The organism is Streptantibioticus ferralitis (genome assembly GCF_029223525.1).
GTDB classification, from domain to species: Bacteria; Actinomycetota; Actinomycetes; order Streptomycetales; family Streptomycetaceae; genus Streptantibioticus_A; species Streptantibioticus_A ferralitis.
Genome location: NZ_JARHTQ010000004.1, coordinates 57,115 through 172,103 on the forward strand (window position 1 = coordinate 57,115; position 114,989 = coordinate 172,103).

The 114,989-nt window shown below is 69.4% G+C and carries 102 protein-coding genes and 4 pseudogenes (2 of these 106 only partly in view); 67 read left to right on the top strand and 39 right to left on the bottom strand.

The genetic code is table 11. The features are described from left to right. Positions 1-47 carry the 5' end (the start) of an NAD-dependent epimerase/dehydratase family protein gene (locus tag P2L57_RS07535; protein WP_275810291.1) on the bottom strand. 895 nt of this gene lie to the left of the window's left edge, so the window shows 47 of its 942 coding nt (coding positions 1-47); the start codon lies at positions 45-47; its stop codon lies off the left edge, out of view. A 503-nt stretch (positions 48-550) separates the two neighbouring features. Here P2L57_RS07535 and P2L57_RS07540 point away from each other — a divergent pair. Beyond that, on the top strand, positions 551-1,441 hold the full coding sequence (locus P2L57_RS07540) for an aminoglycoside phosphotransferase family protein (RefSeq protein ID WP_303656068.1): 891 nt from the start codon (positions 551-553) through the stop codon (positions 1,439-1,441). Positions 1,442-2,569: 1,128 nt separating this feature from the next. On the opposite strand, the gene P2L57_RS07545 is transcribed toward P2L57_RS07540, so the two are convergent. Continuing rightward, positions 2,570-2,809: a chaplin gene (locus tag P2L57_RS07545; protein WP_275810297.1), complete on the bottom strand. Its 240-nt coding sequence runs from the start codon at positions 2,807-2,809 to the stop codon at positions 2,570-2,572. Between the two features lie 328 nt (positions 2,810-3,137). Between P2L57_RS07545 and P2L57_RS07550 the strand changes: the two genes are divergently transcribed. From P2L57_RS07550 to P2L57_RS07575, 5 genes are all read left to right on the top strand, one after another. Further along, on the top strand, positions 3,138-3,749 hold the full coding sequence (locus P2L57_RS07550; protein WP_275810300.1) for a malonic semialdehyde reductase: 612 nt from the start codon (positions 3,138-3,140) through the stop codon (positions 3,747-3,749). A 696-nt stretch (positions 3,750-4,445) separates the two neighbouring features. After that, complete coding sequence (locus P2L57_RS07560) at positions 4,446-4,586, top strand: lasso RiPP family leader peptide-containing protein (RefSeq protein WP_275810303.1); 141 nt, start codon at positions 4,446-4,448, stop codon at positions 4,584-4,586. Between the two features lie 124 nt (positions 4,587-4,710). Beyond that, positions 4,711-6,636 carry an asparagine synthase-related protein gene (locus tag P2L57_RS07565; RefSeq protein ID WP_275810305.1) on the top strand — a complete coding sequence of 642 codons (1,926 nt, stop codon included), beginning with the start codon at positions 4,711-4,713 and terminating at the stop codon, positions 6,634-6,636. Then, positions 6,617-6,874 carry a lasso peptide biosynthesis PqqD family chaperone gene (locus tag P2L57_RS07570; RefSeq protein WP_275810309.1) on the top strand — a complete coding sequence of 86 codons (258 nt, stop codon included), beginning with the start codon at positions 6,617-6,619 and terminating at the stop codon, positions 6,872-6,874. Before P2L57_RS07565 ends, P2L57_RS07570 begins: the two co-directional genes overlap by 20 nt. Next, positions 6,871-7,296, top strand: a complete 426-nt coding sequence (locus tag P2L57_RS07575) for a lasso peptide biosynthesis B2 protein (RefSeq protein WP_275810312.1) — start codon at positions 6,871-6,873, stop codon at positions 7,294-7,296. The genes P2L57_RS07570 and P2L57_RS07575 overlap by 4 nt, the downstream gene beginning before the upstream one ends. Here the strand turns inward: P2L57_RS07575 and P2L57_RS07580 are convergent. Together P2L57_RS07580 and P2L57_RS07585 are read right to left on the bottom strand one after the other, a co-directional pair. Then, positions 7,262-7,504 carry a hypothetical protein gene (locus tag P2L57_RS07580; RefSeq protein ID WP_275810315.1) on the bottom strand — a complete coding sequence of 81 codons (243 nt, stop codon included), beginning with the start codon at positions 7,502-7,504 and terminating at the stop codon, positions 7,262-7,264. The genes P2L57_RS07575 and P2L57_RS07580 overlap by 35 nt on opposite strands. Before the next feature lie 113 nt (positions 7,505-7,617). After that, positions 7,618-8,574 carry a GlxA family transcriptional regulator gene (locus P2L57_RS07585; protein ID WP_275810318.1) on the bottom strand — a complete coding sequence of 319 codons (957 nt, stop codon included), beginning with the start codon at positions 8,572-8,574 and terminating at the stop codon, positions 7,618-7,620. Between the two features lie 113 nt (positions 8,575-8,687). Here P2L57_RS07585 and P2L57_RS07590 point away from each other — a divergent pair, with 113 nt between their 5' ends. From P2L57_RS07590 to P2L57_RS07605, 4 genes are all read left to right on the top strand, one after another. After that, the gene (locus P2L57_RS07590) at positions 8,688-8,984 is read left to right on the top strand and encodes a putative quinol monooxygenase (protein ID WP_275810321.1); all 297 of its coding nucleotides are present in this window, start codon (positions 8,688-8,690) and stop codon (positions 8,982-8,984) included. A gap of 700 nt (positions 8,985-9,684) precedes the next feature. Beyond that, entirely contained in the window at positions 9,685-11,130 is a 1,446-nt protein-coding gene (locus tag P2L57_RS07595; protein WP_275810324.1) for a glyceraldehyde-3-phosphate dehydrogenase, read from the top strand. A 532-nt stretch (positions 11,131-11,662) separates the two neighbouring features. After that, positions 11,663-11,845 carry a hypothetical protein gene (locus P2L57_RS07600; protein ID WP_275810327.1) on the top strand — a complete coding sequence of 61 codons (183 nt, stop codon included), beginning with the start codon at positions 11,663-11,665 and terminating at the stop codon, positions 11,843-11,845. Between the two features lie 667 nt (positions 11,846-12,512). Beyond that, on the top strand, positions 12,513-13,394 hold the full coding sequence (locus tag P2L57_RS07605) for an endo alpha-1,4 polygalactosaminidase (protein WP_275810331.1): 882 nt from the start codon (positions 12,513-12,515) through the stop codon (positions 13,392-13,394). Positions 13,395-13,489: 95 nt separating this feature from the next. Here the strand turns inward: P2L57_RS07605 and P2L57_RS07610 are convergent, their stop codons facing one another. After that, positions 13,490-14,248 carry a DUF2306 domain-containing protein gene (locus P2L57_RS07610; RefSeq protein WP_275810334.1) on the bottom strand — a complete coding sequence of 253 codons (759 nt, stop codon included), beginning with the start codon at positions 14,246-14,248 and terminating at the stop codon, positions 13,490-13,492. A 151-nt stretch (positions 14,249-14,399) separates the two neighbouring features. Between P2L57_RS07610 and P2L57_RS07615 the strand changes: the two genes are divergently transcribed. The 5 genes from P2L57_RS07615 (at position 14,400) to P2L57_RS07640 (ending at position 17,944) form a co-directional block, all read left to right on the top strand. Next, positions 14,400-14,990, top strand: a complete 591-nt coding sequence (locus tag P2L57_RS07615) for a TetR/AcrR family transcriptional regulator (RefSeq protein WP_275810337.1) — start codon at positions 14,400-14,402, stop codon at positions 14,988-14,990. A 421-nt stretch (positions 14,991-15,411) separates the two neighbouring features. Then, a complete protein-coding gene (locus P2L57_RS07625; protein WP_275810340.1) occupies positions 15,412-16,353 on the top strand; it encodes a helix-turn-helix domain-containing protein in 942 nt (313 codons plus the stop codon). Continuing rightward, entirely contained in the window at positions 16,325-17,242 is a 918-nt protein-coding gene (locus P2L57_RS07630) for an aldo/keto reductase (protein ID WP_275810343.1), read from the top strand. Before P2L57_RS07625 ends, P2L57_RS07630 begins: the two co-directional genes overlap by 29 nt. A gap of 16 nt (positions 17,243-17,258) precedes the next feature. After that, positions 17,259-17,630, top strand: coding sequence for an SRPBCC family protein (locus P2L57_RS07635; protein ID WP_275810346.1), 372 nt, complete (start codon positions 17,259-17,261; stop codon positions 17,628-17,630). 2 nt (positions 17,631-17,632) lie between these two features. Continuing rightward, entirely contained in the window at positions 17,633-17,944 is a 312-nt protein-coding gene (locus tag P2L57_RS07640; RefSeq protein ID WP_275810349.1) for a Rossmann-fold NAD(P)-binding domain-containing protein, read from the top strand. An 8-nt stretch (positions 17,945-17,952) separates the two neighbouring features. Here the strand turns inward: P2L57_RS07640 and P2L57_RS07645 are convergent, their stop codons facing one another. Then, complete coding sequence (locus P2L57_RS07645; RefSeq protein ID WP_275810352.1) at positions 17,953-18,804, bottom strand: SDR family NAD(P)-dependent oxidoreductase; 852 nt, start codon at positions 18,802-18,804, stop codon at positions 17,953-17,955. 512 nt (positions 18,805-19,316) lie between these two features. Here P2L57_RS07645 and P2L57_RS07650 point away from each other — a divergent pair. From P2L57_RS07650 to P2L57_RS07680, 6 genes are all read left to right on the top strand, one after another. Beyond that, on the top strand, positions 19,317-20,711 hold the full coding sequence (locus P2L57_RS07650; protein ID WP_275810355.1) for an FAD-dependent oxidoreductase: 1,395 nt from the start codon (positions 19,317-19,319) through the stop codon (positions 20,709-20,711). Between the two features lie 238 nt (positions 20,712-20,949). Beyond that, positions 20,950-21,342, top strand: a complete 393-nt coding sequence (locus P2L57_RS07655; RefSeq protein WP_275810358.1) for a thiol-disulfide oxidoreductase DCC family protein — start codon at positions 20,950-20,952, stop codon at positions 21,340-21,342. 216 nt (positions 21,343-21,558) lie between these two features. Continuing rightward, positions 21,559-21,843 (top strand): alpha/beta fold hydrolase, encoded by a 285-nt coding sequence (locus P2L57_RS07660; protein WP_275810361.1) that lies wholly within the window; start codon positions 21,559-21,561, stop codon positions 21,841-21,843. A 32-nt stretch (positions 21,844-21,875) separates the two neighbouring features. Continuing rightward, the gene (locus tag P2L57_RS07665; protein WP_275810364.1) at positions 21,876-22,121 is read left to right on the top strand and encodes a hypothetical protein; all 246 of its coding nucleotides are present in this window, start codon (positions 21,876-21,878) and stop codon (positions 22,119-22,121) included. 5 nt (positions 22,122-22,126) lie between these two features. Then, the gene (locus P2L57_RS40615; protein WP_372515642.1) at positions 22,127-22,669 is read left to right on the top strand and encodes a Clp protease N-terminal domain-containing protein; all 543 of its coding nucleotides are present in this window, start codon (positions 22,127-22,129) and stop codon (positions 22,667-22,669) included. A gap of 347 nt (positions 22,670-23,016) precedes the next feature. Beyond that, positions 23,017-23,691, top strand: a complete 675-nt coding sequence (locus tag P2L57_RS07680; protein ID WP_275810366.1) for a DUF998 domain-containing protein — start codon at positions 23,017-23,019, stop codon at positions 23,689-23,691. Positions 23,692-23,755: 64 nt separating this feature from the next. Here the strand turns inward: P2L57_RS07680 and P2L57_RS07685 are convergent, their stop codons facing one another. Next, positions 23,756-24,613 (bottom strand): LysR family transcriptional regulator, encoded by an 858-nt coding sequence (locus P2L57_RS07685; RefSeq protein WP_275810369.1) that lies wholly within the window; start codon positions 24,611-24,613, stop codon positions 23,756-23,758. A gap of 68 nt (positions 24,614-24,681) precedes the next feature. Between P2L57_RS07685 and P2L57_RS07690 the strand changes: the two genes are divergently transcribed. Beyond that, complete coding sequence (locus tag P2L57_RS07690; protein ID WP_275810372.1) at positions 24,682-25,635, top strand: EamA family transporter; 954 nt, start codon at positions 24,682-24,684, stop codon at positions 25,633-25,635. A gap of 185 nt (positions 25,636-25,820) precedes the next feature. On the opposite strand, the gene P2L57_RS07695 is transcribed toward P2L57_RS07690, so the two are convergent. From P2L57_RS07695 to P2L57_RS07710, 4 genes are all read right to left on the bottom strand, one after another. Then, on the bottom strand, positions 25,821-26,126 hold the full coding sequence (locus P2L57_RS07695) for a hypothetical protein (RefSeq protein WP_275810375.1): 306 nt from the start codon (positions 26,124-26,126) through the stop codon (positions 25,821-25,823). A 227-nt stretch (positions 26,127-26,353) separates the two neighbouring features. Continuing rightward, on the bottom strand, positions 26,354-26,806 hold the full coding sequence (locus P2L57_RS07700; protein ID WP_275810378.1) for a nucleotide triphosphate diphosphatase NUDT15: 453 nt from the start codon (positions 26,804-26,806) through the stop codon (positions 26,354-26,356). Positions 26,807-26,811: 5 nt separating this feature from the next. Beyond that, a complete protein-coding gene (locus tag P2L57_RS07705; protein ID WP_275810381.1) occupies positions 26,812-28,326 on the bottom strand; it encodes an SDR family NAD(P)-dependent oxidoreductase in 1,515 nt (504 codons plus the stop codon). A 284-nt stretch (positions 28,327-28,610) separates the two neighbouring features. Beyond that, on the bottom strand, positions 28,611-29,270 hold the full coding sequence (locus P2L57_RS07710; RefSeq protein WP_275810384.1) for a DUF6328 family protein: 660 nt from the start codon (positions 29,268-29,270) through the stop codon (positions 28,611-28,613). Between the two features lie 375 nt (positions 29,271-29,645). Between P2L57_RS07710 and P2L57_RS07715 the strand changes: the two genes are divergently transcribed. The 3 genes from P2L57_RS07715 (at position 29,646) to P2L57_RS07725 (ending at position 33,818) form a co-directional block, all read left to right on the top strand. Beyond that, positions 29,646-30,875, top strand: a complete 1,230-nt coding sequence (locus tag P2L57_RS07715; protein ID WP_275810387.1) for a PucR family transcriptional regulator — start codon at positions 29,646-29,648, stop codon at positions 30,873-30,875. Positions 30,876-31,245: 370 nt separating this feature from the next. Next, entirely contained in the window at positions 31,246-32,118 is an 873-nt protein-coding gene (locus tag P2L57_RS07720) for a methyltransferase domain-containing protein (protein ID WP_275810390.1), read from the top strand. Positions 32,119-32,330: 212 nt separating this feature from the next. After that, positions 32,331-33,818: a long-chain-fatty-acid--CoA ligase gene (locus P2L57_RS07725; protein ID WP_275810393.1), complete on the top strand. Its 1,488-nt coding sequence runs from the start codon at positions 32,331-32,333 to the stop codon at positions 33,816-33,818. Positions 33,819-34,002: 184 nt separating this feature from the next. Here P2L57_RS07725 and P2L57_RS07730 read toward each other — a convergent pair whose 3' ends face one another. Further along, positions 34,003-34,257: a hypothetical protein gene (locus tag P2L57_RS07730; protein ID WP_275810396.1), complete on the bottom strand. Its 255-nt coding sequence runs from the start codon at positions 34,255-34,257 to the stop codon at positions 34,003-34,005. Between P2L57_RS07730 and P2L57_RS07735 the strand changes: the two genes are divergently transcribed. Next, positions 34,256-34,384, top strand: coding sequence for a hypothetical protein (locus tag P2L57_RS07735; RefSeq protein WP_275810399.1), 129 nt, complete (start codon positions 34,256-34,258; stop codon positions 34,382-34,384). The genes P2L57_RS07730 and P2L57_RS07735 overlap by 2 nt on opposite strands. Positions 34,385-34,462: 78 nt before the next feature. On the opposite strand, the gene P2L57_RS07740 is transcribed toward P2L57_RS07735, so the two are convergent. Further along, on the bottom strand, positions 34,463-34,852 hold the full coding sequence (locus P2L57_RS07740; RefSeq protein ID WP_275810402.1) for a hypothetical protein: 390 nt from the start codon (positions 34,850-34,852) through the stop codon (positions 34,463-34,465). A gap of 123 nt (positions 34,853-34,975) precedes the next feature. On the opposite strand from P2L57_RS07740, the gene P2L57_RS07745 reads away from it, so the two are divergent. Next, a complete protein-coding gene (locus P2L57_RS07745) occupies positions 34,976-35,473 on the top strand; it encodes an FBP domain-containing protein (RefSeq protein WP_275810406.1) in 498 nt (165 codons plus the stop codon). A 368-nt stretch (positions 35,474-35,841) separates the two neighbouring features. Here P2L57_RS07745 and P2L57_RS07750 read toward each other — a convergent pair whose 3' ends face one another. Beyond that, complete coding sequence (locus P2L57_RS07750) at positions 35,842-37,296, bottom strand: cytochrome P450 (protein ID WP_275810409.1); 1,455 nt, start codon at positions 37,294-37,296, stop codon at positions 35,842-35,844. Positions 37,297-37,625: 329 nt separating this feature from the next. On the opposite strand from P2L57_RS07750, the gene P2L57_RS07755 reads away from it, so the two are divergent. From P2L57_RS07755 to P2L57_RS07805, 12 genes are all read left to right on the top strand, one after another. Beyond that, positions 37,626-39,008, top strand: coding sequence for an L-lactate MFS transporter (locus P2L57_RS07755; protein WP_275810412.1), 1,383 nt, complete (start codon positions 37,626-37,628; stop codon positions 39,006-39,008). Further along, complete coding sequence (locus tag P2L57_RS41100) at positions 39,005-39,118, top strand: MFS transporter small subunit (RefSeq protein WP_425574856.1); 114 nt, start codon at positions 39,005-39,007, stop codon at positions 39,116-39,118. Before P2L57_RS07755 ends, P2L57_RS41100 begins: the two co-directional genes overlap by 4 nt. A gap of 89 nt (positions 39,119-39,207) precedes the next feature. Continuing rightward, complete coding sequence (locus P2L57_RS07760) at positions 39,208-40,263, top strand: CobW family GTP-binding protein (protein ID WP_275810415.1); 1,056 nt, start codon at positions 39,208-39,210, stop codon at positions 40,261-40,263. 521 nt (positions 40,264-40,784) lie between these two features. Beyond that, on the top strand, positions 40,785-42,062 hold the full coding sequence (locus tag P2L57_RS07765; RefSeq protein ID WP_275810418.1) for an extracellular solute-binding protein: 1,278 nt from the start codon (positions 40,785-40,787) through the stop codon (positions 42,060-42,062). Positions 42,063-42,153: 91 nt separating this feature from the next. Beyond that, complete coding sequence (locus tag P2L57_RS07770; RefSeq protein WP_275810421.1) at positions 42,154-43,152, top strand: carbohydrate ABC transporter permease; 999 nt, start codon at positions 42,154-42,156, stop codon at positions 43,150-43,152. A gap of 47 nt (positions 43,153-43,199) precedes the next feature. Next, complete coding sequence (locus P2L57_RS07775) at positions 43,200-44,120, top strand: sugar ABC transporter permease (RefSeq protein ID WP_275810424.1); 921 nt, start codon at positions 43,200-43,202, stop codon at positions 44,118-44,120. Between the two features lie 77 nt (positions 44,121-44,197). Then, positions 44,198-45,868: a glycoside hydrolase family 13 protein gene (locus P2L57_RS07780; RefSeq protein ID WP_275810427.1), complete on the top strand. Its 1,671-nt coding sequence runs from the start codon at positions 44,198-44,200 to the stop codon at positions 45,866-45,868. A gap of 1 nt (position 45,869) precedes the next feature. Continuing rightward, a complete protein-coding gene (locus tag P2L57_RS07785) occupies positions 45,870-46,934 on the top strand; it encodes a LacI family DNA-binding transcriptional regulator (protein WP_275810430.1) in 1,065 nt (354 codons plus the stop codon). 80 nt (positions 46,935-47,014) lie between these two features. Then, positions 47,015-48,037 (top strand): LacI family DNA-binding transcriptional regulator, encoded by a 1,023-nt coding sequence (locus tag P2L57_RS07790; protein WP_275810433.1) that lies wholly within the window; start codon positions 47,015-47,017, stop codon positions 48,035-48,037. A 455-nt stretch (positions 48,038-48,492) separates the two neighbouring features. Then, on the top strand, positions 48,493-49,551 hold the full coding sequence (locus tag P2L57_RS07795; RefSeq protein WP_275810436.1) for a permease: 1,059 nt from the start codon (positions 48,493-48,495) through the stop codon (positions 49,549-49,551). Then, entirely contained in the window at positions 49,548-50,282 is a 735-nt protein-coding gene (locus P2L57_RS07800) for a TIGR03943 family putative permease subunit (protein ID WP_275810439.1), read from the top strand. Before P2L57_RS07795 ends, P2L57_RS07800 begins: the two co-directional genes overlap by 4 nt. Before the next feature lie 172 nt (positions 50,283-50,454). Then, entirely contained in the window at positions 50,455-51,705 is a 1,251-nt protein-coding gene (locus P2L57_RS07805; protein ID WP_275810443.1) for a polysaccharide deacetylase family protein, read from the top strand. A 37-nt stretch (positions 51,706-51,742) separates the two neighbouring features. Here P2L57_RS07805 and P2L57_RS07810 read toward each other — a convergent pair whose 3' ends face one another. Further along, positions 51,743-53,836 (bottom strand): transglycosylase domain-containing protein, encoded by a 2,094-nt coding sequence (locus tag P2L57_RS07810; protein WP_372515643.1) that lies wholly within the window; start codon positions 53,834-53,836, stop codon positions 51,743-51,745. Positions 53,837-54,189: 353 nt separating this feature from the next. On the opposite strand from P2L57_RS07810, the gene P2L57_RS07815 reads away from it, so the two are divergent. The 10 genes and pseudogenes from P2L57_RS07815 (at position 54,190) to P2L57_RS07855 (ending at position 62,178) form a co-directional block, all read left to right on the top strand. Next, entirely contained in the window at positions 54,190-55,359 is a 1,170-nt protein-coding gene (locus P2L57_RS07815) for an MFS transporter (protein WP_275811140.1), read from the top strand. A gap of 29 nt (positions 55,360-55,388) precedes the next feature. Continuing rightward, positions 55,389-55,598 (top strand): hypothetical protein, encoded by a 210-nt coding sequence (locus P2L57_RS07820; protein ID WP_275810446.1) that lies wholly within the window; start codon positions 55,389-55,391, stop codon positions 55,596-55,598. Between the two features lie 182 nt (positions 55,599-55,780). After that, positions 55,781-56,050 (top strand): hypothetical protein, encoded by a 270-nt coding sequence (locus tag P2L57_RS07825; RefSeq protein WP_275810449.1) that lies wholly within the window; start codon positions 55,781-55,783, stop codon positions 56,048-56,050. 60 nt (positions 56,051-56,110) lie between these two features. Further along, on the top strand, positions 56,111-56,737 hold the full coding sequence (locus P2L57_RS07830; protein ID WP_275810452.1) for an NADPH-dependent F420 reductase: 627 nt from the start codon (positions 56,111-56,113) through the stop codon (positions 56,735-56,737). A gap of 43 nt (positions 56,738-56,780) precedes the next feature. Beyond that, positions 56,781-57,782, top strand: a complete 1,002-nt coding sequence (locus P2L57_RS07835) for an alcohol dehydrogenase catalytic domain-containing protein (RefSeq protein ID WP_275810455.1) — start codon at positions 56,781-56,783, stop codon at positions 57,780-57,782. Between the two features lie 156 nt (positions 57,783-57,938). Then, positions 57,939-58,688: an SDR family NAD(P)-dependent oxidoreductase gene (locus P2L57_RS07840; RefSeq protein WP_275810458.1), complete on the top strand. Its 750-nt coding sequence runs from the start codon at positions 57,939-57,941 to the stop codon at positions 58,686-58,688. 321 nt (positions 58,689-59,009) lie between these two features. Then, positions 59,010-59,126: pseudogene (locus tag P2L57_RS40620) on the top strand (DNA-3-methyladenine glycosylase I); the annotation flags it as partial. Between the two features lie 59 nt (positions 59,127-59,185). Beyond that, positions 59,186-59,519, top strand: a pseudogene (locus P2L57_RS07845) (hypothetical protein); the annotation flags it as partial. 536 nt (positions 59,520-60,055) lie between these two features. Further along, the gene (locus P2L57_RS07850) at positions 60,056-61,597 is read left to right on the top strand and encodes an alkaline phosphatase family protein (protein WP_275810461.1); all 1,542 of its coding nucleotides are present in this window, start codon (positions 60,056-60,058) and stop codon (positions 61,595-61,597) included. Continuing rightward, a complete protein-coding gene (locus P2L57_RS07855) occupies positions 61,594-62,178 on the top strand; it encodes a hypothetical protein (RefSeq protein ID WP_275810466.1) in 585 nt (194 codons plus the stop codon). Before P2L57_RS07850 ends, P2L57_RS07855 begins: the two co-directional genes overlap by 4 nt. 209 nt (positions 62,179-62,387) lie before the next feature. On the opposite strand, the gene P2L57_RS07860 is transcribed toward P2L57_RS07855, so the two are convergent. After that, complete coding sequence (locus P2L57_RS07860) at positions 62,388-63,536, bottom strand: ABC transporter substrate-binding protein (RefSeq protein WP_275810469.1); 1,149 nt, start codon at positions 63,534-63,536, stop codon at positions 62,388-62,390. 418 nt (positions 63,537-63,954) lie between these two features. Beyond that, on the bottom strand, positions 63,955-64,197 hold the full coding sequence (locus tag P2L57_RS07865; RefSeq protein ID WP_275810472.1) for a hypothetical protein: 243 nt from the start codon (positions 64,195-64,197) through the stop codon (positions 63,955-63,957). Positions 64,198-64,442: 245 nt separating this feature from the next. On the opposite strand from P2L57_RS07865, the gene P2L57_RS07870 reads away from it, so the two are divergent. The 3 genes and pseudogenes from P2L57_RS07870 (at position 64,443) to P2L57_RS07880 (ending at position 69,054) form a co-directional block, all read left to right on the top strand. Continuing rightward, a complete protein-coding gene (locus tag P2L57_RS07870) occupies positions 64,443-64,673 on the top strand; it encodes an SDR family NAD(P)-dependent oxidoreductase (RefSeq protein WP_275810475.1) in 231 nt (76 codons plus the stop codon). Between the two features lie 20 nt (positions 64,674-64,693). Further along, positions 64,694-65,475, top strand: a pseudogene (locus P2L57_RS07875) (thioesterase II family protein). A 99-nt stretch (positions 65,476-65,574) separates the two neighbouring features. Beyond that, positions 65,575-69,054, top strand: coding sequence for a S8 family serine peptidase (locus P2L57_RS07880; RefSeq protein ID WP_275810480.1), 3,480 nt, complete (start codon positions 65,575-65,577; stop codon positions 69,052-69,054). 58 nt (positions 69,055-69,112) lie between these two features. Here P2L57_RS07880 and P2L57_RS07885 read toward each other — a convergent pair whose 3' ends face one another. The 5 genes from P2L57_RS07885 to P2L57_RS07905 all read right to left on the bottom strand — a co-directional run bounded on the left by P2L57_RS07885 (position 69,113) and on the right by P2L57_RS07905 (position 75,819). After that, positions 69,113-69,391, bottom strand: a complete 279-nt coding sequence (locus P2L57_RS07885) for a hypothetical protein (protein ID WP_275810484.1) — start codon at positions 69,389-69,391, stop codon at positions 69,113-69,115. A 64-nt stretch (positions 69,392-69,455) separates the two neighbouring features. After that, positions 69,456-72,338, bottom strand: a complete 2,883-nt coding sequence (locus P2L57_RS07890; protein WP_372515644.1) for an NHLP bacteriocin export ABC transporter permease/ATPase subunit — start codon at positions 72,336-72,338, stop codon at positions 69,456-69,458. Position 72,339: 1 nt separating this feature from the next. Then, a complete protein-coding gene (locus tag P2L57_RS07895) occupies positions 72,340-74,625 on the bottom strand; it encodes an NHLP family bacteriocin export ABC transporter peptidase/permease/ATPase subunit (RefSeq protein WP_275810488.1) in 2,286 nt (761 codons plus the stop codon). Beyond that, positions 74,622-75,428, bottom strand: coding sequence for an HlyD family efflux transporter periplasmic adaptor subunit (locus P2L57_RS07900; RefSeq protein ID WP_275810491.1), 807 nt, complete (start codon positions 75,426-75,428; stop codon positions 74,622-74,624). Before P2L57_RS07900 ends, P2L57_RS07895 begins: the two co-directional genes overlap by 4 nt. Positions 75,429-75,603: 175 nt before the next feature. Then, positions 75,604-75,819, bottom strand: a complete 216-nt coding sequence (locus P2L57_RS07905) for a type A2 lantipeptide (protein ID WP_275810494.1) — start codon at positions 75,817-75,819, stop codon at positions 75,604-75,606. Positions 75,820-76,520: 701 nt separating this feature from the next. On the opposite strand from P2L57_RS07905, the gene P2L57_RS07910 reads away from it, so the two are divergent. Further along, entirely contained in the window at positions 76,521-76,826 is a 306-nt protein-coding gene (locus P2L57_RS07910) for a hypothetical protein (RefSeq protein WP_275810497.1), read from the top strand. Between the two features lie 459 nt (positions 76,827-77,285). Further along, a pseudogene (locus P2L57_RS07915) lies at positions 77,286-78,647 on the top strand (NsdA family TPR-like regulatory protein); the annotation flags it as partial. Between the two features lie 269 nt (positions 78,648-78,916). Here P2L57_RS07915 and P2L57_RS07920 read toward each other — a convergent pair. From P2L57_RS07920 to P2L57_RS07955, 8 genes are all read right to left on the bottom strand, one after another. Further along, positions 78,917-79,447 (bottom strand): ATP-binding protein, encoded by a 531-nt coding sequence (locus P2L57_RS07920; protein WP_275810538.1) that lies wholly within the window; start codon positions 79,445-79,447, stop codon positions 78,917-78,919. Positions 79,448-79,697: 250 nt separating this feature from the next. Next, positions 79,698-80,606 carry a hypothetical protein gene (locus P2L57_RS07925; protein ID WP_275810541.1) on the bottom strand — a complete coding sequence of 303 codons (909 nt, stop codon included), beginning with the start codon at positions 80,604-80,606 and terminating at the stop codon, positions 79,698-79,700. 333 nt (positions 80,607-80,939) lie between these two features. Next, positions 80,940-87,266, bottom strand: a complete 6,327-nt coding sequence (locus P2L57_RS07930; protein ID WP_275810544.1) for a type I polyketide synthase — start codon at positions 87,264-87,266, stop codon at positions 80,940-80,942. A 57-nt stretch (positions 87,267-87,323) separates the two neighbouring features. Next, on the bottom strand, positions 87,324-88,595 hold the full coding sequence (locus tag P2L57_RS07935; RefSeq protein WP_275811146.1) for a beta-ketoacyl synthase N-terminal-like domain-containing protein: 1,272 nt from the start codon (positions 88,593-88,595) through the stop codon (positions 87,324-87,326). A gap of 147 nt (positions 88,596-88,742) precedes the next feature. Further along, positions 88,743-88,952 (bottom strand): DUF5988 family protein, encoded by a 210-nt coding sequence (locus P2L57_RS07940; RefSeq protein WP_275810547.1) that lies wholly within the window; start codon positions 88,950-88,952, stop codon positions 88,743-88,745. Positions 88,953-89,225: 273 nt separating this feature from the next. Further along, positions 89,226-90,686, bottom strand: a complete 1,461-nt coding sequence (locus P2L57_RS07945) for an IPT/TIG domain-containing protein (RefSeq protein WP_308292441.1) — start codon at positions 90,684-90,686, stop codon at positions 89,226-89,228. A gap of 33 nt (positions 90,687-90,719) precedes the next feature. Further along, on the bottom strand, positions 90,720-91,466 hold the full coding sequence (locus P2L57_RS07950) for an IPT/TIG domain-containing protein (protein WP_275810554.1): 747 nt from the start codon (positions 91,464-91,466) through the stop codon (positions 90,720-90,722). Between the two features lie 205 nt (positions 91,467-91,671). Beyond that, positions 91,672-92,103 carry a hypothetical protein gene (locus tag P2L57_RS07955; RefSeq protein WP_275810557.1) on the bottom strand — a complete coding sequence of 144 codons (432 nt, stop codon included), beginning with the start codon at positions 92,101-92,103 and terminating at the stop codon, positions 91,672-91,674. Positions 92,104-92,773: 670 nt separating this feature from the next. Here P2L57_RS07955 and P2L57_RS07960 point away from each other — a divergent pair. From P2L57_RS07960 to P2L57_RS07980, 5 genes are all read left to right on the top strand, one after another. After that, on the top strand, positions 92,774-93,334 hold the full coding sequence (locus P2L57_RS07960; RefSeq protein WP_275810560.1) for a PadR family transcriptional regulator: 561 nt from the start codon (positions 92,774-92,776) through the stop codon (positions 93,332-93,334). A 52-nt stretch (positions 93,335-93,386) separates the two neighbouring features. Continuing rightward, on the top strand, positions 93,387-95,108 hold the full coding sequence (locus tag P2L57_RS07965) for an acyl-CoA dehydrogenase family protein (protein WP_275810563.1): 1,722 nt from the start codon (positions 93,387-93,389) through the stop codon (positions 95,106-95,108). Positions 95,109-95,253: 145 nt separating this feature from the next. Next, the gene (locus P2L57_RS07970) at positions 95,254-95,682 is read left to right on the top strand and encodes a hypothetical protein (protein ID WP_275810566.1); all 429 of its coding nucleotides are present in this window, start codon (positions 95,254-95,256) and stop codon (positions 95,680-95,682) included. Between the two features lie 429 nt (positions 95,683-96,111). Then, on the top strand, positions 96,112-97,257 hold the full coding sequence (locus P2L57_RS07975; protein ID WP_275810569.1) for an acyltransferase family protein: 1,146 nt from the start codon (positions 96,112-96,114) through the stop codon (positions 97,255-97,257). Between the two features lies 1 nt (position 97,258). Continuing rightward, entirely contained in the window at positions 97,259-98,044 is a 786-nt protein-coding gene (locus P2L57_RS07980; RefSeq protein WP_275810571.1) for a GDSL-type esterase/lipase family protein, read from the top strand. Between the two features lie 382 nt (positions 98,045-98,426). Here P2L57_RS07980 and P2L57_RS07985 read toward each other — a convergent pair whose 3' ends face one another. Together P2L57_RS07985 and P2L57_RS07990 are read right to left on the bottom strand one after the other, a co-directional pair. After that, positions 98,427-99,821: an NAD(P)/FAD-dependent oxidoreductase gene (locus P2L57_RS07985; RefSeq protein WP_275810574.1), complete on the bottom strand. Its 1,395-nt coding sequence runs from the start codon at positions 99,819-99,821 to the stop codon at positions 98,427-98,429. Continuing rightward, complete coding sequence (locus P2L57_RS07990) at positions 99,811-100,044, bottom strand: ferredoxin (protein ID WP_275810577.1); 234 nt, start codon at positions 100,042-100,044, stop codon at positions 99,811-99,813. Before P2L57_RS07990 ends, P2L57_RS07985 begins: the two co-directional genes overlap by 11 nt. Positions 100,045-100,263: 219 nt before the next feature. Between P2L57_RS07990 and P2L57_RS07995 the strand changes: the two genes are divergently transcribed. From P2L57_RS07995 to P2L57_RS08005, 3 genes are all read left to right on the top strand, one after another. Then, positions 100,264-100,947 carry a ScbR family autoregulator-binding transcription factor gene (locus P2L57_RS07995; protein ID WP_275810580.1) on the top strand — a complete coding sequence of 228 codons (684 nt, stop codon included), beginning with the start codon at positions 100,264-100,266 and terminating at the stop codon, positions 100,945-100,947. Then, positions 100,928-101,392, top strand: coding sequence for an SRPBCC family protein (locus P2L57_RS08000; protein ID WP_275810583.1), 465 nt, complete (start codon positions 100,928-100,930; stop codon positions 101,390-101,392). Before P2L57_RS07995 ends, P2L57_RS08000 begins: the two co-directional genes overlap by 20 nt. A gap of 275 nt (positions 101,393-101,667) precedes the next feature. Then, positions 101,668-103,089, top strand: a complete 1,422-nt coding sequence (locus P2L57_RS08005) for a M14 family zinc carboxypeptidase (RefSeq protein WP_275810586.1) — start codon at positions 101,668-101,670, stop codon at positions 103,087-103,089. Between the two features lie 60 nt (positions 103,090-103,149). Here the strand turns inward: P2L57_RS08005 and P2L57_RS08010 are convergent, their stop codons facing one another. Further along, positions 103,150-104,604, bottom strand: coding sequence for a hypothetical protein (locus P2L57_RS08010; RefSeq protein WP_275810589.1), 1,455 nt, complete (start codon positions 104,602-104,604; stop codon positions 103,150-103,152). Positions 104,605-104,762: 158 nt separating this feature from the next. Between P2L57_RS08010 and P2L57_RS08015 the strand changes: the two genes are divergently transcribed. After that, positions 104,763-105,959 carry a helix-turn-helix domain-containing protein gene (locus tag P2L57_RS08015; protein WP_275810592.1) on the top strand — a complete coding sequence of 399 codons (1,197 nt, stop codon included), beginning with the start codon at positions 104,763-104,765 and terminating at the stop codon, positions 105,957-105,959. A 42-nt stretch (positions 105,960-106,001) separates the two neighbouring features. On the opposite strand, the gene P2L57_RS08020 is transcribed toward P2L57_RS08015, so the two are convergent. Continuing rightward, positions 106,002-106,595, bottom strand: a complete 594-nt coding sequence (locus P2L57_RS08020) for a DUF4232 domain-containing protein (RefSeq protein WP_275810594.1) — start codon at positions 106,593-106,595, stop codon at positions 106,002-106,004. A gap of 469 nt (positions 106,596-107,064) precedes the next feature. On the opposite strand from P2L57_RS08020, the gene P2L57_RS08025 reads away from it, so the two are divergent. Further along, on the top strand, positions 107,065-107,883 hold the full coding sequence (locus P2L57_RS08025) for a maleylpyruvate isomerase family mycothiol-dependent enzyme (RefSeq protein ID WP_275811149.1): 819 nt from the start codon (positions 107,065-107,067) through the stop codon (positions 107,881-107,883). An 89-nt stretch (positions 107,884-107,972) separates the two neighbouring features. Here the strand turns inward: P2L57_RS08025 and P2L57_RS08030 are convergent, their stop codons facing one another. Continuing rightward, the gene (locus tag P2L57_RS08030) at positions 107,973-108,842 is read right to left on the bottom strand and encodes a class II glutamine amidotransferase (protein ID WP_275810597.1); all 870 of its coding nucleotides are present in this window, start codon (positions 108,840-108,842) and stop codon (positions 107,973-107,975) included. 198 nt (positions 108,843-109,040) lie between these two features. Between P2L57_RS08030 and P2L57_RS08035 the strand changes: the two genes are divergently transcribed. Next, positions 109,041-110,240 carry a L,D-transpeptidase gene (locus P2L57_RS08035; RefSeq protein ID WP_308292442.1) on the top strand — a complete coding sequence of 400 codons (1,200 nt, stop codon included), beginning with the start codon at positions 109,041-109,043 and terminating at the stop codon, positions 110,238-110,240. Positions 110,241-110,256: 16 nt separating this feature from the next. Here P2L57_RS08035 and P2L57_RS08040 read toward each other — a convergent pair whose 3' ends face one another. Further along, positions 110,257-110,490, bottom strand: a complete 234-nt coding sequence (locus tag P2L57_RS08040; protein WP_372515646.1) for a ferredoxin — start codon at positions 110,488-110,490, stop codon at positions 110,257-110,259. Next, positions 110,487-111,707 (bottom strand): cytochrome P450, encoded by a 1,221-nt coding sequence (locus P2L57_RS08045; RefSeq protein ID WP_275810602.1) that lies wholly within the window; start codon positions 111,705-111,707, stop codon positions 110,487-110,489. Before P2L57_RS08045 ends, P2L57_RS08040 begins: the two co-directional genes overlap by 4 nt. A gap of 120 nt (positions 111,708-111,827) precedes the next feature. On the opposite strand from P2L57_RS08045, the gene P2L57_RS08050 reads away from it, so the two are divergent. Beyond that, positions 111,828-112,106: a hypothetical protein gene (locus tag P2L57_RS08050; RefSeq protein WP_275810605.1), complete on the top strand. Its 279-nt coding sequence runs from the start codon at positions 111,828-111,830 to the stop codon at positions 112,104-112,106. A 60-nt stretch (positions 112,107-112,166) separates the two neighbouring features. Here P2L57_RS08050 and P2L57_RS08055 read toward each other — a convergent pair whose 3' ends face one another. Further along, entirely contained in the window at positions 112,167-113,243 is a 1,077-nt protein-coding gene (locus tag P2L57_RS08055; protein WP_275810608.1) for a glycoside hydrolase family 76 protein, read from the bottom strand. Between the two features lie 187 nt (positions 113,244-113,430). On the opposite strand from P2L57_RS08055, the gene P2L57_RS08060 reads away from it, so the two are divergent. Then, positions 113,431-114,663, top strand: coding sequence for an FAD-dependent oxidoreductase (locus P2L57_RS08060; protein WP_275810611.1), 1,233 nt, complete (start codon positions 113,431-113,433; stop codon positions 114,661-114,663). Between the two features lie 37 nt (positions 114,664-114,700). Here P2L57_RS08060 and P2L57_RS08065 read toward each other — a convergent pair whose 3' ends face one another. Beyond that, a protein-coding gene (locus tag P2L57_RS08065) for a YchJ family protein (protein WP_275810614.1) crosses the window boundary here: on the bottom strand, positions 114,701-114,989 show its 3' portion. The gene runs 131 nt beyond the window's last position; the window shows 289 of its 420 coding nt (coding positions 132-420); its start codon lies beyond the right edge, outside the window — the gene reads right to left on this strand; it ends in the stop codon at positions 114,701-114,703.

A 114,989-nucleotide genomic window follows, 5' to 3' on the forward strand; every position in this document is an offset into this window, starting at 1 on the left:
GTGGCCGCCCCGGCGGGCCCGCATCCCATAACCACATAGAGGCTCACGCGTGCACACTAGCGCGAGTGCGTTTTGCTCGTGTGTCAGGTGTCTCAAGGGTGCGCCACGCGGAGATGGATGCCCATGGTCTCGGTCAACTTCACAGCCGTCCCGGAGCCACCGGCCTCCAGAGCGACCGCACGCCGGCGCTTGATCTGGCAAGGTGCGCAGGACCGGACGGTGCCCCACGCTCACGGCCGTTGAGTGGCGAGCCGGTTGTCCGGTACCACCGTCCATCTCAAGCCGACCGAGGGTCACCTGTCACAACGCCCTCGCCTCGTCGTTGGTCAGCCCGTGACGTCGGCGGGCCGCGGCGAGCTCGGCCGATCGCTCGCCCAGCGCGCGTAGTTGGGCCCCCGAACCCTCGTTGTGTGAGCGGCGGCAGCTGATCGAAAAGCCGTGGCAACGATTCGAACACGCCCGATAGGCTCCGCACCCGCAGCGGTACCGCGCCAACGCCCGCAGCACTTACGAGCGTTCCCCGCCAAGGAGTTACGTGCCCGACACGAAGATGCATGCCGACGAGGTCGACATCGACGCATCACTCGTAGGCCGTCTGATCGCAGCACAGTTCCCGCGATGGGCCGCGTTGCCCATCGCCGAGGTGTACTCCGCCGGCACCGACAACGCCATGTACCGACTGGGCGACAACATGGTCGTGCGACTGCCACGGATTCCCGGCGCGGCACGACAGGTCGCCAAGGAGCAGCGCTGGCTGCCGTACCTTGCTCCGTACCTCCCGCTGGACGTGCCGGTGCCCCTCGCCAAGGGCGTGCCGGGCGAGGGCTATGACCTGCCCTGGTCGGTGTATCGCTGGCTCGACGGCGACACCGCCTACGACGAGCCCCTCGCCGATCCGCACCAAGCTGCCGCCGACTTGGGCCGCTTCGTCACGGCTCTACGGCAGGTCGACGCCACCGGCGGGCCGGTGTCCTCTCGCGGCGGGCCGGTGATGACCCGCGACGAAGACGTGCGGGCCGCCATCCGGGACTTGGGCGCGGACGGCACGGTGGACGCGGCCGCCGTCACCGCCGCATGGGAGGAAGTCCTGCGGCTGCCGCAATGGGACGGCGAACCCGTCTGGATCCACAGCGACCTGCTGCCGGGAAACCTGCTGGTGCGCAACGGCAGACTCAGCGCCGTCATCGACTTCGGCGTACTGGGCGTCGGCGATCCCGCATGCGACATGATGGCTGCCTGGACCCTGCTCCCGGCCGAGACCCGCGATCTGTTCCGCGAGGCCGCAGCGGTCGACGACGCGACCTGGGCGCGAGGGCGCGGCTGGGCCCTGTGCTTCGGACTCACGGCCGAGCACTACTACCGCGTCAAGAACCCGGTACTCGCCAGCGTGGGCCGACGCGCGATGTTCCAGGCTCTCGCCGACTATCAGCAGCCCGCTTGACCCCACCAGGCACACCGTGCGTCCGGGCACAGGCCGCTCCTGCGGCCGCGACCCTGTTCGCGCGTGCTGTTGACGGTACACCGCCGCTGTACCCACGGGCGCGGCCCGACTTGCCAATATGGCAGCGGAGTTCGGCGCTGGCCTGGGCGGTCGGCATGCCTCGGCTCACCACTGGCGCGGACCGCGCTGTGCGTGTGTCAGTCGACGGCGGGCTCGGGCGTAGCGCGGGCGATGGTGGCCGCCACGGTCGTGCAGGCGAAGCGCACCACGGAGCGCGGCTCGGCGTTCGAGGCGACGGCGCGGCTGAGTACCGCCACGACTGGTTGACCGCGACGACGAACATGGCCAGCTCATCGAGCACTTGAGGCTCGGCCGAGGAGTCCGCCAGTGCCGCGCGCACCCGTTGGCGCTGGGTGTCGAGCAGGGCGCGCACATGGCTGCTGTTCTCCTCCTTCGCTGTCGGTGACTGCGCGGCGGACTGCGCGATGAGGATCCCGCAGGGACCTCTGGGTCGGCGATCGCGCCAGGAAGACGTCGAAGAACGCCACCACCGCGCGCACCGCATCTTCGGGGTGCACCGCGAGCGCCTGCTCGTACCGGGCGCCGTAGGCCGACGCACAGCGGTCGGGGCACTGGCGGAACAGGGCGTACCTGCCCGCCGAAGGCGCCGTGAGGGGCCCGCGGCCGAGACCGGTGGCGGACCCCAGGGCATCGAGCGAGGGGTACGCGTAGCCGCGCTGCCGGAACACGCGCTTCGCCCGGTCCAACGCCTCGTCAACGTCGAACTGCTTCCGGCCCGGCATTCCGCACCTTGTGCCGTTCGGAAACTCGTTGCTCCTGGTCGCTGTTTGCAGTCGTTGAGCAGTTCGCCAGGGACACGAGTTCGGTGTGACCGCCAGTGGTGCTCAGGTTCGTCAACGACGGGGAGTGCATGTGATCGAGGTGCTCACGCCGCGAATTTCCGATGACCGCTCGTGGCGGCGCACCGGAATCTCAGCGTCCGCACGGATGAGGTGTTCGGCAGGGGCTAAGCAGGCGACGGCGCCCACCCGAGGGAACAGCTGGTGGGCGCCGTACGCAATCCGCCTCCGCGGCGGTGCAACCCCCGTGGGGAGCACCCCGCGGCCACTACTCGTTGACGCAGAGGTTGCCGTAGGTCGGGTTCAGGAGGCCGACAGCGTTGATGGTGTTCCCGCAGATGTTGAGGGGGACCTCGATCGGGACCTGGATGACGTTGCCGGAGATGACCCCCGGAGATCCGACCGCGGCGGCACCGCCACTTGCGTTGGCTGAGGCCACCCCGGCCGCGCCCGTGACGGCCATCCCGGTAGCGGCGGTAAGCACGAGCGCCTTCGCGATACGCGGCATGCTCTCTAGTCCTTTCATGCATGAAGATCAGAGGATCACGCTTCCCGCCGATGGGATACGGCAGGGAACCTGAACAACGCGCAGCAGCTCGATTTGACGCGCAGTTCCCCTCGAACAGGTGAATAGCGGGGTGCTATCGGCGCCGGAGAACTGGTTGAGCGGAGCGATGAGGCTTCGTGCTGCCCGACGCGTCGGTCGACAGCACGCGTGTCCGCTGCGCGTCGGTTGTGCCGAGGTAGGCACGTTTGGAAATAGTTGAAAGTTCATCTACGTTGGATGGGTGAGCGACGCCCCGGTCGCTCCTGTTCCATCACGAGGTGCTGCTTCCATGACGATCGCCGACCGCGGCCTGCTGTCTCTCGACCCCGCCGCCCAGGACCTGCTGTTCCGCGAGGCCCGCACGGCCAACACCTTCACCGACGAGCCCGTCACCGACGAGCAGATCAGGGCCGTCTACGACCTGGTCAAGTACGCCCCGACGGCCTTCAACCAGCAGCCGATGCGCATCGTCCTGGTCCGCTCCGCCGAGGCCCGCGAGCGCCTGGTCTCCCACCTGGCCGACGGCAACAAGGAGAAGACCGCCAAGGCCCCGCTGGTCGCCATCCTGGCCGCCGACCACGAATTCCACCAGGAGCTCCCGCGGGTCTTCCCCCACTTCCCGCAGGCAAAGGACGTCTTCTTCGGCGAGCGCCCGGTGCGGGAGCAGGCCGGCTCCTTCAACACCGCACTCCAGATCGGCTACTTCATTCTCGGCGTGCGCGCGGCCGGCCTTGCCGCCGGGCCGATGACCGGCTTCGACGCCGACGGCCTCAGCAAGGAGTTCTTCCCGGACGGTGACCACCGGGCGCTGGCCGTGGTGAACATAGGCAAGCCGGGCGAGAACGCCTGGCGCCCTCGCTCCCCGCGTCTGGAGTACGACGAGGTGGTCACCACCGTCTGACCCTGCCGCAGCCTCCCTGCCACCATCACCCTCATCCGGTGAGCGTGACTGCGCGCGGCGCGGCGTCGGGTCGACGCCGCGCCGCCCGCTACGCAGCCGCACAGCCGGCCCCATCGAACGCCGCCCGGGAGAGCGGGCGTGGGTGGACGCGGCTCGACCATCGCGACTGGCCATGCCTGTTCCGTATCGGCCCATACGGAACAGTCTTGGACGTAGACGCGGACCGTTCCCGGTGTGGTGGCGTCGGCCCGTCGTGTTCTGGCGCCAAGTCGATTCGAGCCAGCCACAACAGATTTGACTGCACGTCAATTTCGCGGCGAGGAGCGTGGCCAGGGGGCGTGCGGCGCCTGCACGGTGCTGGTCGATGGCGAGCGAATCCTGTCGTGTCTCGCCTTGGCGGTCCAGTGCGACGGACGTTCAGTCGCCACGGTTGAGGGGCTTGGAGCAGGTGGCGCGCACAACGGCATCGGCCCCCTCCTTTGGCGCTGGCACCCCACCGGTACATCGGTGGCGCTATTACCCAGTTCATAGGTAAATAAACATGCTTGAGTCATATTCACCGCTAATTGATGACAAAACGTAAGCCGCCAGGGTGGCTTACGGCCAATCGGTGTGGCGCACCTTGACGTGTGCAGGTGTCAATGGTCTGGAGGGAAGCGGAAGACCCGCTCCCGGGAACCGGAGGATGTGATCACCATGAGCGAGACACTGGCCACCGAGTCCGCCGACGTCTACGAGCCCCCGATGCTGGCGGAAGCCGGCGACTACACCGAGCTCACCCAGGGAGTCGAAGGGATTACGCCGGAGGGGTACCACGCCCACTGGGTCGGCGTGTAATCGCGTGCCGGGTGCTGGCTCCGCCCCTCGCTGGGCGAGGGTCGGCACCCGGCCGCGACCCGCGCGACTCGTTCCGGAGTCGCCTCCTGCCACTCGCGCCCGCCTCACTGCACTGGACAGGCCCATGGGTTCCACCCCCACCTGGTTCGTCGTTCTTCCGGACCGCGAGATCCACCCCGATGTCATGCGGCGGCTGCGGCAGCGCGCCTTGCAGCTCGTCGCGCACCCTTCCGGGCGGCCGTGGCTGGTCGGCGCCTGGTCGCCCGGCGAGCTGACGGTCGTCGCCGCCGGGGAGGTACGGCTGGCCGTCGCCGGGACGTGCTCGCTCACCACCGAGGAGTTGACCGAACGGGCCAGGCGCGTGCGCGGCCTCGCGGCCGTCGAGAGCGAACTGTCCAAAGCCCATGGCAGCTTTCACGTCATCGCCTCCGTCGGTGGCCACACCTACGTCCGCGGGACCCTGTCCGGGGAGCGGCGGGTGTACCTGGCGTCGGTCGAGGGCGGCACCGTGTGCGCCGACCGCGCCCGCACCCTGGCCTGGCTCACCAGTGCCGAACTGGATGCCGCACAGCTCGCCGTGCGCCTCACCGGCTTCACCGCACCGCACCCACTGGCCGGTGGCGGGTTGTGGCGCGGTGTCCACGGCGTCGTCCCGGGTGAGGCGCTACACCTGGAACCAGGCGGTCAGTGGCATACGGCCTGGTGGTGGCAGGCGCCCGAGAGCGAGCTGCCGCTCGCCGAGGCCGCTCCCGCCCTTCGGCAGGCGCTGCGTGCGGCCGTGGCGCTTCGGGTGCGGCCAGGGGAGGTGCTGGGCGCCGACCTGTCCGGAGGCATGGACTCCACCTCCCTGTGCTTTCTGGCCGCCGAGGCCGGGGCCCGCCTGGTCGCCGCCACCCTGCACTGGACGGCGCCCGGCAACGAGGACCACGTCTACGCTCGGCACGCGTCCGAACACCTGCCCAGCGCCGAGCACTTGCTGTTCCCCTCCGCCGAGCTGCCCGCCCATTTCACCGGGCTCGATGACCGCCGCGACGCCGGCGACGAGCCGTCGGCCGGCCTGCGAGACCGAGCCCAGCAGCACCACCTGGCGGAGGCGATGCGGCTGCGCGGGGCCGTCCGCCGGCTGTCAGGGCACGGCGGCGACCATGTCGTCCAGCCGCCGGACGCCTACCTGCACGGGCTGCTGCGCCGCTCCCCGCTGGTGGGACTGCGGCATGCCGCCGGTCTGCGGGCCCGCCGCCGCTGGCGACTGACCGCCGGTGTGCGCATGCTGCTCGACCGGCGTTCATACGGGTCCTGGCTGGCCGGGACGGCCGGGCAGCTGCGGGCCGCGCCGGCACGCGGTGCGGTCTGCGCACCGCAAGGGTGGGGACTGCGGCCACAACTTCCGCCATGGGCCAGCGACCAGGCCGCCGACCTGCTCGGCGAGCTGTTGCGTGCCGCGGCCCGCGACGCCGAGCCGCTGGCCGCCGAGCGCGGCCAGCACGCCTGGATTCGTCAGGCACAGGAAGCGGGACGGATTGCCGGGCACCTTGCGTTCGAGACGGTGGCCGCGGGCCTGCCCGCGCACAGCCCGTTCTGTGACGACGCCGTGATCAACGCCTGTCTGGCGGCCCGGCCGCACGAGGCGGCGACCCCGTGGTCGTACAAACCACTGCTCGCCGCCGCGATGGACGGCCTGGTGCCCGCTCGCATCCTGCGCCGGACCACCAAGGACCACTGCGGCGTCGAGTGGCAACAGGGCCTGCGGCTGCACCGGCGCGACCTGGCCGCGTGGGCTGAGGACTCCCGGCTGGTGGCCGCGGGCGTCGCCGACGAGGAGCTGCTGCGGCGAGTCCTGCTCTCCCCGGGCCTGCTGCGAGGTGGAGCCCCCTCGCTGGAGTCCACGTTGGGTGCCGAGGCATGGCTGCGGGACCTGGAGGCGCAACCCGTCCCGGCTCACCTGAGTCGACCCGGTGTGGCCCGACCCGATCCGGACCGGGTGGACCGGTCTGCCCCGAGCACAAGTACACGCACAGAGGAGCACCACGTTGAGCCGACTACGTTCTGACGTCACCGCATGCCCGACCGACGACGGCATGGTTCTGCTGGATGAGCGCCGGGGGTGCTACTGGCAACTCAACGGCACCGGCGCCCTCGTCGTCCAGGCCCTTCTCGACGGCGCCACGCCTCAGCAGGTGGCCGATCAGCTCGCCCGGACGCGGCCGGTGAGCCAAGAGCGCGCAGCCGCCGATGTCGCGGCGTTGGTGGACCAGCTCACGCGGGCGAAGCTGGTGACCGCCCCGTGAGCCAGGTCCTGGACACCAGCGAGAATCGGCCGCCGCTGGGCCGCCGCCTCGCCGCCCGAGCCGCGGTCGCCGCCGCGCATCTCATCGCCCGGCTGCCGCCGCGCCGCATTCGCGCAGTGCTGCATCTGCTACGCCGTGGGGCCGAGCCCGCCGACTACGCCGAGGCGCTGCGGGCACGGCAGGAGGTGACGGCCACCAGCACGCTGTGCGCCGGGCGCTATTGCCTGCAGCGTTCGCTGGCCACGGCCCTGCTGTGTCGGCTGGGCGGCAGTTGGCCCACGTGGTGCTCAGGCGTGCGTACGCCGCCGTTCGCCGCGCACGCCTGGGTGGAAGCCGAGGGCCGACGCGTCGGCGAGCCGGAGGACACCGCGACCTACCGAGCGATGATCAGTGTGTCGCCGCCGGGTGCCAACTCCACTTGAGCGGAGGCCAGTTGGTGTCCATGGCGTGCTGCCGGACGGTCGTGTCCAGCAGTACGTACCGGCCAGGGTCGGGCTTCGGCGCGACGCCCTTGAGCGTGACCAGGGGGATGTCGCCTGCCTGCGTACGCGCACAGATCCGGGAGTTCTCGGAGAGTCGATCGAGCTTGATCGTCTGAGTGAAGTGCGTGTCCTGGCGGCAGGTGTTCAACGAACCCTTCTCAGACTTGTCCAGTAGGACGAGTCGGGTGTTGTACGAACCGAAGTTGCGACTCGACCGGTCGCACAGTCCGCGTCGCCGACGACAGCTGAGCCCGAAGGCCGTCAGATGCCTCGAAGGCTCGTCGTGGTTTTGCCGGTGCGTTCGCGAAGGAGTACGCGCAGGGTGTTGGGGTGTTCGTAGCCGACTTTGCGGGCGATGGTTTCCAGGGACAGTTCGGTGGTGCGCAGCAGGTGCGATGCTCGTTCGATCCTGAGGTCCTGGACGAAGCGGATGGGTGAGGTTCCCAGGGTGCGCTGGACGGAGCGTTGCAGTGTGCGGTTGCTGACGCCGATGGCCTTGGCGGCGTCGGGGATGTTGATGGGTTCGCCGAGGCGTTCACGGGCCCAGCGTTCGAAGGCCGCGACGGTCGGATCGCTTTGCGCCAGGGCGCTGGGGATGGTGTAGGCGGACTGCGACGGGCGTTCGTCGATGACCAGGTAGCGGGCCACCAGGTCGGCCAGCGCGGGGCTGCTGGCCCGGACGATCGACAGGGCGAGGTCGACATGTCCGAAGGCCGCGCCGGCGGTGGTGACGCCGTCCGAATCGATGACCATCCGGCTTTGATCGATCTGGACCGCTGGGTACCGCGCGCGGAAGGCCGGTGCCAGCCACCAACTCGTCGTCGCGCGCAGACCGTTCAGGATTCCCGCCTCGGCGAGGAGGAAGGTTCCGGTGCAGGCGGAGGCGATGGGTGTGCCGCGTTCTCGGGCTTGGGCGATCTGGTTGCGGACGGGGAGTGATGGGTCTGCGCTGATGTGGTCGAGCAGTGCTGTGGGGCGGCGCTCGGCCAGGGCGGGGACGATCAGCAGGTCCGCTGCTTCGGCGTGGGCGAGGGGTTCGGTGTCGACCAGGTGCCCGGCTCCGGTGCGTACCTGGGGTTGGGGGCCGATCGTGGTCACGTTCCAGGATGGTGGTTCGCGGATCTCCTCGCCCATGGCGTTGGCGCCGTCCAGTACGTCGAGGATCGCCGCGAGTCCGGAGTCGAAGACGCCGTCGTAGACGAGTACCGCTACCTCCATGACGTAAACGCTATCAGTGATGTCGTTTCTGCCACTGATGTGGTTGCTGATCAGCGCCGTAGGTTCGCTGTGTGCCGGATACCCGGCAGTTCCCATAGCGAGGAGTGACCACGATGAAGATCGGTCTGCTGGCGCGTATCGAGGCCAAGCCGGAGTACGCCGACAAGGTCGAGGCGATGCTGCGTGAGGCGGTGGCGTTGGCCGAGCGGGAGCAGCACACGGTGACCTGGTTCTCGTTCCGCCAGGACGCCACCACCTTCGGGGTGTTCGACACCTTCAACGACGAGCAGGGTCGTCAAGCACACCTGGAGGGCCGGATCGCCGCCGCGTTGATGGGTGCGGCGCAGACCATGCTGCGTTCGGCTCCGGTCATCACCCCGGTGGATCTGCTGGGAGTGAAGGTCTCCTGACGGCTCGGTGGACCCCGTCTGAGCGAGGAGGCGGAGAGTGCAGATGACAGCGACCACCCGCTTGCACCCACGCGCGTCTCGTTCGAAACGCATCATGTGGTGATCGTGATCTCCATGCCGTGTCCGTGTCGCGCACGGACACGGCGGAGAGGTCGGGAACGATCACGTCTGCGCCAAGCTCAAGCTCCGGCGCGCTGTACGTGGTTGTCAATCCCACGGTGAGGATGCCGCCGACTCGATCGCCTGGGCAGCTGCCTGACCGTGGCTCCGGCGGTTCAGCCCTGGGGGCTCTGCATCACTGGTCCGGGCCGGGGTCGCCGCCCTCGGCGCGGATCACGGGGCGGTCGCGATGGCGGACCGTCAAGTGAGGTCGCGAACCCGGGCGCACGGTGATCTTCGCCGCCCGGCAGCGGCCTACGCCACGCGTCCAGGAAATCGGCAGGTACTGCGCTCTGCCCCGGCCGACGGTCCGCCGAGCGGGTCGATGCGATCACTCGGCGGCGAGGCCGACGAGTCGCGCGCAGGGGTGTACCGGAGCAAATCATTGCAAACTTGAACACCTCCCCCCATGCCGAACCCATTCCCGGTCCGGCGCGGCCATGGGGCCCGTTCGCGGCATCCCGCTCAGGTGGCACCGTTGGAATGATCAAAAGGGTGGGGCGTTAGCATATGAGCACCGCCTAGCTCGAAAGAGAAACCTGTGACTGTCAACGAGGACACGTTCACCGACTGGAAGTGCCGCGAGGAGATCGCGGAGTCGATGATCCCCATGATCGGGAAGCTGCATCGGGAGCGGGACGTCACGGTCCTGCTGCACAGCCGCTCCTTGGTGAACAAGTCGGTGGTCAGCATCCTCAAGACCCACCGATTCGCCCGGCAGATCGCCGGTGAAGAACTTTCGGTCACCGAGACGCTGCCGTTCCTGGAGGCTCTCACCACGCTCGATCTCGGTCCTTCCCAGATCGACATCGGCATGCTCGCCGCGACGTACAAGACCGACGACCGTGGTCTCTCGGTGGAGGAGTTCACCGCCGACGCCGTCGCCGGCGCCACGGGTGCCGACAAGATCGAGCGCCGCGAGCCGCGCGACGTCGTCCTCTACGGGTTCGGCCGCATCGGCCGTCTCCTCGCCCGCCTGCTCATCGAGAAGGCCGGCTCCGGCAACGGCCTGCGGCTGCGCGCCATCGTCGTCCGCAAGGGCGCCGGTCAGGACATCGTCAAGCGCGCCTCGCTGCTGCGCCGTGACTCCATCCACGGCCAGTTCCAGGGCACGATCACCGTCGACGAGGCGAACAGCAAGATCATCGCCAATGGCAACGAGATCGCGGTGATCTACTCCGACGACCCGACGTCGGTGGACTACACGGCATACGGCATCAAGGACGCCATCCTCATCGACAACACCGGCAGGTGGCGCGACCGTGAGGGCCTGTCGAAGCACCTCCGCCTCGGCATCGCCAAGGTCGTCCTGACCGCGCCGGGCAAGGGCGACGTCCCCAACGTCGTCCATGGCGTCAACCACGACATGATCAAGCCGGACGAGCAGATCCTCTCCTGTGCGTCCTGCACCACCAACGCGATCGTCCCGCCGCTGAAGGCGATGGCGGACGAGTACGGCGTCCTGCGCGGCCACGTGGAGACCGTCCACTCGTTCACCAACGACCAGAACCTGCTGGACAACTACCACAGCTCCGACCGCCGCGGCCGCTCGGCGCCGCTCAACATGGTCATCACCGAGACCGGTGCCGCCTCCGCCGTCGCCAAGGCGCTGCCCGACCTCAAAGCGAAGATCACCGGTAGCTCGATCCGCGTCCCGGTGCCGGACGTCTCGATCGCGATCCTCAACCTGCAACTCGCGCGCGAGACCACCCGCGAGGAGGTCCTCGACTACCTCCGCAACGTGTCGCTGACCTCACCGCTCAAGCGCCAGATCGACTTCATCAGCGCCCCCGACGCGGTCTCCAGCGACTTCATCGGCTCGCGCCACGCCTCGATCGTCGATGCCGGCGCGACCAAGGTCGAGGGCGACAACGCGATCCTCTACCTCTGGTACGACAACGAGTTCGGCTATTCCTGCCAGGTCGTCCGCGTCGTCCAGGCCGTCTCCGGGGTGGAGTACCCGACCTACCCGGCCCCGGCGGTCTGACGGACTGTCCGATTCGGTGTTCCGGCAAGCCGGGTGGCAGTGCGGCGGGAACCGGTCCCGACCGCACTGCTGGAAACTACAGGCCATCCTGACCTGTAGTTTCTCCCCTCACTCTTCGGTGCGTCGTACATGCTCCTGAGGCTTTCGGCGTGATACTGGGGAGCACCACACGCACCGCGAAACACCCCATCAGTTGGGACCCGGTACGGACGCCCTTGCCGTCGAGCCACCCGCAGGCGGTGGAGGCGGCGATGCCGATCGACACCCGTCGGACACCCAACCCAAGGCACGAAGGACCCGCCCAGTCCAGGCTTGACCCCGGATCCGCAGAGGCCCCGCAGCTGCGTCCCACGCGTCCGCCGTCACTTGCGGCCCGAGGGATCTACGGCTGCCCGATCTGTCCACAACTAGCGTGTTGACCGCCGCTGCGGTTGATTCGGCAGGGGAGGAACACCGGAAACCGTCCCACCGCGGAGTCCTGCCACCGCCCCTACCGCACCGACGCGGTCAACCCGGCCTGGAGGTGCAGCTCGTGTCCACTTATGCACAACTCCTGCACGACGCATATGTGTTGGTCGGGGCCACCGGCACGCTGTATGCGGCCACCGTCGCCATTGTGGCCGGTGTCTGCGTACTCGCCAGGAAGCCGCAGCGGCGTCGCGACGCCCGCGCGACGCTCGAACTGCTCCTTCGGCAGCAGCCGCGCAGCCGCTGATCCGTTCCTCGTCGAGGTTGGCGATGGGATGGTTGGGGGCGCCGTGCTCACTGTGGACGGCCAGCGCGCCATCCGCTTCGTCGCGGTCGCCGGGGCAGGCGTTGCGGCGATGCCGGATCCGAACTCGCAGCTGCGGCCCGGCGACGGGGACGTCGTATGTCGCTTCGTGAGCGAGCTCATGCGCGGCATGCGGACGCCGTGTCGCCCGACGTTCAGCGCCCGGCAACCGGCTCGGCGATGCCTCGCCAGATGCATTGGCAGCCGTCGGACAGCGGGCCACCGACGATGTCGAGATCGCTGGACGCCGTAGCACGTCCCGAGGCCGCGGAACCGGCCTCCACAGCACTGTCACAGGCCCGTCACAGACACGGCGACGGCGAAACCGCGCAGCAGAGCGGCGCGTATGGCCCCTATTGGGAGTTCGATCCTCAGCAGAACCAGGACATTGATGAAGACACAGCGAATCACCGCAGCCGCCGCGGTTGTCACACCGGCCGCGTCCGCGGCTGCCGTCGGCTTGCGGAGAAGACTTCATCCACCCAGCGCCCGGGGGGACTAACAGGTGCGCCCAGCAAGGAAGAGAACCCGCCCCGAGCCCGGACGGAGTCGCCAGGACAGCGGAAGCGTCCGAGGCGGGGGCGTCACCCACGAATGATGGAGCACTGCGATGACCGCCAACGACACCTTCCGCGCCCGGCGACCGTGGACCGCGGCCATGATGGCCATCGTCGCGGTGGCCGCGGCCACGCTGTCCGCGTGTGACCCCGCGCGGACGAATACCGACAAGCCAGCCGGTAGCACCGAGTCGGCAATCACCACAGAGTCGGCCAACGCAACCAATGTGAAGCTGCCTCCCGTCCACGCGGGCTTCGACTACCAGATCGGTGGCCCCTACGCACCGTCGCCCGGCGTAGCGATCGTCAGTCGCGACCACACGACCGCCCCGGCAGCAGGGCTCTACAGCATCTGCTACGTGAACGCCTTCCAGGCTCAACCGGGCGCTCAGGGTCAGTGGCCCGCCGACCTGTTGCTGCACGACCCGAAGGGCCAGGTCGTCATCGACCACGACTGGAACGAGGCGCTGCTGGACATCACCACGTCCGCCAAACGCACCCGCGTGGCGGCCAGGATCGACCACTGGATCGACGAATGTGCGGGGAAGGGCTACAACGCCGTCGAGCCCGACAACTACGACAGCTACAGCCGCTCGGACGGCCTGCTCACCGCTGACGACGCCAAGGCCTTCATGACCCTGCTGGCCACCCACGCCCACGCGCGCGGGCTGGCCATCGGCCAGAAGAACACCGCCGACCTCGCGGGCAGCAAGGGCCGGACCCATGTGGACTTCGCCGTCGCCGAGGAGTGCGCCGAGTACAACGAATGCGGCACGTACGCTTCAGCTTTCGCCGACCACGTCGTCGTGATCGAGTACACCGACCAAGGCCTGCACAAGGCATGCTCCGCTTTCGGCAAGCGGCTGAGCATCGTCCGCCGGGACAGGGACGTGACCACCCCGGGCGACGCCGGCTACGTCCGCAAGACGTGCTAGACGTACCCACTCGCAGGGGTGCGGCGGCACGGCATGTTGATGTGGTGCGGCATGAACGTCGCCGTGGCGTCAGCGGGAGGCCTCCGCCCCGGGCTTCACGCCCGTGCGATGTCACCCGCGGGTTCGATCGCGGCGGCTGACGAGATGTGCATTGCCGGGAGGCCCCGGCGCCTGATCATGATCTCTGCGATGACGACGTTCGGCAGCCAGCAAAGGAAGGGCAACGGGGCGTACGCCTGCGCGAAGATCCTGTTGAAGGCGTCCCCGCCGTGCACGAAGGGCACCTGCGCGAAGATCAGCACGCCGAGCCATGTCCGCAGCGTCACGGCGGCATAGGTCAGCGCGAAGTTGCGGATCATCCATGCCTGGTGGCTGCGAACGTCACGCTGTCGGATGGCACGGTAGCCGCGCCACGCTGTCCATCCCCACAGCACCGCCAACGAGCCGAAGCCGAAGAAGCCGAGGAACCCCACGGAACTGAACATCGACATCACGAACGCTGAGACGGCACCGATCGCGACGGTGATCATGTAGGACCGCCCGATGGCGCGGTGGATTCGTATGTGTCGGTTGCGCAGCCTGCGGGAGAACTGCCAGGGACCCAATGCCAGTGCCAGTCCGGCGAACGCGATGTGAAGGTAGAAGGCCACCTGGATCGGCCATGCCTGGGGAGCGTAGGTGGATGCGAGCCCCACGTGCTGGTGCGCCAGGGCGTCGAGCGTGCCCTGTCCGTACTGGCCGACGAAGTAGCCGGTGATCGCCAGCGAGGACAGGGCGATCCATGCCCAGCTCCACTGCGAACGGCCCATCGGGGAACGCTGCTTGCCTCGTGCGGGGGGTGCGGTCAGGGCCATCGGTGCTCCTAGGTCTCCTAGTGCAACTCCATGATGTGAATGCTTCTAACATAGCAGGAATGTTAGAAGCATTCACATTGTCGGGTCGGATGCCCGCCCGCAGAGGATGATGCCCGCCCGCACCCGAGGCTCCGGTTGCTACCGTGGGCGGATGGGATCCACGCCGGCGACACGCACCAGCTACCACCACGGGGCGCTCCGGCAGGCACTGGTCGACGGAGCAAGGGAGATCCTGGCCGAACGGGGACACGACCAGTTCAGCCTCAACGAGGTCGCGCGCCGGGTCGGCGTGAGCACGTCCGCGCCGTACCGGCACTTCCGCAGCCGAGACGAGCTGTTGGCGGCGGTGGCCGAACAGGGCTACGAGGTCCTTCACCAGTGCCTCGAACGGGCGGCAACGGCCACCGCCGACGCGGGCGAGCGGCTGCTGTGCATGGGTGGGGCGTACGTGCGCTTCGCGCAGGACCATCCGGACCTGTTCGTGACGATGTTCCGCGGCCAGCCGGGTCTCGGTCCGGTCGGTCACGAATCCTTCGATGTCCTGCTGTCGGCTGTTGTCGAGGCTCAGCGGTGCGCCGTCATTCCCACGGCCCCGTCCGCCGAGCTGATGGCCAGGTCCGTTTGGGCCACCGTGCACGGTCTCGCCGTCCTCAGTCTGCGGCAGCCCCACGAGCGCTTCGGCCTGGACGAGCCAGCGGAAGACCTCGCCGCCCGCACCCTGTCAGCACTCCTGGGCCTTTAGGCGGGACGCCGAGCACGGCGCCCGGCCGTACGAACCGGGTTCTCTGCGGCGACGCGGCCGGCCGTCGACGACCTCTTCCCGCTTGATCCGGATCACCCCCTGTTTGAGCAGGCGGTCCAGGGCGCCGTTCAGGGCGCCGGCCAGACGCAGCGGGGGAGAGTACCGGCCCTGCGTTACAGCCTCGGTAGATGCCTGGAGGCGATGGGCAGTGCGGCGCTGTCGCCCAAGCGCGTTGCCCCAACGCGGAGTTGACCTGCGGATGGCGAACGGCGGGGCTCCCCTCGGCATTGCCTGGGAGGGGTGGTCGTCCTCCCGCTGTTGAGCCGCGCTGGCGCGGCGGGGCCTCGCCCCGTGGCACCGGCGCGAGCCTGGGTGCACGGCACCCAGGCTGGTCGCCGTGAGCGCGGTTAGCGTGGAGTGCATGAGCAGGAACGACCTGGGTGACTTCTTGCGGGCTCGCCGCGATCTGGTGTCTCCGGACGAGGTGGGACTCGTCTCGCACACCGCGCGCCGGGTCAAGGGGCTGCGGCGGGAGGAAGTCGCGCTCCTGGCCGGAGTGAGCACCGACTACTACGTACGGCTTGAGCAGGGACGTGAACGGCACCCGTCGGAACAGGTACTGGACGCACTCGCCCGTGCCCTGCGTCTGGACGACGCCGCTTCAACGCATCTGTTCCGGCTCGCCCTGCCGGCGCCGCAGACCGCCCTGACGGTCCCGGTGCCGGAGGTGAGCCCGCAACTGACGCAGCTGATGGACCACTTCGTGGAGGTTCCGGCCTGTGTGGTGAGCCCGGCGCTGGACATCCTGGCCGCCAATCCGGTGGCCCGCCAGCTGTACTGCGGCTTCGCACGCACCGACAATCTGCTGCGGATGATCTTCCTGGACCCGGCTGCCCGGGAGTTCTACAGGGACTGGGACCACGCCGCGCAGGGGGTCGTCGGCAATCTGCGGGCTCTGTCGTCCCCGTTTCCCGACGATCCGCGCGTCACCGAGGTCATCGGGCAGGTGTCACGGCACAGCCCGGCGTTCGCCACCCTGTGGGCCCGCTACGAGGTGCGGCCCCGCACCAGCGAGGACAAGCACCTGTGGCACCCGCAGGTCGGCGACCTGCATCTGCACTACCAGGCGTTCACCGTCACCGGCGCTCCCGGCCAGCAGCTGTTCGTGTACTCCGCGCGGCCCGGCAGCCCCAGCGCGGACGCCCTGGTCCTGCTGCGATCACTCGCCGCGGATCGGGCAGCGGACGGTCCGTCGCATCGGCCACCCCAAGGCGGCACTGCCCGGACACGCCGGACGAGCCCGACACGCACCGAAGAGTACGAGGCACAGACCCATGACGACCGGCACACCGATCGCACATAACTCCGGCACCTTCGAAATCGCCGGGAAGAAGGTGGCCAGGCTCGGCTTCGGCGCCATGCGACTGACCGGACGCGGCATCTGGGGCGAGCCCGCCGACCGCGCCGAGTGCCTCCGGGGCGTGCGCCGCGCCGTCGAACTGGGCGTCCAGCTGATCGACACCGCCGACTCGTACGGCCCGCACGTCAGCGAGGAGATCATCCGGGAGGCGATCCACCCCTATCCCGACGACATCCTGATCGCCACCAAGGCCGGGCTGACCCGCAACGGCCCCGACGTCATCGAAACGGCAGCGGGTCTGGTACGCCTCGGCCCCAGGGCGTGGCCGCCGGTCGGCCGTCCGGAATATCTGCGGCAGCAGGCCGAGATGAGTCTTCGGCGGCTCGGCCTGGACCACATCGACCTGTTCCAGTTGCATCGCGTGGACCCGAAGGTGCCGTTGGAGGAACAGGTGGGCGAGCTGCGGAACCTCCAGGACGAGGGCAAGATCGTCTCGATCGGACTGTCCCAGGTGACCGTCGACCAGATCGACAGGGCACGTCGGATCGCCCCGATCGCCACCGTCCAGAACCGCTACAACCTCACCGACCGCTCCAGCGAGGGCGTCCTCGACTATTGCGCCCGCGAAGGCATCGGCTTCATGCCGTGGGCACCGGTGTCCGCCGGTGAACTCGCCCGGCCGGGCGGCCTGGTGGACGACATCGCCCGCCGCCACGACGCCACACCGGGACAGGTGGCACTGGCCTGGTTGCTGGCCCGTAGCGACAACATCCTGCCGATCCCCGGGACTTCTCGCGTCGCCCACCTGGAGGAGAACCTCGCCGCCGCACAACTCACGCTCGACGCGGAGGAGATCACCGGGCTGACGGAGGCCGCGCAAGAGACGGCATAAGCCGTCGACAGCGTGGGTGGATGACACCCAGGCTCACCCCTTCGCACACCGCTACCGTGGAATCAGCGGCACGAAGACGCCTCGGACAACGCAACGGGTCACGGAAAGCCTTGTCGCGCTCGATGACCACGCACGGTCGCTGGCCTACGACATCGTCCAATCCCCGTATCCCCTCCAGGGCTACCGATCCACCATGCGCGTCATACCGCTGACCAGCACCGGCGAATCCGTCGTCGAATGGGCACTCACCTTCGACTGTGCGCCCCAGGACGCGGAAGAACTGACCGCATCGTTCCGCGATGGTGTCTTCTCCCTCGGCCTGCGTGGCCTTGCCGACTACTTCAGGGGCACCGAGGACGGCTGCTGTCCTCTGGCGACCACCCCGTAGTGGTGAACGTCAGCAGCAGCCCGGGCTCACTCGCCCGCGTCACCGATCCCCAGCGGTTCGAGTCGACGCGGTCGTTCCCGGCCTACAGCTCGTCCAGGAGCGCGGTGAACATGCTCACCGTCCAGTACGCCAAGGCGCTTCCCCAGCTCAGGTTCGACGTCGCCCACCCGGGCTGCACCCGGACCCACCTCAACGGGCACAAGGGCACCAAGACGGTCCAGGAGGGCGCCGAGATCATCCTGCGCATGGCCACGATCGGCCCCGACGGGCCGACCGGAGGCCACTTCGCCGCCGACGGCCCGGTGCCGTGGTGACCGACCACTTACGTTGTGCGGGGCTGGGGCTGCTGGGGCACGGGCAGGTCGTACATCTGGGCGCAGCCGACGCTCATGCCCATCACGAGATCTGCGCGCGGGATCGGCCAGGCCTGCTGCACGGCGGCGCGATTGGCGGGCCCTACGGGCACCAACGGCTGGCCGGACCCCAGGGCCGCGACGGCTTCCGTGGCGACTTGGTGCGGATCCATCAAGGCGACGGGCAAGCCGTCGAGGCGCGGTTCGGTCGCACGCATGGCCGGGGTGTCAGTGGGACCGACCATGGCCACCATCACATCGACTTGACGCTGACCGAGTTCGATCCACAGCGCTTCGCCGAGTGTCTGGACGAAGGACTTCGACGCGGTGTACGCGCCGACGTACGCGCAGCCCGCCATCGACCCGGTCGACGTCATCAAGATGATCCCACCACGTGCGCGCTCGGCCATCGCAGCGCCGAAGTGATGTGCCATCAGGAGCGGGCCGCGACAGTTGAGGTCGATGAGGTACGAGGCTTCCTCAACCGGGCGGTCATGGAACATCCCGATGTGCGGCGAAGCCCCCGCGTTGTAGACGAGCAGACCTATCTCGATGTCGCCCACGTGCGGCTTGAGATCGTCCAGAAGCGAGTCCCTGGTCAAATCCACGCCGGCCGTTCTCACCTCGACCCCGTACGTCTCGACCAGTTCCGTGGCCAAGCTGGTCAACGGCTCCTTGCGGCGGGCGAGGAGAAGCAGGTTCAATCCCCGCTCGGCGAGCAGTCGTGCGTACGCCGCCCCCGTGCCTTCGGAAGCACCGGCAATCAACGCCCAGGGACCGTATCGCCTGACAAATTCATCCTGAGCATCCAACTGGATCACTACCCTTTCGCTGGGGCTTTCACGGAGACCGCGGATTGCGTCGGACAGCGCGTCTCCGGCTCGTTTCAACGTACCTGACGGGACGTCAATGCCGACTGGGCTAGATCATTACGCGCCATGGAAGAGCGTGGTAATTCCCCTTGTCAAGAGCGCGACCATGGCGTCGGTTGTGCCGGAGAGCCTGCCGTCCCGGGCCGTTCACACGTTCGGGCTATCGGAGTGGCTGGCTCGTCGATACGCGTGCGGAGCGCGCGCCTTTGGGCGTTGCGAACCCGGTCGGCGCATGTGCGGGCCGTTCGGTTCTCGTGCAGGCGTGCGATGTCCTTGTGTGTGGTATCCACATGCACCTGATTGGGCCCACCTCGGGCTACCGCCGTTCGGGTTGCTGACCGCGGTGGCGCCGGGCCGGAGGAGGTTGCGGCCTTGAGGTGTTGGTGTTGCTGTTGAGGTGACGAACGCACTGCACCCCTCTCCGCTGATGCCCAGCCCCAAGGAAAAGAACGGGAGTGAGCATGGACTCCGCGAACCGCAGTCTGCGCGCTGATGTCCTGGTCGTCGGCTATGGCAAGGGCGGCAAGACGGTGGCCGCGAAGATGGGTCAGCTCGGCAAGCGGGTCGTGCTTGTGGAGCGGTCGGACCGGATGTACGGAGGTACCTGCCCCAACGTCGGCTGTGTCCCGACGAAGGCGCTCGTCCATCACTCCAACGAACGCAGACCGGAGGACCCGGCCCAGGAGTGGTACGAGCGTTCCGTCGCCAAGGTCCAAGCGGTGACCAAGATGATGCGCGACGGCAACTACCAGGGGCTGAACGGCATGGAGACCGTCACGGTCATCACCGGCCAGGCCGCGTTCATCGACCCGCACACCGTCGGGGTCCAGGCAGGCGGCGAACGCCTCACGGTCACCGCCGAGACCATCTTGATCAACACCGGCTCCGAGCCGATCATCCCCGACATCCCCGGTCTGCGTGACAGCCAGTACACCGTCACCAGCACCGAGCTGATCGAGACCACCGTCCTGCCGGAACGGCTGGTCATCATCGGCGGCGGATACCTCGGCCTGGAGTTCGCCGCGATCTACCGCCGGTTCGGCTCACTGGTGACCGTACTGGAGGAAGCCCCCAAGATCCTGGGCCGCCTCGACGACGACGTGGCCGCCGTCGCCCGGGACATCCTCACCGACGAGGGCATCGAGATCGTCGAGGGCGCGCAGGTGAGGCAGGTACGCGACGGGGACAGCGGCGCGACCGTCGTCTACGACAAGGACGGCCAACAGCACTCCGTGGCGGCCGACGCCGTCCTGGCCGCCACCGGCCGCGCCCCGGTCACCCGCGAGCTGGCCCTGGAGGCGGCCGGGGTCCGTACCACCGAGCGGGGAGCGGTCGAGGTCGACGAGTTCCTGCGCACCAGCCAGCCGCACATCTACGCGCTCGGCGACGTCAACGGCGGTCCGCAGTTCACCTACGTCTCCCTGGACGACAGCCGTATCGTCCTGGACCAACTCGTCGGCCAGGGCAAGCGTTCCACGGCGGACCGGGTGGCCATCCCGCACACGCTGTTCATGACCCCGCCGCTGGCATCCGTCGGGATGACCGAGCAGGAGGCACGCGCGGCCGGGCACCGGCTGAAGATCGCCAGCCAACCGGTCGCCGAGATCATCGCCATGCCACGCGCCTACATCGTCGAGGATCCCCGCGGGGTGATGAAGTTCGTCCTCGACGCCGACACCGACGACATTCTCGGAGCCGTCCTGCTCAGCATCGACGCCCAGGAACTCATCAACACCGTGGCGCTCGCCATGCGGCACGGCGTCAAGGCGGCCGAACTCCGTGACGCCGTCTACCAGCACCCCACCTCCACCGAGGCGTTCAACGACGTACTCGCCACCATCGTGCGAGCCGACTGACCACCAGCCGCTCACTCCTGGCGCGTTGCGGTGGCATACACACCGGACACTGGACGATGTTCTCCCAGCCGCGCGAGCCGGCGCGCGTCCTCGTCGACACGGCCGGGCGGTGAGGCCGCCGCCGCTCTGATGGTCCGGCTCCGTTCGCGCGGTGCCGAGGCGGCCTTGCCGAGCCAAATTCCATGGCACCACGAACCCGTGCCATGCCGCCCTGGCGGAGCACGGCATGATGGCGCTCATGCGGACGCAACCTGTGCTCGTCTACGACGGTGACTGCGGCTTCTGCACGACCTCGGTGACTTTCGCCGAGAAGCGGATTCGGCCCCTCTGCGAGGTCACACCCTGGCAGTTCGCAGAGCTGGACCCGCTCGGCGTGACACAGCGGCGGGCGGAGTACGAACTGCTGTGGATCACTCCCGACGGATCGGTGTACGGCGGCGCCCAGGCCGTCGCGAAGCTCCTGTTGAGCGCGCGCGGCGGCTGGGCTGTTCTGGGGGCGCTGCTGAAACTGCCGCCGATCCGCTGGGCTGCCCACGGCCTTTACCGGATCATCGCTGACAACCGGGACCGAATGCCGGGCGGTACGGCGGCCTGTGCCCTGCCCGCCAGCCGAAGGCCCGGAGCCCGCTGAGCGGGCTTGACGCTGACGGGCAGGCCCGAATGGAGAACGCCTCGTCAGCTGAGGGGCCGAATCGGCGAGCGCATTTCTGATGCCCTTTTGCATCTTCAGTATATGGCCTTCTTTTTGCGTTGTCTATTTTCGAAAAACTTCACCCGTTCATATTTGAGGTCGCGTCAATTGCGGGTAAGTTTTATCGCACCGTTCCAGTGGGGAGATGGTGTGACGGTGAGCGAAGAGAAGGCTCTGAATGTCGGCCCGTCGGGTATCGAGGTGGCCTATGAGCGTTTTGGTGACCCGGGGGCGCCGCCCGTGCTGCTGGTGATGGTCGGCGGAGCGCAGATGATCAACTGGCCGGACGGGTTCTGCGCCGAACTGGTCGGCCGCGGTGTGCAGGTGATCAGGTTCGACAATCGCGACTGCGGTCGTTCGTCGCATTTCCGCGCTGCGCCAGTGCCCGATCTGCACGATGCGTCGGGCCGGTATCGCCCAGGCCGTGTCAGGATTCCTTGACAGGCCAAGATGTGTCAGGCTAACCTGACGTCATGAGTGATGCGGACTCACCGGCCGCCAAACTGGCAGGCCAGGTCACCAACAAGGACCCCGCCATCGGATTGCAGGCTGTCGTCTCGCTGCGGCGCCTGTTGGAAGAACTGGAACGTCTGCACGTGGACAACGCCCGTGAACAGGGCTGGACATGGCAGAGCATCGCGACGGCTCTGCAGGTCAGCAGGCAGTCCGTCCACGAGAAGCACGCGAGCAGGCGCAAGGCCATGGGCAAGGAGGACTAACCAGCGTGTTCGACAAATTCACCGAGCTCGCCAAGCGAGCTGTGATGGCCTCACAAGATGTGGCCGTCTCCATGGGTCACGACTTCATCGGCACCGAGCACATGCTCCTCGGTCTGGCCCAGACCGCGGGGACGGCAGGTGAAGTGCTCCGCGAACACGGCGTGGAGTTGTCGCGAGCGCGCCAGGAGACCGTCCGGCTGCTGGAAGAGGCCGGGGTGGTGGCGACCGGTGGTCAGCCGGCGAAGGACGCCCTCGCCTCGATCGGCATCGACGTCGCCGAGATCCAGCGCCGGGCCGACGACACCTTCGGCCCCGGAGCCTTCCACTTTCCTCGGCCCGCCTACACCCCGCACGCCAAGAAGGCGCTGGAGCTGACCGTACGCGAGGCGATGACCCTCGGGCAGCAGCACTTCGGCACCGAGCACATGCTGCTCGGCCTCCTCGCGGAGGGCGAAGGCGTCGCGATCAAGGTCCTGACCGCACTCGACGTGGACACCGCGGATCTGCGCCAGTCGGTGCTCAACCGCGCGGCTCACCAAGCCTCATAGCTTGACGTAACGCACCCCAACGCGCTGCCCGGCGCTCGTCCGGGCGGCGCGCACAGGCATGTGTAGCGAGTACGGCCAACCTGTCGTCCCGGTCCCGTCGAACCGTCGCCAGGGAGAGGCCCTCGGTAACGGGAGCCGGGAGAGAGCGAGCAACATGCCCCGGCGCGGCGTGAGTTGCTTGTCGTCGGCACGGTGCGGCAGAGCCGCCAGGTCATGGCCTGCGGGCTACCCCTATCGGGTGGCATTTGCCATGAGCACGAAGGGCATGGGAACGCCCGGGCCGTATTGTTCCTGTATATCGCTATTGTGAGGGCTATGTTCACGTCGGTCGCGACCATCGCCGGGCCTTGACACAGAACTCGCGCCGCCTCACGGCAGCATGGCTGCTAATGGTCGCGTCGGTGGTCTACAACGACTGGCTCCTCCAGTTCTTCCTGTCCACCGGACTGGACCAGCGAGACTCCTATGTCAGCGAGTTGTTCGCGGCCGACCAGCCCTACCGCACCCTGTTCAGCTGCATCGAACTGGCCTGTGCCGCGCTGGTGATCACCGCTGCCTTCCTCGCCCGTAGCCTCTTCCCTCAGCTGCTGGCCGCCGGGTGGATGGCGGTCGTCGGCGTCGGGGTGTTCTCGGCGGCGGACGTGCTGCTGCCCATGCGGTGCGCGCCCTCCATCGAGCGTCACTGTGCGGAAGTCAACCCCTGGCACACCACGACCAGCGGGGCTGTCCACTTCGCCCTCTTCGCGTCAATGGCACTCTTCATCGTGGCATCACATCAAGGTGCGCCCTGTCTGCCGTTGGTGCGCCAGTGGGGTCCGTGGCTGCTGCCCACTTCCATGGCGGCGGCGATCGCGACCGTCGGCCCGTTCTTCGGCCACCCCGGCGGGCAGGGGATCGCCCAGCGCATCCATCTGGTCTCGGTCGGAGTGTGGTTCGTCCTGCTCTCCGCAGAGCTCATCGCCATCAACAACAGGCCTCCGCGGGTCCGGTCTTCCTCACCAGGAGCGCCGATGGTTCGGTGACTCCAGTCCCTCAGCGCGAGGGTTTTCGAGGACGCCCATAGGGCAGGCCCATCCCAGGGGATGGCTAGCCCGCCGTCGCGTACAAGTCCGACACCAGCGCGACGGCTGCCGCGGTGCCGGGGTGGGGGTCCTGGCGCGGCCAGATGGCGTGGACGGCGACGCGCGCGGCGCCGCGCAGAGGACGGAAGACGATGCCCTGGCGGCGGTACTGGGTCGCGGTGCTCTCCGGTGTGATGCCGATGCTGCGTCCCGAGGCAATCGCGGCGAGCCAGTCGTCGATGTCCTTGGTGTACTCCAGTGCCGGGCGGGCACCGGAGGGCCACAGGTCGGGCGTGGTGGTCCCGGTGCGGCGGTCGATGACGACCGTGCGTTCACGGGCCTCGTCCAGTCCGATGGAGCGGCGCTTGGCCCACGGATCGTCCGCGGCGAGGGCGACGGTGCGCCGCTCGAGTCCGACGACGGTGCTGGCGAAGCGATGGGTGTCGAAGGCGCCGCGGACGACCGCGAGGTCACACACGCCCTCGGCCAGGCCTCCGGTGGAGGTGTTGGTGCGGATCAGCTGCAGTTCGATCTCCGGGTGCGCCTCGGCCCAGCAGCGCTGGAAGGCCGCTGTGTGGCGGCCCATCGCGGACCAGGCGTGGCCGACTCTGAGCCGGGTGTGTCCGGTGGCGGCCTCGCGGACCAGGTCGTCGACCTCTGCCAGCAGGCGGCGGGCCCGTGCCAGGACCTGGGTGCCGGACATCGTCAGCGCGACGCTGCGGCTGGTGCGGTGCAGTAGCCGCGTCCCCAGGGCGTTCTCCAGCCCGGCCAACGTGCGCGAGACAGCGGCCTGGGAAACGCCCAGCTCAAGGGCCGCGTCAGTGAAACTGCCGGTGTCGACGATCGCGACCAGGCAGCGCAGGTGGCGCAGCTCCACATCCATGCGTCCAGCGTATAGCTGCATGCCGGCATGCATTTTGTGTATTCGGGATCGGGGCGCATTCTCCGTGCATGACGACCTCTGTGCCTGTTCCCGAGGCGACTGCTGGTCGGCCGGCGGATTCAACCCGGCTGTCCGGCATCGCGATGATGCTCAGCAGCGCACTGTCCAACCAACTCGGAGCCGCCACCGGTGCGTTGGCGTTTCCGTTGATCGGCCCGGCGGGCGTGGTGGCGGTGCGCCAGTGGGTGGCCGCGATCGTGCTGGTCGCCGTGGGGCGTCCGCGAATACGTGAGTTCACCGGTCGGCAGTGGTGGCCGGTGCTGTCACTGGCGGTCGTCTTCGCCACCATGAACCTGACGCTCTACACGGCGATCGACCGCGTCGGGCTCGGCCTGGCCGTCACGCTTGAGTTCCTCGGCCCGCTCTCGGTCGCGCTGGCCGTGTCCCGCCGGACGGTCGACCTGGTGTGTGCGCTGTGCGCGGGCACGGCCGTGCTGGCGCTGCTGCGCCCGAAGCCGACCACCGACTACCTCGGCCTTGGCCTGGGCCTTACCGCAGCGGCCTGTTGGGCCGCGTACATCCTGCTCAACCGCATCATCGGCGCCCGCCTGCCCGGCGCCCAGGGCTCGGGCGCCGCGGCGGGCCTGTCCGGACTGCTGTACGTTCCGGTCGGCGTGCTGGTGTTCGCCCACCACCCCCCTTCCGCGAAGGCGCTGGGGTGCGCGGCGGCGGCCGGGGTGCTGTCGTCGGCGGTGCCGTTCCTGGTCGACATGCTCGCGCTGCGCCAGGTGCCCACACGGTTGTTCGGGGTGTTCATGAGCGTTCACCCCGTGATGGCGGCGCTCGTGGGCTGGATCATCCTGGACCAGCGGCTGCCGATGGCCGACTGGCTCGCGATCGCCGCGATCGTGGCCGCCAACACCGTCAGTGCCCTCGCCGCCGCACGTCGGCCAACCCACCGACCCGCTGAACCCGCCGTCGACGCGGGTCTGGCGACGTCGCAGAACGCCAACCGCCGGTAGCGGCAGAGGAGCGGCGTCCACGCGCCTACATCGCGGAGTAGCCCATTGTGCAGACGGGACCATTTCGCGAAGTGCCATCGCCCGCGTACCGCCCCCGCGGCGGCTGGCCGGGCCGCCCCGACCGGCCGCCGCGGGGGGTCAGGCCGTCCTGGCCTGTCCGCTCACCTGATCACCCGGAGTCTGAATCAGCCGCCGGTGTTGGGCAGGTCCGGAACGCAGAACAGGCCCTGGAGGTAACGGAAGACAATGTGCTGCCCATCAGGGCACCAACCCTGGTTCGGGTCCTTGTCGAACGGGATGCCGTTGTAGACGCCGCGCTCACAGAACGCCTTGCCGGCGCTGTTGTAGCCGCCGAAGAAGCCGCCGTTGTTGAAGCACTGGTCGGCGGCGACCGTGGTCGGGGTGGTGGCGACCGCGGCGGTGGCGGTTGCCATCGGTGCGATCGCGAGGGAAGCCCCCATGGCCATGGTGGCCAACAGGCGATGACGCATAGTCAACTCCTTTGGGATAAGAGGGGATTTGGCCGATACGGCGCTCATGCTTTCCGGGGCGCTGCCGGTACGCCAACCCGGGGTCCCCCTTGCTCGGCCCCTGTCCACCCCTATCGCGAGTGGATACCTCCTCGGTCTCTTGAACACCGGACTGACGGCCGACCGGCTTCGCCTGCTCCCCGCCACGCATCCCGAGGCCGTCGAGGCGAAGTGCGGCCGCCACACCGCTAGGGGAGCGGGTGGACGGCGTAGCCATGCACGCCCGCGGGCAGCGGACCCGCCCCGGGAAGCCAGCGCGACAGCACCCAGGCCGACGGTGCGAACATCGGCTCGGGCAGCGCGGCGAGCGCGAATCGCTCCCACCCGGCGCACGCGTGCGGCTCGGTGACCTCGAAGGCCGCCTCCGACGGCGGCGCCAGCACGGCCGCGGTGAGCCGGGGCCGTCCGTCCAGGTGGTCCAGCAGCACTCCGAGCACCCGCATCCGCTCGGCGGGCAGCACGACGCCGGTCTCCTCGGCCAGCTCGCGGGCCGCCGCCTGCTCGAAGGACTCGCCGACGTGGTCCACCTTGCCGCCGGGCAGACTCCAGGTGGGCGGCTCGCCGACGGCGATCCGGCGGCCGAGCAGCACCCGGCCGTCCGCCGTCGGCACGATCACGCCCGCGCCGATCAGCGGGGGCATCGCCGTCACCATGGTGAGGGGGCGAAGTCCTTGAGGAAGCACCCGTACAGATCCTCCCCCTGCTCGCCGCGGACGATGGGGTCGTAGACCCGTGCCGCGCCGTCCACCAGATCCAGCGGGGCGTGGAAGCCCGCCTCGGCCAGACGCATCTTGTCAGGGTGCGGGCGCTCGTCGGTGATCCAACCGGTGTCCACGGCAGTCATCAGGATGCCGTCTGTCTGCAGCATTTCCTGCGCGCTGGTGCGCGTGAGCATGTTGAGCGCGGCCTTGGCCATGTTGGTGTGCGGATGCCCCGCGCCCTTGTAGCCCCGGCTGAACTGGCCCTCCATCGCGGAGACGTTCACCACGTACTTGCGCCGGGCGGGCGAGGCCGCCAGCGCCGGGCGCAGTCGGCTGACCAGGATGAACGGCGCGATGGAGTTGCACAGCTGGACTTCGAGCAACTCGACGGGCTCGACCTCGGAGACGGTCTGCACCCAGCTGTTGGAGGAGGCCAGGTCGGGGATCAGCCCACCCGCGTCGATCGCCGTCCCGGCCGCGATCCGAGCGGGCGAGGCCGAGCCGGTGACCAGGGCCAGCGAGGTCACCTCCTGCGCGCCGAGCGTCTCGCGTCCCCCGTTCGCCTGGCCGGGCAGCGCCGGGCGGACGACGCTGCCGCTGCCGAAGCGGCCGATCACCTCGGAGGTCGGCAGTTCCCCGGTGGGCAGCGGCTCGGACTCCGCGGCGACCAGTTCCGCGTAGGCGGCGGGGGAGCGGCGCACGGTCTGCGCGGCGTTGTTGATCAGAATGTCCAGCGGGCCGGCTGCGGCCACCGAGTCGGCGAGTGCGACCACCTGGGCCGGGTCACGCAGGTCGATCCCGACGATCTTGAGCCGGTGCAGCCACTCGGCGCTGTCCGGCATCGCCTTGAAGCGGCGGATCGCGTCGTTGGGGAAGCGGGTGGTGATGGTGGTGTGCGCGCCATCGCGAAGGAGCCGCAGCGCGATGTACATGCCGATCTTGGCCCGGCCGCCGGTGAGCAGTGCGCGGCGGCCGGTCAGGTCGGTACGCGCGTCACGGCGGGCGCGGTTCTCGCGGGCGCAGTCCTGGCACAGCTGGTGGTAGAAGGCGTCCACCTCGACATAGCGCGTCTTGCAGATGTAGCAGGCGCGGGGGCGCTGCAGGATTCCGGCTATCTCGGTCGTCGTGGGAGTGGTGAGCCCGAAGACGCCCGCGGTCTCGTCGTCGATCCGGCCCGGCGCGCCGGTCGCGGTGGCGGCCGTCACCGCGCGGTCGTAGGCCGTCTTGCTGGCCCGGCGCTCCTGGCGGCGGCGCTGCTTCACGGTCCGGAAGATGTGCGCCACGGCCTTGCGGACGGTGATCGCGTCCGGATGGTCGAGCGGCAGGGCGTCCAGCTCGGCGAGTACGTCGAGGCAGAGCTGTAGGCGCTCAGGGCCCAGGCCCGGCCCGTACTCGGATTCTGCGCCGTCCACGGCGTCTCGCTGGTCCTGGATGTGCTGCTGCTCCGCGGCCGCCGTCATGCCTGTCTGCTGCTTCCTCGTTCGCTGGTTTCCACCCCGATTACCTGTGAACTGTACGGGGACCCCGGCCGGCTTCCCACCTGGGCCTGGATCCAGCGGCCATCAGCGACGAGATCTGGAGCGGCGGGGCTTGCCGCCCTTGAGGCGGCCGTCCGTGTCGGGGGCGGGGCAGGGCCGTCCTCCCTCCCCGGCATCTGCTGGGGAGGGGACGAACGGCGGAGAGACATTGGCGGTGCGGCCGACGCCCGATGACTGCTGGCGTCAGGCGGCACATCCCAGTGCGGTCACATGAAGGTCTGCTTCGGGACCGCGTGCACGGCCCTCGGTTCGCCCGTGGCGACGCGGCTGCGCGTGCGCAGCGGGCTGAGCAGCCATAGCAGGGTGAACCACCCCAGCACGGCGGCTCCGCTGATGACGGCCGGCGCCGCACCGATCACGATGTCAATGATCAACATCACGGCCGAGCTGAGCGCGAGCGCGAGGAATGCCAGGCCCCCCATCAGGCAGCGGTTCGCGACGGCGACGAGCGCTGTCTTGGCGTGTTCGCCCTGGTTGAACCGGTGCATGGCAGCGGGGGCGAGCAGCGTCCCGGCCGCGCCGATCGCGCAGGCCAGCGAGGCGCAGTAGAACCACTGCCGAAACGCCGAGGGCGACGAAAGGGCGGGTGTCACGCCGAGGGTGAGCAGGGAGGCGAAGAGCAACTGGATGCCGCACTGAGCGATCCGCACCTCCTGAAGGATTTCGGAGTACGCACGGTTCAGCGACTCCGCCCGGGGTTCGGCGGGGTGCAGAGGCCCGGACTGTACTGCGTACTGTCGGCCTGGGAGGGTCAGTTGCAGCGCGGTGCCGGGAGTCGCCATCTCCCGGTTCCAGCGTGGCGGTTCCGGTGCGCTGCTCTGTCCGTCGTGCACGGGGTCCGGTGTGCGACGCTGCGTTTCCTGCATGGACTTCGCCTCCCTGAGCGGGTACCCGCGACTCGTGTGCGTCGGGTTCCATCGATTGCCCCGTGCCGAGTCCCGACGCGAGGCGTGCCGGGATCCGCGTCGTCGAGGGGCACGACCCGCGGGCCTCCGGCGCAATGGTGCGCGCCGGGGATCTCGGTCGGCTCAAGGTACTTATGGGGCGCAGCTGCGGCTCTGTTCATACGCACAACCTGAAGCGCTCCGGACTGTGCAGGTGTCGTTCCCTCCTTGTTCAACTGCTGTTGCGATTGACGTACGGGGCAGTGGCGTTCGGCGGCATGAGGGGTGCCGTGCCGACTCGTACGGGCCGTCACATGCCGTTCACTCAACGGAAATCGTTCGCTACCCTCCGGACCCATGCCCACGGATCCCAGTGCCGTGTTCGCGGCGCTAGCCAATCATGTACTGGAACAGGTCCCGGATCTGGCCCGCCGGATCGTGCGTCAGATCGTGGCGCAGGAGCCGAGGTACCAGGCCGCCGGCGCGGTACCCATGGAGATCCTGACGGAGTCGGTCGAGAACAACGTCCGGCAGATTCTCGAGTCATTGGCAGGCGTGCCGCGGACACCGGAAGAGGAACTGGCGGTGGCGCGCACCACGGGGCGCCGACGGGCCCAACAGGGCGTTCCGCTGGAGTCCGTACTGCGGGCCTACCGCCTTGCCACGGAACTGGTACTGAACGCCTTGCTGGCCGAGGTCCGGGGGAGGCCGTACACGGAACTGGCGGAGTCCCTCGAGGTGACGACCGCGGTGATGAAGGTGATGGACCGTCACTCCGAAGCCGTCGTCAACGGCTACCGGCAGACCGAGGCCGAGTTGCAGCGCCGCGACGCACAGCGCCAGCAGGCCACGTTCGACGCCCTGATGGAGGGCCGCGGCGGCGACCCGCAATTGGCGGTCGAGGCACTGGCGACGCTCGGTCTGCCGCCGTCCGGCCCCTATGTGATGGTGGTGGCCACGTTCGACATCGCCGCGCAGCACACCTTCAGCGCTGCCCGGGACGCCTTGGCTGCCTATTCCTACGCCGCCGCGTGGCGGATACGCGGCGACCGCGAGATAGGTCTGGTGGCCCTGGGCCATTCCTCCGTGCCCCGGCTGATGACGGTGCTGAGCCGGAATCCGCCCGGCAGGATCGGCATTTCCGATCCCTTCGGCGCGATGCACGAACTGCCGGAGGCCTACCGCTCGGCGGAGCTCGCCCTGGGGACGGTTTCCCCCGACGTCAACGAGGTGGTGTGGATCGCCGAGCGGCTACCCGAGGCACTGGTCATCTCCAGCCCGAGCCTCGCCGGTCGACTGACCAGGCGCGCCCTCGGCCCGGTGCTCGACCTGCCGGAGGAAGAACGGGAGTTGCTGCTGAGGACGCTGGCCGTCTGGTACCAGAGCGATCGCTCCGCCGCTCGCGCGGCGCGGGTGCTCTACTGCCACCGGAACACGATCCTCAACCGCCTGCGCCGTATCGAGCATCTCTGCGGCCGCTCCCTGGAAGACCACCGATTCCTGCTGGCCAGCTACCTGGGTCTGCTGACCCTGCAACTGCTGCCGGCCGCACAACCGGGATCGGGCACGGCCCAACGCCCACGGTGAACGTGGCGGCCCAAGTCCGAGCATCCACGCTGGACTTGGCGGCACGCGCACAACGCACCACGACGATCTCTGTGCGACCGGCCAACGCACCGTGTGGTTCTGACTGCTTCCATCGCTGAGTGAACTCCCGTCATCCGTATCCGTGGGACAGCGTGTGGAGAGTCGCGGGGATCCGCGTGTGTGGGTCACCCCGGCTCGACCACCGCGGCAACTCGGTGCGCGGTGTCGCATTCTGCCGCGAGTCGGTCTCCCGCGTCGCATTCCACATGTGTGCGAAGCACGACGGCGCCGAGCCGGGTAAACGGGACCCCAGACCCAAACGCGTCCCATAGACCTGTCCATCGCACCGCCACCAGGAAGGACAGCACTGATGCCTTTTCAACACCGCCCGATCGAACAGGATCTGGGGTACGGGGACGAAGGAGGATACGAATCGGTTGACCAGGACCCCCGACTCCACCTGTTGTCGCACGTCGGGCGGGTGTACGACCTGCGCAGCGCCCGGCTGCTCGACCGGCTCGGACTCCGGTCGGGGTCACGGTTGCTGCTGCTGGGCGCGAGCGGCGCCCGGCTGGTGCGGTGGGCGGCCGAAAGGGTGGGACCAGCCGGGGAAGTCGTCGCCGCCATGGACACGCACATCCGTCCTCCCGGGCCGGCGACCGGCGGCTACGCCAACGTCCGGTACGTTCGGCATGATCCCGGGGCCGAGTCGCTCCCTGCCGGGCCGCCCTTCGACATCGTGCACACCCGGCTCGTCCTCGGCGGCCTTCGGCATCGGGACAGGGCACTGGCCGCCATGGTCGCGGTGTTGGCTCCCCATGGCGTGCTGCTCGCCGAGGACTTCGACTGGGGGTCCTACGGACCCGCGGATCCGGATCCGGCGACCAGGGCCACGATGAACACCGTCAAGGCGTACTTACGGGGCTGCGGCATCGACCTCACTTTCGGTCGGCGCCTGCCCACTTCGCTGCGCGACCTCGGGCTGCGCGACGTGGACGCCGAGGGCCTGGTGCTCACCCTGCGTGGCGCGGCCTCGCCGCTGGAATCCGGACCCGGCCCGTGTGCCGACCCCACCATCGATCTGCTCCGCGCGTCGGGACTGGTGAACGCCGCTGCGGCCAAGGCGGTACGCCGACGCCTGAACGACCCCGACCACGACATGATCGCGCCGACACTGATGTCGGTCTGGGGTTCGCGACCCGGTCCTGGCTCCCCTGTGTCCTTGGCGGCCAGGCGGGGTTGAGCCCCCTCAGCGGTCCGACCGTGTCCGCGCAGGTGGCCCGGCCGAGCCAGGCGATCACCGACCCGGCCGGGCCACCGGCGTGCGCACCACGGACCAGGGCCCCTGCCCAGGCCGACGGCGCCGACGATGGGCACCCGCACATGGCCTGGACCGGGGGCGATGTCTGACTCTTGGGAGGTCGAAGCCCACCGCCCAGCATCCTGGGAGCCGTCATGCAACTGAACGTCTCCGCAATCCTCGACGATTCCGCCCGCCGTCACCCGGACCGCCTCGCGATCGTGGCGGGCGACCTCCGCCTCGGCTACCGCGAACTGCGGGATGACGCACTGGCCTTCGCGGCCGAACTACGTTCCCGGGGTGTGCGGCACGGCGACCGGGTGGCGCTCATGCTGCCCAACGGCGTCGACTTCGCCCGCGCGTACTACGCCGTACTCGCTGCCGGGGCGACCGTCGTGCCCGTGCACGGACTGCTCGTCGCCGAGGAGGCCGCGTTCGTGCTGCGGCACAGCGGCGCCGTTGCCGTCGTCTGCGGGGGCGCGTTGCGGTCGGTGGCCGGGATCGCCGCGGCCGATGCGGGGATCAAGGTGCTGGATGTCGTCACCGGGGGCGGGCGGCTGGATCGACCCGAGCCGACCGAGGCCGGTGACATCGCCGCGATCCTCTACACCAGCGGCACCACGGGTCGCCCCAAGGGCGCCCAACTCACCCATCTCAACCTGGTGATGAACGCCACCGTCATGGCACGGGACCTGATCGGTCTGATGCCGGACGACATGGTCCTCGGCTGTCTGCCGCTCTTCCACAGCTATGGCCAGTCCTGCGCCCTCAACGCGACGTTGCGCGCCGGAGCCGCCCTCGTGCTCGCACCGCGTTTCACCGGGCCCGGTGCCCTGGACCTGATGGTCACAGAAGGCATCACGGTCTTCATGGGCGTGCCCACGATGTTCCACGCGCTCAACGAGGCCGCGGCGGCCGATCCGCGGCGGCCCGCAGGGCTGCGCGTCGCCGTATCCGGCGGAGCGGCCCTTCCCGTCGCGCTGCTCGAACGTTTCGAGGCCGCGTACGACACGGTGATCCTCGAAGGCTACGGGCTTACCGAGACGTCACCGGCCGCGACGTTCAACCAGCACAGCACCGGGCGCCGCCCCGGCACCGTCGGCCACCCGGTGTGGGGTGTGGAGGTCGGGATCGCCGACGTGCACGTGCGGGACCGAGTCGTGCCGCTGCCCGACGGCGAGGTGGGCGAGATCGTCATCCGCGGTCACAACGTCTTCGATGGCTACCTGGACGATCCTCAGGCCACTGCCGAGGCGGTCGTCGACGGCTGGTTCCGAAGCGGCGATCTCGGCGTACGTGACGCGGACGGCTTCCTCAGCATCGTCGACCGGAGCAAGGACCTCATCATCCGCGGCGGCTTCAACGTCTATCCGCGCGAGGTCGAGGAGGTGCTGGCCCGGCATCCGTCCATCGCCGAGGTCTCGGTCGTCGGCATCCCCGACGACGTCAAGGGCGAAGAGGTCTGTGCCGCTGTGGTGCTTCGCGATGACGCCCCTTACACGTCATCCGAGGACATCGTGAAGTGGTCCCGGGAGCGGCTGGCCAAGCACAAGTACCCGCGCAAGGTGCGTTTCCTCACCGCACTGCCACTCGGCCCCACCGGCAAGGTCCTCAAGCGCGAACTGCGCGAGGTGTGCACATGACGCCCGGCACCGCCACCGACCCGGTGCCGGTCCGTGATCGAGTCCTGCGGCCGTTGTGGCGTCACAGAGAGGACCTGCCCAGGAGCCGCTACACCGAAATCCAGTGGCGCATCCGTGGCCACCACCCCCGGTCGCGGCAACGCGCACCGGGCCCGAACCACCGAAAAACCTCCAACTCAATGCATTAGGCGTTCTCTTCCAGATCCCTTTGATCCATAGCGAGGTGCCGCCCCAGGTCCTTCGGGGCTGGTGCGGCCCCGGGGAGCGGATGGGCGCCTTCGGGGCGCAGGCCGTGCAGGTACACGGCCACATGGCGGGCGGCAAGAGTCGCGCCCACCTCAGCCGGTAGGTGGGGCATCCCGCACGCCACGCGCAACGCTTCCCAAACCCCGGCGCGGGCACTGCAGATCTCCACACCCGGCGGCTGGGACCAGTTCATGGAGGATCTCTTCGCAGCAGGGCCCGCCGTCAGGACCACCCAGGGCACGATGGACCTGGAGAAGGTCAACACGATCGGTGCGAGGTACGGCATGCGCTACACCAAGGGCACCATGGCCCTGGACTGAGGGCCGTCCCGCTCCGAAGCGGCCTTGACACCATCAGTTCGGCCTCCGGCCGTAGCCGGAGGCCGAACTGCGACGGAATTACTTTCCGGGGCCGGGGTATTCCTTCAGGCCGTCGTCATGCTGCATGGGTGGGCGAAGCACCGGGGATTCCGCCGGACAGACCTTGTCCGGTGTCTTCGCCGGATTTCGCCGCACTGCGGGCGAACGAGAAGATGTTGTCAAACACCACGGCTGCTCACCCTGGTTCGGCTTCTTGTAGAGCTGCTGCTGGTCGTAGGTCAGTGATTCTCTCCCGAAGATCGTGTGTTCCACGGCGAGAGCGGACGCGATCTCCGCCGATCCCTTCTGGCGGAACTTGCCGCCGCGGACCAGCTCGATATCGCCGATGTTGCGAGCGACGACGTTCGCCAACCGGGGGGTGTAGACCTGAGGAGGTGCCAGGACATTGGCCGGCACCGCGTAGTTCACTGCGAAGTGACCGGCGCCGCGCGAACTTGTCCCGTGCTCCGTGGCCTGCCCGCTGGCAAGCGGAATTAGGGGGCACGGATATTCGAGCGACGTCGAGCATGTATGCGTGTTAGCTTCCGCATCATGGAACCCTACGGCGAAAAAGAGATACGTGCCTGCTTCGTGAACTGCTCGAAGGGCGAGGCTCGCAGGATCAGCCTGCCGAGGGATCTGGCGGAGCTCCCCTGGGCCGACCTGGACTTCCTGGGGTGGCGCGACCCGGGAGCGCCCGACCGCGGCTATCTGGTGGTCGAACGGGCGGGTGAGCTAGTCGGTGTCACGCTTCGCACCCCGAACAGTGTCAGCAGAAGTTTCACCAAAACCACCGCCTGTGCGATGTGTCTGACCGGCCATCCCGGGTCGGGGGTCTGCCTGCTCGCCGCGCCCAAGGCCGGTGCCTCTGGCCGCCAGGGAAACACCGTTGGCGCCTACTTCTGCGCCGACCTCGCATGCCCTCTCTATGTCCGCGGCAAGAAGCAATCCGGACTGCTGCGCTACGAGGAGTCCCTCACCGTGGACGAGCGCATCGAGCGCACGCTGACCAACGTCTATCTGTTCTTGGACAAGGTCATCGCCCCCTGACGCCACCGGAACCGGGGCCGCGGTGTCCACCACCCGTCGTGCGCCACCGCGCAGAGCGGAAGGTGTGCAGGCGTCCGCCGCGAAGCCACCGGCAGTGGTAGCGGTAGCGGCGTCCGAGGCCGGACGAGCGTTCGCCACCGGGCCCGGCGCGCGACGCAGCGGGGCCTGGACACCCAACGCCCACAGGATCGAGACGACGAGACTTCCTGGAGGCCGCCAGACTCCCCACCCCGTGGGGAGTCACCACGGCTCTCTTCGCCCTCGCGCTCACCCGACTGGCGAGCGGACCACGCCACCCCGCCGCCTTGCCTGCGCCTCAGGGATCGGCACGAAGTCCGGTGAGATGGATTTGCCCCACCGCGGTGGGGTCAGTGGACCATTCCCTCGCCAATGACCGGCACTCCTCGCCGCAGGCTCGCCATGAAGCGCCGCAGCGCGGGCCGGGGTTGATCCGGCTCCGCGGGAGTTGCCTGGTCATCGTCCCGCGCGGGCGCCACGGTGGCGGAGGCCGCCGCGGGGCGGGGACCGCCCGCACCGAGCACCGGGCCCGGCAGCTCCCGCATCCGGAACTTGACCGGGAACGACCGCATACCGCGGACGTAGGTCGATGACCGCCAAGGCAACTGGTCGACGGGCAGGCCGAGTTCGAGGTCGCAGCGCTCGAAGAGCCGCCTGATCGCGGCGCTCACCATCATGTCCGCCAGGCCCCGGCCCGGGCACTGGTGCGGTCCGGCCCCCCAGGCCAGATGGGCGCGCGAGCTCATCGCGGAGTCCTGGTTGATCGCGTCGGCGAACACCGGGTCGCCGTGCGCGGCGGCGATCGACGGCATGACCACATCTCCCGCGGCCAGCCGGAAGTTCCCCAGTACGGTGTCGGACACCGGGTAACGGAAGGTGAGGTTGGACCACGGCGGCGACGCGATGTGTACCCGGTTGACCAGTTCACTGATGATCCCGGCCGTCAGGCTGGCCCGTGCTCCGCTGTTGCCGGTCAGAACCTCCAGCACGCCGTTGGTGATCGAGTGGCTGGTGGTGTCGGCGATGGCGACGAGTATCGCGTACAGCTCCAGGCCGACCTGGTCCACCGTCATTGACGGGTCGGCGGCCAGCAGCCGACTGGTCAGGTCCTCGCCCGGGTGGGCCTGCTTGTGCGCGGCCAGTTCGGTGGTGGCGGTCAGCAGTCGCTCGATGGCGGCTGCCGCGTCCGGACCGGAGTCCATCATCCGCCAGGCGTCCATGAATATCTCGTCGCCCTGCTCGACCGGGAAGCCGAACAGCCGGTTGACGACCATCAGCGGCAGCGGCCGCGAGAACTGGGCGCACAGGTCCACCCACCCGGTGCTGCCGCCATCGGCGAAGAACGTGATCAGCTCGTCCACCTGCCGCGCCACGGCGGACACCAGGCTGCGGCCCTGCGGCTGCCGCGGATCCTGAAACGGCTTCAGCGCCGCGTCCACCGCGGTCCGCGTCGCCGCGTGCTGCTGGTCGTCCTGGAGCAGCATGTGGTTGACGCGATACGCGGGCAGTAGCGGCCAGTCTTCCGGTACGCGGCCGTCCCGCAGGCCCCGCCAGTGCCGGACGTCCTTCTTCCACCGGCTCTCATCGCGCAGGACGTCCAGCACCTCCCGGAAGCCGAGCACCAGCCACACCGGAACCCCGAACACCTCCACCGGTGCCACCGGACCGTACCGCGCGCGCAATCGCTCGTAGACCAGGGCGGGTCGTGCGTCGAAGTCCCTTGTCATCAGCGGTTCGACGGGCAGTGACTCCAGCTGGGAGGCCGCCCGGGTGGCGCCCGAAGCAGGAGGCAGGTGCGATTCCATGACTGTCCTTGGTTGTCTGTGCAACAACGATGGTCTGGTCTACTGCTGCTCCGTCCCGGCGCGGGATCGGGGCCCTCCACGCGGCAGCGGCGCCGCGCGATGGGGCAGGAAGCAACCCTCCGTGGCGGGACAGACTAATTGGTGGTGACCAGAAGTGATAGGCGCTCACAAAGCTTAACGTCGCGTGCGCATGTTCGAATGATGCGGGCGGGGAGCGCCTACGCAAAGATCCGGAACTTCACCAGTCCGTCATGAACATGGGCTTGTTGAGCCATGTCTGATCTCCCTAGGGTGTCATGTACGCCGTCACTTCTGCATGAAGGTCGTACATGGCACTGCTTGCCCCCACCGGAGTGCTCGCCCGCTCCCGTACCGTCGCGCCCGCGTCCTGGAACCGCTGGCTCGTACCGCCTGCCGCGCTCTGCATCCATCTGGCCATCGGGCAGGCCTACGCATGGAGCGTCTTCAAACCTCCGCTGGAATCCTCGTTGCACCTGAACGGCACGGAGAGCGCGCTGCCGTTCCAGTTCGCGATCGTGGTACTCGGGCTGTCCGCAGCGTTCGGGGGCACGCTCGTCGAGCGCAACGGGCCCCGCTGGGCGATGGTGGTGGCCACGGTCTGCTTCTCCGCCGGCTTCCTGGTCGCCGCGATGGGGGCGGCAACGAGTCAGTACTGGTTGGTGGTGGTCGGCTACGGCGTGATCGGCGGCATCGGCCTGGGCATCGGCTACATCTCCCCGGTCTCCACGTTGATCGCCTGGTTCCCCGACCGGCCGGGACTGGCGACCGGCATCGCCATCATGGGATTCGGCGGCGGAGCGCTGATCGCCTCTCCGTGGTCGACCTGGCTGCTCGGCCAGTTCGGCACCCAGCCGGCCGGGATCAGCTCGACCTTCCTGGTCATGGGTCTGGTCTACGCGGTGTTCATGACGCTGGGCGTCCTGCTGGTGCGCGTACCGCCGCCGGCGTGGCGGCCGCCGGGCTACCAGCCCGTGGCGGCGGTCTCCCGCCCGCTGGTGACCACCGGACACGTCTCGGCGCACAACGCCGTGCGCACACCGCAGTTCTGGATGCTGTGGGTGGTGCTGTGCCTCAACGTCACCGCGGGCATCGGCATCCTGGAGAAGGCCGCTCCCATGGTGATGGACTTCTTCTCCGGTACTTCGACGCCGGTCAGCACAGCGGCCGCTGCCGGTTTCGTCGCCCTGCTGTCGTTGGCGAACATGATCGGGCGCATCTTCTGGTCCGCGCTGTCCGACCTGGTGGGACGGAAGAACATCTACCGTTGCTACCTGGGCTTCGGAGCACTGATGTATCTGGTGATCGCGCTGGTCGGCAACGGGTCCAAACCGCTGTTCATCATCGCCGCGATGGTGGTCCTCTCTTGCTACGGCGGCGGCTTCGCGACCGTCCCGGCCTACTTGAAGGACCTGTTCGGCACCTACCAGGTGGGCGCCATCCACGGACGCCTGCTGACCGCCTGGTCGGTCGCGGGCGTGGCGGGCCCGCTCATCGTCAATGCCATCGCGGACACGGAAAAGCATGCCGGGCGGACCGGTCCAGGGCTCTACACCACCTCGTTGTCGGTCATGATCGGGCTGCTGGTGGTCGGCTTCGTCGCCAACGAACTGATCCGGCCGGTGGACGCCCGGTTCCAGGAGCCGTCGACGCAACTGCCCGCAACGGCGCGGACATCGGGAGCGGACGTATGAAACGCGGTCAGTCAGCACTCATGGTGTTCAGCTGGGCATGGGTGACCGTTCCGTTCGCCTATGGCGTCTACGAGCTGGTGCTCAAGCTACGGCAACTCTTCACGGGCTGACGTCGCCCGCGCATGCACTCGCCGCAGGGTCGGCAGGGCCCGTAGTAGCCTCGAAGGCGCCCATCGCGCCTTTGTGGAGAGGACCCACGTTGCCCAAGCACCGGATTCCCGTCGTCATCCTCGCGGGGTTCCTGGGCTCGGGTAAGACGACGTTGCTCAATCACCTCCTGAGGAACAGCGGGGGAGTGCGTATCGGGGTGATCGTCAACGACTTCGGCAGCATCAACGTGGACGCCCTGAGCGTCGCCGGCCAGGTCGATTCGATGATCTCGCTGGGGAACGGCTGTCTGTGCTGCGCGGTGGACACCGGTGACATGGACGAGATGCTCCAGCGACTCACCCGGCCGAGCGCGGGCATCGACGTCATCGTCATCGAGGCGAGCGGCCTTGCCGAACCCCAGGAGGTGATCCGTATGGTCCTGGCCAGTGACGACCGGCGGATCACCTACGGGGGGCTGGTGGAGGTGGTCGACGGGGTGGAGTTCGAAGAGACCCGCACCCGTCATCCGGAGGTCGAAAAGCACCTGAGGTGTGCCGACTTGATCGTGCTCAACAAGAGCGATCGTCTCGGCGAGCCGGAACTCGAAGAGCTGCTGGCGGCCGTCGCCCGGATCACCCCGGGAACCCCGGTGGTATCCACGGCGCACGGCCGGATTGATCCGGAGCTGCTGTTCGACCGGAGACGGCGGACCTCACGGGAGCCTGCGGTACGGCAGTTGTCCTTCGATGATCTGCGCACCGACGATCACGAACACGCCCCTGATCACGCCGACGGTTGCGATCATCTGCATTCCGCCTACCAGACGGTCACCTTCGTCTCCGAACGGCCGGTCAATCCACGTAAGTTGATGGACTTCCTGGACGGCGGACCCGCGGGCATCTACCGCATCAAGGGGTTCCTCGACTTCGGCGAACCCGGGGACAAGCAGAAGTACGCCCTGCACACCGTCGGCAGATACCTCCGTTTCCGCCCGGGCCGGTGGGCTGCGGACGAGCCGCGCAGCACACGGCTCGTCCTCATCGGTACCGGTCTGGACGCGGAGACCGTCACCGAGCAACTCAACCGCTGTGTCGAGACGGGGGACCCGTCCACCGAGGACGACCTGCGGATGATGCCCGTGCTGCGTTACGCCGAGTCCCCCTGAGGCGCAGCGGCCGAGCTTCTCTGTCCGAGGCTCCACGCACCCGCGTGCACGCTGTTCGCCGGCGCCGCCGCGACCGGCCTTCGAGTCGTGCTCGCGGCACTGCTCGCCACCGGCGGCGTGCTCGGAGTCATGGAGATCAGCACCGTCGGCTTCGCGGATGCCCATCACCACAGAGCCGACGCAAGTCTCGTCCTCGCCTGCTACGCGCTCGGATCGTGCCCGGCAGGCCTGGCCTTCGGCGTCTGGCGGCCCAGGGGCAGCCCTGCCGGGCTACCGCATTCCACTGATGGCCAGTGCTCTGGCCCTGCTGACCGCACTTGTCGGCTCCCGCAGGTCGTCCGTTTGGGACACATGCATGTAACGATCGGTTGCGCTCCTGCAGAAATTTTCTGCAAGACCTTTCCGTCCGGTCACTCCACTGTTACGTTCCTGCCCGACCCGACGGCCCGCGACGGTGCGGTCGAGGTGGGAGTGTCCCTGTGGTGCCCATCGTTCGGGCATCCACCCCCGAAGGAGTACACATGCGTCGTGGCATTGCGGCGGCCGCTCTGGTGGCGGCGATGACGGTTTCTGCAAGCGCTTGCAACAGCGGCGGAAGCTCATCCGCCAAGTCGAACGGACCGGTCACCATCACCTGGTGGGACACATCGGACGCCACCAACGAGGCCCCCGCATACCAGGCGCTGGTTGCCGACTTCGAGAAGGCAAACCCCAACGTCAAGGTCAAGTACGTCAACGTCCCCTTCGCCAGCGCGCAGACCAAGTTCCAGACCGCCGCCGGCAGCAGCGGCGCGCCGGATGTGTTCCGCTCCGACGTCGGCTGGACCCCGGGCTTCGCGAAGGCGGGCTACCTCGCCCCGCTGACCGGCACTCCGGCTGACGCCGACACCTCGCACTTCGAGAAGCAGCTGATCACCCAGGCCAGCTACAACGGCAAGCTCTACGGTGTGCCGCTGGTGACCGACACCCTCGGCCTGATGTACAACAAGCAGCTCTTCGCCAAGGCCGGGATCGCCAAGGCGCCCACCACCTGGGACGAGCTCAAGGCCGACGCCGCGCTGGTCAAGCAGAAGGACGGCGTCGACGGCTTCGCCTTCAACCCCGCGTCCTACTACGCGATGCCCTTCCTCTACGGCGAGGGCACCGACATGGTGGACGCCGCGGGCAAGAAGATCACCATCAACTCGACCGCCGCCGCCAAGGGCATCGACACCCTGAAGGGCGTGATCGGTGCTTCGGGTGTCTCCAAGCTGGACATCACCGCCAACGGCTACGCCAACATCATGGACGCCTTCGACAGCGGAAAGCTCGCCGCCATCATCCAGGGTCCCTGGGAGATCAACAACGTCTACAAGGGCTCGGCGTTCAGCGACCACACCAACCTGGGCATCGCCGCCGTCCCGGCCGGCGCCACGGGGAAGGCGGGCGCGCCCATCGGCGGCCACAACCTGGTCGCGTACGCGGGTTCCGACGCCGCACACCAGGCCGCCGCGGAGAAGTTCATCGCCTTCATGACCTCGGCGCAGTCGCAGACCACCCTCGCGCTGAAGAACTCGACCCTGCCGACCCGCGGTGACGCCTACACCGCGAAGGTCACCTCCAGCCCCGGTATCGCCGGTTTCCAGTCGATCCTGTCCTCCGGCGTGCCGCGCCCGGCGGTCCCCGAATACAGCTCCCTGTACGACCCGTTCACCAAGGAGCTGACCAAGATCCTCAGCGGACAGGAGAGCACGCAGGACGGCCTGAAGAACACCTCCATCCAGTTCCAGAAGCTGCTCTCCGGCTACGCCAGCCAGTGATCGCCCGGTGGGCCGCCGCTGCCGACCTCCGGCAGTCGTGCGGCCCACCGCCCGCAGCCGTATGCCGCGTCTCCTGAAGAGGTGTCAGAAGATGACCGTCGCCGTCCAGGGCAAGCCCCTGAAGCAGCGCCGCGACCGCTCACCCCGCCCCGGCCTGGTCAGCCGGATCCGGCGCTCCTACGACCGGCACTGGTACGCCTGGGCCATGGTGGCCCCCGTCGTGGTCGTCCTCGGACTGCTCGTCGGCTACCCGCTGGTGCGCGGCATCCTGCTGACCTTCACCGACGCCAACAGCCTCAACGTGGGCCGCACCATCGGCGTCAACCACATTCCCGACAGCTACAACTGGGTCGGTCTGAAGAACTACACCGAGATCCTGACCGGCCCGGACAACCAGTTCTGGCCGCACTTCGTGTGGACCGTCATCTGGACCACCGTCTGCGTGGCCCTCACGTACGGCGCGGGACTCGGCCTCGCGGTGCTGCTCAACCGCCGGATGCGGGGCCGTACCTGCTACCGGATCCTGTTGATCCTGCCGTGGGCGGTGCCGACTTTCGTGACGGTGTTCTCCTGGCGGCTGCTGTTCACCGACGGGGGTGCCATCAACTCCGTACTGGGCGCGCTGCACTTGCCGCAACCCGCCTGGCTCAGCGATCCCACCTGGCAGAAGGTCGCCGCGATCGCGGTGAACGTCTGGGTCGGAGTGCCGTTCATGATGATCTCCATGCTCGGCGGCCTCCAGGCCATTCCCGGCGAACTCTACGAAGCCGCCGAGATGGACGGTGCCAGCCCCTGGCAGCGGTTCCGCCATGTCACCCTGCCGGGGCTGCGCCCGGTCAGCAACACGGTGATCCTGCTGGGCATCATCTGGACGTTCAACCAGTTCAACGTCATCTTCCTGCTGTTCGGTTCGAGTGGTGCGGACAGCGCGCAGATCCTCGTCACCTACGCCTACCAGCTCTTCTTCGGCCAGATGCCGCAGGACTTCGCCCGCTCCGCCACGGTCGGCATCCTGTGCCTGTCCCTGCTGGTCGTCTTCACCTCCTTCTACCGGCGCTGGCTGAACCGCAACGAGCAGGTGCGGGCATGAGCGCCGACCAGAGCCCGAGCACACCCGGTACGGGAGGAACGGCACCGATGACCACCGCAGTCCAGCAGGCCACAGCGGACGTGGCGGACGTCCCGCAGACGAGAACCCTCTCCGCCGAGACCCGCCACCACCGGCGGCGCGGCGAGCGCAGCCGCGGCGCCTCGGCGGCGCTGCACGGCAGCCTCGCCGTCGCGGCGTTCATCGCGGCCTTTCCGGTCGCCTGGATCTGCTACATCGCGCTCGGCCCGGACGAACACGACTACCTGCACCCCGGAAAGATCCTCGGCAAGGCGTCGCTGTCGAACTTCGGTTACGTGATCCACCACACCGGATTCGTCAGCTGGCTGCTGAACTCGGTCATCGTGGGCGTCGGCACCATGTTCGTCGGCGTCCTGATCGCCGCCAGCGCCGGATACGCCGTCTCCCGCATGCGCTTCCCCGGCCACCGCAAGCTCATGTACACCTTCCTGCTCACCCAGATGTTCCCGGCCGCGATCCTGATGGTGCCGCTGTACAAGATCATGAGCGACCTCCATCTGCTCGACTCGTACCTCGGCCTGATCCTGATCTACTGCACCACCGCGGTGCCGTTCTCCGCCTGGCTGCTCAAGGGGTACTTCGACACCATTCCGGTGGACATCGACGAGGCCGGACGGATCGACGGCCTCACCCCGCTCGGCACCTTCTGGCGGCTGATCCTGCCGCTGGCCAGGCCCGGCCTGTCGGTCGCCGCCTTCTACACCTTCATCACCGCCTGGGGCGAGGTGGCCTTCGCCTCGCACTTCATGCTCTCCGCGGGCAAGTACACCCTCGCGGTGGGCCTGCAGACGTACATCAGCCAGTACAACTCCCAGTGGAACTACATGGCGGCGACCTCGGTGCTCATCGCCATCCCCGCGGGAGTCGTCTTCTACCTCGTCCAGAAGCATCTCGTCGCCGGGCTCACCGCCGGCGGCACAAAGGGATGACCCCGGGCCTCCCGGTCCCTCTTCCACCACCTCAGCAACGGGCGGCCACCGCCCACTCGCCGATTCCAAGGGATTCCATGACCCAGCACCTGACCGAACTGCCCCGGCCTGCCGACGCCGACGCTCGCGGCGGCTGGTGGCGCGATGCGGTGATCTACCAGGTGTACCCACGCAGCTTCGCCGACGGCAACGGAGACGGCATCGGCGACCTGTCGGGCATCCGTGCCCGTCTGCCGTACCTGAAGGACCTGGGCGTCGACGCCGTGTGGCTCTCCCCCTTCTACGCCTCCCCGCAGGCCGACGCGGGCTATGACGTCACCGACTACCGTGCCGTCGACCCGATGTTCGGCACCCTCGCCGACGCCGAGGGCCTGATCCACGACGTCCACGCCCTGAGCCTGCGGATCATCGTCGACCTCGTCCCCAACCACTGCTCCGACCAGCACGCCTGGTTCCAGCAGGCGCTGCGCGAGGGCCCCGGCTCACCGCTGCGAAGCCGATTCCACTTCCGGCCCGGCAAGGGCGCCGATGGTGAACTGCCGCCCAACGACTGGGAGTCGGTGTTCGGCGGGCCCGCCTGGACCCGCACCCGCAATCCCGACGGCAGCGACGGCGAGTGGTACCTGCACCTGTTCGCCCCCGAGCAACCCGACTTCAACTGGGAACACCCCGCGGTGGCCGACGAGTTCCGCTCGGTCCTGCGCTTCTGGCTCGACCTGGGCGTCGACGGCTTCCGCATCGACGTCGCCCACGGCCTGGTCAAGGCGGCGGGCCTGCCGGACGTCGGACGGAACGACCAGATCACCCTGCTGGGCAACGCCGTCCTGCCGTTCTTCGACCAGGACGGCGTCCACGACATCTACCGCGGCTGGCGCAAGATCCTCGACGAGTACAGCGGCGAACGCATAGCGGTCGCCGAAGCATGGACCCCCACGGTGCGGCGTACGGCGAACTACCTGCGCCCCGACGAACTGCACCAGGCCTTCAACTTCCAGTATCTGAGCGCGGATTGGGACGCAACGGCACTGCGCGAGGTCATCGACGCCTCGTTGGACGCCATGCGCCCGGTCGGCGCGCCCACCACCTGGGTGCTGTCCAACCACGACGTGGTGCGCCACGCCACCCGGCTCGGCACCGCCGACCCCGAGCAGACCTTGCGGCGCGCCAGGGCCGCCAGCTTGCTGATGCTCGCCCTGCCCGGCTCGGCCTATCTGTACCAGGGCGAGGAACTGGGCCTGCCGGAGGTCACCGACCTGCCCGACGCCGTGCGCCAGGACCCGGCGTTCCGCCGGGCCAAGGGCACCGCGGTGGAAGGCCAGGAGGGCATGCGGGACGGCTGCCGGGTGCCGATCCCGTGGTCCGGCGACCAGGCCCCGTACGGGTTCGGCCCGACGCCGGGCGGCCCCAGCTGGCTTCCGCAGCCCGCCGAGTGGTCCGAACTCAGCGTCGAGGCGCAGACCGGTGACCCGGCATCGACCCTTGAGCTCTACCGCACCGCCCTGACCGTCCGCCGTGAGCACCCGGCGCTGGGCGGGGGGGAGTCGGTGCGCTGGCAGGACGCCCCGGAGGCGGTGCTGTGCTTCCGCCGGGACAGCGCCGACGGTTCCTTCGTCTGCACCGCCAACACCGCCGCGCAGCCGGTCCGACTGGCCGCTCCCGGCCGCGTGTTGCTCTCGTCCAGCCCGGTCGTCGTCCTTGACGGCGAGGTCATCCTGCCTGGTGACACCACGGTCTGGTGGGCCGTCTGACATGGCACCCATCTCCACCGACCCCGCCCCCACCGCGCGACTGGCCGACATCGCAGCGCAGGCGGGGGTGAGCGAGGCCACCGTCTCCCGGGTGCTCAACGGCAAGTCGGGGGTCTCCGCGGCCACTCGGCAGGCGGTACTGGCCGCGCTGGACGTGCTCGGGTACGAGCGTCCGGTACGGCTGCGCCAGCGCAGCGCCGGTCTGATCGGGCTGATCATCCCTGAGCTGAACAACCCGATCTTCCCGGCCTTCGCCCAGGCCATCGAGCAGGTTCTCAGCCGCCACGGCTACACACCGCTGCTGTGCACCGCGGCCCCCGGCGGGTCCACCGAGGACGAACTGGTCGAGACGCTCGTCGAGCGAGGCGTCGCCGGTATCGTCTTCGCCTCCGGACTGCACGCGGACACCACGGCGGACATGGAGCGCTACGCCCGGCTGGTGGGCCGTGGTGTGCCGTTCGTGCTCATCAACGGCTACAGCGACAAGATCAGCGCACCGTTCATCTCGCTGGACGACGGGGCGGCGATGTGGATGGCGGTGCGCCACCTGGCGGAACTGGGCCATGAACGGATCGGCTTGGCCGTCGGTCCTGCCCGGTTCGTCCCCGCGCGGCGCAAGTTGGAGGGCTTCACCGCGGCGTGCCGGGACATCCTCGGTGTCGCGGCGGCCGAGTCGGAGCGACTGGTCCAGCACACCCTGTTCAGTGTGGAGGGCGGGCACGCCGCCGGTGTGCTGCTGGACCGCGGTTGCACCGCGGTGGTCTGCGGAAGCGACATGATGGCCTTCGGTTTGATCCGGGCGGCCCGCCAGCGCTGTCTGAGCGTCCCCGGGGACGTGTCCGTCGTGGGCTTCGACGACTCGCCCCTGATCGCCTTCGCCGACCCGCCGCTCACCACCCTCCGGCAGCCGGTCGAGTCCATGAGCGCGGCCGCCGTCGACGCGCTCCTGGAGGAGATCGGCGGAAACCCCGCCCACCGCGCGGAGTTCGTCTTCCAGCCGGAACTGGTCGTCCGCGGTTCGACCGGCGCCGCCCGAGGCTCTGGTGGAGCCGACGGATCCACCTAGCCCGGCGGAAGGCGGGTGGCCGCCAGGCGTGGCAGGGGATCCGGTAGGAGCCCGTGCCGCGGTGCAATAGGCTCCGTTGTGTGACTACGGCGCGACTGGTTGACATCGCAGCGCAGGCGGGGGTGAGCGAGGCCACGGTCTCCCGGGTGCTCAACGGCAAGTCGGGAGTCTCCGCGGCGTCCCGGCAGGCGGTGCTGGCCGCGCTGGACGTGCTCGGGTACGAGCGTCCGGTACGGCTGCGCCAGCGCAGCGCCGGTCTGATCGGGCTGATCACGCCGGAGCTGAGCAACCCGATCTTCCCGGCTTTAGCCCAGGTCATCGAGCAGGTGCTGACCCGCTATGGCTACACCCCCGCGTTGTGCACCCAGACTCCTGGCGGCTCCACCGAGGACGAACTGGTGGAGATGCTGGTGGAGCGCGGCGTGACCGGCATCGTGTTCATGTCCGGTCTGCACGCGGACACCACGGCCGACACGGAGCGCTACGCCCGGCTGGTGGGCCGTGGTGTGCCGTTCGTGCTCGTCAACGGCTACAGCGACAAGATCAGCGCACCCTTCATCTCCGTCGACGACCGGGCGGCGATGTGGATGGCGGTGCGCCATCTCGCCGGGCTCGGCCATCAACGCATCGGCCTGGCCGTAGGTCCCGCCCGATTCGTTCCGGTGCAACGCAAGCTTGAGGGATTCACCGCCGCCATGGAGTCGGTGCTCGGGCTGGACGCCGAGGCTGCCGGAGCGCTGGTGCGGCACTCGATGTTCAGTGTGGAGGGTGGACAGGCCGCGGCGGGCGAGCTGTTGGGCCGCGATTGCACCGCGATCGTCTGCGGCAGCGACCTGATGGCGTTCGGTGCCGTCCGCGGCGCCCGAGCCCGCGGGCTGAGCGTTCCGCGCGACATATCGGTGGTCGGTTTCGATGACTCCCCGCTGATCGCCTTCGCCGACCCGCCGCTCACTACCATCCGACAGCCCGTCGAGTCCATGGGCGCCGCCGCGGTCGGCGTCCTGCTGGAGGAGATCAGCGGAAACCAGGCCCAGCGTGCGGAGTTCGTCTTCGAGCCCGAACTGGTGGTACGCGGCTCGACGGCCGCGGTACGCGCGAAATAGCGTCCCGCACCAGGGGCGAAGCCGCTGCGATGGGTAGGGGCCGCTTTTGCGGCCCGGTCAGGATCCCAGTGCACCGTGCGACGGGGTCGGCCGCGGAGGCGGCGCGGGCGGCTTCCCCGGAGTTGCGCGAGCGGTCTGCGCGGACGCCGACGCTCTGGACGGCCCAGGTGCACGTCGGGTCCTGAGTTCCCCGTGTCCCGCACACCGACGCGACAGGACCGCTGGATCTCCCCGGTTCCTCCCGAACGGCATGCCCGCGAGGACCCGGCGTTTGCCACGATGCGGGTGTTTCGGCGATCCTCGCCCGGGAACTGCCCGTCATCCCGGCGGCGTCCCATGATCTGACCGGCGCGACGCCAACGGTCGTACGCCGCGATGCCCCACGGCCCGGTCGCCACACCGGTCAGAAGGCCGGTCGAAAACCCGGTCATGAGGCTGAGGAACAGCGGAGACAGATGACGGACGAGATGACCATCGCCCCGGAGCGGGCGCGGGGAGGCGTGCCGGACCCCGCGCCTGCGCCGAGGCGGTCACGAAGACGGGCGGCGCCGCGTTCCCGCTGGCAACGGATCGGCTCCCTCGAAGTGCTCGTCGCCGGGATGGTGGTGCTGCTGGGCGGCCGGGTCTGGCTGGGCCGGTGGCTGCACGCCGGCTGGTTGGAGACCTGGTCGACGGTGTTCGTCGCCATTTGCGTGCAGGCGCTGCCGTTCCTGGTGCTGGGCACGCTGCTGTCCGCCGCGATAGCCGTGTTCGTACCGGCCTCGTTCCTGCAACGGGCGCTGCCGAAGCGCCCGGCGCTGGCCGTGCCGGTCGCCGGGATCGCGGGGGCGGTGCTGCCGGGGTGCGAGTGCGCCTCGGTGCCGGTGGCGGGCGGGCTGATCGCCCGGGGCGTGGCGCCCGCCGCGGCGCTGACGTTCCTGCTGTCCGCGCCGGCGATCAATCCGGTGGTGCTGACGGCGACGGCCGTCGCCTTCCCCGGGCACCCCGAGATGGTGTTGGCCAGGTTCGCCGCGTCGTTGGCCACCGCCGCGGTGATGGGCTGGCTGTGGGCCGGGTTCGGCCGCCCCGAGTGGCTACGGCCGCCCGTCCGGCGCGATGTCGCGGCCGGGGCGGCGCGGTGGCCGGCCTTCCGAGCCGCCCTGCAGCATGACTTCCTGCACGCCGGGGGCTTCCTGGTGATCGGCGGGATCACCGCGGCCACCCTCAATGTGCTGGTGCCCCGCCAAGTACTGGGCGGCCTCGGCTCGGTGCCGGTGGTGTCGGTGGTCGTGCTGTCGGTACTCGCGGTACTGCTGGCGGTGTGCTCTGAGGCGGACGCGTTCGTCGCCGCCAGCCTGAGTGCCTTCCCGCTGACCGCACGGCTGACGTTCATGGTGCTCGGGCCGATGGTCGACGTGAAGCTGGTGGCACTCCAAGCGGGCACCTTCGGGCGGCTGTTCGCGTGGCGGTTCTCCGGCGCGACGTTCGTGGTCGGCATCGTGGTCTCCTCGCTGGTGGGGTGGTGGCTGCTGTGAAGCGCGAAGTGCAGGCCGTCCTGCTGGTGCTGTTCGGCGCCACGGTGCTCCGAATCTCGCTGTTCAGCGACGACTACCTGAGGTACGTACGGACGACGCAACGCCCGTATCTGATCGCCGCCGGTGCGGTGTTGGTGCTGCTCGGCGTGGTGAGCGCGGTCGTGGCGATGGGCGCTCTGGTACGCGGCGACACGAGCGGCGGCGAACACCCCGCGGGGCACGACCACCGCCACTCGGGCCACGGAGGACCGCGTATCGCCTGGTTGCTGACGCTGCCCGTGCTGGCGGTGTTCCTGATCGCGCCGCCCGCGCTCGGCTCGTACACCGCTGGGCGGTCCGACAACGCGGCGCCCAAGCCCACCGCCGACTCCGGATTCCCGCCGCTGGCCGCGGGCGATCCGCTGGCGATGCCGCTCGCCGACTTCGACTCCCGGGCGGTCTGGGACAAGTCCCATTCGCTGAAGGGCCGTCGGGTGAAACTCACCGGCTTCGTCACCCCCGAGAAGGGCGGCGGCTGGTTCGTCACCAGGCTCTACATCAGTTGCTGCGCCGCCGACGCCCAGACGTACAAGGTCGAGGTGCGCGGTACGGACGCACCGCCCGCGAACGCCTGGGTGGAGGTCACCGGGGTGTGGCAGCCCAACGGGCAGGCGGGCCGGGACGACGCGGTCCCCGCACTGACCGCGCAGCGGGTGACCCGTATCCAGCAGCCCCGTGATCCGTACGAGTAGGGAAGTACCGAAAAGCACGCAGGGCCCCGGCAGCAGGGAACCAGCCCGCTGCCGTGGGCGTTTCTTCCTGCGGCCGGGTATATGCGTCACATCATCGGAATGCGACGTCTATGGCGGCCCAGCACGTTCGGGCCCGTGAACGCACCAAGGCCCGTGGCACGGAATGAGGTTGATGGTGAAGACCGCGCACGGCGCAGCCGCTCTGACCGCAGTGGGCGTCGTCCTGGCGCTCGCCTTCGCGTTGACCACCGGGGGGTCCAGCGCCGGTGACGAGGGTGGCACCGGCACGCAAGGACCTTCTCCGTCCTCAGGCGGCAGCGGCGGCAAGGGCTCCGCCAGCGGGCCCGCCTGGGACGGCAAGGTGAAGGTGATCGGCGACGGTTCCACCTCGTACACCGGCCCGCAGCCCAAGCAGCCCAAGGCCGAGAAGCTGAAGCCGGGGGAGAGGCCACCGCAGTTCGTCGTCTTCTCCTGGGACGGCGCCCTGGAGGGCGACGACCACATGTTCTCCCACTTCCGGCAGGTGGCCAAGGACAACAACGCGCAGATGACGTTCTTCCTGAGCGGGATGTATCTGCTGCCGAAGTCCAAACGGATGCTCTACCACCCGCCGAAGCACGACGCGGGCAGCGCGGCGATCTCGTTCGCCACCGACCAGCACATCCGCGACACCCTGGAGCAGTTGCGCCAGGCGTGGCTGGACGGCGACGAGATCGGCACCCACTTCAACGGGCACTTCTGCGGCTCCGGCGGCGGCAAGGACTGGAGCACCGCGGAGTGGACGAGCGAGACGAAGCAGGCGTATTCGTTCGTCGAGAACTGGAAGACGAACACCGGATACAAGGACATCCCACCGCTGCCGTTCGACTACCAGAAGGAGTTGGTGGGCGGTCGCGCACCGTGCCTGGAGGGACAGAAGACGCTTCTCCCGGCGGAGAAGGCGATGGGCTGGCGCTACGACGCCAGCTCGCCCGGTGACTTCCAGGTCTGGCCGTCGAAGAAGGACGGCATCTGGAACTTCCCGATGCAGCTGATGCCCTATCCGGGCAAGGACTTCCAGGTGCTGTCGATGGACTTCAACTTCCTTTACAACCAGTCCGGTGACAACACCGAGGGCGATCCGTCCAAGTACGCGCAGTGGGAGAAGGAGACCCGCGAGGGCTATCTGAACGGCTTCGAACGCGTCTACAACGGAAGCCGGGCCCCGATGTACATCGGCAACCACTTCGAGAACTGGAACGGCGGCATATACATGCAGGCCATCGAGGACGTGGTGAAGGACGTCTGCCGCCGTGACGGGGTTCGCTGCGTCACCTTCGCCCAGCTCACCGACTGGCTCGACGCCCAGGACCCGAAGGTGCTCGCCCGACTCCGGCTGCTGGACCCGGCGCAGGCACCTGACTGGAAGACCATCATCAAGTGAGCGCCGGGGCCTGTCCGTCGGCCGACCGCCCGACCGCTCAGCCGACGGCCTTCTCGTAGTCGGCCCACGCCGTGGCGGGCCAATCGGTGCGGAACTGTCCCGTCGGTGCCCCGCCCAGACCGTCCAGCGAGACCAGCAGTTGTGTCTTCGGGTCCACCCGGAACAACGACACGGCCGTGGACAGGTGCTTGGTGTAGCCGACGAACCAGGCCGAGGTGTTGTCCTGCACGGTGCCGGTCTTCCCCGCCACCTGACCGTCCCTGGTCGTCGTCCCGCCGAGGGCGTCCCGCGCGGCCGTCGCGCTGCCGCGCTGTACGGCGCCTTCCAGGGCCTGGGTCACGGCGCCCGCGATCTGGGGGCTGAACGGCTGGGTGACGGCGGGCTTGTCGAGGCTGACCGCCGCGCCGCCGTGCACGATGCGCAGCACCGAGTACGGCTCGGTGTGCGTGCCACCAGCGGCGAACGTTCCGTAGGCGTCCGCCATCCGGATCACACTGGGCGTGGAGTTGCCCAGCGCGAACGCCGGTACCTGAGCGCCGAGTGTGTCGGGCAGCAGCCCGGCGTCCACGGCCGCCTTGCCCACGTGGTCAAGGCCCACGTCCATGCCCAACTGCGTGTAGGGGCCGTTGACGGACTGGGCCATCGCCTCGCGCAGGCTGATGCGGCCCCAGGACTTTCCTCCGTCGTTGGCGGTCTTCGCCATCTTCCCGCCGCGGTCCCAATAGGGGCCTTCGGGTGTTTTGACGGGCACCTTGTCATCGCCGTTGTACACGGTGTCGGGGGTCACCGGTGTCCGTGCGGCGCCCCGCTGCAGCTGTACGCCGTCCCGCAGTGCCGCTGCGTACACGAACGGCGTGAACGCCGAACCCGCCGGTACGGTTGCGGCGTTGGCGTCGTTGAACCCCTGTTTGAGGTAGTCCTCACCGCCGTAGAGTGCGACGATGCGCCCGTCGGGCACAACGGATGCGGCACCGACCCGCACATTGCGGTCCGCTTCGCGCTGCTCCGGTTTGAGTCCCGACTTCATGTTCTGCACGGCGCTGGTCAGCGCCTTTTCTTTCGGCTTGTCGAAGGTGGTGTAGATCTGGTAGCCGCCGAGGTCGAACTGGGCGGGGGAGATCTTCGTGTGGGCGGCCGTGTACGCCTTGGCGGTCTCCACCAGATAGCCCGTCTGGCCGCTGAGGCCGATCGTCCGCTTGGGCTCGATCGGCTCGGGGAAGACCGTGTACTTCGCCCGCTGTGCGGCGGACAGTTCGCCGTTCGCGACCATCCGGTCGAGCACCCAGGCCCAGCGCACCTTGGCCCGGTCATGATTGGCCCGGCTGATCGCCGGATCGTAGTCACCGGCGCCCTTGAGCAGCGTGGCCATGAACGCGGCCTGACTCGGGTCGAGTTGGGACACGTCCTTGCCGTAGTACGCCTGCGCGGCCCGTGCGATGCCGTAGGTGCCGCGACCGAACCAGCTGGTGTTGAGGTAGTTCTCCAGTATCTGCTGTTTGCTCAACTTGCTGTCCAGCTTGATGGCGATGAATATCTCGCTGATCTTGCGGGAGAGCGTCTGGTCCCGGTTGAGATAGGCGTTCTTCACGTACTGCTGGGTGATGGTGGAGCCGCCCTGGGTGTCACGGCCCTGCACCATCTCGTAGACGGCGCGCAGCATCCCGGAGGGCGAGACGCCGGAGTCGGTGTAGAACGTGGCGTTCTCGGCCGACAGCACCGCCCACTGCACCGACGCCGGTACCTTGCTGAGCGGCAGCGCCTGCCGGTTGACCTGCCCGGTGCGGCCCATCTCGGTGCCGTCGGCCCAGTAGTAGACGTTGTCCTGCTGGGTGGCGAACGAGTTGAGGTCCGTGGGTATCTGCGTCCGCTCGTAGGCGAACGCGATGACCCCGGTCAGCAGGCCGAGGGTGCCCACCACGAGGGTCAGCAGCTGCCGCCAGGAAGGCAGCCAGCGGCGAATGCCCTGCCGTCCGGGCCGCGGGTACCCCCACCGCAACCGCCGGACGGCAGCCGCCAACCGAGGTGAGCGGGCGACGAATCCGCGCACCGAGCGGACCATCGCTTGGGCACGGAGCCGCCCCGCCACGAGTATGGAACTCTCGCGTGGCACCGCGCGTCTGTGACGGCTCATATGTCACATTCCCCAGGTCACGAGTTGGAAGGACGCCTGACCTGTCCCTCCCCGACTTCCTGATGAGCCTAAGGCCACAGTCGAACATTCTTCGCAGCGCAAGCACTCAAGTGTGTAACAGGACAACGGGCGAGCGCATGGGGCAAGTCTGGCGGCACCTGGCGGATCGACTCGGTAGGTCCGGTGGTTGCCACGGACAGGGCGAGACAGACGCCGCCGCCGTGGCCGCCGGGACTTCTTATGGGGGTGCGTGGTCGACACGGTATGGCATCAAATCGATACATGACTCAATCGATGCTGACGATCGGTGAGACCGCCGCGAAGTTCGGCCTGGCGACGTCGACGCCTACACCCTGTGCCTGTCCGCGTTCGTTCTCTCCTGCGGATCGCTCAGCGACCGGTACGGCCGGCGCCGAGCCTTCCTCACCGGCGTCGCCGTGTTCACCATCGGGTCCGCGATCTGTGCGTTCGCGCCCGGAGTGGGTGTGCTGATAGCCGGGCGCGTCGTCCAGGGAGTGGCAGCCGCGACGATCACTCCCGGAGCGCTCTCGTTGCTCGCGCAGGCCTTCCCGGATCCCGCGACCCGCGCCCGGGTGATCGGCATGTGGGGGACGTGCAGTGGTCTGGCCGTGGTGCTGGGGCCGGTACTCGGCGGAATCCTGGTCGACCGGTTCGGCTGGGCCAGCATCTTCCTGGTGAATCTCCCGCTCGGCGTCCTCACCCTCGTCCTCGGTGTGCGCTGCATCCCGGAATCCGCTGATCCGGACCACGCCGCGCTGGATCCGGCCGGTCAGGTCATGGGCGTGATCTGGCTGGGCGCGCTGTCCTACGCCCTTGTCGAGGGCGGCCACCGCGGATGGGGAGCCGCATCCACACTGACGACGCTCGCGGTCGCCGCGGTGGGGCTGACCGTCTTCCTCGTGCTGGAGCTGCGCCAGAGTCATCCCATGCTGCCGGTAAGGCTGTTCGGCAGAGCGGCTTTCGCCGTCATCAACGCGGCGTCGTTCCTCCTCGGCTTCGGCGCCTACGCGGTGTACTTCCTGCTCTCCCTCTACCAACAGCAGGTCCGTGCGAACAGCCCGACCATGACCGGCCTGGAATTCCTTCCGCTGTCGGTAGCGATCGCGGTCGCCGCAACCTACGCCGGGCGCCTCACCGGCCGCTTCGGACCTCGGCGTCCGCTACTGGCCGGGTACGGCCTGGTCGCCGTGTCACTCCTGGCGATGCTGACCCTCGGGCCCGACACCGGGTATCCGCTGCTGGCCCTGCTCTTCGCCGTCCTCGGCGTCGGCATGGGTCTGGCGATCACGCCGACGAACCCGCCGTCCTCACCGCCGTTCCCCGGGAGCGCTCCGGTATCGCCTCGGCCACGGTCAACGCCACGCGCCAGACCGGAACCGCCATGGGCATCGCCCTGCTGGGCTCGATCCTCAGCACCCGTGCCACGTCGAAGCTGGACTCCGCATTCCAACGGGCCGATGCCAACTCGTCTCACCGGCACCAACTCAGCGGACAAGTCGTAGCCGACGGCGGCCACGATCGGGCACACGCCGTGCACCTCGCCCCCGCAGAGCTGCACCGTCTGTTCAGCGACGCCTTCAGTGCGGGGCTGCACCTTGCGGTCCTCATCCCCGGTGTGGCGACCGCGGCGGCCGTCGCGCTGGCCGCGCTCTTCCTGCCGCGAAGGCCGCCGGAGCGGTCCCCGGCGCCGCATCGGGTGCCGGATTCAGTCACCGGCGCCGAAGGTGACGTGCGCGGCTAGTCCGGTCCTCCGCACATGACCGATTCGGAGCACTCACCGAAGAGCAGGCCAGCGCCGAAGAGGTTTTCCTGCGCTACCAGGGCCAAGCCGTCCTCGAGCGCCGCTACCACGACTTCAAGGGCCCGCTCGCGGTCGCCCCGATCTTCCTGCAGCACAACCGGCGCATCCAGGCCCTGATCAGCGTGATCTGCCTGGCCCTGCTCGTGTTCTGCCTGATCGAACGGCAGGTCCGCCGGGCCCTGGGCCCCGACCAGACCATGCGCGGCCTCTACCCCGACAACCGCGCCGTCCGCCCCACCGGCCGCATGATCTTCTACCACCTCGCCAGCCTGATGATCCGGCCCGGCACCAGCACCAGTCCACCCGTCGTCCTGATCAACCGAGGAGTCCAAGCACACCTACTCGAACTCCTCGGCATCGACGAAACCCGACCCCGCTGGCTGGAGACCTAACTCCGCACGTGCGAAGTGTGGGGCTAGCATGGTCTTTGCACACAATCGAGGAAGACCACCATGAACACACACCACGTCATCGGCGTACTCGGCGCGGGAGAGGTGGGGCAGGCGGTCGCCGGCCAGGCGGTCCACCATGGCCATGAGGTGCTCATCGGCAACCGTCGGGGCCCCGAGACTCTCGAAGCCCTAGTGGGCGGGCTCGGGGGGAAGGCCCGCGCGGTAACGGCCGAGGAGGCCGCGAAGCCGGAGCTCGTTTTCCTCTCGGTGCCGTTCTTTGTCGTGCCGGACCTGACGGACCTCACCGACTGGTCCGGGAAGATCGTTGTGGACACGACGAATCAGTTCGCGGCGGCCAATCCCTGGCGAGGCCGGTACGACGTCGGTGACCTCACGGGCAGCGAGTGGGTGGCGCGCCATCTTCCCGGCGCCCGGGTCGTCAAAGCTCTCAACACCCTGTTCGCGTCGTACATCGCCGGGAACACCCAGGGGGCCGAGGGACGGCTTGTGGCCTTCTACGCCGGCGACGACGCCGACGCGAAGGCGGCCGTAGCCGCCCTGCTTGACGAGTTCGGGTTCGCCGCCCTGGACCTTGGCGGTCTGCGCGAAGGCGGGCGGCTGATGCAGCTCGACGGAGCACTCAGCGCGAACCACGCGAAGCTCTTGCTGCAGATGGACGTCGGCTGACCCCCGGGGCGAGCCCCAGACCGACCTCCGCAAGAGGAGAATCATGAACCGTCGTGTGGTCTACACCCGTGGCGGGCCGCCCTCCGACGTTCTCACCGTCGTCGAGGAGCCGGAGCCGGCGCCCGACGGCGGCCAGGTCCTCATCCGTACCACGGCCTTCCCGATTCACCCTGGTGATCTCCTGGCCGTCGATAACTACCCAGGGGAGGCGGGGGATCCGGTTCCGGCCGGGGCTGAGGCCACCGGCGTAGTGGAGGCGATCGGCCCGGGAACGACCGTGGCGCCGGGTGTCGAGCCCGGCAGTCGGGTAACGGTCTTCAGTCCGGGGGCGTGGTCCCAGTGGATCGTGGCGGACGCTGAGGAGGTCGTCGCCGTACCTGAGGAGTTGTCGGACGAGGTTGCCGCGCAGATGGTGGTGAACCCCCTCACTGCGGTCATGCTGCGCCGTGAGGCGGAGGAGCACCCGGTCTTCGCATACGAGGGCGTTATGGTGCAGACGGCCGCGGGCTCGTCGGTCGGACGGCTGCTGACGGGGATGTGCCAGTTCCACAGCCTGCCGCTCGTCAACATCGTCCGCAGCGATGGCGGTGCCGCCGAACTGCGCAAGCGGTTCCCGGACGTGCCAGTCGTGTCGACGCAGCACCCGGACTGGGCAGACGAGGTACGCGAGGCGGCAGGCGGCCGCCCCATATGCGTGGCCCACGACCCGGTCGGGGGGAAGCTGGCGGAGAGGCTTCTGGACCTGCTGTCGCCGGGAGGGAAGCTGGTGATCTACGGGCCGCTCGCCGAGGAGCCGATCACGGTGCATGCGGCGAAGGTCCTGTACCAGGCGCTGATCGTGAAGGGCGCGAACCTTGGGCGTTGGCGCTTGGAGGTCTCCGCCGAAAGGCGGGCAGCCGACGTCAGCGCCGCGAAGCAGATCGCGCTGGCGCTCGCGGACCAGTTCGACGTACCCGCGACATACGGCCTGGGCGAGCTGGCCAAGGCCGTCGAGCACGCAGGCCGGCCCGGCAAGATCGGTACCGTCCTCGTCCGCCCCTGGTAGGCGAGCGGACCTCACGACCAGCGGAGGGCGCTCCCGCCGGTTGCGGCGCCCCAAAGCGGGTTGTTGACTGAGTATTAAAGGCACGAAAGCGGCTAGGCGGGCATTCGCCGTCGCGGGAGTACCGGAGAATCCCGTCGTCGGCTGGAAAGGGAGATCATGGGACAGCTCGATGACAAGGTCGCTCTGGTGACTGGCGGGTCGACCGGGATCGGTCTGGCCATCGCCCAGCGGTTCGCCGCCGAAGGTGCCACAGTTTACCTGACCGGTCGGCACAAGACCGAGTTGGAGGACGCCGCAGAAGCCATCGGCGACCGCGCTATCGGCATCCAAAGCGATGTCTCCCATCTCGACGACCTCGATCGCCTCTTCGCGATCATCGAGGGGCGCAGCGGACGAGTGGACATTATCGTTGCCAACGCCGGCGTCGCCGGAATGGCGCGACTGGGGGAGATCACCGAGGAGCAGTACCACCTGATCTTCGACATCAACGTCAAGGGGACGATCTTCACCGTCCAGAAGGCGCTCCCCCTGGTGCCGGACGGGGCTTCGGTGATCCTGCTCTCGTCCACTAATGCCTCGACGGGTGTCGGGGCCATGGGCGTCTACAGCGCCACGAAGGCCGCCAACCGCAGCCTGGCTCGAACCTTCGCCGCCGAACTCGCCCCCCGGGGAATCCGGGTCAACGCCATCAGCCCAGGCCCGATCGAGACACCCGGCATCCGCGGGCTGGGGAGTCAGGAAGCCGGCGGAGACCCACTGGCGGACAGCCTCTCCCAGAGGATCCCGCTCGGCCGGATAGGCCGCGCCGAAGAAGTAGCCGCCACGGCCCTCTTCCTGGCCTCGGACCAGAGCTCGTTCACCACGGGAGCCGAACTCTTCGTGGATGGCGGCCTCGTCCAGATCTGACGCCGCACCACTGCCCGGCGGCCCTCAGATGACGGGACCCTCAGGTGACCGGCCCCTCAGGTGACTGCCTCTCAGATATCGGGCCCGGTAAGCCTCGACCAGCCCAGCACCCTGTTCGCGTCGCTGGGCAACCCCGACATCAGCGCAAGTGGGTCGTGAGCTCGACGGCTATGTCGCGGAACTGCTGACGGCCCTGGGCGCCGAGGTCCCGGCGGAACTTGAATCGTGACGATGGGTGTGGACAGGACGCTGGAGGGTCGGATGAGCAGCGACGTGATCACCCGATAGCACGGGAAGCCGCGCTGTGCGTGGGCCGGCGCCGACGACACCGCACTGAGCCGCTACCACGACGATGTATGGGGGACCCGCTCTCGCGACGGGTCGGCGATGTTCGAGGCGCTGACCCTCGGCGTTTTCCAGGCCGGTGCCCGATCTTGATGGTTGATTCCAACTTTCAGGCTGTTAGGGAGAGCTGGAGTCCGGCGAGGTGGCTGTGGTCGATTGCCGCCATCAGCGGACGGATCCAGCGGCGCGGCGCATGGCGGGTACCTCGGATCCTCAAGGTCGAGTCCGCACTTGGAAAGGTGCACCTGGACCTGTCCCGGGCGGTCATCGAGCATCCGGTAGTCGACATCGAGTTGCAACTCGGCACCGGCAGGGCCAAGATCACGGTGCCGCGCGACGCGATCGTCGACGTCGAGGATCTGCGGACCGTGTGGAAGGCCCCGCTCTACAAGACCCGTCGGCGCTCCCGCCCCGGGCGGACCGAGGATACGGATCTCCGAGGCCATGGGGTTCGGACGGTTGAAGATCCGCCACGCGCGGCGTTGAGGCCCGACCCGCCACCAGGACCGTCTGTCCGGCACTTCTTCGTCCCCGCTCGACTGCTGGTGCTGTGACCGCACAGGTTCGCCGGGTTGGGTCAGGCTGCGGTTTGGAGAGGGCGTCCGCCCCAGCGGATGCCCTGCCTGGGAGCCATGGTGCTGCCCGAATTCAGCGTCATCGGCGGCCCGTTGGAGCAGTGCGGCACGATCACCTCTGGCCGCTCGCCGGGGACGGCGCCGATGTGCCGCTGGTCATCCAGCGCCGCCTCTCGGCTCCGTCCCCCGAGCCGCCCGCGACCTGCACCAGCTCTTCGTACGACGCGCCCACGCGTACCGAGCCACGCGGTGACGCAGGACGCGGGCCGCTCCGGTCCGCTCAGCGGCGGCAGTCGAACTCCCACAAGGCGGACGGGACTTGCACCACGCTCAACGGTTCAGTGAGAGCGGTTTGCCAGTGAACTCACCTGTTTCGTGGATGTATTCACCGAGGCTTTACGCTGTTCACCCTGTCGTAGTGCGATGTCGGCGTTCACCATGTGATCTATGAGATTCAGGGGACTACGGTTCGGCCGGACCAGCCGGACCAACGAGGGAGGCGGCACACGCCGCTGGCGGATGATCGCCTTGGCGAGCGCCGGTGTGCTGGCCGCCGCTGGACTGACGGCCACCGCCGACACGGGCGTGGCGTCGGCGCACACGGAGGCGTTCCATCCACCGAAGATCAAGCACGTGTGGATGATCATGCTGGAGAACAAGTCGTACGAGGCGGCGTTCACCGGGCTCAACCAGAACAGCTACCTGTGGAAGACCCTGCCGCAGTACGGCGAGTTGCTGCGCCAGTACTACGGCACCGGGCACTACAGCCTCGACAACTACATCAGCGCCGTCAGCGGCCAGGCCCCGGCCCCGGACAACCAGAACGACTGCCCGCAGTACAAGAACGTGGCCCTCGGCTATCCGGCGGCTGACGGCCAGACCTACGCCGCCACCGGCTGTGTCTACCCCAAGTCCGTGCCGACCCTGTTCAACCAGCTCGACGCCAAGCACGTCGGCTGGAAGGCGTACATGCAGGACATGGGCAAGACCCCGGGGCGTGAGGACCCGTACCACTGCGGCATCCCGGGCGACCCGACCGGCAACGGAGTTCCCGACCCCGGCGGCGCCACCCCGGCCGACCAGTACGTGCCCAAGCACAACCCGACCGCCTGGTTCCACTCGGTCACCGACAACGCCGCCGACTGCAAGAACGTCGTGCCCCTCGACGGGCGGGCCGCCCAGCCCGGCCACCCGGCCCAGAGCGGCCTGGCCCAGGACCTCAAGAGCGAGGCCACCACCCCGGCCTTCTCCTGGATCACGCCCGACAACTGCTCGGACGCGCACGACTCGACCTGCAAGGGCGACAACGGCTCCGGTGACCCGAACAACCACCAAGGCGGCCTGTACGCCTCGGACTTGTTCCTGGAGAAGTGGATCCCGCAGATCATGGCCTCGCCCGCGTTCCAGGACGACGGCCTGATCGACATCACCTTCGACGAGGCGTTCCCGCCGTACAAGCTCTACGGCAACTCCACCGCCGACTACCAGGGCAACTCCGACCAGAGCCTCAACACTCCGACGGACACCTCGCAGTCGATCGTCGCCTGCTGCAACGAACTCCCCGGCCCGAACACCAACCAGCCGGGCTTCCAGGCGTTCGGCCAGGACACCACCCCGGGCGGCGGCATCACCGGATCCGTGCTGATCTCCCGTTACATCAAGCCGGGCACCATCAGCGACCAGCCGTACAACCACTACTCCTGGCTGCGCAGCATGGAAGACCTGTACGGCATCCACGGTGGCGGCACCGACGGCCACGGTCACATCGGCTATGCCGCCATGCAGGGGCTACGTGCGTTCGGCCCGGACGTCTACAACAACCCCGGCGGGCACGCGATGGCACCGGCCGCGCTGGGCACCCGGGGCGTCTACTCGGCGACCTCCACGCCCGCACAGGACCAACCGGCGCTGGTGACACCGCAGTTCACCGGGGCCAACGCGGTCCGCGACAGCCTACGGCCCGGCGCCGCCGCGGGAGCGGGCAAGTGACCCATCGCACCACCTGCCGGGGCCGTACCCGTTACGGGTACGGCCCCGGCGCCCGCCGTCCGCTGGCCGCCGTGGCGCTCCTCACCCTGGGCCTGGCCGCAACCGGCTGTGCGCACAAGTCGGACGCCCCGCAGGACCTGGGGCGTGTCCCCATTCCGTCGGCGCCCGCCTCACCCGTGGTGCCGACCGCGTCGGCGGGGCATGCCCAACTCGTCGCGATGGGCGACGCGGTCCGGGTCAGTACCGGCAGCGACCAGGCGCTGATCACCGCCGCCGGTCCCGACCTACGGCTCCCCAGCACCGCCAGCGGCAGGCCGCCCGACTCCGCACCGGGGACGATCACCGTCACCGTGCGGCCGGTGAGCGGCAGCACCGCCCTGCGCGCCGACGACCTCACCATCACCGATGAACTCGGCCACTCCGTGCGCTTCACATCGGACCGGCCCGCCGCCGACGCGAGCCAGGGCCAGGCAGCGGTGCTGCACCTGGCCGCGACCTACGCCGCCGGGCACTCCACCATCACCTGGAAGCCGGCGGGAAAGCCCGTGGTCACCTGGGACTTCGAGGTGGAACTCGACTGACCCCGGCCCGAGTTCGGCGGTTGGGGCGCATCGGCGGGGCCGATCCGATGGATGCCTCCGTGATGTGTGGCCACTCGGCCGCCAAGCTCGTCACGGCCGGGATGCGCCGAGCCAGGCGAGGCACGCGGCGACCATGGTGGTCGCCCTGAACGCCGGTGGCCGGGCGACGGTGAGTCCGTCGCCCGGCCGCTGATCCGCGTCGTCTGCCGTTACGAGACGGTCTGGGCCCACTTCGCGATGACGGTCTTCTTGGCGGTGTCCAGCTGGTCCTCGGTCGGGAAGGCGGGCGAACCGGTGACCGCGGGGAGCTTGCCTGCGGCGACGGCGTCCAGGCTGCCGTCCACCTCCATGGAGTCCATCAGCGCCGGGCGGGCGTAGCCCTTGAGGAAGAGGTTCTGGCCCTCGGCGCTGTACAGGTACTCCTCCCAGAGGCGGGCGGCCGCCGGGTGCGGGGCGGAGGCGTTGATCGCCTGCGAGTAGTACTGGGCGTACACGCCGTCGGAGGGGACGGCCACCTGCCAGTCCAGCCCCTTGCTCTTGAACGCGTCCGCGTAACCGGCGTTCAGGTAGTCCCAGTCGATGGTGATCGGCGTCTGGCCCTTCTGGATCGTCGCCGGAGTGGCCGGCGTCGGGTTGAAGTTGCCAAGCCGCTTCAGCTTGCCGAAGAAGTCGAGTCCGGGCTGGATCTGGACGAACGAGCCGCCGTTGGCCATCGACGCCGCGTACACCCCGCCGAACGCGGCACCCGACTTGGTCGGGTCGCCGTTGAGCGAGACCTCGCCCCGATAGTCCGACTTGAGTAGATCCATGAAGGTCTTCGGGCACACCTTGACCCGCTTGGCGTCGCAGCCGATGGAGATGTAGCCGCCGTAGTCGTTGTACCAGGCGGCGCCGGAGTCCTTCTGGGCGGCGGGGATCTTGTCGAACCCGGCCACCTTGTAGGAGGCGAACAGGCCCTGCTGTGCGCCGCTGAGCGCGAAGGACGAGCCCAGGTCGACGACGTCCGGGGCGTTGCTCTGGCCCTTGCGGGAGGTGATGGCGTTCACCTCGTCCTGGCTGGAACCGGGCGGGTTCTCGTCCTGGACCTTGATGCCGTACTTCTTGGTGAACCCGTCGATGATCGCGCCGTAGTCGGCCCAGTCGCGCGGCAGGGCTATGGCGTTGAGCGTGCCTTCCTTCTTCGCGGCGGCGGCCAGGGCGTCCATACCGCCGAGGTCGGCCGCGGAGGTGGCGGTGGCCGCGCTCTTGTCGTTCGCCGTGGTGCTCGTGGCGGGCGTGGAGCCGCAGGCGCTCAAGGTCAGCGCCGCCGCCGCCAGGACGCCGGTGGCGCCGATTGCCCGGGTACGGGGCACGTTCACGGGGTCTCCTTGCGGGGGTCTGAAGGGGTCAGGCTGGCCGTGCAACTTGACGGGCTCAGTACGTAGCAGTTCGGTGGCTGAAAAGTGAACAAGTGGCCGAGAAGCGATGACGGTAGCCGGAACGGAGCGGGCCGTCCAGAGCGGACAGGCCCCATACGGTGGGTCTTTGCCGGTTTGCGGTCGGTTTGATACCGCCGGTCGGCACTGATCGTCTCCACTCCGTTACAGAGGCAAGATCCTTTTGCGTCGTCCTGGATGGGACCGGGGTCGCCTGCCGCTGTACGAGATAGCCCCCGAGGCCCCTAACCGGGGCGATCGGGGGCGAGAGGTGCGAACGGGCAGCAGTCGATACACCGCGAGGCGGCGGACGTTCACTCCGATCGCGCTGCCGGTGTTCTGAGGCCTCAGCCCCGGGACGTCACACGGGGCGTGTGTGCAACCCGGCGGCGACGGCCCGTCCGCTCACCACTGCCGTGACGTACGGCTTCACATCGTGGGCCTTGGCGCCGTTGTTCACGAGGAAGTCGGTGATCCGGTCGCCGAACGAGGGCGCGAACGCCTTGGACAGGGCCACGACGTCGCCCTGATCCGCGACGTGTTCGCTGGCTGCGAGATGGCAGTAACGAGCGCTGCCCAGCGCAATGAAGAACCGACGCCCCACGTGTTGCCCCACCGCCGTCTGCCCACCGGCTCCCTGGAACTGTAGCGGGACCAGCGTGGTTGCCGAGGCCGATGTCGATCCAGCACGACCAACTCCATGTGGGACGGCACTGGATGAGCCTTCGGGGCGACTGCCCGGCTGAGGTCTGATGTGCCGTAACGAAAGGGCCGCGCAAGGATGTTGACGGCACGGCAGGCTGTCCCATGCCGAGCAAGGTCATCCCAGGAAGCAGGAGCAAACACGACATGGCTGGTTGTCCCGTCACCCTGATCACGGGCGGTTCGAGCGGCATCGGCGCGGCGAGGGCGGGCCGGCTGCTCGCAGCAGGGCACCGCGTCACCGTCACCGGGCGCGACAGCGACCGCCTGGCCCGCTTCGCCGAGGAGGCGGAGGCGAAGCCGGACACGCTGCTGACGGTCGTCGCAGACGCCTGCGACTACCCGGCGGTCGAAGCCGCGGTACAGGCCGCGTCGTGACCGCCACCCCGAGATGCCTGGTGATTCCGCATCCCCGGCCGACGGCGGGCCGACGACTTGTCGTCTTTCCGCACGCGGGAGGGGGTGCGAACTTCTACCGGCCCTGGAGCGAACTGTTCGGCCAGGACACCGAGGTGCAGATCGTCCAGTACCCGGGCCGCGAGACCCGCATGGCCGAGCCGTTGGTCAGCGATCCGGCCACGTTGGTGGGCGAAGTGTCCGAAGCCCTGCGCGCGACGGACAACGGCTCGATGACCACGGCCCTCTTCGGCCACAGCATGGGGGCGATCATCGCCCACGAAGCCGCCTTGGCGCTGGAGAGCTCGGGCGGCGTCCGCCTCACCGACCTCTTCGTCTCCGGCCGCCGGGCACCCGGAAGCCACTCGCCCGTGGAGGATCCCGGAAGCGGGCCGCCCCGTCCCCGTACCGACGAGGAGATCCTTGAGTCGCTGCGGCGCCACGGCGGGACCCCGATGGCGCTCTTCGACCAGCCGTTCGCACGCGAGCTGTTCCTCCCGTGCTGCGCAACGACTACCTGCTGGTCGACTCCTACCGGCCGCCGACCGGGCGGCCGGTTATGGCGGCGTGGATCACCGCCCTGTGGGGCTGTCAGGATGCCGCTGTCAACCATGAGTTGATCCGCGGGTGGGACCGCTGGACCGCCGGCCGGTTCCGTGAGCATGTCTTCGATGGCGGCCATTTCTACCTGGTACCGCAGCTGGAGCGCGTGGTTGACGTGATGCGTGCACAACTGCGCGATTGCCCTCTTTACGGGAGGTCTTCCATGCGCTGGAATGCGTGAGCTTGTCGGGACGGGTGTTCCAGAAGCATGCACGCGTCCGACACCGGTACGTGCGCCCTGGCAATACCCCCTGACGTCTAATCAGACGAAAGGATGTCAATGTTCGGCTGGCGCAAACCGCAGCTAGCAGGCGTCACTCTCACCGCCGCGTCCATGGTCCTGGCCTTCGGCACGGCCGCGAACGGCACCCCGCTGACGCTGACTTCTGCACCGAACGCCCAGGCGGTCTCGGACAACAGAGCACCGACACCTGTGATCGTGATCCTGAAGGACCAGATACCGAGCGTCCCGGCCGACGCCGGGCATCTGAAGTCGCGGGCGCGGCAGACCGCGTCCGCGCAGGCTCCGTTGCTGGCGAAGGTCAAGGCGAGCGGCGGCACCCGGATCAAGAGCTTCGTGGTCGGCAACGCCTTCTCCGCGACGGTCAGTCCGGCGCTACGGGCAGCCCTGGCGGCCGACCCCGCGGTCGCCTCGGTGGTCCCCGACGAGACGGTGACGGTGAACCCGCCGCACGCCGCCCCGCCGGTGGCGCCGGGTGGCACGAAGGGCCCCAGGGCCAGCACGCCCAAGGCCCAGGGCTCCGCCCACAACGGGCAGCAGGACCCGAACGCGATCTGCCCGAGCGACCCGTCCAAGCCCCTGCTGGAGCCCGAAGCGCTCTACTCGACGCATGTCGAGAGCACCCCCGGCTCGCCGGGCGCCCAGGACATCGCCGACGGCAGGGGCGTCAAGGTCGCGTACATCGCCGACGGGCTGGACCCCGACAACCCCGACTTCATACGGCCTGACGGCTCGCACGCGGTCATCGACCACCAGGACTTCTCGGGCGATGGCTGGGACGCGCCCAGCGGTGCAGCGGAGGCGTTCGGCGACGCCTCGGCGATGGTCGCGCAGGGCACCCAGAGCTACGACCTGTCGAAGTTCGTCAACCCGACGCACCCGCTGCCCGCCGGATGCAACATCCGCATCAAGGGCATCGCACCCGGCGCCTCCCTGGTGGCCCTCAAGGCAGGCGGCAGCACGTTCCCGAACTCGGCGATCCTGCAGTCCATCGACTACGCCGTCTCGGAGGCCCATGTCGACGTGCTCAACGAGTCGTTCGGCAGCAATGTCACCCCGGACAGCAGTGCGCACGACACCATCTCGCTCTTCAACGACCAGGCGGTGGCCGCCGGTGTGACCGTGACGGTGTCCAGCGGTGACGCCGGCATCAACAGCACCATCGGCACACCGTCCACCGATCCGCATGTGATCTCCACCGGTGCCTCGACGGACAACCAGTCCTACCTGCAGACCGGTTACGCGGCGGCGCAGTTCTCCAATGGCACCTGGGCCGACAACAACATCTCGGCGCTGTCCTCCGGAGGCTTCACCCAGGCAGGACGCACCGTGGACCTGGTCGCCCCGGGCGAGGCGGACTGGGCGCTCTGCTCGCCCAAGATCTCCGAGTACACCGAGTGCACCAACTTCAACGGCACCGGCAGCCCGATCCAGCCGTTCGGCGGCACCAGCCAGTCCGCGCCGCTGACCGCCGGTGCGGCGGCCCTGGTGATCCAGGCCTACCGGGACGGCCACCAGGGCAAGTCCCCGACGCCGGAACTGGTCAAGCAACTCCTCACCGGTACCGCCCAGGACCTCGGCCTGCCGGCCCAGGAGCAGGGCGCGGGCCTGCTGAACGTCCGCGGCGCCGTCGAGGCCGCCCGCGGCTACCAGAACTCCTCGGGCGCGCGGCAGAGCGACACCCTCGCCGTCACCACCGGCCAGGTGGACATCACCGGCCACCCGGGCTCGGACCACACCGCGAACGTCACCGTGGTCAACACCGGCCACACCACCCAGACGGTGAACGGCGCCACCCGTACCTTCGCGCCGCTGGCGGACGCGCGGCAGACCGTGGCGCTGAACTCCTCCACCGACCAGCAGTTCGCGTACGCCACCAACGGCGCGCCGTGGGTACACCACGACGTGAAGTTCACCGTCCCGCCGGGTGCCGACCGACTCGCCGCGTCGATCGCCTGGAAGGGCGCCGCACAGCGCTCGGGCGCCAACACGGTGACCCCGGTGGTCCGGCTGACCCTGCTGGACCCCTCCGGCCGACTGGAGACCAACACCCGTCCGCAGGGCGGCCCGGTCTCGGCGAACTTCGGCATCGCCGATGTTCCGCACCCGGTCGCCGGTGAGTGGACCGCGATCCTCTACACCCCGGTCGGCAGCAACGGCTTCACCGGCCCGGTGCAGTTGGACACCGCCACCCAGCGTGCGGTGCAGGCCGGTTCGGTGAGCCCGCAGGTGACGCAACTGGCGCCGGGCCAGAGCAAGACCCTGCACGTCCACCTCACCACTCCGGCGACCAGCGGTGACAGCGCGGAGTCGATCACCGTCGCGGGCTCGAACGGCCACACCACCAGCGTTCCGGTGATCCTGCGCAGCCTCGTCGACCTGTCCGGCGGTCGCGGTGCCTTCAGCGGCGCGGTCACCGGCGGCAACGGCCGCGATGCCTCGCCCGCGCAGTCCTTCACCTATGCGTTCGACGTGCCGCGCGGCCACCGCGACGTCCGGGTCGGCGTCACGCTCAGCGATCCGAACGGGCTGGTGCAGGGCACACTGATCAGCCCCAACGGCACGCCGATCGACATCGAGAGCAACGCCCTCATCAACCCGGCCGGTGACCTCACCGGTACCACCCGGGGCGTCTCGGCCACCACGCTCAACCCGGCCGCGGGCCGCTGGCGCTTCGTCCTGGTGGTGATCAACCCGGTCAGCGGTGCCGAGCTCAACGCGCCGTTCCACGGCACGATCGGCCTGGACCAGGACCGGGCGACCGCCACCGGCCTGCCGAACAACGCGGCCGCCAAACTGGCGGCGGGCAAGCCGACCACGGTGAACGTGACCTACACCAACAACACCGCGGCCACCCAGATGCTGCACGCCGACGGCCGGCTCGCCACCATGGTGGACCTGCCGCTGGTGCCGCAGGTCACCTCGGGCACCGTCGCACTGCCGCTGCACCCGACCTCGACGGTCCCCGGCTTCCTGGTGCCCCCCGGCACCGACAAGCTGACCGCCGTCGCGGCCTCCTCGGTTCCCGCGCAGCTGGAACTGGGCGCCACCAGCGGTTCGCCCGACGCGTTCGGCGATCTCAAGCAGGCGCAGGACGGCTCGACCGTCTCGGTAGTCAAGGACGAAGGCAGCACCTCGCAGCCGGTCGTCCCGGGCTTCTGGAGCAGCTACGTGCAGCAGATCGGCCCGTTCCCGGCCGCCGGGGCGCCGGCGGGCACCTCGACGATCACCGCGAGCGCTCACACCCAGGCGTTCGACCCGGCGATCACCTCCAGCACCAACGACCCGTTCGCCGCCGCCGCGAACGCCTCGGCACCGGCGCTCAAGCCGGTCGCCGTCAAGCCCGGCGCCACCGGCACTCTGCAGGTCACCATCACCCCGCGCGGGCCCAAGGGCAGTACGGTGCACGGTGTGCTGTACCTGGTGTCCGCGCCGGGCGGGGTGGTCACCGCCAACAACCAGATCGGAACCACCGGTTCCGTGCTGGCGGCGATTCCCTACAGCTACACCGTCAACTGACGCACACCAGTTGAACCGGCCGAGGCCGCCCCGCGCTGGGGCGGCCTCGGCTGCTTCGTCAGCGGGGTGCGGCGGCGCTGCGCGCGGCGGCCGTCCGCGCGGCGTCGAGCAGATCGTGGACGTCCTCGCGTTCGGGCGCCAACTCCGCGGCGTGGCGGGCCTGCTGTAGGGCATCCGCGGGGTGGTCCGATGCCGGCAGCAGGGATGCGGCGGCGTAACGCGACTCGGCCAGCATCTCGCCGGGCACCAGGCCCGCCTCCGCTTCCGCGACGCAGTACCGGACGGCCCTGCGCTGCAGCCGCGGCCACGGCGGCGCGCGGACTGCGAATGAGCACATCGTCCGATGGCACGGCAACCCCCCTGGCTGCGGTCATGCTACTCGGCCGGCCCACCGCGAGCGGTCAGTGGATCTGGCGGCGGACCAGCTCATGGAACAGGCCGCCGGTGTCGGCCAGCAGTTCGGCGGGCGGCCCCTGCTGGACGACCCGGCCGTCGGACATGACGACCACCCGGTCGGCGTCCATGATGGTGGACAGCCGGTGGGCGATCACCACGCGGGTGGCTCGCAGCTTGCGGGTGCTCTCGATCACCACCCGCTGAGCCTCGTTGTCCAGTGCGCTGGTGGCCTCGTCGAAGAACAGCACCCGCGGGCGGCGGATCAACGCCTGGGCGATCATCAGGCGTTGGCGCTGGCCGCCGGAAACCGTGCCACCGCCGTCGGAGAGCACGGTGTGCATGCCCATCGGCATCCGCTTGATGTCCTCGGCCAGCCCCGCCAGCTCGGCGGCCTCCCAGGCCTCCTCCAGGGAGAACATCTCGGCACCGCAGATGCAGTCCAGGATCGAGCCGGTGAACGGCTGGGCGTTCTGCAGGACGACCCCGCACTGGCGGCGTACGGCTGCCTGGTCGAGGGCCGCCAGGTCCTGGCCGTCGTAGAGCACGCTGCCAAAGACCGGTCGGTCGAAGCCGATCAGCAGGCGCAGCAGGGTCGACTTGCCGCAGCCGCTGGCCCCCACGATGGCGACGAACTCGCCCGGTGAGACCCGGAACGTCACGTTGTCGAGCACCAGCGGCCCGTCCTCGGCGTACCTGAAGGACAGGTCCCTGGCCTCGATCTCGCCGGACAGCGGGCCGGGTGCCGTGCTGCCCCCGCGTACCTCGGGCACCTCGTCGAGCACCGGCTTGATCTGCTCGTACAGCGGGAGGACGGAGGCGGCAGAGATGAGCGCACCGGTGAGCTGCGTCACCGAGGTCAGCAGCATCGTCACGGCGGTGTTGAAGGTGAGGAAGCTGCTCGCCGAGAGGGAACCGCGGGCTGGACCGGCGAGCAACATGAACATGATGAGCGTGCAGAACGGCAGATAGACCGCGTTGAACACGGTGATCAGGTTCTTGATCCGGCCCACCCGCCGCTGCAGTTCGCGACTGCGGGCGAACTCGCGTGCCCAGGCCGCGTAGGCGAAGCTCTCCGCCGCGGCGACGCGCAGTTTGGGCAGTCCGCGCAGTGTCTGGAACGCCTGGTTGTTGAGCCGGTTGTTGAGCACGGTCAACCGGCGCTGCCACCGCAACTGCCACAGGCCGAGAGTGAGGAACACCGCGCCGATGACGACGAGCATCGCCAGCGCCGTCAGTGCCAGCGAAAGGCTGTACCACAGCAGCAGAACCAGGTTCACCGCACCGACCGTGCAGGCCTGTACGGCCACCGAGCTGATGCCGGACAGTACGCGGCGTATCGCGCTGATGCCCATGGCCGCGGTGGCCAGCTCTCCGGTGGAGCGCTCGGCGAAGAACTTCGTCGGCAGCCGCAGCAGCCGGTCCCAGACGGCCGGTTGCAGCGTGGCCTCGATCCGCCCTTCCATCCGGAGGATGGAGATGTTCTCCAGCAGCATGAACACGGCGGACACGATGGCGGTGGCCACGATCGCCAGTGAGGTCTGGACGATCAGGCTGTTCTCGGCGTTCGGCACGTAGGTGCCCAGAACCTGCCCGGTCGCGATCGGCACCACCGCCCCGAGGACGACCGCGACCAGTCCGCCGAGGACCAGGTTGCGCAGGTCCATCCGGGTTCCGCGCAGACTGAAGCGGAGCAACCGCCAGACGGGCAGCGGCTGTTCCGGCAGCGGCCGGTAGAACATCACCGCGTGCGACTCGAACTCGTCGGCGTTGGCCGAGCCGATCCTCGTCCGGGCGCCGGTGTCGTCCACCGCCTCGTACCGGCCTCGGCGCCACAGCAGTGCGACGGGGGCCGCGGTGCCGGCCCGGTAGCCCACCAGCGGGCCGGTGTTCTCCCGCCACCAGCGTCCGGCGAGCTTGACCACCCGGGTACGGAACCGCGAACTCAACGCGATTCGCTCGACCGGGTTCAGCCGGTCGTTCATGGCGCCGCCCTGCGCGGGTGCCGTGACCGTGATTCCGGCCGCGGCGGCGACCCTGCGGCAGACGGCGAGTGTGGCGTCGTCAGCCTCCGTGACCGGACCCGCCGAGGTGCGTCCCGACCTGTCGATGGACGCCAGCAGCGCCTGATCCGCCTGCGCGCGAACGGCCTCGCCGGCCTTGATGCCCGCCGCCGTCCGGTCCTCGTGAGCGCGCTCCAGCTGTTCGATCCAGCGGTCCAGCGCGAACAGCAGCCGGGCCTGCTGGTCGACCAGGCGCTGCCACAGCGCGCCGTCGATGAGCAGGTCCTTGGCCGCCTCCATGCTGTACGCGGCGCCGTACTGCAGGCTGCCGGGGTCAACCGACATCCACAGGATGCCGTCGTCGCCCGACTCGTAGTCGCCCGTCGGCCGCCACTCGCTCGGCGGCGCCGCCAACTGCTGGTGCTCGCTGGCCGGTTGGCCGTTCAGCGGCGTTTCGAACAGGACTCGCAGGCCGCGTCCGATACCGCGGGTGAACGCGTCCTCCAGCGGGCTGAGCCCCCCCTCGGGGACGTGGTACGACCAGGTGTCGCCGTACTCCGGCCGGAACAGCTCCCTCAGTTGGATCCGGCGCAGCACGCAACCGCTCAACGGCCTGCCGATGAGGGTGTGTTGCGGGCCCTCGACCGGTCCGAGCAGTAGAGTTCCGGCTTCCAGCCGGCCGAGGAAATGCCATCGCCCCTGTAGCACGGCGTCCGCCGCGAACAGGTCCATCGCGCCGTCCGCGACCAGCCACAGCACATGCGGCCCCTCCAGCGGCAGACTGCGCGAGCTCGTGCAGTCCACCGCATCGCCCAGGCCGCCCATGGCGTGCAGCACCACGTCGCCCGGCGCGGCGCCGGTGGCCGCCAAGTGGTGAACGGATGTCACGTCAACGCTCCCTGACCAACTCGGCGTACGGCCCCCCGGCGGCGACCAGCTCCTCGTGCCGCCCCCGCTCCACCACCGTTCCGTGGTCCAGCACCACGATCTCGTCGCTGTCACGCACCGTGCTCAGCCGGTGGGCGATCACCACACACGCACACCCGCGCCGCCGCAGATTGTCGATGATCACCTGCTCGGTCTCCGCGTCCAGCGCACTGGTCACCTCGTCGAGCACCAGGATGCTGGGCTGCCGTACCAGCGCCCGCGCTATCTCCAGCCGCTGCCGCTGGCCGCCGGAGAAGTTGCGGCCGTCCTGCTCCACCCGGCTGTGGATGCCGCCGGGGCGCCTGGCGACCGTGTCATGGACGGCGGCGTCCTTGAGGGCGGCGATGACGGCCTCGTCCGGTATCGACGGATCCCACAGTGCCACGTTGTCGCGGACGGTGCCCTCGAAGAGGAAGACGTCCTGATCGACGAACGAGACCGAGGCGGACAGCGAACTGCGCGAGATGTCCGCCAACCGCTGTCCATCGATGCGGATCTCACCCTGCCAGGGCTGGTACAGACCCGAAATCAGCCGGGACACGGTGGACTTGCCGCTGCCGGAGCCACCGACCAGCGCCACCTGCCGGCCCGGGCCCACCGACAGCGAGAAGTCGGTGAGCAGGGGTTTGTCGAGCGGGCTGTAACCGAAGGTGATGTTCTCCAACGTCACATGTCCGCTGAGCCTGCGGGTGCTCGCGGCCGGTTCGCTGCGCTGGTACAGCGGGTCCGCGGGAAAGCTCTCGACGTCCCCCAGCCGCGCCACGTCGGCCGTGAAGTCCTGGACCCGTCCCGCCACTCCGTTCAGCCGGGTGACCGGTGCGGTGAAGCTGGTCACCAGCGCCTGGAAGGCCACCAGCAGACCGATCGAGATATGGCCGTCCACCGCTCGCAGCCCGCCGATCAGCAGGATCAGCGCGCTGTTGAACGCCGCGAGGGTGGGCGCCACGACGGCCAGGGCCGCACTCGGCACGCCGAGCCGCTGCTGGCCGTCCAGCGTGGTCGCATGCTGACCGGCCCAGCGGCGGAAGTACCCGTTCTCGCCGCCGGTGGCCTTCATGGTCTCGATCAACTGCAGCCCGCTGTAGGAGGTGTTGGTCAGCCGGGCGCTGTCCGCGCGCAGCCTCTGCACACCGGTGCCCCGGATCCGCACCACCAGCCGTAGCGCCACCACGTTGAGCAGTGCGATCAGCACCCCGATGACGGTCAGCTGCGGGTCGTACGTCCACAGCAGGACCGCGTAGAGGATCACGACCACGGCGTCCACGCCCGCGGCGGCCAGGTCCCTGGCCAGCGTCTCGGCGACCGCGTCGTTGGACTGCAGCCGCTGGACGAGGTCGGCCGGGTTGCGCTGGGCGAAGAAGGTGACCGGCAGCCTGAGCAGATGCCGCAGGAACCGGGCGCTGCTCAGGGTGGACGAGATGATGCGCCCGCGCAGCAGATTCGCCTGCTGCAGCGCGGTCAGCACGGCGGTCAGCGCGACCATGGCCGCCATCGACGCGAACAGCACAGGCAGCAGGGACGTCTGGTTGCCGAGCAGGAACATGTCGATGTACGTACGGCTCAGGGCGGGTACCGCCGCACCCACCACGACGAGCAGGAAGCTGGCGAGCACCGCGGCCAGCATCGTGCCCGAGGTGCCGCGCAGCCGCGCGGGCAGCGCGTCGGTGATCCCGGGCTTGCGGCCGCCTCGGCGGAAGTCCTCGCCGGGTTCGAAGGTCAGCACGACGCCGGTGAAACTGGTGTCGAAATCCTCCAGCGACACGAAGCGGCGGCCCCGGGCAGGGTCGTTGATGTGCACTCCAGCGCGGCCGAAGCGCCGACTCATCCCGTCGTACACGACGAAGTGGTTGAACTCCCAGAACAGGATGGCGGGCGCCCGCACCTCGGCCAGAGCGGCCGGTTCCATCTGCATGCCCTTGGCCGTCAGGCCGTATCCGCGGGCCGCCCTGAGCAGGTTGCTGGCCTTGGAGCCGTCGCGGGAGACGCCGCAGGCGATCCGGAGTTCCTCGAGCGGCACATGCCGCCCGTAGTGGCCGAGAACCATGGCCAGTGAGGCGGCACCGCACTCCACGGCCTCCATCTGAAGGATGGTGGGAGTGCGGACGGTCTTCTGGCGCCTCGCCCGCGGCGGCGGCTTGAGCGCCGCCCGGCTCGGACGGTGCCGTCCGCCGCCCTGCTGGTTCGGGCGGTGCCGTCCGCGCTCGGAGAGCGGCGGCGCCTGCGGCGCGGGGTCGTGCTGTGCGGTCACGGCAGGAGCCAATCGATCGGGCGCTGCGCGGCGAGGTGGATGGCGCCGCTGACCAGCGTCGTGGAGTCGATCGCATACGGCGGGCCGCCAGCCGACGACCAGGTGTACCCGGACCTCGTGCTCGTCGAGCGGTCCAGTTGGACCATGACCGCCACCGGTTGGCCCTGCGCCGAGAACTGGTCGCCCAACTGGCTGTCCCCGAGGAAGCTGGTGATCTGCTGCCGGGTCTCGGGAACCCGGCCGACCGCCAGCACCCGGCCGCGCAGCACACCGAACCGCTGCGCCGGGACCGACTGGACGGTCAGGTCCACCGGTGAGCCCACCGGGACCGTCGGTGCGCCGCTGGCCGGCGCGTACAACACGGCCACCAGGGGGTCGTTGGCGTTGTCGATGCGCTCCACCGTCGCCAGATCCGCGCCGGTGGTCACCACCGCACCGATCTTGGCCGCCAGTGCGGTCACCCGGCCCGCGGCCACCGTACGTACGGTCACGACCTTCTGGTCCGTGCGCACGCTCAACAACCGTGCGCCGCTGGGCAACACGTCGCCTTCGTTGGCGAATACGGCGGTGATCTGGCCGGCTACCGGGCTCTGCAGTACGTAACTGCCCTCCGCATGGGTCAGGATCCCCGGTGCGCTCAGCTCGGGTGAAACGGAGCCGGTCACCGACCAGAATCCCGCGACGGCCATAACGAGCACCGTGACAGTAAGCACGAGCCAGCCCTGCGGCCGGGCGAAACGCACCGGTACGTCGAGCTCCTCGGGCGATTGCAGCTTGGCAAGCGCTTTTTGCCGGAACTGCACGGACTATTCCTTCAACTGCATTCGTATCGGTTTGCCGACGACTGTCTGCCAACGGCATCCAAGGGCCCCGGAACAAAGCTTCCGAGGCCCATGGCCAACTCTACGGGAATTCAGATGTACCGGTAGGTTGAGGGGTGATGCATCGGGCTATGACGTCTTGCGACGATCGTCCCCGTCAGAGACCGGCGAGACCGGTGACGCCCGGGACCAGGCCGGTGACCTGCCCGACCGTCGGGCCGACGCCCGGCACGACGGAGTCAACGGTGCCGACGACGGACCCGACCACACCCGAAACGTTGAGGCCGAGGGCGCCGACGCCACCGGACACGTTGTCCAGCTCGGTGTCGTCGATCTCACGGGTCTCGACCTGGGGCGTGAAGTCCTTACGCATGACTTGCGCTTCCCTTCGTTGTTCTGGAAGTTCTGAATGGGTGTCGGCCAACTCGACGTCAAGCCGAGCCGGCCGGTGCAACGGTCGTCTGATGCCCGAAACCGGGAACCTCTTTTTACAACTCCCGTATGTCGCAGAATGCAATCACGTCGGCGGGCCGCCGGGCCAGCTGAGGGTCGGGGTTTTCCGTGAACGTTTCGGCAGCTCATTACGTTGGCGTGCAGCATCGTCCACCGGATGGTGACGACTTCTTCACATGCACATTTGCCCAATTCCCGTGGTTTGGTCCGACAGTTGGGCCCTGCCGTACGTGCCTCTGTCCGGGTTTGCCGGTGCTCCGCGCCGCCAGGTCACTCCTGGTCGTGTGTGCCTTCTGCGGACACGGTGTGCAGGGGTGCCTCGGCGGATCACGGCCTCGGACGCTCCACCGGCTGACGGCAGTTGGCGGAACCTGGCTCCGCATGCGGTCGTCGTCCGCCCCCCTGCGCGACCCTGGTGATGATGTGAAGCGCCGACGCGCGCACGCGTGCGTTGCGCACCGAGCGCCGTTGCCGCACACCCCTCACACTGGGTAGCAAATTGGAGTCACATGTATACAGTGAGTGATGTTCTGGTGGCTCGGAACGGAAGTTGGCGATGGAACGGAAGTCGACTGGCCGTAACTGGTCGCGTACCGGCATGGATCGACTAAGGAGGCATGGATGCTGCTGAACGAGTTGACACCTGCGCAGGTCAGCATGCTCCTTGAGGTGGAGTGCACCGCCGCCGAGAAGGCCGAGTTGAGGGCGGCGGTGTCGCAGTTCAACGACTCGGCCCTCGGATGCCTGAAGCGGTGCACGGGGCAAGGGTTGGTGGAGGGGCTGTTACTGGCCAGCGAGCTCCAGAAGGTCCGCGCCCGTTTCGCCGGCCGGATCAACCAGATCGTCGGCCCGGCGAGGCGGCGCTACCTGGAACGGACCGTCCACCGGGGCCAGGAGCCGGACCGTGCGGACCGTGCGGACGGCTGACCCCCGGCGCGCCCTGCTGGTGCGGGGCGTTCCGGCGCTGGCGGCGGAACAGCACGGCGGCTGCGCCGAGTTGGGAACGCCCGCGCGGTGATTCGGGCGGCGCTGGTGCGGGCGAATTCCGCGCGGCGATGCCCGCGAGTCCGTCATTCGGCCGGAGTTGGCGATTGCGGAACAAGGTATAGGTGGCCGGTACCGATTAGCGGCTTGCGGTAATCAGTGCGAGGAGGTGTGCGGGGCGCACGGGGGTATCGTGGGGAGCGCGCAGGAGCCAGGCGTGAATCGCCCGCTCCCCGTCAACCCTCTTCGCGCTGACTGCGATGCAAATTCTTGGGGGATTCCGTACGCTCTATTGGCATATGCCTGCATAATCGCCAGGTACCGATGTGTGCGGGTGCACGCGTGCGCGTGGGATGAGGGACACCCGACGGATACAGATGCTTCCTTGAAAGGGAAACTACCATGGCGGCCCGTCCACTCGTCGCACGCCAGCCGAATGAGCGGCTGCAAACGCTGATTCAGGAAGCGGGAGTATCCAATGCCGGATTGGCCCGGCGGGTCAATTTGTGCGGGGCCGAGTACGGACTGGACCTGCGCTACGACAAGACGTCCGTGGGCCGTTGGCTGCGCGGCCAGCAGCCGCGCGGCAGGGTGCCCACGATCATCGCCGAGGCGCTGGGCCGCAAGCTCGCCCGCAAGGTGTCGATCGAGGAGATCGGCATGGGAAGCGGCAAGAACCCGGCCTCCGAAGTCGGCCTGCACTTCGCGTCCACCGTGCCGGGCACGGTGGACCAGGTGTGCGAACTGTGGCTGAACGACGCCAGCGGCAGCAACTTCCTGACCGGAGCGACACTCCCGGTGTCCGCGCTGGTCGAACCCAGCCGCGACTGGCTGATCACCGACCCGGACCCCATGGTCGCGCGCAGCGGCGGACTGCGGGTCGGCGCGTCGGACGTGACCGCGGTGCGTTCGGCGACGCAGGCGATGGTGGACCTGGACCACCGGTTCGGTAGCGGGCATGTGCGCCCGATCGTGGTGCACTACCTCAACAGCGTCGTCTCCCCGCTGCTCGCGGGCTCGTATCCGGAGGCGACCGGTCGGCAACTCTTCGCCGCCGCCGCCCGGTTGACCGAGCTCGCCGGATACATGGCGGTGGACACCGGACGGCCGGGTCTGGCCCAGCGGTACTACATCCAGGCACTCAGACTCGCCCAGGCCGCGGGCGACCGCGGCTACGGCGGGTACGTACTGGCCGCCGGGATGAGCCATCTCGCCGCGTCCCTGGGCAACCCCCGGGAGATCGCACAGCTGGCCAGGGTCGCCCAGGAGGGCGCGCGCGGCCATGTCACGCCCACCTGCCAGGCGATGTTCTACGCCGCCGAGGCGCGCGGGCACGCGCTGCTCGGGGACGCGCGGGCGTGCGGTGTGATGGCGGGCAAGGCGGTGGAATCGCTGGAACGCGGTCACCCCGAGGATGATCCGGAGTGGATCGCCCATTTCGGCGCGGCCTATCTGGCCGATGAGTTGGCGCACTGCCATCGCGATCTGGAACAGCCGGAACCGGCCGTACGACGCGCCGAGGAGGCACTCGCCGGACACCCGGACACCCGGGTTCGGCGGCGTGTCATCGACATATTGCTGCTGGCCGCCGTCCAGGTCGCGACGCGTGAGGTGGAACAGGCCTGTCATACGGCGACACAGGCGGTGGAACTGCTGTGCGGGCTGCGATCCAACATCGGCGCCGAGTACCTGGGCGACTTCCGGCGCCGGCTGGAGCCGTTCGCAATGGTGGCGGAGGTAAGGGAGTTCGAGACCCGGCTCCAGGAACGCGAGCGGGAGGGGTATCAGATCCGCTGCCGCGATCGCGATGCCTACGAGGAGCAGGGTCTGCTGCCGGGCCAGCGCTTGGAGCCGTGGCTCGGCGGGCTCTGACCGGAGCGGCACCACGGTCCGCGGCACACCGCCGAGCCGCGATCCGCGGCCGTCCGGGGGCGTGACAACGCGCCGACGGCCAGCCGTCCTGGTCGCCCTGGGGGGTGTGGCGACGTGGACGAGACTGACCGTCGGCTGTCCTGGCCCGCTCGCGGGGCCGGTCAGCGTCGGCAGCGGAACTCCTGCCGTCCGTCGTGGGGAACGGGCACCGCGGCCCACACGGCGCAGCTGCCGTCCGCGCCGAAGCGCCGACCCCAGCCCCGCGCCAAACTCGCGACCAGGGTGAGCCCGCGGCCGTGGTCCCTGGCGTCCCCGGCCGGGTTCACCTGGGGTGTGGACCATCTCCCGCCCTGGTCGCGGACCTCCACGAAGAGCACATCACCCGATGTCCACAACCGGCAGATGACGCGGGAACTCTCGGAGTGGCGGATCGCGTTGGTGGTGAGCTCCGACAGCACCAGCTGGACGGTGTACCGGGTGTCCTCATCAAGGATCCGCGCCGCGTCCAGCCACAGCAGCGCGAGTCTTCGGCAGACGGGTACCGCCCGGTCCAACGGCGGTGTGGAGAACACGAGCGGGTCGCCCGTCGGCCACTGGCCCAGCCAGGCCAGCGTCTCCCTCGCCTTGGGCCACTCTTCGATCTCCTGGGTCGTCAGCTCGATCTCGATGCCGCATGTGGTGGTTGGCAACATGGTGACTTCTCCCGTGGGTGGGGTATCGGAAAAGAAGCCGCCTGCTACCTCTGGGGCGGTTTACCCCTGAAGGTCGCAGAAGGTCTGGGTGCGACTTCATGTGGGGGTTGGTGGGTGTGCCTGTTCCCCTGCGGACCGTTCACCTGTCGGTGCGGCTTCTCCGGCCGGATCGGTTGCGACGTCGGCGGGAAGCGCGAGGGCTCCGGCCGGCCAGCCTCCCGGGCCTGCCGGAGAAGCGCGTCACGCGACGTCAGCCGAAGCAGCCGGGGACCGGGGTGGGACTGCCCGCGCAGTTGGTCGGAGCGTTGTTGAACACCCCCGTGAGCGCCAGCGCGACGGTGCCGCCGTTGTTGAGGATGCCGCCGGGGGCGTTGGTGGAGTGGTTGTTCTCGACGGAGTCCACGTTCAGTGTCACCAGGCCGCCGATGGTGGCGATGCCGCCGCCCGAAGAGCCGGTTCCGGTGGCCGAGTTGGAGCCGACGCTGCTCAGGTCGCCGGTGACCGTACCGCCGTTGTTGAGCAGGCCGCCGCCTTGTGAGTTGGTGCCGGTGGCGCTGTTGCCGTCCACGCTGGTGCCGCGCAGTCTCAGGGTGCCCGAGGCGCTGTTGGAGACACCGCCGCCGCCTTGGACCGCGGTGTTGGCGGTGACGCGGCTGGTATTGGCGCTCATCGTGCCGGTGTTGGCGACGCCGCCGCCCTGGCCGCCGGAGGAGTTGTCCATGACCGTCACGACGTTGAGCGTGAGGGTGCCCGCGTTGCTGATGCCGCCTCCGTCCGTGGTGGGGTTGCCGCCGCTCACGGTGAGGGAGGTGAGACTGAGCTTGCCGCCCGCGGCGACGTCGAAGAGGCGGAAGGCGGGCGCGGTGGAGTTACGGGTGATGGTGTCGCCGACGCCCAGGATGCGGATGTCTCCGGTGACCTGCGGGAGACCGTCCTCACCGCTCGCCGCGGAGGTCAGCGAGTAGGTACAGCCGGGGGCCAGCAGCAGGTCCCCGCTGCCGACCGTGTTGGCCGCTGTGATCGCGGCGCTGAGCGCCGTGGCCGAGCACGGGACGAACGTGATCGGCTGTGCGGCGGCTGGCGTGGCCGTCATCAGCGCCGCCATCACCAGGCCGGCTGAACCAAGGCCGATCAACTGGAATTTCCTGCGAGGATTCATGACCCCTCCTGTACGCACGCATTCAGCGTGGCTCGGGCGAGACTCTTCTGCCTCTTTTCCGAAATGCCTTGGGTGTCTCTTCGGAAGGTCGAGGTGATGACCGCCGAGGGCCTATCCGTCCCGCTTTCCTTTATTGAACCAGGAGGTCGATTCACCCGGAAGTCGTAAAGTGGCCCGAATGGTGGGGGGAAGGGTTTTTCCGGAGCCAAAACATATTAACCAAAGAATACGATGGTGAATTGTCTGTGGCGGCCCCGGAACGCGGCGGATCGTTTCTCTGCCGGATTGTCGACTCCCCGGCTCGCTGAATTGCCGGTGGACTCCGGCCGGGGGCTAGTTCGCGGCCAGCTCAAGACCCATGCGCTCGGCCAGGCCGTCTGCCAGTGCCGCCAGTGTCGGGTGCTGCCATACGAAGTTGCTGGCGAGCTTCACGCCGAAGGCGGATTCCAGGCGGACGCGCAGTTCCATGGCCAGTAGGGAGTCGAAGCCGAGCGCCTTCAGCGGTGTTTGCGGGTCGAGGGTGTTGCTCCCCAGTCGCAGGACGGCCCGGATGTGCTCGGAAAGGAAGCCCTCCAGCGCGGTGCGGCGGGTCAGCCCGGCGGGCATGGCGGCAAGCCGGACGCGGATGTCGTCGGTGTTTTCCTGCTGGGCGTCCGTGGCGTCATCGCCGGGGCGCAGCAGCCGGAAAAGCGATGAATTGCGCCCGGCGTGTGGGAGCCAGGTGTCCGGTTCGCCGGGAATCACGCCGGTCTGCACCCGTCGGTGCACCAACAGAGCGTCCAGGGCTTGCAGCCCCTTTTCGGTGGGAATCGTGTGGTAGCCGCGGGCGGCGAAATCCGTGGCGGCACCGATTTCGCCCCACGGACCCCAGTTGACGGCCAGCGTGGGCAGTCCGCGGGCCGAGCGCCAGGCGGCGAATCCGTCCAGCCAGGCATTCGCTGCGGCGTAGGCGCCCTGGCCGGGGTTGCCCAGCAGTGAGGCCATCGACGAGAACACGGCGAACCAGTCGAGCGAGTACCCCGCGGTGGCGTGGTGCAGCTGCCATGCGCCGGTCACCTTGGGAGCCCACACCCGCCGCAACTGGTCATCGCGGATGTTGGTGATCGCGGCGTCGTCGAGGGTCATGGCGCAGTGCACCACGCCCCGCAGCGACAGGTCGTCGACCGTGGCCGCGGCCACCAGACGCTCGGCGGTGGCCGGTTCGGCGATGTCGCCCAGCGACACCGTGATCTTGGTGCCGCCGGCGGCCAACTCACCCAGCGTCTGCGAGGCCGCGGGGGAGGGCGGCGTACGGCCGTTGAGCACCAGGTGCCCCGCTCCCCGACCGGCCAGCCAACACGCGGTCGCCAGACCGAGACCGCGCAGGCCGCCGGTGACGATGTACGCGCCGCCGCGCTGCACGGCCAGCGGGCCGTCCGGGAGCACCGCGGCGGTCTCGCCGCGGTCCGGGACCGTCAGCACCAGTTTGCCGATGTGGCCCGCACCCGCCATCAGCCGGAACGCGTCGGTGGCCGCGGACAGCGGGAACGTCGTGCAGTACAGCGGTTTGAGCCGCCCCCTGGCGAACTCGGTGAGTACCTCCCGCAGTACCGTGGCGAACACCTCGGGCCGGGTCCTCTGCAGTCCGATGAGGTCGACCGCCCTCATGGTGATGTTGTGGCGGAACGGCGACAACCCCAGCGGCACATCGGAGATGATGTCGCGAACCCCCAGTTCGACGAAGCGGCCGAAGGGGCGCAGGGACTCCAGGCCCGCCCGGATCGCCGCACCGGACAGGGAGTTGAGGACCACGTCGACGCCTTCGCCTCCGGTGGCCTCCCGGACCCCGTCGCGGAAGTCCAGCGTCCGGGAGTCCATCACATGGGAGACGCCCATCGCGTGCAGATAGCGCCGCTTCTCCTCGCTGCCCGCGGTGGCCAGCACCTCGGCGCCCAGCAGCCGGGCGACGGCGATCGCGGCCAGGCCGGTTCCGCCGGTGGCCGAGTGGATCAGGACCCGTTCGCCTTCGGCGAGTTGGCCGATGTGGCGCAGGGCGTACCAGGCGGTGAGGAACGCGGTCGGCAGCCCGGCCGCGGCGACCGGTTCCAGCCCGGCGGGGATCGGTGCCACCGCTTCCGCGGGTACGGTGGCGAACGAGCCGAAGGCGCCGCCCCGCAGGTCGGCGGCGAGCACCTGGTCACCGACCCTGACATGGTCGACGCCCCGCCCCACCGCGGTGACCACCCCCGCGCACTCGAAGCCGATCCGGTAGCGGACCTCCTGGCCGCCGGGGAGCAGCCCCATGGCGGTCAGCACATCACGGAAGTTCAGTCCCGCCGCCACCACGCGCAGTTCGACCTCACCGGCTTCGGGCGAACGCCGTCCCGTCACGGCCAGTTCCAGGCTCTCCAGGTCGCCGGGGCGGCCCACCCGCAGCCGGAACCCGTCCACGCCGTAGTGCACCGTGCAGGCCGCGGCCCGGCCGCGCTCCTCGTCCGACAGCGGGGCGTAAGCCAGTTGGGCCACGTAGCGCCCGCCGCCGCGCAGCGCGACCTCGTCCTCGGCACCGCCCGCGAGCAGTTCCTCACTCACCGCCACCAGCTCGGCGTCATCCGGGTCGGCGTCCACCAGGGTCGCCCTCATGTCCGGGTGCTCGAACGCCAACACCCGTACCAGCCCGCGCACGGAGCTCTGCCCGAGGCACGGGGTGTCCCCGGGCTCCACACCATGGGCACCGCGGACCACCGCGTACAGCCGTGCCGGTTCCACCGAGTGGGCGGCGAGGGCCTGGGCGACGCCGAGCAGCCGCCGGGTGCGCCGCAGCGATTCGTCCGGGTCCTCACCCGACCGCGCCCCGCACACCAGCACCACGGCCCCGGGGGGTGTCGGGCGATCCATCAGCCGACCGGCGACCGACTCCCTGAAGGACTCCAGCCCCTCGTCGTCCAGCCCGGCATCCCAGACCTCGGTCTGCGCCCCGGCCCGCTCCATGGCGGCCGCGAGGGTCTGCGCGGAGCCGTCCGTCTCACCGATGATCAGCCAGTTTCCCGGCCGCCGCACCGGCTTGGACTCCGAGCGCGCGGTGCGCTGCCAGCCGACCTCCAGGAACCACTGGTCGACCTCGGAACCGTGCTGCGCGGTCCGGCGGGTGAACAGCAGCCCGTCGATGGCTAGCACGGGTCTGCCGACCTCGTCGAGCAGCCGAACGTGCCCGATGACGGCGTCATCGGTGACGTCGACGAGGCGGGCGTGGCAGTAGACGGCGGTGGTGGGATCGCCGAGGAGCCGCACCGCCTGCATCCGAACCGGCAGGATCAGGCCGCGATCGCCGTCCTCCTGGATCAGCTGCGCGACGACGAGTTGTGCGCACTGGTCGACGAGCACCGGATGGATCCGCAGTGCCACCTCCGGCGTCCGAGCGGCGGCGGGCACTTGCACCCGGGCCCAGAAGCTCTCGCCCTGACGGGACGCCCGCAGTTCCCTGACCCCGCTGAACGCCTGGCCGTGCTCAAGGCCCCTGGCCCGCAGGCTGCGGTACAGATCGGCGGGGTCGAGCGCCACCGGATGCCGAAGGGCCAGCGTGACCACGGAGGCGGCGTGCGGCTGCGGCGGCATGTACAGGCAGCGCAGCATGGCGGTGGCGTGCAGCACCCACGTGCCGTCGTGACCGCGGCCGAAGACCTCGCACCTGGCACGGTCCGCGGCGGCCAGGGTCACGGTCGTGCTGACCTCGGTCCGCTCCGCTAGCCGCAGCAGCTCGTGGAACCGCAGGTCGGTGACCTCCACCTGCTCGGGTTCGACATCGAACGCCTCGCACGCCGCGGTCAACGCCAGGGCGTAGTAGGCGGAACCGGGCAGGACCGGCTCGCCGTGCACCCGGTGGTCCGCCAGCCAGGGCAGCAGCGCCGTTCCGGCGTCGCCGTGCCAGCAGTGGCGTACCGGTTCACCGGGTACCTCCGTGTGACCGCCGGGCAGCGGGCCGCGCGTGCCGTCGGACGCGGTGTCGGTGCGGGGCGCGGAGACGTCGATCCAGTGGTGCTTCCGGTCGAACATGATGGTGGGCACGTCCGCGAGGTGCGCGTCCCCGTACAGCGTCGACCAGTCCACGGTCACGCCCGCGCAGTGCAGCGCGGCCAACTGGTGGCGGAATGTGGCCGGTTCGTGCTCACCGCGGCGCAGCGTGGGCAGTACCACCGGCTCGTCGACCAGGTCGATCAGGCACCGGTTGACGGAGTGGGTGACGACCGGATGCGGGGAGACCTCCACGAACACCAGGTGCCGGTCGGCCGCCGCGGCGGCCACCGCCGTGGTGAACCGGACCGGGCGCCGCAGGTTCGCGCACCAGTAGTCGGCGTCGAACGCGGGGACATCGCGTGGATCGTCCAGCACGGTCGAGTAGAAGGGGATGCTCGGGCGACCCGGCGTCAGATCGGCGCACGCCGCCCGTAGTTCGGCCAGCAGCGGTTCCACCTGGACGGAGTGCGAGGCGACGTCCACGGCGATCAGGGAGGCCGGGACGCCTCGCCGCTCCCAGGCGGCGACCAGCCGTTCCACCTCGTCGTTGTCGCCCGCCACGACGGTGGAGTCCGGTGCGGCGAGCACCGCCACCGTGACCGAGTCGGTGGCGGCGAGTTCGGCCTCCACCGCGTCGGCCGCCAGCCCCACCGTCGCCATGGCACCGAGACCGGCGATCCGGCCCAGCAGCGCGGACCGTCGGCAGATCACCCGTGCGCCGTCGGCCAGCGAGAGCGCCCCGGCCACCACGGCGGCCGCCACCTCGCCCATCGAGTGGCCGATGACCCCGGCCGGTTCGACGCCGTGCGCGCACCAGGCGGCGGCCAGCGCGGTCTGTACGGCGAACAGCACCGGTTGCACGGTGCCGCAGCCGTTCACCGGCTCGCCGCCGCGCACGATGTCCAGTACCGAGAAACCGGCCTCGGCGGCGATCAGCGCATCGGCCTCGGCGAGGGTGGCGGCGAAGGCCGGTTCGCTGTCCAGCAGGCCGCGTCCCATCCCCGCCCACTGTGAGCCCTGCCCGGAGAAGACCCACACCGGCCGCCGGGAGACCTCGGCGCCCACGGCCCCCGACACCACACCCGGATGTTCGCGCCCGGCGGCGAACGACCGCAGGGCGCGCACGAGTTCGCGACGGTAGGCGGTCGTCACGCCCAGTCGGCCGCGGCCCGGGCTGCGGCGCAGGGCCAGGGTGTGGGCGATGTCGCGCAGCGGCACCAGGGCGCCGTCGCCCTCGACCCAGTCGGCCAGACGGCACGCGGCGGCCGGTAGCGCGGCCGAAGACCCCGCCGGTACCAGGAAGACCTCCGGCGGTGTCGGCGTGGTCTGCCGGGGGCGCGGCACCTGCCGGTGCACCGACAGGTGAGATGCCTGTTCCAGTACGACATGGGCGTTGGTCCCGGAGAACCCGAAGGAGGAGACCGCGGCCTGCCGGGACGCGGTGCGTACCGGCCAGCGGGTGAGCTCGGTGGGGACGAAGAAGCGCGTTCCCTCGGCGTTGATGGCCGGATTCCACCGGCTGAAGTGCGCGTTGGGCGGGATCAGTCCATGGCGCAGACAGCTGACGGCCTTGATCAGACCGGTGATTCCGGCGGCCGGTTCCAGATGGCCCAGGTTGGTCTTGACCGACGTCAGGGCGCACCGGTCAGGACCGACGCCGTACACCTCGGCCAGGCTGGCGAACTCCATCGGGTCACCCACCGGGGTGCCCGTGCCATGCGCCTCGATCATGCCGACGTCGCGCGGGTCCACACCGGCCCGGCTGAGCGCCTCCTTGAACAGCGCCTGCTGGGCGGCGCCGGACGGCGCGGCCAGACCGTCGGACCGGCCGTCCTGGTTCACCGCGGAGCCGCGCACCACGGCCAGTACACGGTCCCGGTCCCGTACCGCGTCGGCCAGGCGCTTGAGCACCACGACGCCGCATCCCTCACCGCGGACGAAGCCGTCGGCGGCGGCGTCGAAGGTGTGGCAGCGACCCGTCGGCGACAGCATGCCCATCCTGGCGAACGACAGCGTGGTCCTGGAGTCGAACATCAAGGTGACGCCCCCGGCCAGCGCGAGGTCGCATTCGCCCGCGCGCAGCGCCTGGCAGGCCAGATGGACGGCGACCAGCGAGGACGAGCAGGCGGTGTCCAGGGCCACACAGGGACCGCGCAGCCCCAGCAGATAGGAGATCCGGCCCGCGGCGACGCAGTGCCCGTTCGTCAGGATCGAGCCTTCGAGTTCCTGGGGCTGCCCGGCCAGGCGGTCCATGTAGTCGGTGTAGCTGAGCCCGGTGAAAACCCCCGTCGGAGTGTCGTTCAGCCGGTCCGGCACCAACCCGGCGTGCTCCAGAGCCTCCCAGGTGACCTCCAGCAGTAACCGGTGCTGCGGGTCGAGCACATCGGCCTCGCGACCGGACACACCGAAGAAGTCCGCGTCGAAGCCCGCCACCTCCCGCAGGTATCCGCCCCGGGAGGGCACGGTGCGCTCGCCCCGTGCCGGACCGGGCCGCGGTGGCCACAGGTCCGCCCGCTCGCGCGGCGGCAGCCCCACCGCGTCGCGCCCCTCGGTCAGCAGCCGCCACAGCGCGGCGGGCGAGTCGACGTCGCCCGGCAGCCTGCACCCCATGCCGAGGACGGCGATCCGCTCCGGCCGTTCGCTGGTTGCGGGTGTCTGCTGGCGCATCGGGCTCTCCGTACGTTGTTCTGCGGCCCCACGCGGGCCGGGTGTGTCGAATCGGGGCTAGGCGGCATCCGGGGTGCCCAGCAGGATCGCGTTCTTCACGCCGCCGACCTGGTAGTTGAAGGTCAGCGCGTAGTCGAAGTCGAGCGGCCGGGTGTAGGCGCCCGGGACCGGGTCGAACGTCAGCCCGTCCGCGGGCTGTTCGCAGTTGGCGGTGGGGCACACCTCGCCCTGCTCCAGCATCAGCAAGGTCAGTGCGACACCGAGGCAGCCGGCCGGAGCCCCGTTGTGACCGAAGCAGCCTTCCTGGGAGGTCATCAGGACATCGGCGCCGGGCCCGTACAACTCCCGGATCGCGTTGGTCTCGAAGGCGGTCACCACGGGGTTGCCGTCGCTGCCGCCGTGCACGTACGGCACCTGCTCGATCCGCCAGCGTTCCCCGAGGCACCTGCGGACCGCGGTGACCAGTTCGGTGCCGGAGTCATCGCTGGCCAGCGGGTTCGCCAGGCCGTCCCGGCCCATGGCGCTGGCGAGCACCCGGCCGTACACCCGCGCGCCGCGCCGCTCCGCGTGCCGTCGGCTCTCCAGGATCACGGTCGCCGAACCCTCGCCGTGGTTGATGCAGTCGGCACGCCGGTCGTACGGCCGCATCAGGGAGTCGAACGACGGCAGCAGGTCGGGCATGCCGTCCGATCGGATGGTCTCGTACGTCTGCTGCGCACCCCGCAGCAGGCGCTGGATGTTCTGGATCAGACCGATGTTGAAGACGTCGACTCCGGTCACCACCGCGATGTCGACGTCCCCGCCCGCGATCATGCGCTGGGCGTTGCCGACCTGCACGGCGGAGGAGGCGCAGCCGCACGACACCGTGAAGACGGGGCCGGTGGAGCGGGTCAGCGCTCCCTGCACCAGTGCGACATCGGATGGGGTCACGGCCTGCTCGGCCGCGACGAACAACTCCATCGCCTCCAGCGCGGTGGTCTTCTCGGGGTCGGCCCGCTGCACCGAGAGATAGCTTTCGATGTTGGCGTCCACTCCGCCGCGTCCGACCAGCAGCGCGGCCTCGCTCAAGTCACCGGCGCGGAAGTCGAGTTCGGCGTCCGCGCAGGCTTCCGCCATGGACACCAGACCGAAGCGGTGTGCGGTGGTGTAGTGCCGGGAGAAGAACGACGGAATGTCCGGAAGCCGTTCTTCGAACATCGCGGGGGACAGGTTCACCGCGCCGTAGTAGATCTCGTCCCGCACCAGGCAGGTGCTGCCGCGGGAGGCGATGTGCCACACCTCTCCCGGGGTGAACACGGGCTCGAGGGGGCCGGGCAGGCAGAAGCCCATTCCGGTGACCACGGCATCCCGTGCGCCGCCGCCGTCTCCGGCGGTCCCTGCTGAAGTGCTCACGGCGCGCTCCTGAGGCAGAGGGGATTCATCATCGTGGCTCCTGCGAGTTTTCGATCTACGGCGTTGTTGGAATGTGGACATGTCCTACTCTGCGATGAAGGTGCGGTAGCACCATCGGTAGACGGGGACCTGCTCGCCAGCTAATTCGGAGTATTCGCCCGCGAATTCGTAGTGCTCGTACCCGTTGCCTGCCGGTACCTTGATCTGGTCACGGCACTCTTCTGCTGGGGCTGCCCATACCCGTGGAGTCCCGGCCGGACCGCCGGCGAGCACCACATATTTGTATCGAGACATGGCGTGCGCCTCTCGGTGGATCGGGTAGCAGCCCCCATGCACCGACCCGGATTTTGACATAAATAACGTTACCGCCCTGGAGTATTGACCGGAAGGTTGTGCGGGAGGTGTTTCCGGTGGCCCGGGGTGTGCGGGTGGTGAATTCGGTACATGATGTCTGTAGAGCTTCCTGTCAAGTTTTCGTTGGCCCATGAAAGTAATTGGTGGAAAGAAATAAGGGTGCCCTCCCTCGGAGAAGAGCACCGTCGATGTGAACGAGGCCGTCCCGCGATGTCAGATCGTGGGGGGCGCGACGCGGGCGTAGGCCACCGCGGGACTCGTGCCGCCCGGGGTGACCACGCTCACGCCGACCGGTCCGGCAGTGCCTGACGGGGCGGTGGCGACGATGTGCGTGTCCGATACGACGGTGAACGCGGCGCGCACCGCGCCGAAGAGGACGGCGGTGGTCTGGGTGAGGTTGGTGCCGGTCAGGGTGGCCGAGTCGCCACCGGCCAGCGACCCTTGGGTGGGGCTGACAGCACTGAGGGTGGGCGCTACGAGGTAGCCGTAGGGGATCGGGTTGCTCGTGCCGCCCGCGGTGGTGACGGTGATCCGGGTGGATCCGGCGCTGCCGGGCGGCGCCTGCGCGGTGAGTCGGGTGTCCGAGACGGCCGTGAACGAAGCGGCCGACGTGGCGCCGAACCGTACGGCCGTGGCCTCGATGAGGTGACTACCCGTCAGGGTAGCGGTGTTCCCGCCCGCCAACGGTCCGGAGCTCGGGCTGACGCCGCTGAGGACCGGTGCGTTGACGTAGAAGTAGCTGGGCCCCGCGGCGCTGATGCCGGCCGGAGCCGTGACGTTGACACTGGCGGGACCGGCGGATCCCGGCGGTGCCACGGCGGTGATCTGGGTCGCGGAGACCACGGTGAAGGAGAGCGCCGCGGTGGCACCGAAGAGCACCGCGGTGGCGCCGGTGAACCCGGTGCCGGTCAGGGCGACGGTGTTCCCGCCGGAGGTCGGCCCCTGGTCGGGGCTCACGCCGCTCGCCACGGGCAGCGCGGCGTACGCGTAGGAGATCCCGTCGCCGGCGCCGCCGCGGGTGGCGACGGTGATCTGGACGGTACCGGTACCAGCGGGCGCGACGGCCGTGATGTGGATGTCGGAGACAACCGTGAACGATGTCGCCGCCGTGCCGCCGAAGCGCACCGCGGTGGCGTTGGTCAGACCCGAACCGGTGAGGGTGACGGTGTTTCCGCCCGCCACCGGACCGGAGGTGGGGCTGACAGAGGTGAGCGTGGGTGCGGGCACGGTCGCATAGCCGTAGACGACGAACTGGGCGCTGGTGCCGCCGGGGGTGGTGACGGTGACCTGGACGGCGCCGGTCCCAGCGGGAGCGACGGCGGTGATCCGCGTGTCGGAGTTGACGGTGCAGCCGCTCGCCGCCGTGGCACCGAAGCGGACGGCGGTGGCGCCGGTGAATCCCGTGCCGGTGATGGTCACACCCGTGCCACCCGCGGTGGATCCCGACGAGGGCGAGACTGAGCTGACCGTGGGGGCGGGTCCGGCCAAGGGCGAAGTGGCGGCGGAAATCGGCGAGTTCGGGCTGGGATTCACGGCCGTCTCCCTTCGAGCAGGGTGCGCCCCGATCGGCTGGGAGAGCCGGACCGGACTCCAGCCGAGGGGAGCGATGGGACCTGCCCGGGCGGGGGAGAGGGATACCCCGCCCGGGCAGGTGGTTCCGCGGGCCTTGTGCACCGCTGCCGGACCGTCAGCGGCCTGGACGCCGGCTCAGATGCCGGGCCCGGCGACGTAGGCGAAGCCGGCGGCCGCGGAGGCGGTGCCACCGGTGGTGACGACGCTGACGGTCTGGTCACCGGCGGTCCCGGGCGGGGTGACCGCGGCGATCTCCGTGTCGCTGATGACGCTGAACGGGGCCGCCGCGCCACCGATGATGACCGACTGGGTGGTGGTCAGTCCGGTGCCGGGGATGGTCACCGCGGTACCGCCGGACGTCGGACCCGAGTTGGGGCTCAGCGTGCCGATGGTCGGCGTAGCGACGTATGTGTAGGTCAGGCCGTTGCCGCTGCCGCCCGCGGCGGTGACGGTGACGCCCACCGAGCCGGCCGCGGTCGCGGCCGGGACCGTGACGTTCAGCTGGCTGTCGGACACCACGGTGGGTACCGCGGTGTTGGCGCCGAACGAGACGCTGGTGGTCGTGGCCAGGCCGGTGCCGCTGATGGTGACGGTGTTGCCGCCCGCCGTGGGACCGGAGCTGACGCTCAGGCCGGCCTTGGACGGCGCTCCGACGTAGTAGAACGACACCGGGTTGCTGGTACCGCCGGGGGTGGTCACGGTCACCCCGACGGTACCGGTGGCGGCCGGCGACACGACGTTGACATGGGTGTCGTCCGGATTGCTCACGATGGTGGCCGGCTTGGTGCCGAAGTGCACCGCGGTGGTGCCGGCGAGGCCGGTGCCGGTGATGGCGACCGTCGTACCGCCACCGGTGGAGCCCTGGTTGGGTGAGATAGGCATGGGAGGCCTCCTACGTTGACCGGGGTGAGTGGGGGACGAGGCGCCGACAGGCCGTCGCCGCCCGCGGTGGGTGCCAGCGGATGGGCGGTGCATCCCACGACCCCTGCGGTACGGCGTCGGATTCGTCAGCCGGGGCAGCCGGGGACGCTGCCTGCTGGTGTGCAGTCGTCCGGGGTGTTGCCGCTGACCGTGCTCGCCGGCAGGCTCACCGCTCCGGAGTTCTGGTAGGTGCCGCCGCCGGTGAAGGTGGTGGTGTTGCCGGTGACGCTGCTGGCCGCCAGGGTGACGGTGCCGTTGTCCGTGTAGATGCCGCCCCGGCGACGGCGGAGTTGCCGGTCACCGAACCGGAGACCAGCGACACCGCGCCGCCCCGGTTGGGGATGGTGGTGTTCAGCCCCACCATGTTGATCGGGGTGGTGATCGGCGGCAGTCCGTCCGGTCCGTCCGTCCCGCTGCCATGGGCGCTGGTCGGTGTGTAGGTGCAGAACGGAGCCAGCGCCAGGGTGTCTCCGCCGTTCGCGTTCGCCATGCTGATCGAGGTCACCAAGGACGTCTCGTCGCACAGCACCGGAATCTGCGCGTGGGCGGTGGTCGGAATCGCGGCCGGTCCTGCGGCCAGGGAAGCGGCGCCGATCACAGACCGGAGGTTGCGGACGGTTGGCATAACCCCCCCAAATGAGGTTTGCGGGTGCCGCCGCATCAGCCGGTGCCGACGAACGACACCGGCTGATGGATCCAAGTCCTCTACCGAGGGTGCCCATAGCGGCAACATGGCCGCACCGCCGCCAGGCTCCTGGTCGGGTCAGCGGGTAGGCCGGCTGCCACTCCCCCCGGAGAGGATGGGCGGCCCACCGGTTTGGATGTGTCCAGTAATTCACCGGAGCGAATTGCCAGCAATGGCCTCGACGTGAAGTCACCCGAATGGAAGAGCGTGTGGCGTCCGAGAATTCCGCGTACCACCATACGCACCACGGTAGTGAGCCCCGCCACCGGCGCTTCCGGCGGATAGGGCGGAGCGCGGCAACTGCATTGCCCTATAAGGGAATTATGGACTATCGGCGAAGAGGAAGGGGGCCGGACTCGGGCAGGGCCGCCAGTTCTTTGCCGAGTGGATTCCACGAGTCGCCGTAGAACGGGCCCTTCCCGCTCCGGCGGCGACCGCCGCCCACTGGGTGCCGACGAAGTCCGTCACCGCCGCCCTCGCTACGGGCGGTGTAGCGCCTGGGCCGCTGTCCCAGGGGTGAGCCGCGTCTCACCCGGGGTGGCCGCTCTTGTCTATGCAACGAGTTGCATAGCAGGATGCCGTCATGGCACTAGAGCACGCCATCCTCGTCTCGCTGCTGGAGCAACCGGGGTCCGGCTACGAGCTGGCCCGGCGGTTCGACCGTTCCATCGGGTACTTCTGGACCGCCAGCCACCAGCAGATCTACCGCGTCCTGGGGCGCATGGAGCGGGACGGATGGATCGAGGTCCGCGAGGTGCGCCAGGACGGGCGGCCGGACAAGAAGGTGTACTCCGTTGCCGCGCCCGGCCGGAGCGCGCTGTCCGCCTGGCTGGCCGAGCCGGTGGAACCGGAGAGCGTCCGCCACAGCTTGGCGGTGAAGATCCGGGGTGCCGCGTTCGGTGATCCGGCCGGGCTGATCGCCGAGACCGAGCGCCATCGCGCGGTGCACGCCGAGCGGCTCGCCCACTACCTCGCGGGGGAGCGACGGGACTTTCCGGACTCCGCCCTGCTGGACGCGGGCCAGGAACTCCAGCACGTCGTGCTCCGTGGCGGCATCGCCTACGAGCGGATGACCCTCGCCTGGCTCGACGACGTGCTCGCCACGCTGCGCCGCCTCGGCGGCGCCGATCCCGACACGCACTGAGACCCGCGCGGAGACACCCCTCCCGCCCCTCGTACCGAAAGGCGCCCAACTGATGGCCGACGCCCTGCTGTTCAACCCGCGCACCTACGACCCGACCCACTTCGACGCGGAAACGCGCCGACTGCTGCGCGCCACCGTCGAGTGGTTCGAGGAGCGCGGCAAGCGCAAGCTCGTCGAGGACTACCGCAGCCGTGCCTGGCTGGAGGACTTCCTGCGGTTCTCCGCCAAGGAGGGGCTGTTCGCCACCTTCCTCACCCCCGCCACCGATGGCGGCGGTCAGCCGGACAAGCGCTGGGACACGGCGCGAATCGCCGCGCTGAACGAGATCTTCGGCTTCTACGGCCTGGACTACTGGTACGCCTGGCAGGTCACCATCCTCGGCCTGGGACCGGTCTGGCAGAGCGACAACGCCGACGCCCGCGCCCGGGCCGCCGAACTCCTCGACCAAGGCGAGGTGTTCGCCTTCGGACTCTCCGAGAAGGCGCACGGCGCGGACATCTACTCCACCGACATGGTGCTCACCCCCAACGCCGACGGCGGCTTCCACGCCACCGGCTCCAAGTACTACATCGGCAACGGCAATGCCGCGGGACTCGTCTCCGTCTTCGGCCGCCGCTCCGACATCGAGGGCCCCGACGGCTATGTCTTCTTCGCCGCGGACAGCCGCCACCCGGCGTACCACCTGGTCAAGAACGTCGTCGACTCCTCCAAGTACGTCAGCGAGTTCCGGCTGGAGCGCTACCCCGTACGCGCCGAGGACGTGCTGCACACCGGACGCGCCGCCTTCGACGCCGCCCTCAACACGGTCAACGTCGGCAAGTTCAACCTGTGCACCGCCTCCATAGGCATCTGCGAGCACGCGATGTACGAGGCCGTCACCCACGCCCACAACCGGGTGCTCTACGGCCGCCGGGTCACCGAGTTCCCCCATGTGCGCCGCGAGTTGACCGATGCCTACGCCCGGCTCATCGGCATGAAGCTGTTCAGCGACCGAGCCGTCGACTACTTCCGCAGTGCCGGCCCGGACGACCGCCGCTACCTCCTGTTCAACCCCATGACCAAGATGAAGGTGACCACCGAGGGCGAGAAGGTCATCGACTTGATGTGGGACGTGATCGCCGCCAAGGGCTTCGAGAAGGACACCTACTTCGCACAGGCCGCCACCGAGATCCGCGGCCTGCCGAAGCTGGAGGGCACGGTCCACGTCAACCTCGCCCTGATCCTCAAGTTCATGGGCAACTACCTGCTCGCTCCCGCCGAGTACGCTCCCGTCCCCAGCCGCCTCGACGCGGCCGACGACACCTTCCTCTTCCACCAGGGCCCGGCCCGTGGGCTCGGCGCCATCCGCTTCCACGACTGGCGCACCGCCTACGACGCCCACGCGGGCCTGGCCAACGTGGCGCGATTCCGTGAACAGGCCGACGCGCTCTGCGCCTTCGTCACCACCGCCGCTCCCGACGAGAACCAGAGCAAGGACCTCGATCTGCTGCTCGCCGTCGGGCAGCTCTTCGCGCTGGTCGTCCACGGCCAGTTGATCCTGGAGCAGGCACAGCTGACCGGACTCGACCACGATGTGCTGGACGAGCTGTTCGGCATCCTCGTGCGCGACTTCTCCGCCTACGCGGTGGAACTGCACGGCAAGGAGTCCGCCACCGGGGCCCAGCAGCAGTGGGCGCTCGGCGCGGTCCGCCGCCCGGTGGCCGATCAGGACCGTACCGCCCGTGTCTGGGCCCAGGTCGAGGCCCTGTCGGGCGCCTACGAGATGAGGCCGTAGCGCCGCTGTTCCGGCCCGGGCGTTCAGCGTCCGGGCCGGGTGCCGGTGAACCGAGCGGGGCCGAATGCCGTACCACTGTTCGCAAGGTCGCACGTGTGACGCACGACGCCCGCACCGTTAGCCGGATACCGCGAAGGATCACCCGATGAGCGATCAGAGCAGCCTTCCGATCTCGACCCTCCCCGACGGCGGCGCCGAACTGCATGTGGTGCTCCACCTCCGCTGGGAGGACATCGCCGCCCTCGGCCGTGAGGCGGGTCGACTGGCCGCCCAGTTGAAGCGCCCGGTCAGCCTGGACGAGGCGGCCAGCCAGAAGCTGAGTACCCGGCGGACCTCCACGGCCGCGTCGAAGGAGCGCACGGAGCCCGCCGCGACCGCGTCCCGGATGGCCCTGGCGTCCACTGCGCCCGCGGAACCGGCCAGGGAGTGGGCAACCGGGGCCGCCGCCACCGCTTCGGCGGCCACCCGTTCGACCGGCGGGACCACCAGTGAGGTACGGGGGCCGTTCGACCCTCCCGCCAAGCTCTCCTCCCTGGCCGCAACGGCCGTCGACCCGGGGCGCGCGACCGGTTGAGAGCGACCGATGGAGCGGTTAGCCCATTAGTGTGATGTGCGTAAAATTTTACTGACGGTGCGCCAGGCAAGTTCCGCGGGGGCGTCCCCATCGCCCCCACCGGCGGTTCACCCTGTGGAAACCATCGGTTGTCGAGGGCCGTTCAAACTGACACCATGATGCTCAGCCGCCACCCGGACACCGGGGCCTGGAGACGGGCCGAGATGGCGGTGACAGGCAGCGACCCCAATTTGTAACGCTAGGTAACGGTATGCGCTTGTTGGCCCCCCCAAGGCCACGCGCTCTGGCGAGTTGTGTCTGGAGTCCTGCTCCGCGCGGCATCGGCGTTACCCGCGGTTGTTCCCCGGCGGTCGTGGTCGAGAACCCCCCACGAAGCGGACCGATAGGTTTTTCCATGTATTTCGCTCGCTCGGATCGGCAGGTGCGGCAGTGACCGCGGTGATGACGCGGCCGCGCACCGCTGACCAGTCCCCACAGCGCGAACAGCCGCTCCCGAGGACCGCGCTCCCGTCCCTCACCGGGATGCGGTGGATGGCCGCGCTGCTGGTTTTCGGACTGCATGTGCACAATTTCGGCTACTTCGGAGGCGAGGGCCAGGGATTTATTTCCTGGGGATTCGACGCGGGTGACACCGGTGTGTCCTTCTTCTTCGTCCTGTCCGGTTTCGTGCTCATGTGGTCGGCGCGCCCGCGGGACAAGGTCACCAGCTTCTGGCGGCGGCGTTTCGCCCGCATCTACCCGGTGCACCTGGTGACCGTCGTGATCGCGCTGCTGATGGCGTACACCATGGCGCCGAAGATGCAGCCGACCGGTGCGGAGGCCGCGGCGAACCTGCTGCTGGTGCACTCCTGGACGTATGCCTGGTGGCAGGCCCTCGACCCGGTCAGCTGGTCGCTCGCCTGCGAGGCGTTCTTCTACGCGCTCTTCCCCGCCCTGGCGTGGGCGCTGCGGCGGCTGTCGCCGCGCGGTCTGGCGGTGCTGGTGGTCGGCTGCGTCATCACCGTGATGGCCCTGCCCTGGGTGAACACCCACTTCGAGCTGGGCTGGCACATCTACTCCTTCCCGCTCGCGCGGGTGCCGGAGTTCATCCTCGGCGCGGCCAGCGCCCGCCTGGTGCTCCTCGGGCGCTGGCGCGGACCGGGGCTCGACGCTTCCCTGGCCCTCACGATCACCGGGTACTTCCTGGCCGCTCGGCTCGGCGGTGCTTCCGAGCACGTGGCCGGGACCATCATCGGCTTCACCCTGCTGCTGCCGGCCGCCGCGATCGCCGATGTGAAGGGCGAGCCCTCGATGTGGCGGCGCCCGCTCCTGGTCCGGCTCGGTGAGCTGTCCTTCGCCTTCTACATGATCCACCTGCTGGTGCTGTACGCCGGTGCGCGCCTGTTCGCCTCCTCGCCACACCTTCCGGCGCTTGAGGCGGTACCCGCCGCGGCGGTCGCGTTCACGGTGTCGCTGGCCCTCGCGTGGGTACTGTACGAGGGCGTGGAGCGCCCTGGGCGGCGACTGCTGCTGACTCCGCTGACTTCGGTGTCCGCCGCCCGCAAGGCCGCCACCGCCGGAGCCAAGGAGGCCTGAGGTGGGCAGAGCAGGTGTGCGGGCGGGCGTCACGGGGGTGGCGATCATCGCCCTGACGCTGCCGTTGACCAGCAGCGGAGCTACGCAGCCCACGGGGCCCGCCGCCTCCGCCCGCCGGGGCTGCCCCCCGGTGCCGCCCCCGCCGCGTGTTCCGGCGGGGGGAACCACGGTGGTCGTCGGAGCCTCGATCGCGGTGGGGTTCCATACCTCGGGGGGAGAGCGGACCGCCTGGCCGCATCTGATCGTTGCCCGGCTACGGCACGACCATGTGCCGGTGGCCGTCGTCAACGACAGCATCAGCGCCGCCCGCCTGCTGGCCGACACCCCCGGTCATCCCTGCACCAGCGCACTGCATCGCGAGGGACGCGCGTTGGCGGTCCGCGGCGTCGGCACTCTGGTCCTGACCGACCTGATCAACGACATCCAGCAGACCCCGCACGTCTACGACCCGCACGAGATCACCGCGGGGCTCAGGGAGTTCGTGGCCAAGGCGCACGCCCGCCATGTACGCGTGGTGGCGGGCACGATCGCACCGTACGGCGGCTTCCCGGCCTATGAGCCGGCGGGCGAGCGGACACGGCGCGCGGTGAACGAGTTCATCAGGCACAGCGGCCTATTCGACGGAGTCTTCGACTTCGACGCCATTGTCCGGGATCCGCGTCAACCCACCAGAATGCGCCCGGAATACGATTCGGGGGACCATCTGCACCCCGATGACGCGGGCCAACGGGCCATGGCCCGCAGCATTCCGCTGGGTCTGCTGAGGCCTCCCGCCGCCCACGGATAATCGCCGATGCTGGGCAACTTCCCCCGGGAGTACGCCACTTCGCGCTCCGCGTCGCCATGCCCCGGCGGTCACGCGAGCGTCGCAGCTCACGGGGGCGCCGCCGGTGGTGGCGATGCACTCCGGGAAGTGCGCCGGATCGCGGACGGCGAGTATTCGTCGGGCTCGCACGCGGCCTCATCTCGTGCTGCAAATAAGGCAACATGAACACCTCATCAGGTGTATTGGCCGTTGAGTGACATGGAAAACCGTCGATAGACGGACTTTCCCGCCGAGCGATAGGACTTCACGGCCGGGTGGGAGTCGGAGTCGTATTCCTGTGCGCTTGGCCCGGTTCCGCGGGCCGGATCCGGACCATCGCCGACCTGGCCGCTCAAGTGAGTGGTCAGGCGTGGGCGGGGGTGAAGGTGATCCGCCGGTCGGTGGGCGAGTAGCCGCTCACGGTGACGGTGGGCCCATGGGTGGGCAGCGAGGGGTCGGGGAACCCCGCCGCGACCGGCTCAAGCCCCTCCGCCCGGCGGTCGACCGTACGGAACGACGGCGGGAACGGCGCCGCTGACTCGATCAACCGCTGGTAGAACTCAAGCCACTTGGTCTGGTCGAAGGTGACGGCGGCGATGACCCGGCCCTGGCACCCGTACACCCCGGTGAAGCGCCGCTCGGTGAGCGATCCCTGGGCGACCAGGAGCTGCTCGCCCATCGGCGGCACGCCGACGGACTTGATGTTGACGCCGAACTGGGAGGACCAGAAGGCCGGTACCCACAGATGCGGGCGGCGGTCCGCGCTGGCACTGATCATGTTGTGGGCGGCGATCTCCGCCTGGGCGACGGCGTTCCCCCAGTGTTCGAGCGAGAGGAACTGGTACCCGAAGAGCGGATGCGGGGAACGGGCGACGTCGCCCGCCACGAAGACGTCGTCGGTGACGATGCCCCGTACGTCGAAGGCCCGGCACCCGGCGTCGCAGGCGATGCCCCGCGGCCCCGCGCCCAGGCCGGATCCGGCCAGCCACTCGGTGTTGCGGGTGGCCCCGAGGCAGATCACCGCCACGTCCGTGTCGACCGTGCTGCCGTCGGACAGGTGGGCGCACCGCAGCCGTCCGGCGGGGTCGCCCTCCAACCCGGTCACCATGACGCCGCAGCGCAGGTCCACGCCGTGATCGCGGTGCAGCGTCGCGGCCACCTCGCCGACCACGCTGCCGAGAGCGCCCACCAGCGGAGCCGCCCCGCGTTCTGCGACGGTGACCGGCAGGTCCCGCTCACGGCAGGCGGAGGCGATCTCGGAGCCGGTGAAGCCCGCACCGATCACCAGCACCCGGCGGGGCCCGGCCGCCAGCCGCCGGTACAGCTGGGCCGTGTCGTCGCGGGTGCGCAGCGTGAAGACCCCGTCCAGCTCGACTTCCTGTGGGTGCGGCCACGGCCGGGCGCGGACACCGGTGGTGATCAGCAGCCGGTCGTACTCGACCTCCTCGCCGTCGGCCAGCCGCACCCGCTTGGCGGACATGTCCAGCCCGGTGGCCGCCACACCGAGCCGCCACTGTGCGTTGAGCGCGCTGTGCCGGGGCAGTGCGGTGTGCTCCGCTGCCGCCCGGCCGAGCAGGACCTGCTTGGACAGCGGCGGACGGTCGTACGGCTGGTACCGCTCATCGCCGATCAGCGTGAGCGAACCGGTGAAGCCCTGCTCCCGCAGTGTCTCCGCGGCGCGCAGACCGGCCAGTGACGCGCCCACGATAACGATCCGGCCCTTCCGCCTGAGCGCCTCCAAGTACCCGTCAGCGGACATCTCGGGCACCCTTCGCCGACGCCGGGGCTGCGTCCTGGTCCTCCACCAGGATGGCCTGGACCGGACAGGCCGTGGCGGCACGCCGCACCTGCTCCCGCTGTGTGTCGTCGGCGTGCGGGTCGTACAGCAGAGCCTCGTCGCCGTGCATGGTGAACACGTCCGGCGCGAGGAAGGCGCACTGCGCGTACCCCTGGCATCGGTTGAGGTCGACGACAAGCCTCATGGGGTCTCCGCTCCTTCAGCAGCTCGGTCCGTCAGGGCCCGTCAGGCCCGCCCGCGAGACGACCGGGGCGGCGGACAGTCCTCGATCCAGGATGGAAGATCCGTTCCGGCTCCGCGCGCACAGCTGAGCCAAACGGAGTGCGCCAGGAGCGGCGGATTTCCCCGATCGGCCTTGGGCTAGGGTGATGGCGTGCCAGTTCGTGGGAGTCGGGAGACGGAAATGGCGCAGCAGGCGCGAGCGATCCGGACCAAGCGGACGATTCTGGAGGCCGCGGCGGAGGTCTTCGACGAGTTTGGCTACGAGGGCGCCAGTACGACCGAGATCATCGCCCGAGGGGGATTCACCCGGGGCGCGCTGTACTTTCACTTCCCCTCCAAGGAAGCGCTCGCCGACGCGGTGATGTCGGCCCAGTCCGAGTGGCTCGTGCCCCCGGTCCGGAAGCTCAAGTTGCAGACCGTCATCGACCTCACGCTGCATTTCGCCGAACGGCTGCGTACCGATGTGGTGCTGCGGGCGGCTGTTCGGCTCAGTGTTGAGCAGGCATCCAACAAGAACCCGAACCGGGCGCCGTACCAGGAACCGATGAACCTCATCGAGGAACTCCTGAAGGAGGCCCGGGACACCGGTGAGCTGCTGCCCGGAGTGGAGCCGGAGGAGGTGGCCAGGGTACTGGTGGGCGCGTTCACCGGCATTCAGATCATGTCCCAGGTGTACGACCGGCGGCAGGGGCTGCCGGGCAGGATCTCCGTGTTGTGGAAGTACCTGCTGCCGTCCTTGGCGGTGCCCGACCTGGTGCCCCATCTCAGTGCCGACCCCGAGCGCGGGGTGGGGGACGCGCCGGACGCGCCGCTGCTGGAGGGCGCGGTCGGCACCGCTTACGGCCGTGCGCCGACGCGGGCCTAGCCGCCGCTCGGGACCGATCGGTAACGAGAGGTCGGCTCGGACACACCGTGGTTCACACAACGAGGGAGACCAAGCGCGGTTCGCACAGGGACCAGCGGCCCATTGCGAGGTTCTCGTCGAGGCGGCTCCGTCCCGGGTCTGGGAGCTGGTCACCGACATCGGCCTGGCTGCCCGGCTGAGTCCCGAACTGCGGCGAGTGGAATGGCTTGACGACGCCACCGCCCCCGCGCTGGGCGCGCGCTTCGCGGGGTTCAACCACCACCCGATGCTGGGTGACTGGCGGACCGTCTCGCAGATCGTCGAGCTCAGCCCGCAGCGCGTCTTCGGCTGGGTCGTCATGGACGCGCACGGCCGCCACGGGGAGCCCGCCCAGGACCCGTCGAAGCCGCTGGCGACCTGGCGGGGCGATGCCCGCCCCGGTCTGCGAAGTGTGCGGCAGGGATGACCGGATAGGGCCGGTCCGGCCGCGCTGGAACCCGGACGAAGTGGTCTTTCTGTGTAAGACCTGCTCGCCGTGGGCGGGCGCCGCTTCTCCCCGGTAGTCAACGGCTCGCGGACGGCCCGCGGGTGTTCGGCGTGCCACGCTGGCGGCAAATTCGAACACACTCTTCTCCAGGCGACATGAACATGCCATCATGCGAATGGTTTTGACGTGTGCGCGGCAAGCGGGCTTCGCTCGTCGCCCGCACACGCGACCCTCCCCCCACGGAAGGCCATCGCATGTCCCGGAAACGCCTGGCGGGCATAGCCGCCGGGGCGGTGGTCGCGGTTGCCGCGGCCACGCTCCCACAAGCCTCATTAGCCGCCGCCCGCACCAACTCCCCGCAGACCGCCGACAGCACCGCTCAGGACAACGTCGTCGTCTACCGCGTCCCCACCCACCGTCCGCAGGACGCCCAGACGCTGATGAGCAGAGGGTACGACCTCATGGAGCGCCGCCAGGGCAACGACCTGTTCGTGCTGGGCGACTCCACGACGGGCATTCAACTGAGCCGCCTCGGCTTCGCATCGACGGCCGTCAAGACGATGAAGCGGCCAACCGCCCACAAAACGACCGGAGCTCGCGGCCCGGCGGACACGAACGGCACGTACGACGGCGGCTACCACACCGTCGACGCCCAGTACGCACACATGGACCAGGTTGCCTCGCAGCACCCGGACATGGCCACCGTCGTGACGTACGGGCAGTCCTGGCTCAAGCAGAGCGGAAGCGGCGGCCATGACCTCAAGGCCATCTGTGTCACCAAGATGAACCAGGGCGACTGCCGGCTAAATCCGAACTCGCCCAAGCCCCGCTTCTTCCTGATGAGCCAGATCCACGCCCGGGAGATCACCACCGGAGAGGTCTCCTGGCGCTGGATCGACGAGCTGACGAACGGCTACGGCAAGGACCCGGACATCACCAAGCTCATGGACTCCACCGAGATGTGGGTGGTACCGATCGCCAACCCGGACGGCGTCGACATGGTCGCGCAGGGCGGCGACAACCCCGTACTGCAGCGCAAGAACGCCGACGACTCCAACGGTTCGTCCTGCGGTTTCGGCGGCCAGGTCGGCGTCGACCTCAACCGCAACGCGGGTACCCACTGGGGCGGCCTGGGCACCTCGAACCAGCCCTGCGACGAGGTCTACCTCGGCCCGGCCGCGGACTCCGAGGTGGAGAACACCGCACTGGAGGGCCTGTTCCGCCAGCTCTACCCGGCGGTTCGCACCGGCAGCGGCGAGAGCGACCCGGCGCCGGCCGACGCCCGGGGCATGATGATCACTCTGCACAGCGACGCCAGCATGGTCCTCTTCCCGTGGGAGTACGACCACACCGTCCACACGGGGAACGACGCCGCGCTGCGCGGGCTGGCCGGCCGGCTGGGGTCCATCACCGGATACCAGTCAGGACAGGCCGGCGAGATCCTCTACGACGCGTCCGGCGGCACCGACGACTGGACCTACGACAAGCTCGGCCTGGCCAGCTTCACCATCGAGATCGGCGATGTCGACGGCCGTGGCTGCGACGGGTTCACACCGCCGTACTCCTGTCAGGACAGCTACTTCTGGCCCAAGATGAAGCCCGCTTTGATGTACGCGGCGCAGCACGCCACCGCGCCGTACCAGACGGCGGCCAACGCCGCACCGCACAGGCGCTGAACGGCACCTGGACCGGAGCGGGGCCTGCACGGCTCCGCTCCGGACCGCGGGTGGCGACTGTCAGGACGCGGCGAGCCTTCCCTGGCCGAAGAGCCGGCGCTCGTCATGCAGGGCGAACGGGGTGGTCCGCAGGTCCACGATCTGGATGCCGAAGATCTTCAGCTGCAGCATCAGTTCGGTCTTCAGGTCGTACCCGGCGGACAGCGCCCAGGCGGGCTTGCCGTCGGTGGCCCCGGCCCCGCCCTTGAGGTAGACGGAAAGATCGCCGCCGACGCCCGCCGTGCCGTACAGGAACACCTTGGCCTGGGCCCCGACGCGGGCCGTCGCGGTGGCCGCCCCGTCGATCCGCGGTCGGCCGCCCTCGGTGCGCTGCCGCGCCTCATGCAACGGCTGCCACCCCTGCGCCCGGCTGTACTGCGCCCCGATGGTGAACGAGCCGATGGTGTGCTGCTCGGCGTCGAGCACGATACGGCCGTCCGCGGTGAACCGGTAGGAGAAGGTCACCTCGGCGCTGACCACCACCGGTACCGGCCCCACCCAGAAGGTGTGTTGACCGGTCACCGCGGCGAGCGGTATCGCGACGGTCCCGGTGTCCGCGGACCCCGGGACCTTGCCGTGCACACTCCAGCCGTACGAGTACGAGCCGCCGATCCCGACCGCGGCCCGCTCCGGAAGGATGTCCTGGGCACTGCGCCTGTCGTACCGGAAGGTCAGCTCGGGGCTGAAGTCCACCTCTCCGGCCAGCCGTGCCGCAGACCGATCCGTCGCCTCCACCCCCTTGGGCAGCGGCACGTTCAACCCCAGGCGCAGCGTGGCCAGTTGCTTCACGGTGTCCAGCGACGGACCGGACGGGGTCGGCGCGCTCTCCTTCGGCGTACCGGCCTCGGCCGGTGTGGCGGCACGGCTCGGTGTCGGTGTTCCGCTGGCGGTGGGAGCCTGCGGTGTGTCGGACCCCGTCACCTTCGCGGTGACGCCGGGCGACAGCGTCCTGACCCGCAGCTGGCGGGCGGTCAGCGAAGTCCGCTTGTCCACCTCCTGGTTGCCGAGCAGTTCGGAGATGGTCGCCGGGGCTGTGGTCACCTCCACCTGGCCCTTGGCGGATCTGACGACCTTCGCCACCTTGAACAGTGCTCCGGACGGCGCGTGGCCGTTGGGCGCCGAGGCGACGACGTCACCGGTGCGCACGGACTCGGTCCTGGACGCCTTGAGCACCGCCCGGTGGTTCTGGACGTCGTACGAGGCGAGCCGTACGGGCGCCGAACTTCCGTCGGCGGCGGGCCTGTTGGCGGGGGACTCGGCGACGGCCGCGTCGGAGTCGGCGCTGTCCACCGGGGCGTCCAAGGGGGCGTCCAAGGGGGCGTCCAACGAAGCGGACGCGGAAGGACTGACATCTGCCGCCGTGCTCCTGCCGGGAGCGTCTGAGGACGGTAGGAGCGCTTGGACGCCCAGAGCGGCGGGGACGAACACGCCGAGCGCTGCGGCGGGCACCGCGATGCGGCGCCAGGGAACGGCCATGGAGAAGTCCTCGGTGTCGTGTCAACGGGGGGACGACGAGTCGGCCGGTGGTCTGGCGCGACCAGCCCGTCGCCTGAGGTTCCGCCACCCTCGGCAGTACATGCGTTCGGAGGGCTGGCGGACTCCCATAGCATGACGGCGAGTGATCAATTGTCTCCATGGAGAAGGACAGCGAGTTGAGTCAGGACGGCGTGGAGGTTTCCACAACGGTGCACGAGGTCCTCGCCGCGCTCCACGCCGATCTCGACCAGCTGGTCGACCTGGTGTCGGAGCGCCTCAGGTCGCGGTTGCCCTCGTACGCGGCCGTACCGCCGGGGCTGCTCAGGGTCCGGGTGGAGAAGGAGCTCCTCAACGGTCTGTCGGCGGTGCGGCGGTTGTCAGAACACCGTGGCGGCAAAGGGGTTGCCGGGCCTCGGGATGCCTCATTGCCGCGGCCCGAGGACATGCGCCCTGTCGGCCACGCGGCACCGGTGGAGGATGTCATCTCGGCGTACCGGATAGGTGTGGACGCCGTATGGTCGCGCTTCCAGGCCGAGATGACACAACGGCGGGCGCCCGCCGAGGAGTTGCTGTCGATCGGGGAGAGCCTGTGGTCCTGGGCGGGTGCGATCACCGTGAACGTGCTTCGCAGCCGCCGCGCCGACACCGGGGGGCAGCACGCGGCGGACCGGCGGCGCGAAGCCCACGTCCGCAGCCTGCTGCTCGATCCGGCCGCCCGTTCGGACTCCGGCGACGTGCTTGACGAGACGGCCATCCGGCTTCCGTTCCGGGCCCGTTCGGTCTCCGGCGGCACCGTTCTGGCCGAGGCCGTGGAGTTGCTGCGGCCCTGGCTCGCCGTCGACGCGGCGGGCGAACCACTGGTCGCCGTGGTGGACGGCGATGCGGCCGGACTGCTGGTCGCACGGCCCTGCGGACTGCGCCGCCACCTTGTCGTCGGACTGGGCGCGGCGGTGCGCCCGTACCGGCTTGCCGTGGAGTTCACACAGGCCACGCAGGCGCTCAGGACCGCCGTGTGCTTCGGGCTCGTCGGCGTGTTCACCCGCGAGGAGCTGGGCCTGCGAGCGGCGGTCGTCACCGCGCCCGCACTGGGCGAGCAACTGGTGGAGCAGCGGCTCGCACCGCTGCACGAGCGAGGTGAGGAGGGCGCGCAGCTTGAGGAGGCTGTGGCCGCCTACCTCCAGTACGGGATGCGGGTGGAGACGGCCGCCAGGTCCCTGTATGTGCACCCGAACACGCTGCGCAACCGGCTGCGGCGCTTCGAGGAGACGACGGGCACCAGCCTGCGCGATCCGGCCGACCTGGCGGAGGTGTGGTGGGCGCTGGCGCATCGACGGGTCCACGGGCAGGTGTCCTGACGGGCCCCGGTCGTCCGGCGCACGGCGTCGGTCGCCAGGCCGCTACGTTCCCGGGGTGTGCCGCGGAGGGCTCAGCAGCATGGTTTCTCCGCAGGCCTTGAACTTGGCCGTCTTGTGCCGGGTGTCGGTGATGGGGACGGCAGCGCGGGCGGCGTCCTGCGGTGCCCGGACCACGGCTTCGCTCTCACTCACGCACAGATCGCTGGCGCCCTTCGTGCCGCGGGGTGTGTACCGCACGTCGACCGTCACGCCCTCGCCCTTGGGCAGGGTGACGGGTGCGGGCCGTCCGCGCCCGACGCCGTCGACGGAGTTCGCCTTGCCGTTGTGGACGTCGACCCCTGGATAGCCGCCGAACACACAACGGTCCTTGCCCCTGTTGACCGCGGACAGCCGGGCGTTGGGCTGCTGGCCCGGGCCCTCCGCGTTGAGCAGGGTGAACGTCCACTTCAGGGCGTGTGTCCGGCAGGTGGGGAGGGAACCGTGCGAGACGGCCGGGGCGGCAGGACGGCTGGACCGCACGCTGTGCGGAGGTGGGGGGCCGCCGGTGCCGTGCGCGGCTGTGGGGCCGCAGGCGGCCACTGCCAGACCGGCGGTGAACACCGCAACGGCGCCGACCAAGCGAAGCTTCGCTCGCATGGATTACCCCCACCTATTCGGCTCTGCTCGTTCCGCGGAACGGATGGTCGCGGACGGCACGGCCTTGGCGTCCGGCCATCCGCCCTCGAAGGATCATTACAGACCGCTGCCCGGCACACGGCGTCCCGGGTCCGATCCGTAGGCCGCAACGGCGAGTTGCCGACGGTCGCGGGGCACTCCGGCGGACCCCGCCGATCCGGTGCGGCATCGCGCTCCGACTCGTCCGGCACCGAGCTCTCATCAAACTGACAGTGCTCGCCGATGGCCTTCCTTGACTGTTCGGGCCTGGGTCGCGCAGGTGCGGCGGAAGGTGCGATGAGCGGGCTCCGCGGCGAGTCGCCACCCCGATTTGCCTTCGAGTGCACTCCAGGGCCGACACTGGTCGAATGGCCGAAGCCCTCGCCACGGCCTGCAGGGCCGTCGAGCGGGCGGCACAGGTACCACTGCTAGGACGTGTGAACGCGTGAACATGGTGAACCACCCAGGGCATCCGCTGCCGTACGACGACTACCGCGCGGCGATCGAGCGGGAGACCGACCGATTCGCGGCGACGGTCGAGGGCGCGGACCCCGCCACCTTGGTCCCCTCCTGCCCGGGCTGGACGCTGGCCGACCTGACCAGGCACGTCGGAGCCGTGCAGCGCTGGTTCAGCGTCCTGCTGACGCGGAACGTGCAGGAGCCGCCGCGCGGCCGCGAGATCGAGTTGGGGCTGCCGGAGCGTGCGGACCAGTTCGCCGAGTGGCTGCGCGCCGGTCTGCCCGAGACCGCGGCCGTGCTGCGCACCATCGATCCCGACGCCCCCATGTGGGCCTGGGGCGCTGACCAGCACGCGCGCTTCTGGGCGCGGCGGATGCTCTTCGAAACGCTGGTGCATCGGGTGGACGCGGAACACGCCGTGGGCCGGACGCCGGACATCGACCCCGCCCTGGCAGCGGACGGCGTCGACGAGTTCCTGGTCAACCTGCCGTACGCGGAGTTCTTCGCGCCCGACGTGGCGAACCTGCGCGGGAACGGTGAGGCGCTCGCGTTCCAGTGCACCGACCCGGGACCGGGCAGCGGCGAGTGGCTCGTCCGGCTGCGCCCCGACACCTTCGGCGTCGAGTCCTTCGACGCCGAACCGCCCACCGGGCAGCGGACGGTGCCGGGCCAGGAGCGGGCGAGGGTCCGCGGGCGCGCCGCGGACATGCTGCTGCTGATGTACGGGCGGCTGCGGTACGACGACGCCGCCTTCGAGGCGACCGGGGACGAGGAGACGCTCACCCGCTGGTCCACCCACTCGAAGTTCTAGTCCGGTAGGCGTTCCAGCCGTCCGTACCCCAATGCGCCGCAACCGTAAGGACGTTGCGTATCGCGCGGGCACTGGGGGAACGTCCGCCGTCACGCCTTGCGTTGGGACGCCGCGGCCTCAGGGCGCAGGTCGTCGATGGCCAGTTGGTGGGCGGGCGGCTGGGGCAGCACATGGCGGGTGGTGGCCCGCGGGCCGGGGCCGACGTGCAGGAGTTCACCGGAGCGCAGCGGGCGCCAGTCCGGGTTGTCGTCGAGCCGTTCGCTGGCGACCACCACCGCCGGGACGTCGGCCAAGTCCTCTGAGCGCACGCGCAGTCGGCCACCGGTGCCGGTGTGGTCCAGGTGGCGGTCGCCGTGCTGTCCTCCGGTGTCCCGTTCCAGCACGTACAGCTCGTGGGTGTCGGGGTAGCGCAGCGCCCACAACTCGTCGGGGGTGATGAGGACCAGATTGAGGGCGTAGACCGGCAGATGCTCGGCGATCCAGCGGGCCGCACTTTCGATGCCCGCGCCGACATCGCCGCCGTGCGCCGCGGCCTCCCGGGTGATCAGCGCGAAGAAGCGTTCCGAGTCGGTGTCGCCCCGCACCAGTCCGAGGTCCTCGCCGAGATGGGCCTCCAGCCGGTCGAGTCCCTCGATGACGCCGTTGTGCGCGAACAGCCGGCCCTGCTGGAGGAACGGATGCGTATTGCGGTCCAGGAGCGCGCCGGTTGACGCGTAGCGCACATGGGCGACGAAGGTGGCCGACTCCACCCGTCGCGCCTCCTGGGCGAAGGCGCGGTCCTGGTAGGCGGCGAGCGGCGCCTTGTGCACCTGGGCCGTCCCGGACGGGTCGAAGAATCCCAGCCCGGTGCCGTCGGGGTCCCGGTGGCTCTGCGCACTGAGGCTGTCCGGGGCCTCCAGCAGCCAGAAGACGGCACGCACACGCTGTGGCGCGCTGCTCATTCCGAAGAGTCGGCACATCTCGTCGTCCTCCTCCGCCAGGGGCCGTCGGTACGAGGATGACAGCCTCACAGCCGGCGGATGTACCGTCTTGCGTCCCGGGCGAGTTGGGTCGCAACCGAATCGGCCGACCGGGTGTCTTTGGAGTTGTCGCGTTGTGCACAGGGTGATCGAGGGGCAGGGGCGTTGATTCGCACAGTTGGGGGTTTCAAGGGAACCGTGGCGAGCCGGAAGCGGGCGGCGGCCGCCGCGGTGTGGCTGTCGGCGCTGGCGCTCGGGGTGAGTGCCTGCTCGACTCCGGCGCACGGTCAGGGATCCGGGAGCACGGCCACCGCGGTGGACCCGGCCAAGATCACGGTGACGCTGGCCAAGGACTCGTCCGGTGATGTCGTACCGGACAAGCCCGTGAAGATCGGTGTCCAGGACGGCAAGCTCGCCTCGGTCACCGTGACCGACTCCAAGGGCGACGCGATACCCGGGGCCCTCGACGCGGCCAGCGGCGCCTGGACGCCCAGTTCACCGTTCGGTGTGGGCCTCAACTACACGCTGCGGGCCAGCGCCACCACCCCGGGGCACAACGGCAGGCCCGCCACGCAGCAGGTCAACTTCACGGTGGAGACCCCCGGTAAGGCCATGGAACTGGACTCGATCACTCCGGGCAAGGGTGCCGTGGTCGGTGTCGCCATGCCGGTGTCGATCGTCTTCTCGCACCCGGTCGCCGACTCCGCGAAGGCGGCGGTGGAGAAGCAGCTGAAGGTCACCACCAGTCCCGCCGTGACCGGCTCCTGGCACTGGTTCGGCGACGAGCGGGTGGACTGGCGCCCCCAGCAGTTCTGGAAGTCCGGTACGCATGTGACCGTCGACGCCAACCTGAACGGCGTCAACGACGGCAACGGCAGGTACGGCACGCACAACTACGAGCACAGCTTCACCATCGGCACCGACGTCGAGGCCGTCTCCGACACCGCCAGCCACAAGCTCAACGTCTACCAGGACGGCAAGCTGATCCGCTCGCTCGCCGCCGACAGCGGCAAGGCGGGCTTCTCCACCTGGGGCGGCACCATGGCGGTGATCGACAAGGAGCCGATGGTGGAGATGACGTCCTGCAGCGTCGGCATCCAGTGCGACAAGAACGGGCCGAACTACTATGACCTGAAGCTTCCGTGGGACGTGCACCTGACGGACTCCGGCACCTACGTGCACTACTCGACCGGAGACACCGACCCGGGAGTGGACAACAACTCGCACGGCTGCATCCACCTCTCCCTCGACGACGCGAAGTGGTTCTACAACCTCGTCAAGCAGGGTGACCCGGTGACCGTCAAGGGCGAGCCGAAGGACGCCGCGCCCGACAACGGCTATGCCGACTACAACCTCGGCTGGGCGCAGTGGACCGCGGGGAGCGCGCTGCACTCCTGACGGCGGGCCGGCGCAGTCACCCCGCGGGCCCGCCGCGGCTCTGCTCGTCGTCGAGGACGCGGATGACGCTGTTCGGGCAGAGTCGCTCGGCCAGGCGGGCCCGCTCAAGCAGTTCGGGAGGCGGCTGGTCGTCCAGCACGACGACCATGCCGTCCTCCTCGGACTGGTCGAAGAGCTCCGGTGCGTGCAGGGCGCACTGCCCGGCCCCGCGGCAGCGGCTGCGGTCGATCTCGATACGCACCGCGCTCACCCCTGCCAGGTGACGGGGAGCCGGTGGACCCCGTAGATGAACATGTCGTCGCGCAACGGCACCTGGTCAGCGGGCACCGCCAGCCGGAGCGCGGGGAAGCGCCCGAACAGGGCCGGGTAGGCCGTGCGCATCTCCATCCGGGCCAGTTGCTGTCCCAGGCACTGGTGGACGCCATGGCCGAAGGCGATGTGGTGTGCGGCGCTCCGGGTGATGTCCAGTTCGTCGGGCTCGGGGAACTGCGCGGGATCCCGGTTCGCCGCGGCGATCGACGCGACGACGGTCTCGCCCGCCCGTACCCGCACCCCGGCGACCTCGACGTCCTCCCTGGCGACCCGGACGATGCCGAACTGCACAATGGTCAGGTACCGCAGCAGTTCCTCCACCGCGTTGTCCACCAGATCAGGCCGCTCGCGCAGGATCCGCGACTGCTCGGGATGGCAGAGCAGGGCGAAGGTGCCCAGCGCCAGCATGTTGGCCGTCGTCTCGTGTCCGGCGATCAGCAGCAGCTGACCGACGCCCGTCAGCTCCTGGTCGGTCAGGCCCGCTGACGGGTCCTCGCTGTGGATCAGCTGGGACAGCAGTGCCTCGTCCGGTTGCCGCCGTTTGGCGACCACCAGTTCCCGTACGTACTCCCACAGCGCGTCCCTGGCGGCGAACACCGACTCTTTCGGCTCGTCGAGGCGGAACAGGGCGGCGGTCCAGCGCTGGAAGTCGGTCCGGTCGCCGTACGGCACTCCGAGCAGCTCGCAGATCACCAGTGACGGGATCGGCCGGGCGAACTCCCCTACCAGGTCGACCGGTGGGCCGGTGCGATCCATCGCGGCCAGGTGGTCAGCGACGATCCGGTCGATCCTGGGGGCCAGCTCGCGCATCCGGCGGACGGTGAACCACCGCGTCACAAGACGCCGGTAGCGGGTGTGCTCGGGGGGATCCATGCCGATGAGCGAGCCCGGCACCCGCGGGTCGCCGATCCGGATCGGGAACGCGCGCACCGGCGACGAAGCCCGGCGGCGGTCCGAACTGAACCGGACGTCCGCGAGCAGACCGCGGACGTCCTCGTACCGGGTGAACAGCCAGCCGGTCTTCCCGTCCGGGAAGGCGAGCCTGCTGATCGGCTGGCGCTGCCGCAGCACGCCGTACTCGTCGGGCGGGTCGAACGGGCAGCCGCGGCGGGTGGGCAGGGGGACGGCGGACGGCGTGGGCGAGGTGACAGACACGGGCAGCGCTCCTTTCCGCTGCGGGTCGGCTCACCGCCCCCGAGTCGCCGACCACGGGCAAGGCCTCCACCAGCGAGGGTAGTGCGTCGCGCGGCCCGACGAGTACGACGGGTAGGTCATGTGTTCGATTTAAGGTGGTGGTCCCGGGTCCTGTGCGACCCTACGAAGATCGACCGCACAGGAGCCTCGCGCCTACAACTGCTGGGCGTTGCCCAACTGGGCACCTGCGGAGGGCGGGCCCCGCAGGCCGGTCTGCTCCTGGTGCCGGTCGTCGACTGGCTGGTGGGCGCGGACTCCTCCGCGAGTCCACCGGAGGACAAGGCGGCCGCACTGCAGCGGGATCCCTACGACCGGTGGTGCCTGGCCCACACGGCTCCACGGCCTCGCCGCGACGGCTGACTCCGCACCGCGCGGCGGCCGATCGGCCCGTCGGGTGCCCGAAGTTCAGTGACGGGGCGTTCAGTAAAGGAGCCGGTGGTCGTCCGGGTCCCAGCCGAGGACGGCGTAGATCTGGACCATCGCGGCCTGTTGGAGCGTTTCCGTCTGTCCACCCGTGTCGAAACGGAACAGTCCGGTGCCCGGGTCGCGGTAGCGCTCCCAGACGGTGTCGGCGTACTCGGCCATGGCCTCGCGGTAGGTGCGCCCGCCGGTCACCGCCTCAAGCAGCAGCAGGTTCTTGAAGTAGATCGAGTTGAAGTAGGGCGGTTGGCCGAGGAGCCTGCCACCGGTGACGAAGTGGGCATGGGCGGCCGCGGCGATCCGCCGGGCGCGGTCGAGGTACTCCTGGTCGCCGGTGATCTCGTACAGCAGGACGTTGACGCCCACCGGAACGCCCTGGTTGTACGACCAGATCGTGGTCTCCACGGTGCCGGTGAGGTTGACGTGGTCCCAGTACAGGCCGTCGGGGCTCAGCAGATAGCGGTTGGTCCAGTCGTACATCCTGCGGGCCCACGTCAGATACGTCTGCTGACCGGTGATCTGGTGCAGACGCAGGCCCAGTTCGGCGCCGGGCATGTCGGAGACGGTGTTGCGGTCCTGGCTCCAGGTCGCCTGGGTCCAGAACACACCGCCCGGGTCGGCGTGCGAGGGGTCGGAATCCCAGCCGGAGACGACCAGTTGGAAGATCTGCTCGGCGCGGGCCAGCACCGCGCGATCGCCCCGCATCAGGTACTGCTGGATGTCGAGCAGCCCGACCCATTCGTTGTCGTCGTAGAAGAAATCGCCGCCGGAGCCATAGGGCGGCTCCGGGTACGAGGCGTAGCCCGGTACGCCGGTGGTGCCGCCGGAGGCCTTCCAGTACCGCTCCTGGCCGACCGAACGCCGCGCCAGATCGGGCAGGTACGCGTCTCCCTGCTCGCCGGGGAGCCCGGTCAGGTCCAGTGTGGCGGCATGCGCCTGGGAGAACGGCCACTCGTACGAGTACGCGTTGTCACCGGCTACGACGGGGTATCGCTCATGGTAGAGACCGGAGCCGTCGTTGACGGCGAGATACTTCTGCAGTGCCTGGTAGGCGGCGATGGCACGGGCTGCGCTCAACGGAGCGTCCTCCCTCGGGGTGGTGCGGACGCCGGGGCGGCCGCACGCCTTCTCTGAGGCCGCGTCAAGGCTAGCGGAACGCGCCGAGCGGAGGGGCGGGCCCGCGGCCAGCGGGTGCGCGGCGCCCGGGCGCGTCGCAGGCTGGGAGGGGAAGGCGTCGGCACGACGTGGACGAGGAGCAGGGCTGATGGAACGGACCGCGTGCTGCGTGGTGGGTGGCGGCCCCGCGGGCATGGTGCTCGGTCTGCTGCTGGCCCGGGCCGGGGTGGATGTCACCGTTCTGGAGAAGCACGGGGACTTCCTGCGCGACTTCCGCGGGGACACCGTGCACCCGTCCACGCTGTCGCTCCTTGACGACCTGGGCCTGGGCGACCGGTTCGCCGGTCTGCCGCAGCGGCGCCTGAACTCTGTGCAACTGCCGATCGGGCCGGGCGGCACGCTGTTCACCGTCGGAGACCTCAGCACGCTGCGGTCGAAGTACAACTACATCGCGATGGTGCCGCAATGGGACCTGCTGAACCTGCTGGCAGAAGAGGCCCGGCGGGAGCCGTCCTTCCGGTTGCGGATGGACACCGAGGCGACCGGGTTCCTGCACGAGCGGGGCCGGGTCGCCGGGGTGCGCTACCGCACCTCGGAAGGACCCGGCGGCGAGCTGCGGGCCGCTTTGACGGTGGCCTGCGACGGCCGCGGCTCGCTGGCCCGGACCTTGCCGGAGCTGCGGCTGCGGCGGTTCCGCTGCCCGATGGACGCCTGGTGGTTCCGGTTGCCCCGGCGGGAGGGCGACCCGCACGGGTTGGTCGGCAACGCCGGCGACCGGTTCCTGACCGCCATGATCGACCGCGGAGAGTACTGGCAGTGCGCCGTGCTCATCCACAAGGGCACCGACGCCCAGCGACGGGCCGCCGGACTGGACCTGTTCGCGGCCCAGTTCGCGGCCGCCGCACCCTGGCTGGCGGACCGGCTGCCGACACTGCGGTCCTGGGACCAGGTGAAGCTGCTGGACGTGCGGCTCGACCGGCTCCGGCGCTGGCACCGGCCCGGGCTGCTGTGCATCGGCGACGCGGCGCACGCGATGTCGCCCGTGTTCGGGATCGGCATCAACCTCGCCGTCGAGGACGCCGTCGCCGCCGCACGCTACCTGGCCGGGCCGCTGTGCGAGGGCACCGTCGCGGGGCGCGACCTACGACGTGTCCAGCGCCGCCGGTGGCCGACCGCGGCGGCCACCCAGACGCTGCAGCGGATCGCCCACGCACGGGTCATCGAACCGCTGCTCGCGGGGCGCCTCCCGCGCACCGACCGGACACGGTCACCACGACTGGTCCAAGTCCTCACTGCCGCACCGTGGTTGAAGCGGGCGCCCGCGTACTTCTTCGCCTACGGCGCGTTGCGCGAGCGGCCGCCGACCGCGTCGTTGCGGTAGCGCACCGACCGGAGGCCCCGCGGCGCGGAACCGCCGATCAGCCGCTGACGACGCCGTCCAGATAGACCCAGTCACCGTCGTGGCGCACGAAGCGGCTGTTCTCATGGAGCTGGCCCGCTTGGCCGCGCTCGGTGTAGTGGGCGCGGAACTCGACGGTGGCCTCGCTGTGGAACGGGCTGCCACCGGTGCTGCCGAGGAGCTCCAGGCGCAGCCAGCGCACCGCGGGATCGAGGTCCACACCGGGCGGCCTGGTGCTGGGGTGCCAGCTGTGCAGCAGGTACGCCTCGTCGTGGACGGCGAAGGCGCTGAAGCGGGAACGCATCAGC

Excerpts from the sequence above, each read along its gene's own strand:
- P2L57_RS07540 (WP_303656068.1), top strand. The coding sequence starts at position 551 with ATGCATGCCGACGAGGTCGACATCGACGCATCACTCGTAGGCCGTCTG.
- P2L57_RS07545 (WP_275810297.1), bottom strand. The coding sequence starts at position 2,809 with ATGCCGCGTATCGCGAAGGCGCTCGTGCTTACCGCCGCTACCGGGATG.
- P2L57_RS07550 (WP_275810300.1), top strand. The coding sequence starts at position 3,138 with ATGACGATCGCCGACCGCGGCCTGCTGTCTCTCGACCCCGCCGCCCAG.
- P2L57_RS07560 (WP_275810303.1), top strand. The coding sequence starts at position 4,446 with ATGAGCGAGACACTGGCCACCGAGTCCGCCGACGTCTACGAGCCCCCG.
- P2L57_RS07565 (WP_275810305.1), top strand. The coding sequence starts at position 4,711 with ATGGGTTCCACCCCCACCTGGTTCGTCGTTCTTCCGGACCGCGAGATC.
- P2L57_RS07585 (WP_275810318.1), bottom strand. The coding sequence starts at position 8,574 with ATGGAGGTAGCGGTACTCGTCTACGACGGCGTCTTCGACTCCGGACTC.
- P2L57_RS07590 (WP_275810321.1), top strand. The coding sequence starts at position 8,688 with ATGAAGATCGGTCTGCTGGCGCGTATCGAGGCCAAGCCGGAGTACGCC.
- P2L57_RS07605 (WP_275810331.1), top strand. The coding sequence starts at position 12,513 with ATGACCGCCAACGACACCTTCCGCGCCCGGCGACCGTGGACCGCGGCC.
- P2L57_RS07610 (WP_275810334.1), bottom strand. The coding sequence starts at position 14,248 with ATGGCCCTGACCGCACCCCCCGCACGAGGCAAGCAGCGTTCCCCGATG.
- P2L57_RS07615 (WP_275810337.1), top strand. The coding sequence starts at position 14,400 with ATGGGATCCACGCCGGCGACACGCACCAGCTACCACCACGGGGCGCTC.
- P2L57_RS07625 (WP_275810340.1), top strand. The coding sequence starts at position 15,412 with ATGAGCAGGAACGACCTGGGTGACTTCTTGCGGGCTCGCCGCGATCTG.
- P2L57_RS07630 (WP_275810343.1), top strand. The coding sequence starts at position 16,325 with ATGACGACCGGCACACCGATCGCACATAACTCCGGCACCTTCGAAATC.
- P2L57_RS07650 (WP_275810355.1), top strand. The coding sequence starts at position 19,317 with ATGGACTCCGCGAACCGCAGTCTGCGCGCTGATGTCCTGGTCGTCGGC.
- P2L57_RS07655 (WP_275810358.1), top strand. The coding sequence starts at position 20,950 with ATGCGGACGCAACCTGTGCTCGTCTACGACGGTGACTGCGGCTTCTGC.
- P2L57_RS07665 (WP_275810364.1), top strand. The coding sequence starts at position 21,876 with ATGAGTGATGCGGACTCACCGGCCGCCAAACTGGCAGGCCAGGTCACC.
- P2L57_RS07685 (WP_275810369.1), bottom strand. The coding sequence starts at position 24,613 with ATGGATGTGGAGCTGCGCCACCTGCGCTGCCTGGTCGCGATCGTCGAC.
- P2L57_RS07690 (WP_275810372.1), top strand. The coding sequence starts at position 24,682 with ATGACGACCTCTGTGCCTGTTCCCGAGGCGACTGCTGGTCGGCCGGCG.
- P2L57_RS07695 (WP_275810375.1), bottom strand. The coding sequence starts at position 26,126 with ATGCGTCATCGCCTGTTGGCCACCATGGCCATGGGGGCTTCCCTCGCG.
- P2L57_RS07700 (WP_275810378.1), bottom strand. The coding sequence starts at position 26,806 with ATGCCCCCGCTGATCGGCGCGGGCGTGATCGTGCCGACGGCGGACGGC.
- P2L57_RS07705 (WP_275810381.1), bottom strand. The coding sequence starts at position 28,326 with ATGACGGCGGCCGCGGAGCAGCAGCACATCCAGGACCAGCGAGACGCC.
- P2L57_RS07710 (WP_275810384.1), bottom strand. The coding sequence starts at position 29,270 with ATGCAGGAAACGCAGCGTCGCACACCGGACCCCGTGCACGACGGACAG.
- P2L57_RS07715 (WP_275810387.1), top strand. The coding sequence starts at position 29,646 with ATGCCCACGGATCCCAGTGCCGTGTTCGCGGCGCTAGCCAATCATGTA.
- P2L57_RS07720 (WP_275810390.1), top strand. The coding sequence starts at position 31,246 with ATGCCTTTTCAACACCGCCCGATCGAACAGGATCTGGGGTACGGGGAC.
- P2L57_RS07725 (WP_275810393.1), top strand. The coding sequence starts at position 32,331 with ATGCAACTGAACGTCTCCGCAATCCTCGACGATTCCGCCCGCCGTCAC.
- P2L57_RS07735 (WP_275810399.1), top strand. The coding sequence starts at position 34,256 with ATGGAGGATCTCTTCGCAGCAGGGCCCGCCGTCAGGACCACCCAGGGC.
- P2L57_RS07730 (WP_275810396.1), bottom strand. The coding sequence starts at position 34,257 with ATGAACTGGTCCCAGCCGCCGGGTGTGGAGATCTGCAGTGCCCGCGCC.
- P2L57_RS07745 (WP_275810406.1), top strand. The coding sequence starts at position 34,976 with ATGGAACCCTACGGCGAAAAAGAGATACGTGCCTGCTTCGTGAACTGC.
- P2L57_RS07750 (WP_275810409.1), bottom strand. The coding sequence starts at position 37,296 with ATGGAATCGCACCTGCCTCCTGCTTCGGGCGCCACCCGGGCGGCCTCC.
- P2L57_RS07755 (WP_275810412.1), top strand. The coding sequence starts at position 37,626 with ATGGCACTGCTTGCCCCCACCGGAGTGCTCGCCCGCTCCCGTACCGTC.
- P2L57_RS41100 (WP_425574856.1), top strand. The coding sequence starts at position 39,005 with ATGAAACGCGGTCAGTCAGCACTCATGGTGTTCAGCTGGGCATGGGTG.
- P2L57_RS07765 (WP_275810418.1), top strand. The coding sequence starts at position 40,785 with ATGCGTCGTGGCATTGCGGCGGCCGCTCTGGTGGCGGCGATGACGGTT.
- P2L57_RS07770 (WP_275810421.1), top strand. The coding sequence starts at position 42,154 with ATGACCGTCGCCGTCCAGGGCAAGCCCCTGAAGCAGCGCCGCGACCGC.
- P2L57_RS07775 (WP_275810424.1), top strand. The coding sequence starts at position 43,200 with ATGACCACCGCAGTCCAGCAGGCCACAGCGGACGTGGCGGACGTCCCG.
- P2L57_RS07780 (WP_275810427.1), top strand. The coding sequence starts at position 44,198 with ATGACCCAGCACCTGACCGAACTGCCCCGGCCTGCCGACGCCGACGCT.
- P2L57_RS07785 (WP_275810430.1), top strand. The coding sequence starts at position 45,870 with ATGGCACCCATCTCCACCGACCCCGCCCCCACCGCGCGACTGGCCGAC.
- P2L57_RS07795 (WP_275810436.1), top strand. The coding sequence starts at position 48,493 with ATGACGGACGAGATGACCATCGCCCCGGAGCGGGCGCGGGGAGGCGTG.
- P2L57_RS07805 (WP_275810443.1), top strand. The coding sequence starts at position 50,455 with ATGGTGAAGACCGCGCACGGCGCAGCCGCTCTGACCGCAGTGGGCGTC.
- P2L57_RS07810 (WP_372515643.1), bottom strand. The coding sequence starts at position 53,836 with ATGAGCCGTCACAGACGCGCGGTGCCACGCGAGAGTTCCATACTCGTG.
- P2L57_RS07830 (WP_275810452.1), top strand. The coding sequence starts at position 56,111 with ATGAACACACACCACGTCATCGGCGTACTCGGCGCGGGAGAGGTGGGG.
- P2L57_RS07835 (WP_275810455.1), top strand. The coding sequence starts at position 56,781 with ATGAACCGTCGTGTGGTCTACACCCGTGGCGGGCCGCCCTCCGACGTT.
- P2L57_RS07840 (WP_275810458.1), top strand. The coding sequence starts at position 57,939 with ATGGGACAGCTCGATGACAAGGTCGCTCTGGTGACTGGCGGGTCGACC.
- P2L57_RS07850 (WP_275810461.1), top strand. The coding sequence starts at position 60,056 with ATGAGATTCAGGGGACTACGGTTCGGCCGGACCAGCCGGACCAACGAG.
- P2L57_RS07870 (WP_275810475.1), top strand. The coding sequence starts at position 64,443 with ATGGCTGGTTGTCCCGTCACCCTGATCACGGGCGGTTCGAGCGGCATC.
- P2L57_RS07880 (WP_275810480.1), top strand. The coding sequence starts at position 65,575 with ATGTTCGGCTGGCGCAAACCGCAGCTAGCAGGCGTCACTCTCACCGCC.
- P2L57_RS07885 (WP_275810484.1), bottom strand. The coding sequence starts at position 69,391 with ATGTGCTCATTCGCAGTCCGCGCGCCGCCGTGGCCGCGGCTGCAGCGC.
- P2L57_RS07905 (WP_275810494.1), bottom strand. The coding sequence starts at position 75,819 with ATGCGTAAGGACTTCACGCCCCAGGTCGAGACCCGTGAGATCGACGAC.
- P2L57_RS07910 (WP_275810497.1), top strand. The coding sequence starts at position 76,521 with ATGCTGCTGAACGAGTTGACACCTGCGCAGGTCAGCATGCTCCTTGAG.
- P2L57_RS07920 (WP_275810538.1), bottom strand. The coding sequence starts at position 79,447 with ATGTTGCCAACCACCACATGCGGCATCGAGATCGAGCTGACGACCCAG.
- P2L57_RS07925 (WP_275810541.1), bottom strand. The coding sequence starts at position 80,606 with ATGAATCCTCGCAGGAAATTCCAGTTGATCGGCCTTGGTTCAGCCGGC.
- P2L57_RS07930 (WP_275810544.1), bottom strand. The coding sequence starts at position 87,266 with ATGCGCCAGCAGACACCCGCAACCAGCGAACGGCCGGAGCGGATCGCC.
- P2L57_RS07935 (WP_275811146.1), bottom strand. The coding sequence starts at position 88,595 with ATGGGCTTCTGCCTGCCCGGCCCCCTCGAGCCCGTGTTCACCCCGGGA.
- P2L57_RS07940 (WP_275810547.1), bottom strand. The coding sequence starts at position 88,952 with ATGTCTCGATACAAATATGTGGTGCTCGCCGGCGGTCCGGCCGGGACT.
- P2L57_RS07950 (WP_275810554.1), bottom strand. The coding sequence starts at position 91,466 with ATGCCTATCTCACCCAACCAGGGCTCCACCGGTGGCGGTACGACGGTC.
- P2L57_RS07960 (WP_275810560.1), top strand. The coding sequence starts at position 92,774 with ATGGCACTAGAGCACGCCATCCTCGTCTCGCTGCTGGAGCAACCGGGG.
- P2L57_RS07965 (WP_275810563.1), top strand. The coding sequence starts at position 93,387 with ATGGCCGACGCCCTGCTGTTCAACCCGCGCACCTACGACCCGACCCAC.
- P2L57_RS07970 (WP_275810566.1), top strand. The coding sequence starts at position 95,254 with ATGAGCGATCAGAGCAGCCTTCCGATCTCGACCCTCCCCGACGGCGGC.
- P2L57_RS07985 (WP_275810574.1), bottom strand. The coding sequence starts at position 99,821 with ATGTCCGCTGACGGGTACTTGGAGGCGCTCAGGCGGAAGGGCCGGATC.
- P2L57_RS07990 (WP_275810577.1), bottom strand. The coding sequence starts at position 100,044 with ATGAGGCTTGTCGTCGACCTCAACCGATGCCAGGGGTACGCGCAGTGC.
- P2L57_RS07995 (WP_275810580.1), top strand. The coding sequence starts at position 100,264 with ATGGCGCAGCAGGCGCGAGCGATCCGGACCAAGCGGACGATTCTGGAG.
- P2L57_RS08005 (WP_275810586.1), top strand. The coding sequence starts at position 101,668 with ATGTCCCGGAAACGCCTGGCGGGCATAGCCGCCGGGGCGGTGGTCGCG.
- P2L57_RS08010 (WP_275810589.1), bottom strand. The coding sequence starts at position 104,604 with ATGGCCGTTCCCTGGCGCCGCATCGCGGTGCCCGCCGCAGCGCTCGGC.
- P2L57_RS08015 (WP_275810592.1), top strand. The coding sequence starts at position 104,763 with ATGGAGAAGGACAGCGAGTTGAGTCAGGACGGCGTGGAGGTTTCCACA.
- P2L57_RS08020 (WP_275810594.1), bottom strand. The coding sequence starts at position 106,595 with ATGCGAGCGAAGCTTCGCTTGGTCGGCGCCGTTGCGGTGTTCACCGCC.
- P2L57_RS08025 (WP_275811149.1), top strand. The coding sequence starts at position 107,065 with ATGGTGAACCACCCAGGGCATCCGCTGCCGTACGACGACTACCGCGCG.
- P2L57_RS08030 (WP_275810597.1), bottom strand. The coding sequence starts at position 108,842 with ATGTGCCGACTCTTCGGAATGAGCAGCGCGCCACAGCGTGTGCGTGCC.
- P2L57_RS08060 (WP_275810611.1), top strand. The coding sequence starts at position 113,431 with ATGGAACGGACCGCGTGCTGCGTGGTGGGTGGCGGCCCCGCGGGCATG.